Annotated in this window: 119 protein-coding genes, 1 tRNA gene and 1 rRNA gene (1 of these 121 running past the window's edge); 70 read left to right on the top strand and 51 right to left on the bottom strand. The window is 47.4% G+C overall.

Annotated elements, in window-relative coordinates:
* From NWE96_00605 to NWE96_00590, 4 genes are all read left to right on the top strand, one after another.
* Window positions 1-841, top strand: the 3' portion of a protein-coding gene (locus tag NWE96_00605; GenBank protein MCW3982478.1) for a radical SAM protein. 704 nt of this gene lie to the left of the window's left edge; the window shows 841 of its 1545 coding nt (coding positions 705-1545); the start codon falls outside the window, past its left edge; its stop codon occupies window positions 839-841.
* A gap of 122 nt (window positions 842-963) precedes the next feature.
* Window positions 964-2046 (top strand): inositol-3-phosphate synthase, encoded by a 1083-nt coding sequence (locus tag NWE96_00600; GenBank protein MCW3982477.1) that lies wholly within the window; start codon window positions 964-966, stop codon window positions 2044-2046.
* Between the two features lie 367 nt (window positions 2047-2413).
* On the top strand, window positions 2414-2833 hold the full coding sequence (gene gcvH, locus NWE96_00595) for a glycine cleavage system protein GcvH (protein MCW3982476.1): 420 nt from the start codon (window positions 2414-2416) through the stop codon (window positions 2831-2833).
* A 10-nt stretch (window positions 2834-2843) separates the two neighbouring features.
* Window positions 2844-4190 (top strand): FAD-dependent oxidoreductase, encoded by a 1347-nt coding sequence (locus NWE96_00590; GenBank protein MCW3982475.1) that lies wholly within the window; start codon window positions 2844-2846, stop codon window positions 4188-4190.
* Window positions 4191-4394: 204 nt separating this feature from the next.
* Here the strand turns inward: NWE96_00590 and NWE96_00585 are convergent, their stop codons facing one another.
* From NWE96_00585 to NWE96_00560, 6 genes are all read right to left on the bottom strand, one after another.
* Window positions 4395-5594, bottom strand: a complete 1200-nt coding sequence (locus NWE96_00585; GenBank protein ID MCW3982474.1) for a glycosyltransferase family 4 protein — start codon at window positions 5592-5594, stop codon at window positions 4395-4397.
* Window positions 5584-6216 (bottom strand): glycosyltransferase, encoded by a 633-nt coding sequence (locus NWE96_00580; GenBank protein MCW3982473.1) that lies wholly within the window; start codon window positions 6214-6216, stop codon window positions 5584-5586. The genes NWE96_00585 and NWE96_00580 overlap by 11 nt, the downstream gene beginning before the upstream one ends.
* Window positions 6217-6225: 9 nt before the next feature.
* Window positions 6226-6477: a hypothetical protein gene (locus tag NWE96_00575; protein ID MCW3982472.1), complete on the bottom strand. Its 252-nt coding sequence runs from the start codon at window positions 6475-6477 to the stop codon at window positions 6226-6228.
* A gap of 56 nt (window positions 6478-6533) precedes the next feature.
* Complete coding sequence (locus NWE96_00570; GenBank protein ID MCW3982471.1) at window positions 6534-8075, bottom strand: DUF5752 family protein; 1542 nt, start codon at window positions 8073-8075, stop codon at window positions 6534-6536.
* Window positions 8076-8253: 178 nt separating this feature from the next.
* A complete protein-coding gene (queC, locus tag NWE96_00565) occupies window positions 8254-8919 on the bottom strand; it encodes a 7-cyano-7-deazaguanine synthase QueC (GenBank protein MCW3982470.1) in 666 nt (221 codons plus the stop codon).
* Complete coding sequence (locus NWE96_00560) at window positions 8901-9407, bottom strand: QueT transporter family protein (GenBank protein ID MCW3982469.1); 507 nt, start codon at window positions 9405-9407, stop codon at window positions 8901-8903. Before NWE96_00560 ends, queC begins: the two co-directional genes overlap by 19 nt.
* A 323-nt stretch (window positions 9408-9730) precedes the next feature.
* On the opposite strand from NWE96_00560, the gene NWE96_00555 reads away from it, so the two are divergent.
* From NWE96_00555 to pyrE, 4 genes are all read left to right on the top strand, one after another.
* Entirely contained in the window at window positions 9731-10048 is a 318-nt protein-coding gene (locus NWE96_00555; protein ID MCW3982468.1) for a hypothetical protein, read from the top strand.
* A 111-nt stretch (window positions 10049-10159) separates the two neighbouring features.
* On the top strand, window positions 10160-11425 hold the full coding sequence (locus tag NWE96_00550) for a carbamoyltransferase (protein MCW3982467.1): 1266 nt from the start codon (window positions 10160-10162) through the stop codon (window positions 11423-11425).
* A gap of 693 nt (window positions 11426-12118) precedes the next feature.
* On the top strand, window positions 12119-12808 hold the full coding sequence (locus NWE96_00545) for an MBL fold metallo-hydrolase (protein MCW3982466.1): 690 nt from the start codon (window positions 12119-12121) through the stop codon (window positions 12806-12808).
* A gap of 2 nt (window positions 12809-12810) precedes the next feature.
* Window positions 12811-13437 (top strand): orotate phosphoribosyltransferase, encoded by a 627-nt coding sequence (gene pyrE / locus NWE96_00540; GenBank protein MCW3982465.1) that lies wholly within the window; start codon window positions 12811-12813, stop codon window positions 13435-13437.
* A 7-nt stretch (window positions 13438-13444) separates the two neighbouring features.
* On the opposite strand, the gene NWE96_00535 is transcribed toward pyrE, so the two are convergent.
* The 3 genes from NWE96_00535 to NWE96_00525 form a co-directional block, all read right to left on the bottom strand.
* Window positions 13445-14005 (bottom strand): TATA-box-binding protein, encoded by a 561-nt coding sequence (locus NWE96_00535; protein MCW3982464.1) that lies wholly within the window; start codon window positions 14003-14005, stop codon window positions 13445-13447.
* A gap of 64 nt (window positions 14006-14069) precedes the next feature.
* Window positions 14070-14753 (bottom strand): hypothetical protein, encoded by a 684-nt coding sequence (locus NWE96_00530; protein MCW3982463.1) that lies wholly within the window; start codon window positions 14751-14753, stop codon window positions 14070-14072.
* A gap of 107 nt (window positions 14754-14860) precedes the next feature.
* Entirely contained in the window at window positions 14861-15031 is a 171-nt protein-coding gene (locus NWE96_00525) for a chorismate-binding protein (protein MCW3982462.1), read from the bottom strand.
* Window positions 15032-15335: 304 nt separating this feature from the next.
* Here NWE96_00525 and NWE96_00520 point away from each other — a divergent pair, with 304 nt between their 5' ends.
* The 5 genes from NWE96_00520 to NWE96_00500 all read left to right on the top strand — a co-directional run bounded on the left by NWE96_00520 (window position 15336) and on the right by NWE96_00500 (window position 20638).
* Window positions 15336-18212, top strand: coding sequence for a DEAD/DEAH box helicase (locus tag NWE96_00520; GenBank protein MCW3982461.1), 2877 nt, complete (start codon window positions 15336-15338; stop codon window positions 18210-18212).
* Between the two features lie 106 nt (window positions 18213-18318).
* Complete coding sequence (locus tag NWE96_00515; GenBank protein MCW3982460.1) at window positions 18319-18645, top strand: hypothetical protein; 327 nt, start codon at window positions 18319-18321, stop codon at window positions 18643-18645.
* A 22-nt stretch (window positions 18646-18667) separates the two neighbouring features.
* Window positions 18668-19144, top strand: a complete 477-nt coding sequence (locus NWE96_00510) for a class I SAM-dependent methyltransferase (protein MCW3982459.1) — start codon at window positions 18668-18670, stop codon at window positions 19142-19144.
* A gap of 79 nt (window positions 19145-19223) precedes the next feature.
* Window positions 19224-19736, top strand: coding sequence for a YkgJ family cysteine cluster protein (locus tag NWE96_00505; GenBank protein ID MCW3982458.1), 513 nt, complete (start codon window positions 19224-19226; stop codon window positions 19734-19736).
* Between the two features lie 119 nt (window positions 19737-19855).
* Window positions 19856-20638, top strand: coding sequence for a sugar phosphate isomerase/epimerase (locus NWE96_00500; GenBank protein ID MCW3982457.1), 783 nt, complete (start codon window positions 19856-19858; stop codon window positions 20636-20638).
* Here NWE96_00500 and rnz read toward each other — a convergent pair.
* The 6 genes from rnz to NWE96_00470 form a co-directional block, all read right to left on the bottom strand.
* Window positions 20627-21547 carry a ribonuclease Z gene (rnz, locus tag NWE96_00495; protein MCW3982456.1) on the bottom strand — a complete coding sequence of 307 codons (921 nt, stop codon included), beginning with the start codon at window positions 21545-21547 and terminating at the stop codon, window positions 20627-20629. The two genes, NWE96_00500 and rnz, sit on opposite strands and share 12 nt — an antisense overlap.
* Window positions 21544-22593, bottom strand: a complete 1050-nt coding sequence (locus NWE96_00490; protein MCW3982455.1) for a DNA methyltransferase — start codon at window positions 22591-22593, stop codon at window positions 21544-21546. The genes rnz and NWE96_00490 overlap by 4 nt, the downstream gene beginning before the upstream one ends.
* Window positions 22593-23474 carry a ribose-phosphate diphosphokinase gene (gene prs / locus NWE96_00485; GenBank protein MCW3982454.1) on the bottom strand — a complete coding sequence of 294 codons (882 nt, stop codon included), beginning with the start codon at window positions 23472-23474 and terminating at the stop codon, window positions 22593-22595. Before prs ends, NWE96_00490 begins: the two co-directional genes overlap by 1 nt.
* Before the next feature lie 428 nt (window positions 23475-23902).
* Window positions 23903-25678, bottom strand: a complete 1776-nt coding sequence (locus NWE96_00480) for a thiamine pyrophosphate-binding protein (protein MCW3982453.1) — start codon at window positions 25676-25678, stop codon at window positions 23903-23905.
* Window positions 25679-25766: 88 nt separating this feature from the next.
* Complete coding sequence (locus tag NWE96_00475; GenBank protein ID MCW3982452.1) at window positions 25767-26093, bottom strand: type II toxin-antitoxin system PemK/MazF family toxin; 327 nt, start codon at window positions 26091-26093, stop codon at window positions 25767-25769.
* Entirely contained in the window at window positions 26090-26284 is a 195-nt protein-coding gene (locus tag NWE96_00470; GenBank protein ID MCW3982451.1) for a hypothetical protein, read from the bottom strand. The genes NWE96_00475 and NWE96_00470 overlap by 4 nt, the downstream gene beginning before the upstream one ends.
* A 119-nt stretch (window positions 26285-26403) precedes the next feature.
* Here NWE96_00470 and trxB point away from each other — a divergent pair, with 119 nt between their 5' ends.
* From trxB to gltA, 4 genes are all read left to right on the top strand, one after another.
* Window positions 26404-27336 (top strand): thioredoxin-disulfide reductase, encoded by a 933-nt coding sequence (trxB, locus tag NWE96_00465; GenBank protein MCW3982450.1) that lies wholly within the window; start codon window positions 26404-26406, stop codon window positions 27334-27336.
* 214 nt (window positions 27337-27550) lie between these two features.
* Window positions 27551-28771, top strand: a complete 1221-nt coding sequence (locus NWE96_00460) for a hydrogenase iron-sulfur subunit (GenBank protein ID MCW3982449.1) — start codon at window positions 27551-27553, stop codon at window positions 28769-28771.
* Entirely contained in the window at window positions 28759-29604 is an 846-nt protein-coding gene (locus tag NWE96_00455) for a sulfide/dihydroorotate dehydrogenase-like FAD/NAD-binding protein (protein MCW3982448.1), read from the top strand. The genes NWE96_00460 and NWE96_00455 overlap by 13 nt, the downstream gene beginning before the upstream one ends.
* Before the next feature lie 28 nt (window positions 29605-29632).
* Window positions 29633-30997, top strand: coding sequence for an NADPH-dependent glutamate synthase (gene gltA / locus NWE96_00450; protein MCW3982447.1), 1365 nt, complete (start codon window positions 29633-29635; stop codon window positions 30995-30997).
* Between the two features lie 72 nt (window positions 30998-31069).
* On the opposite strand, the gene NWE96_00445 is transcribed toward gltA, so the two are convergent.
* From NWE96_00445 to NWE96_00435, 3 genes are read right to left on the bottom strand one after another with little or no spacing between them, the layout of a single operon-like run.
* Window positions 31070-31213, bottom strand: coding sequence for a hypothetical protein (locus NWE96_00445; GenBank protein MCW3982446.1), 144 nt, complete (start codon window positions 31211-31213; stop codon window positions 31070-31072).
* Between the two features lie 11 nt (window positions 31214-31224).
* A complete protein-coding gene (locus NWE96_00440) occupies window positions 31225-32424 on the bottom strand; it encodes an ABC transporter permease (protein ID MCW3982445.1) in 1200 nt (399 codons plus the stop codon).
* A gap of 7 nt (window positions 32425-32431) precedes the next feature.
* Entirely contained in the window at window positions 32432-33451 is a 1020-nt protein-coding gene (locus tag NWE96_00435) for an ABC transporter ATP-binding protein (GenBank protein MCW3982444.1), read from the bottom strand.
* Between the two features lie 49 nt (window positions 33452-33500).
* Here NWE96_00435 and NWE96_00430 point away from each other — a divergent pair, with 49 nt between their 5' ends.
* Complete coding sequence (locus NWE96_00430; GenBank protein ID MCW3982443.1) at window positions 33501-34151, top strand: PadR family transcriptional regulator; 651 nt, start codon at window positions 33501-33503, stop codon at window positions 34149-34151.
* 67 nt (window positions 34152-34218) lie between these two features.
* Window positions 34219-34542: an arcadin 1 gene (locus NWE96_00425; GenBank protein ID MCW3982442.1), complete on the top strand. Its 324-nt coding sequence runs from the start codon at window positions 34219-34221 to the stop codon at window positions 34540-34542.
* Here the strand turns inward: NWE96_00425 and NWE96_00420 are convergent.
* The gene (locus tag NWE96_00420) at window positions 34529-34864 is read right to left on the bottom strand and encodes a hypothetical protein (GenBank protein ID MCW3982441.1); all 336 of its coding nucleotides are present in this window, start codon (window positions 34862-34864) and stop codon (window positions 34529-34531) included. The genes NWE96_00425 and NWE96_00420 overlap by 14 nt on opposite strands.
* A gap of 127 nt (window positions 34865-34991) precedes the next feature.
* Between NWE96_00420 and NWE96_00415 the strand changes: the two genes are divergently transcribed.
* Window positions 34992-35267 (top strand): acylphosphatase, encoded by a 276-nt coding sequence (locus NWE96_00415; protein ID MCW3982440.1) that lies wholly within the window; start codon window positions 34992-34994, stop codon window positions 35265-35267.
* A 60-nt stretch (window positions 35268-35327) separates the two neighbouring features.
* Window positions 35328-35864, top strand: a complete 537-nt coding sequence (locus NWE96_00410) for a flavodoxin family protein (protein MCW3982439.1) — start codon at window positions 35328-35330, stop codon at window positions 35862-35864.
* A gap of 5 nt (window positions 35865-35869) precedes the next feature.
* On the opposite strand, the gene NWE96_00405 is transcribed toward NWE96_00410, so the two are convergent.
* Complete coding sequence (locus NWE96_00405; protein ID MCW3982438.1) at window positions 35870-36328, bottom strand: hypothetical protein; 459 nt, start codon at window positions 36326-36328, stop codon at window positions 35870-35872.
* A gap of 270 nt (window positions 36329-36598) precedes the next feature.
* Here NWE96_00405 and NWE96_00400 point away from each other — a divergent pair, with 270 nt between their 5' ends.
* On the top strand, window positions 36599-37858 hold the full coding sequence (locus tag NWE96_00400; GenBank protein ID MCW3982437.1) for an FMN-binding glutamate synthase family protein: 1260 nt from the start codon (window positions 36599-36601) through the stop codon (window positions 37856-37858).
* Here the strand turns inward: NWE96_00400 and NWE96_00395 are convergent.
* From NWE96_00395 to kae1, 7 genes are all read right to left on the bottom strand, one after another.
* Window positions 37855-38106: a KEOPS complex subunit Pcc1 gene (locus NWE96_00395; protein ID MCW3982436.1), complete on the bottom strand. Its 252-nt coding sequence runs from the start codon at window positions 38104-38106 to the stop codon at window positions 37855-37857. The genes NWE96_00400 and NWE96_00395 overlap by 4 nt on opposite strands.
* Window positions 38084-39553 (bottom strand): DHH family phosphoesterase, encoded by a 1470-nt coding sequence (locus tag NWE96_00390; GenBank protein ID MCW3982435.1) that lies wholly within the window; start codon window positions 39551-39553, stop codon window positions 38084-38086. The genes NWE96_00395 and NWE96_00390 overlap by 23 nt, the downstream gene beginning before the upstream one ends.
* Window positions 39554-39644: 91 nt before the next feature.
* Entirely contained in the window at window positions 39645-40085 is a 441-nt protein-coding gene (locus NWE96_00385; protein ID MCW3982434.1) for a 30S ribosomal protein S15, read from the bottom strand.
* An 88-nt stretch (window positions 40086-40173) separates the two neighbouring features.
* On the bottom strand, window positions 40174-40674 hold the full coding sequence (locus NWE96_00380) for a hypothetical protein (protein ID MCW3982433.1): 501 nt from the start codon (window positions 40672-40674) through the stop codon (window positions 40174-40176).
* A 56-nt stretch (window positions 40675-40730) separates the two neighbouring features.
* Entirely contained in the window at window positions 40731-41342 is a 612-nt protein-coding gene (locus tag NWE96_00375) for an XTP/dITP diphosphatase (GenBank protein MCW3982432.1), read from the bottom strand.
* Window positions 41320-41988: a Kae1-associated kinase Bud32 gene (locus NWE96_00370; protein ID MCW3982431.1), complete on the bottom strand. Its 669-nt coding sequence runs from the start codon at window positions 41986-41988 to the stop codon at window positions 41320-41322. The genes NWE96_00375 and NWE96_00370 overlap by 23 nt, the downstream gene beginning before the upstream one ends.
* Window positions 41976-43004: a KEOPS complex N(6)-L-threonylcarbamoyladenine synthase Kae1 gene (kae1, locus tag NWE96_00365; GenBank protein ID MCW3982430.1), complete on the bottom strand. Its 1029-nt coding sequence runs from the start codon at window positions 43002-43004 to the stop codon at window positions 41976-41978. The genes NWE96_00370 and kae1 overlap by 13 nt, the downstream gene beginning before the upstream one ends.
* An 82-nt stretch (window positions 43005-43086) precedes the next feature.
* On the opposite strand from kae1, the gene NWE96_00360 reads away from it, so the two are divergent.
* Genes NWE96_00360 through NWE96_00340 form a run of 5 tightly spaced genes read left to right on the top strand, consistent with a single transcriptional unit; the run spans window position 43087 to window position 45458 of the window.
* Window positions 43087-43524 (top strand): transcriptional regulator, encoded by a 438-nt coding sequence (locus tag NWE96_00360; GenBank protein ID MCW3982429.1) that lies wholly within the window; start codon window positions 43087-43089, stop codon window positions 43522-43524.
* Window positions 43493-44122: an RlmE family RNA methyltransferase gene (locus tag NWE96_00355; protein ID MCW3982428.1), complete on the top strand. Its 630-nt coding sequence runs from the start codon at window positions 43493-43495 to the stop codon at window positions 44120-44122. Before NWE96_00360 ends, NWE96_00355 begins: the two co-directional genes overlap by 32 nt.
* A gap of 38 nt (window positions 44123-44160) precedes the next feature.
* Window positions 44161-44505, top strand: coding sequence for a DUF4152 family protein (locus NWE96_00350; protein ID MCW3982427.1), 345 nt, complete (start codon window positions 44161-44163; stop codon window positions 44503-44505).
* 41 nt (window positions 44506-44546) lie between these two features.
* The gene (locus tag NWE96_00345) at window positions 44547-44858 is read left to right on the top strand and encodes a hypothetical protein (GenBank protein MCW3982426.1); all 312 of its coding nucleotides are present in this window, start codon (window positions 44547-44549) and stop codon (window positions 44856-44858) included.
* 12 nt (window positions 44859-44870) lie between these two features.
* Complete coding sequence (locus NWE96_00340; protein MCW3982425.1) at window positions 44871-45458, top strand: hypothetical protein; 588 nt, start codon at window positions 44871-44873, stop codon at window positions 45456-45458.
* Between the two features lie 6 nt (window positions 45459-45464).
* Here the strand turns inward: NWE96_00340 and nadC are convergent, their stop codons facing one another.
* Window positions 45465-46310, bottom strand: a complete 846-nt coding sequence (gene nadC / locus NWE96_00335; GenBank protein MCW3982424.1) for a carboxylating nicotinate-nucleotide diphosphorylase — start codon at window positions 46308-46310, stop codon at window positions 45465-45467.
* Window positions 46311-46415: 105 nt separating this feature from the next.
* Between nadC and NWE96_00330 the strand changes: the two genes are divergently transcribed.
* Window positions 46416-47555, top strand: a complete 1140-nt coding sequence (locus tag NWE96_00330) for a hypothetical protein (GenBank protein MCW3982423.1) — start codon at window positions 46416-46418, stop codon at window positions 47553-47555.
* Window position 47556: 1 nt separating this feature from the next.
* Here NWE96_00330 and NWE96_00325 read toward each other — a convergent pair whose 3' ends face one another.
* Together NWE96_00325 and psmB are read right to left on the bottom strand one after the other, a co-directional pair.
* Entirely contained in the window at window positions 47557-48180 is a 624-nt protein-coding gene (locus NWE96_00325; protein ID MCW3982422.1) for a TIGR00296 family protein, read from the bottom strand.
* A 73-nt stretch (window positions 48181-48253) separates the two neighbouring features.
* On the bottom strand, window positions 48254-48967 hold the full coding sequence (psmB, locus tag NWE96_00320; protein ID MCW3982421.1) for an archaeal proteasome endopeptidase complex subunit beta: 714 nt from the start codon (window positions 48965-48967) through the stop codon (window positions 48254-48256).
* Window positions 48968-49051: 84 nt separating this feature from the next.
* Between psmB and NWE96_00315 the strand changes: the two genes are divergently transcribed.
* From NWE96_00315 to NWE96_00305, 3 genes are read left to right on the top strand one after another with little or no spacing between them, the layout of a single operon-like run.
* Complete coding sequence (locus NWE96_00315; GenBank protein MCW3982420.1) at window positions 49052-49222, top strand: hypothetical protein; 171 nt, start codon at window positions 49052-49054, stop codon at window positions 49220-49222.
* 28 nt (window positions 49223-49250) lie between these two features.
* Window positions 49251-49856: an MGMT family protein gene (locus NWE96_00310; protein MCW3982419.1), complete on the top strand. Its 606-nt coding sequence runs from the start codon at window positions 49251-49253 to the stop codon at window positions 49854-49856.
* Window positions 49834-50421 carry a nicotinamide-nucleotide adenylyltransferase gene (locus NWE96_00305; protein ID MCW3982418.1) on the top strand — a complete coding sequence of 196 codons (588 nt, stop codon included), beginning with the start codon at window positions 49834-49836 and terminating at the stop codon, window positions 50419-50421. The genes NWE96_00310 and NWE96_00305 overlap by 23 nt, the downstream gene beginning before the upstream one ends.
* On the opposite strand, the gene NWE96_00300 is transcribed toward NWE96_00305, so the two are convergent.
* The 6 genes from NWE96_00300 to NWE96_00275 all read right to left on the bottom strand — a co-directional run bounded on the left by NWE96_00300 (window position 50418) and on the right by NWE96_00275 (window position 56232).
* Entirely contained in the window at window positions 50418-50984 is a 567-nt protein-coding gene (locus NWE96_00300; GenBank protein ID MCW3982417.1) for a PrsW family intramembrane metalloprotease, read from the bottom strand. The genes NWE96_00305 and NWE96_00300 overlap by 4 nt on opposite strands.
* A gap of 59 nt (window positions 50985-51043) precedes the next feature.
* A complete protein-coding gene (gene truD, locus NWE96_00295; protein ID MCW3982416.1) occupies window positions 51044-52399 on the bottom strand; it encodes a tRNA pseudouridine(13) synthase TruD in 1356 nt (451 codons plus the stop codon).
* A 9-nt stretch (window positions 52400-52408) separates the two neighbouring features.
* Window positions 52409-52774, bottom strand: coding sequence for a peptidyl-tRNA hydrolase Pth2 (gene pth2 / locus NWE96_00290; GenBank protein ID MCW3982415.1), 366 nt, complete (start codon window positions 52772-52774; stop codon window positions 52409-52411).
* A gap of 35 nt (window positions 52775-52809) precedes the next feature.
* Window positions 52810-54045 (bottom strand): NAD(P)/FAD-dependent oxidoreductase, encoded by a 1236-nt coding sequence (locus NWE96_00285; GenBank protein MCW3982414.1) that lies wholly within the window; start codon window positions 54043-54045, stop codon window positions 52810-52812.
* Window positions 54046-54119: 74 nt separating this feature from the next.
* On the bottom strand, window positions 54120-55292 hold the full coding sequence (locus NWE96_00280) for a radical SAM protein (GenBank protein MCW3982413.1): 1173 nt from the start codon (window positions 55290-55292) through the stop codon (window positions 54120-54122).
* 10 nt (window positions 55293-55302) lie between these two features.
* Window positions 55303-56232 carry a LamG domain-containing protein gene (locus NWE96_00275; protein ID MCW3982412.1) on the bottom strand — a complete coding sequence of 310 codons (930 nt, stop codon included), beginning with the start codon at window positions 56230-56232 and terminating at the stop codon, window positions 55303-55305.
* 288 nt (window positions 56233-56520) lie between these two features.
* Here NWE96_00275 and NWE96_00270 point away from each other — a divergent pair, with 288 nt between their 5' ends.
* Together NWE96_00270 and NWE96_00265 are read left to right on the top strand one after the other, a co-directional pair.
* Entirely contained in the window at window positions 56521-57192 is a 672-nt protein-coding gene (locus NWE96_00270) for a hypothetical protein (protein ID MCW3982411.1), read from the top strand.
* Between the two features lie 13 nt (window positions 57193-57205).
* Window positions 57206-57460: a GIY-YIG nuclease family protein gene (locus NWE96_00265; protein MCW3982410.1), complete on the top strand. Its 255-nt coding sequence runs from the start codon at window positions 57206-57208 to the stop codon at window positions 57458-57460.
* A 14-nt stretch (window positions 57461-57474) separates the two neighbouring features.
* Here NWE96_00265 and NWE96_00260 read toward each other — a convergent pair whose 3' ends face one another.
* The 5 genes from NWE96_00260 to NWE96_00240 all read right to left on the bottom strand — a co-directional run bounded on the left by NWE96_00260 (window position 57475) and on the right by NWE96_00240 (window position 64892).
* Window positions 57475-58710, bottom strand: coding sequence for an HAD-IB family phosphatase (locus NWE96_00260; protein ID MCW3982409.1), 1236 nt, complete (start codon window positions 58708-58710; stop codon window positions 57475-57477).
* Between the two features lie 68 nt (window positions 58711-58778).
* Window positions 58779-60107, bottom strand: coding sequence for a radical SAM protein (locus tag NWE96_00255; protein ID MCW3982408.1), 1329 nt, complete (start codon window positions 60105-60107; stop codon window positions 58779-58781).
* A complete protein-coding gene (locus NWE96_00250; protein ID MCW3982407.1) occupies window positions 60107-61738 on the bottom strand; it encodes a DUF2207 domain-containing protein in 1632 nt (543 codons plus the stop codon). Before NWE96_00250 ends, NWE96_00255 begins: the two co-directional genes overlap by 1 nt.
* Window positions 61732-62085, bottom strand: a complete 354-nt coding sequence (locus NWE96_00245) for a hypothetical protein (protein MCW3982406.1) — start codon at window positions 62083-62085, stop codon at window positions 61732-61734. The genes NWE96_00250 and NWE96_00245 overlap by 7 nt, the downstream gene beginning before the upstream one ends.
* A gap of 242 nt (window positions 62086-62327) precedes the next feature.
* A complete protein-coding gene (locus NWE96_00240) occupies window positions 62328-64892 on the bottom strand; it encodes a hypothetical protein (protein ID MCW3982405.1) in 2565 nt (854 codons plus the stop codon).
* A 427-nt stretch (window positions 64893-65319) separates the two neighbouring features.
* On the opposite strand from NWE96_00240, the gene NWE96_00235 reads away from it, so the two are divergent.
* The 28 genes from NWE96_00235 to NWE96_00100 all read left to right on the top strand — a co-directional run bounded on the left by NWE96_00235 (window position 65320) and on the right by NWE96_00100 (window position 95052).
* Entirely contained in the window at window positions 65320-66846 is a 1527-nt protein-coding gene (locus NWE96_00235) for a DNA topoisomerase VI subunit B (GenBank protein MCW3982404.1), read from the top strand.
* The gene (locus tag NWE96_00230) at window positions 66827-67942 is read left to right on the top strand and encodes a DNA topoisomerase IV subunit A (protein ID MCW3982403.1); all 1116 of its coding nucleotides are present in this window, start codon (window positions 66827-66829) and stop codon (window positions 67940-67942) included. The genes NWE96_00235 and NWE96_00230 overlap by 20 nt, the downstream gene beginning before the upstream one ends.
* Before the next feature lie 81 nt (window positions 67943-68023).
* Entirely contained in the window at window positions 68024-69508 is a 1485-nt protein-coding gene (locus NWE96_00225) for an ion transporter (protein ID MCW3982402.1), read from the top strand.
* Between the two features lie 162 nt (window positions 69509-69670).
* Window positions 69671-69826, top strand: coding sequence for a hypothetical protein (locus NWE96_00220; protein ID MCW3982401.1), 156 nt, complete (start codon window positions 69671-69673; stop codon window positions 69824-69826).
* Window positions 69827-69835: 9 nt separating this feature from the next.
* Window positions 69836-70081 carry a hypothetical protein gene (locus NWE96_00215; protein ID MCW3982400.1) on the top strand — a complete coding sequence of 82 codons (246 nt, stop codon included), beginning with the start codon at window positions 69836-69838 and terminating at the stop codon, window positions 70079-70081.
* Window positions 70082-70090: 9 nt separating this feature from the next.
* The gene (locus NWE96_00210; protein ID MCW3982399.1) at window positions 70091-70567 is read left to right on the top strand and encodes a hypothetical protein; all 477 of its coding nucleotides are present in this window, start codon (window positions 70091-70093) and stop codon (window positions 70565-70567) included.
* Window positions 70568-70732: 165 nt separating this feature from the next.
* Window positions 70733-71671, top strand: coding sequence for a glycosyltransferase family 2 protein (locus NWE96_00205; GenBank protein MCW3982398.1), 939 nt, complete (start codon window positions 70733-70735; stop codon window positions 71669-71671).
* The gene (locus NWE96_00200) at window positions 71664-72512 is read left to right on the top strand and encodes a DUF1616 domain-containing protein (GenBank protein MCW3982397.1); all 849 of its coding nucleotides are present in this window, start codon (window positions 71664-71666) and stop codon (window positions 72510-72512) included. The genes NWE96_00205 and NWE96_00200 overlap by 8 nt, the downstream gene beginning before the upstream one ends.
* Window positions 72509-73282: a CPBP family intramembrane metalloprotease gene (locus NWE96_00195; protein MCW3982396.1), complete on the top strand. Its 774-nt coding sequence runs from the start codon at window positions 72509-72511 to the stop codon at window positions 73280-73282. Before NWE96_00200 ends, NWE96_00195 begins: the two co-directional genes overlap by 4 nt.
* Before the next feature lie 27 nt (window positions 73283-73309).
* Entirely contained in the window at window positions 73310-73549 is a 240-nt protein-coding gene (locus NWE96_00190) for a hypothetical protein (protein MCW3982395.1), read from the top strand.
* 57 nt (window positions 73550-73606) lie between these two features.
* Window positions 73607-74806 carry a glycosyltransferase family 4 protein gene (locus NWE96_00185; GenBank protein MCW3982394.1) on the top strand — a complete coding sequence of 400 codons (1200 nt, stop codon included), beginning with the start codon at window positions 73607-73609 and terminating at the stop codon, window positions 74804-74806.
* Between the two features lies 1 nt (window position 74807).
* The gene (locus NWE96_00180) at window positions 74808-75662 is read left to right on the top strand and encodes a nucleotidyltransferase family protein (protein ID MCW3982393.1); all 855 of its coding nucleotides are present in this window, start codon (window positions 74808-74810) and stop codon (window positions 75660-75662) included.
* Window positions 75610-76815 (top strand): glycosyltransferase family 4 protein, encoded by a 1206-nt coding sequence (locus NWE96_00175; GenBank protein MCW3982392.1) that lies wholly within the window; start codon window positions 75610-75612, stop codon window positions 76813-76815. Before NWE96_00180 ends, NWE96_00175 begins: the two co-directional genes overlap by 53 nt.
* 6 nt (window positions 76816-76821) lie before the next feature.
* Complete coding sequence (locus tag NWE96_00170) at window positions 76822-78591, top strand: hypothetical protein (GenBank protein MCW3982391.1); 1770 nt, start codon at window positions 76822-76824, stop codon at window positions 78589-78591.
* A gap of 109 nt (window positions 78592-78700) precedes the next feature.
* Window positions 78701-79348: an AAA family ATPase gene (locus NWE96_00165; GenBank protein MCW3982390.1), complete on the top strand. Its 648-nt coding sequence runs from the start codon at window positions 78701-78703 to the stop codon at window positions 79346-79348.
* Window positions 79349-79370: 22 nt separating this feature from the next.
* Window positions 79371-80591, top strand: coding sequence for a glycosyltransferase family 4 protein (locus NWE96_00160; GenBank protein MCW3982389.1), 1221 nt, complete (start codon window positions 79371-79373; stop codon window positions 80589-80591).
* A 1-nt stretch (window position 80592) separates the two neighbouring features.
* Entirely contained in the window at window positions 80593-81216 is a 624-nt protein-coding gene (locus NWE96_00155) for a hypothetical protein (protein MCW3982388.1), read from the top strand.
* Between the two features lie 44 nt (window positions 81217-81260).
* Window positions 81261-82325 (top strand): Gfo/Idh/MocA family oxidoreductase, encoded by a 1065-nt coding sequence (locus NWE96_00150; GenBank protein ID MCW3982387.1) that lies wholly within the window; start codon window positions 81261-81263, stop codon window positions 82323-82325.
* A gap of 60 nt (window positions 82326-82385) precedes the next feature.
* Window positions 82386-83738, top strand: a complete 1353-nt coding sequence (locus NWE96_00145; GenBank protein ID MCW3982386.1) for a polysaccharide pyruvyl transferase family protein — start codon at window positions 82386-82388, stop codon at window positions 83736-83738.
* 2 nt (window positions 83739-83740) lie between these two features.
* Window positions 83741-84496 carry a class I SAM-dependent methyltransferase gene (locus tag NWE96_00140; GenBank protein MCW3982385.1) on the top strand — a complete coding sequence of 252 codons (756 nt, stop codon included), beginning with the start codon at window positions 83741-83743 and terminating at the stop codon, window positions 84494-84496.
* A 45-nt stretch (window positions 84497-84541) separates the two neighbouring features.
* Window positions 84542-85651 (top strand): glycosyltransferase family 4 protein, encoded by a 1110-nt coding sequence (locus NWE96_00135; protein MCW3982384.1) that lies wholly within the window; start codon window positions 84542-84544, stop codon window positions 85649-85651.
* Between the two features lie 13 nt (window positions 85652-85664).
* Window positions 85665-87239, top strand: coding sequence for a flippase (locus tag NWE96_00130; protein ID MCW3982383.1), 1575 nt, complete (start codon window positions 85665-85667; stop codon window positions 87237-87239).
* Between the two features lie 207 nt (window positions 87240-87446).
* A complete protein-coding gene (locus NWE96_00125) occupies window positions 87447-88553 on the top strand; it encodes an FtsX-like permease family protein (protein MCW3982382.1) in 1107 nt (368 codons plus the stop codon).
* On the top strand, window positions 88550-89728 hold the full coding sequence (locus NWE96_00120) for a hypothetical protein (GenBank protein ID MCW3982381.1): 1179 nt from the start codon (window positions 88550-88552) through the stop codon (window positions 89726-89728). The genes NWE96_00125 and NWE96_00120 overlap by 4 nt, the downstream gene beginning before the upstream one ends.
* The gene (locus NWE96_00115; GenBank protein ID MCW3982380.1) at window positions 89725-91332 is read left to right on the top strand and encodes a hypothetical protein; all 1608 of its coding nucleotides are present in this window, start codon (window positions 89725-89727) and stop codon (window positions 91330-91332) included. Before NWE96_00120 ends, NWE96_00115 begins: the two co-directional genes overlap by 4 nt.
* Window positions 91322-91999, top strand: a complete 678-nt coding sequence (locus NWE96_00110) for an ABC transporter ATP-binding protein (GenBank protein ID MCW3982379.1) — start codon at window positions 91322-91324, stop codon at window positions 91997-91999. Before NWE96_00115 ends, NWE96_00110 begins: the two co-directional genes overlap by 11 nt.
* Before the next feature lie 88 nt (window positions 92000-92087).
* Complete coding sequence (locus NWE96_00105) at window positions 92088-92276, top strand: hypothetical protein (GenBank protein MCW3982378.1); 189 nt, start codon at window positions 92088-92090, stop codon at window positions 92274-92276.
* A gap of 91 nt (window positions 92277-92367) precedes the next feature.
* Window positions 92368-95052, top strand: coding sequence for a PAS domain S-box protein (locus NWE96_00100; protein MCW3982377.1), 2685 nt, complete (start codon window positions 92368-92370; stop codon window positions 95050-95052).
* Window positions 95053-95137: 85 nt separating this feature from the next.
* Here the strand turns inward: NWE96_00100 and NWE96_00095 are convergent, their stop codons facing one another.
* Complete coding sequence (locus tag NWE96_00095; protein ID MCW3982376.1) at window positions 95138-95722, bottom strand: hypothetical protein; 585 nt, start codon at window positions 95720-95722, stop codon at window positions 95138-95140.
* A 157-nt stretch (window positions 95723-95879) separates the two neighbouring features.
* Between NWE96_00095 and NWE96_00090 the strand changes: the two genes are divergently transcribed.
* Window positions 95880-96224, top strand: coding sequence for a hypothetical protein (locus NWE96_00090; GenBank protein MCW3982375.1), 345 nt, complete (start codon window positions 95880-95882; stop codon window positions 96222-96224).
* Window positions 96225-96252: 28 nt separating this feature from the next.
* Here NWE96_00090 and ilvD read toward each other — a convergent pair whose 3' ends face one another.
* Window positions 96253-97884 (bottom strand): dihydroxy-acid dehydratase, encoded by a 1632-nt coding sequence (gene ilvD, locus NWE96_00085; GenBank protein MCW3982374.1) that lies wholly within the window; start codon window positions 97882-97884, stop codon window positions 96253-96255.
* A 203-nt stretch (window positions 97885-98087) separates the two neighbouring features.
* On the opposite strand from ilvD, the gene NWE96_00080 reads away from it, so the two are divergent.
* On the top strand, window positions 98088-98471 hold the full coding sequence (locus tag NWE96_00080) for a VOC family protein (GenBank protein ID MCW3982373.1): 384 nt from the start codon (window positions 98088-98090) through the stop codon (window positions 98469-98471).
* Here NWE96_00080 and NWE96_00075 read toward each other — a convergent pair.
* The 3 genes from NWE96_00075 to NWE96_00065 form a co-directional block, all read right to left on the bottom strand.
* Window positions 98468-99526 carry an NAD(P)-dependent glycerol-1-phosphate dehydrogenase gene (locus tag NWE96_00075; GenBank protein ID MCW3982372.1) on the bottom strand — a complete coding sequence of 353 codons (1059 nt, stop codon included), beginning with the start codon at window positions 99524-99526 and terminating at the stop codon, window positions 98468-98470. The two genes, NWE96_00080 and NWE96_00075, sit on opposite strands and share 4 nt — an antisense overlap.
* Before the next feature lie 163 nt (window positions 99527-99689).
* The gene (locus NWE96_00070; protein ID MCW3982371.1) at window positions 99690-99818 is read right to left on the bottom strand and encodes a hypothetical protein; all 129 of its coding nucleotides are present in this window, start codon (window positions 99816-99818) and stop codon (window positions 99690-99692) included.
* A gap of 179 nt (window positions 99819-99997) precedes the next feature.
* Window positions 99998-100744 carry a hypothetical protein gene (locus NWE96_00065; protein MCW3982370.1) on the bottom strand — a complete coding sequence of 249 codons (747 nt, stop codon included), beginning with the start codon at window positions 100742-100744 and terminating at the stop codon, window positions 99998-100000.
* Window positions 100745-101072: 328 nt separating this feature from the next.
* Here NWE96_00065 and NWE96_00060 point away from each other — a divergent pair, with 328 nt between their 5' ends.
* The 5 genes from NWE96_00060 (at window position 101073) to NWE96_00040 (ending at window position 103930) form a co-directional block, all read left to right on the top strand.
* The gene (locus tag NWE96_00060) at window positions 101073-101342 is read left to right on the top strand and encodes a 50S ribosomal protein L14e (protein ID MCW3982369.1); all 270 of its coding nucleotides are present in this window, start codon (window positions 101073-101075) and stop codon (window positions 101340-101342) included.
* Between the two features lie 62 nt (window positions 101343-101404).
* Window positions 101405-102427, top strand: coding sequence for an RNA-guided pseudouridylation complex pseudouridine synthase subunit Cbf5 (locus NWE96_00055; protein MCW3982368.1), 1023 nt, complete (start codon window positions 101405-101407; stop codon window positions 102425-102427).
* Complete coding sequence (locus NWE96_00050) at window positions 102411-103031, top strand: methyltransferase (GenBank protein MCW3982367.1); 621 nt, start codon at window positions 102411-102413, stop codon at window positions 103029-103031. Before NWE96_00055 ends, NWE96_00050 begins: the two co-directional genes overlap by 17 nt.
* A gap of 130 nt (window positions 103032-103161) precedes the next feature.
* Window positions 103162-103359, top strand: a complete 198-nt coding sequence (locus tag NWE96_00045) for a ribbon-helix-helix domain-containing protein (GenBank protein ID MCW3982366.1) — start codon at window positions 103162-103164, stop codon at window positions 103357-103359.
* A gap of 319 nt (window positions 103360-103678) precedes the next feature.
* Window positions 103679-103930, top strand: coding sequence for a hypothetical protein (locus NWE96_00040; GenBank protein ID MCW3982365.1), 252 nt, complete (start codon window positions 103679-103681; stop codon window positions 103928-103930).
* Between the two features lie 154 nt (window positions 103931-104084).
* On the opposite strand, the gene NWE96_00035 is transcribed toward NWE96_00040, so the two are convergent.
* Window positions 104085-104158: transfer RNA gene (locus NWE96_00035), tRNA-Thr, on the bottom strand.
* A gap of 305 nt (window positions 104159-104463) precedes the next feature.
* Between NWE96_00035 and NWE96_00030 the strand changes: the two genes are divergently transcribed.
* Window positions 104464-108462 carry a PQQ-binding-like beta-propeller repeat protein gene (locus NWE96_00030; protein MCW3982364.1) on the top strand — a complete coding sequence of 1333 codons (3999 nt, stop codon included), beginning with the start codon at window positions 104464-104466 and terminating at the stop codon, window positions 108460-108462.
* A gap of 114 nt (window positions 108463-108576) precedes the next feature.
* Here the strand turns inward: NWE96_00030 and NWE96_00025 are convergent, their stop codons facing one another.
* The 4 genes from NWE96_00025 to NWE96_00010 form a co-directional block, all read right to left on the bottom strand.
* On the bottom strand, window positions 108577-108984 hold the full coding sequence (locus tag NWE96_00025) for a bacteriohemerythrin (GenBank protein MCW3982363.1): 408 nt from the start codon (window positions 108982-108984) through the stop codon (window positions 108577-108579).
* Between the two features lie 95 nt (window positions 108985-109079).
* Window positions 109080-110942 carry an ATP-binding protein gene (locus NWE96_00020; GenBank protein MCW3982362.1) on the bottom strand — a complete coding sequence of 621 codons (1863 nt, stop codon included), beginning with the start codon at window positions 110940-110942 and terminating at the stop codon, window positions 109080-109082.
* 411 nt (window positions 110943-111353) lie between these two features.
* Entirely contained in the window at window positions 111354-112586 is a 1233-nt protein-coding gene (locus tag NWE96_00015; protein ID MCW3982361.1) for a hypothetical protein, read from the bottom strand.
* Between the two features lie 727 nt (window positions 112587-113313).
* Entirely contained in the window at window positions 113314-113580 is a 267-nt protein-coding gene (locus tag NWE96_00010) for a hypothetical protein (protein ID MCW3982360.1), read from the bottom strand.
* A gap of 555 nt (window positions 113581-114135) precedes the next feature.
* Between NWE96_00010 and NWE96_00005 the strand changes: the two genes are divergently transcribed.
* Window positions 114136-115343, top strand: a 23S ribosomal RNA gene (locus NWE96_00005); the annotation flags it as partial.

Raw genomic sequence — 115343 nt, 5'->3', positions numbered from 1 at the left:
CAACACACTCATGAAGAGCCTCAACGACAAAGAAGTCGGCGACATGATTCGCTTCGCAGCCAAAAACACCGACATCGTCCGCGGCTTAATCTTCCAACCCATCGCTTTCACAGGAAGAGCCACAGAGAACCCGTTCCGAGAAAACTTCCGCGAATGGAGCTTCGCCGAAGACGTAGAGAAACAAACACACGGCGAAATCAAAACCACCGACCTGTTTCCCATGTCCGTGATGACTTCCCCCATCAAAATCATGCGTAAATTCATGCAGAAACCCTGGCCGCTTTTCAGTTGCAGCCCCCAATGCGGCATCGTCAACTGGGTTTACGTTTCGCCGAAGAATGGCAAAATGTTCCCCATCAACCGCTTCGTAAACTTTGACCGCTTCTTCAACACCATACGCAAAACCGCTGAATCCGCTGAATCAAAAAACAAAATGCAGCTGCTTTCCTCGCTGTTTATGGGCTCCATGATTTCAATGAACATGTTGCTGGTTACCAAAGAAGTCGGCACCTTCACATTGATGAAGAGTATTCTGCAGATGCATGTTGCGCCTTCGTATAAGTCGCTGGGCAAAATCCGCCGTCGCATCTTCCTGTTGGGTTGCATGGCCTTTATGGACAGCTACAACTTTGATGTTAACCGCGTTCGCAGATGTGTCGTACACTACATCACGCCTGACAAAAAAATTATCCCCTTCTGCGCATACAACAATGTTCACCGGGTCGCCATCGAAAAAGATTATGCTGAACGCCAAAAGAAAGCCGCACTACAGCAACCTCCAAAACCCCCGCAAAAACAGGAACTCCCCCCTATTGCATCAACAAAGAAACGCAAAAAATAACCTGCTTCTCTGCAGCCTGTAGATAGGGATTTCTTTATCGATGTATGTTGAAGGTTGGGAAAAAGTTATAGAGCACGCAAACATTAAGCCATACCAAAATAACCTATTGGATGTAACCTTTCATGCCAGAAATTCGCGTAGCAATCGTTGGCGTTGGCAACAGCGCATGTGCCCTCGTACAAGGAACCCAGTACTATAAAGACGCAAAAGAAAACGAATCCGTCCCAGGCTTGATGCATGTCAACTTCGGCGGCTACCACATCCGCGACATACGCTTCGTCGCCGCGTTTGAAGTAAACAAGGATAAAATCGGCAAAGACCTATCCGAAGCCATCTGGGTTAAACCCAACTGCTGCGAAAAATTCTCAGACGTCCCACACCTCGGCGTAAAAGTCTCACCCGCCCCAATTCTTGACGGCGTTGCACCTCACATGCGTGAAACCTTCAACGTCTACGATGGCAGCGCAACCAAAGAATCCGTGGTTCAAACTCTCAAAGACGCCAAAGCAGAAATCCTCGTCAACTATCTCCCAGTGGGCAGCCACGACGCAGTCCGCTTCTACGCACAATGCGCCATAGACGCAGGATGTGCTTTTGTGAACTGCATGCCTGAATTCATCGGTTCTGACGCCACGGGTGAATGGCCCAAAAAATTCGAAAAAGCTGGGCTGCCCGTCTTAGGCGACGACATCAAAAGCCAAGTCGGCGCAACCATCCTGCACCGCACCCTTGTCAAGCTTTGCCTTGACCGAGGCGCAATCGTAGATGAAACTTATCAGCTTAACCTCGGCGGCGACACCGACTTCCAAAACATGACCGTTGAAAACCGCCTTAAGTCAAAACGCATCAGCAAAACCGAAGCAGTAACCAGCCTTGTACCGTACAATTTGCCTACTAGAATAGGACCCAGCGACTTCGTTCAGTTCCTCGGCAACAAGAAAATCTGTTACCTATCGATTAAAACCCGCGCATTCGGCGACCGCCCCATAAATATAAGCGCAAAACTCGAAGTCGAAGACTCCCCAAACAGCGCAGGCGTAGTAATCGACCTTATCCGCGCAGCAAAAATCGCATTGGACCGCAAAATCAGCGGCGCATTGCTCAGCATGCCCTCATACGCCTTCAAGCATCCGCCTAAGCAGGTTCCCGACAGCCAAGCACGCCAAGACACCGAAGACTGGATCGCAGGCAAACGCGAAAGATAAACAAAAAATTTTTGCCCAAAAATGGGCTTATTCTTCTAATTCCTTCTATATAGCGTCAACTTTTTTTGCTAAGTCGCTGACTGCGTTTTTTATTTCTGCAAGTTCGCTGTTCATCTGAAGTTTAGCATTTGTTTGCGGGTTTTTCTGTCACATGCCTTCTAACCCGAACGTTACGGCGAATGTGATGATGAAACCATAAAACATGCAGACTCGCAACGATGTCTAAGTAAATGTTTTGCCGCCAACATAGAGGTACATGGCTAATTTACTGTTCCCCCATAAACCAACTAGACACTTGCACAACCAACAATCGTTAAACCTTTTATGTCTGAGGCGAAATTGTTACACAAAAGGAAGGTCACAGATCATGGTAAAAGTTGAACAGTACGAAGTGCCAGAAGGACTCTACTACACCACAGACTTCGCCTGGGTCAAAGTGGAAGGCGACAAAGTCCGCGTCGGCATAACCGACTACGCCCAAAAATCCCTCCGAGAAATAGTCTACGCCGAACTCCCCAGCGTCGGCACAGAAGTAAAACAGAAGGAACCATTTGGAACGTTGGAATCCGTCAAAGCGGTATCTGACTTGGTCTCAGCCATCAACGGAACAGTTGAAGAAGTCAACGAAGAAGTCCAATCCAAACCCGAAACCCTAAACGAAGACCCATACGGCAAAGGCTGGCTACTCGTCGTCAAACCAAGCAACCTACAAGCTGACCTAGCAAACCTCCTCGACTTCGACAAAGCCGTCGAGTGGCACAAAGCACAAGTAGCAGGTAAATGCTAAGGCGAAGCGGATGGCAAGGCGCATAATCATCATCGGCGCAAACGCATCAGGTGTAGATGCAGCTTCTGCCGCACGTAAAAAAGACCGCACCGCAGAAATAACCCTAATCTCACAGGAGAAAACTGCAGGCTACTCCCGTTGCGGACTGCCGTTTGTCATCGCCGGACACATCCCAAGTTTTAACGAGCTGGTAGTTTATCCACCTGCATATTTCCAGATGCAAAAACTCAACCTGCGCCTAGAAACCAAAGCCACCGCAATCAACACCAAAGACAAAACCGTCACAATCCAAACCAAAGACGGCGCAACCGAAATCCTCCCATACGATGTCTTAGTAATCGCAACCGGAGCCGATCCATTCATGCCGCCAATCAAAGGCAGAGAAAAACAAGGTATCCTTAGCTTACGTAGCATAGAAGACGGAGAACGCATCGACGCAGCGGTGAAGGCAGGCGCCAAATCCGCAGTTATAATGGGTGCAGGCTTAATTGGACTGGAGTTAGGTGTGGGTTTGATGGAGCGTGGCCTCAAAGTCACCATCGTGGAAATGTTGCCTCAGATTCTACCGCAGCTCCTCGACGCAGATATGGCGAAGCTTGTGCAGCAGCATCTTGAAGAAAAAGGCATGCAAATCTTACTAAACAAAACCGTTGAGGAATTCCTCGGAGACGACAAAGTCACCGCCGTAAAAGCAGGCGGAGAAATCATTACAGCAGACATGTTCATTAGCGCGTTTGGCGTGCGCGCCTCAACCAAACTCGCCTCAGACGCAGGAATTCCACTGGGCGAAACTCGTGCGATTAAAACCAATGGCCGCATGGAAACCGAAGTCAAAGACGTCTACGCAGTGGGCGACTGCGCGGAAGCCCCAAACATCATCACCCACAAACCCGTCTGTCCACAACTAGGCACAGTGGCAGTGCGGATGGGAAAAGTAGGAGGCGCAAACGCAGCAGGCGATTACTCGCTTTTTGGAGGCGTTTTAGCTTCTGCGGTTACCAGACTCTTTGAAATTGAAGCAGGCAATACGGGTTTAACTGAAACCGCAGCACAACGGAACCGAATCGAAGTCGTCACAGGCGCAATCAGCAGCAAAACACGCGCCGACTATTACCCAGGCGCAACCCCAATAAAAGTTAAGCTCGTCGTAGAAAAAGAAAGCCAACGCATCATTGGAGCGCAAATCGTAGGTGGGGAAGAAGTCACGCAGCGCATAAACTGCATCAGCTTTGCCATACAAAAAGGCATGACCGTGCGCGAGTTGGCAAAAGCCGATACCGCATATGCGCCGCCATTAAACGAAACGTGGGAGCCGATGGTTTTAGCGGCTGAAATGGTGCTTATGAAGCTCCGATGAAGCGGCTTTGCTGTGGCTCCTCGCTATTTAAGGGGTGACGGTTCCGTGCCCGAAACTGCGTAAACTACGCTTTATAACGGAGGGGAGAGAGGCGGCAAAGAACAGCGTGGTTCCAACATGTGCGGTACAGAATCATGTGGTTATGCGATTTAGAGAAAAAACGTGACAGAACCTCAAGGATTTTTTTGGCTTGTATTTCTTTGGCTATGCCCAAAAACTCTTTGAGTACTCGCCTAAAACTCCTTCATAGATGCGCTTGGTGTCCTGAGCGATTTTTGCCCAATCATACTTTTCTTGTATTCGGCGATAGGCGTTTTCCCGCAGGTACCTGGCGTAGCCTTCGTCTTTGAGGACTTTAGTTATGCCCCAAGCCAGCGAATCAGGGTTGTTTGAGTAAACCTTTACGCCTGTCACGTCGTGTTCGATGATTTCTGAGAGGCCACCTGTGTCTGAGGCAACTACGGGGCTTTTTGCTGCCATCGCTTCCAAGGCCACGATACCAAACGGTTCAAACAGCGACGGCACAACCGACACATCCGCGCATTTCTGTAATCTAAACAGGTTGGCTTCATCCATGAAGCCTTCAAAGAGCACCTTATGCTCCAACCCCATGCTGCGGACGATGTTGAGGAGTTGCTCTTTCATGTAGCCGCTACCGACGATTATGAATTTAGCGTTAACTTGGCTGAGTATTTTGGGTACCGCGTTTATGAGGACATGTATGCCCTTCTCGTAGACTAATCTGCCGACGTAGAGGACGATTTTTTCTTCAGACAAAGCAAACTTGCCACGGAAATCTGAGGGCACATCAACGTCGTAGTTCTGTGGGTTCACCCCGTTGGGCACCATAACCATCTTGTCGTTAGGCAACCCAAAAACGTACTTGACGTGGTTAATCATGTAGTCGCTGCAGCAGATAACCTTCCACGCTTCATAGGTGAGCCAAGCTTCGGTTTCATGTATCATTTTCTCAGCAGTCGTGTTAAGCCCGTTACGTCTACCCATCTCAGTGGAATGCATAGTCACCAAAAGCGGCTTACGGAAAATATGCTTCAACCCAATGCCCGCATCCGCCACCAACCAATCATGCGCGTGGATAAGGTCGATTTTGCTGGAGATTTTCTTCATAAGCGCAGCCGTTTCCTTCTGCATGTTCATGTTCATCAGGTAAACCCACGTGGCGAAGTCAGGCGAAGGGTTCTTGTATGAGTCGATGCGGTAGACTTCTACGCCGTCGACGACTTCGTGTGCGGGGGCTCCTGGGAAATCGCAGGTTACCACGTAGACTTTGACGTCTTGTTTAGCGAGGTGTTTGCTTAAAAAGTAAATGTGAGGCGAAATGCCTCCGATGACTCTGGGCGGATACTCCCAACTTAGCATCAACACGGACAGCTTATGTGCCATTCTTCTTCGCCTCCACAACAGCGCTGTAGACTCTCAGAAAGTCACTTATGCCACTATCTGAGTTAGGGGGAATAACCGAAATTTTCTGGGCGGGCACCTGATATATTCGGGCAACTTCCTCTTTCATCCACTCCGACTTCACAGTAACAGCGTCTGCTTCATAAAAGCCGAGCCACTCTATACTTTTAATCGCTAAATTGTAAGAGGAATTTGCAGTAGGCGAACGGTGATCCTCCAAACTCTCAACCGAATAAACAAACGGAATGCCTAAACCGTTCTTGAGGGCAACCGCCGCAGGGATAAAGTGCCAGTCAAAAACGTCTATAAGATCGATTTTTTTGCCTGAACTGTAGTAAACATTTGCTGCGGCGCGTTCAACCTCTTGATTCAACGTAAGCACCCATGTTAAGACGCCGATGTGTGTTTTCACGGGGTTAACTACCCGGATAGCTTTGACCCCACTGGACTCTTTGGCTTCACTCATCGTGTGCTCATCATAGGTTACAACGTTAACTTCCACTTTGTTTTGGGCAAGACCTGTTGCTAATGCCTTAACGTACTCGGCAAGTTGACCCACCACTCGAGGCGGATACTCCCAAGAAAAAACGATGGCACGCAACATAACGTTTCACTAAGTAAACAGCGAGCAGACTTTGATTATTCCTCGTCCATTCAAGTAGTAACGTTTCTTGCCTTCGTTGTCTATGAAACTTTCAGCGAACCCTTCCGACTTGTATTGGTCAAGGATGCCTTCGATTTCGTTTTGGTCTCTCTGCAACAACCGCGCCACTTCCTCGCCTCGCCGCGCCAAATCAGCCGCGGTTGCGCATAGGTTATGGAGGGTTTGCAGGACTTTGTCGGGGAACGGCAGTTCTTCTCTCATATCTATGTCTCCGTGTCACCAAATAGTACAGCAAATCAGCTATTAAACCGTTGCAGCTACGCAAGTTTAGTTGCGTCAGTGACTTCCTTGCTCTGAGCAGCAAAGCGTTCCTTGATTACGGCGACGAGGGCTTTTCGCAGTTGTGCCCCCTTTTCTTTCTTCAAAGTTTTAATTCTAGTCGCTAATTGGGGGTCTTTGAGCGAATGCCGCACCCAGCTCTCAAAGTCACCGTTGCCCACATGAAACTCAAGCGCTGCAACATCGACGGTTTTGATTGCCTTCAAGAATCCTTTTAGGCTCCACGCGGAAACGCCAGTGTAAAACTCTTTCCCGCTGTCGGTGTGGAATAGGAAAGGCTCGTTCGCCGTCAAAATTGCCAGCCGAAGCCGCGCCTCAAAATCGTTAATCAACGTCTGCGCTGCCACGAAGGCGTCCATGGGTGACTCGTATGGGCTAAAGTAACTGTGCACTTCTCCCGGTCCGCCTCCTGCAGTGAACATGTAGTAAAGGTGGTCGCTGGTTTGGAAGTCCCGCCACAAACGCAGAAACTCTTTATCGTCTGCTTCCTTGACTAGCGGTTCGAGTCTACGCAGAGTCGTATAGTAAGCCCACTGCATGACGTTGCCCAGCCAACCTGATTGGTCACGCTGGATGTCAGCCCAAGAAACCGTGCCTTGCGATTCAGGCACATCAACTTCCCCTGCTGAAGCGTGTTTGTCGACGACTTCTGAAGGGGTCACCATCTGCAAGTGGTCATATTTTAGGATACAGTCGGGGAGATGCTGGAGGAAACTGTGGATGCCTGTCTCTGGCCAGTGGTGTTCGCCGAAGGTTTCGTAGTCGGGGAAGATGTTTATGACTTCGCCTTTAGTGGTCGCGAGCCAGTTTGCGTATTTGTCGGCGGTTAAGGGCCACTCAGGCCACCACCGAGCTGAAAAGCGGAAACCAACATCATCAGTTAACTTGTAGTTGCGGAGTAATACACGAATTTTCTTTGACCCTTTAGGAGTGTAGATAAAGTTGGGGGATTTTTCGCCCAAAATCTTCTCCACCCCCTCAGTGTAGATGCCCTTATACCCCATGTCTTCCACCGTTTTGGCGATAGTATTGTTATAGAGCAATTCGGTGTTCTCAAAAACAGTCGGGGTGTAACCGAGAAGGTCTTTGACGGTTTGCTTGTGCAACTGTGCTTGAGCGATGAATTCTTCTTTTTCAGGGTACAAGCTGGCGATGGAGTGATAATAGGTCTGGTTTAGGAACTCCGCACTTCCAGAGGCAGCAAGTTGACGGAACGACTCCAGCAGGTCTCTGTCAAACATTTCGCATTGCTCTAAAAAGACTCCAGAGAGGCTGAAAGAAAATTTAGCTTGCTTTTTACAGTGTTTATGTCTGTCTATGGTGTCGAGGATGATTTGGTTTGAAGGAAAGTAGCATTTACGTGCTGCACGTTTAAAGATTTCTTTGTCGACTTCGTGGTCGAAGTAGTAGTTGAAGAGTTCTTCTTTGGTTTGGCGCCGAAAAACTTTTCCTTCCCAAAACAGGTTCCGCCGCAGCCGATGTGGCTGGTGAACTTCAAACACAAACACAACATCCGTCATAAAGTGCCCTCTAATCATTCAATACAAAGAAGGTGAGCTATTTAATTTGTTGCCCAACAGTGTTCCATGAAGCTTTTTAGGAAAAATAAAATCCCTTCAACACCACAAATTCAATGCTTACAAGAAGAAAAATAAGCTAATTGACTGCTTTGAGTCAAATAATTTTGTGGTTCTCACCCTAAACTTCGTACCCAGTTGGGTCAACTACACCTGCATCAGCAAAGGCTTTTTTGCGGTTCACACAAGACTCGCATCTGCCGCAGTGCACTTCACCATCACGGTAGCAAGACCACGTCAACTCGAACGGCACACCCAACTCTACACCCTTACGGATCAGCTCCGATTTTTTGCTGCCGCTAAACGGTGCTTTGATGGTGATCTCTTCACAGGTGCCCAATCTAGCGGCTTTTTCGAAGGCTTCGTAGAATTCTCTGCGACAGTCGGGATAGAATGGTTCATCGCTACCCTGCGCCCCATAGAAGATGTGTTTTGCTCCGACAGTGACTGCGTACGCGACGGCTGCGGAGAGGAAAATTGCGTTTCGAAAGGGCACGATGATGGGTGCACTGAATTCCGCGGTCAGGGGGATGTCGCGGTTGACAAGCGAGGTGGCGCCGCTGAAGATGTCTTTGAGGGCTGAGAGGTCAATGATTTTGGTGTTTGCTCCAAGTTTTTCTGCGATTTTCTTGGCGGCCTCTGTTTCTTTGACGGCGATTTGGCCGTAGTTGAATGTTATGGGGTAGATTTGGTATCCTTGAGCTTTAGCCCAATACGCAACGGTTGCCGAGTCGGGACCACCGCTAAGTACAACGACACATTTCTTTTCTAATTTTTCCCCAACCATCTTTGGAGGACTCCTGTTCTTTTCAATATCTTAAAAACTGGCCAGCCGACCAATACGCTTGCGATAATGTTTCCTATGGCTACATAGACGATTGTGAGCAGCAGGGGCAGGTCATAGAGGTATGAGAGCATCCAACCAACAGTGACGCCGATGACAGCGGAGTATGCTAGGCATGTTGCAATTACGGTGTAGTCGTTTTGGGTCCGTTTGTAAACATAGTAGATAACGTACGCCATGATAAATGAGGGTATGGTGTTGAGTAGGTCGAGTAAGCCTGCGGTGGAGAACATGTTAGCGATGAATACGCCGAGTGTGTGACCTAAAACTCCTGCGACGCCAAGCAGGGGAATTGTGGCTAGTAGGGCATCTGCGATGCGAACCTGAATAGGTCCATAAGAAAAAGCTCCCAGAACAACTACTAGCGTCGCATACAATGCAGCATAGACTGATATTATAGCTAAGTCTTTAGTGTGTATTTTTAAGTTCATTTTTCTCCCTATCCCGGGTTTTATATTTGATTGGCGGAACGGGTAGGAGATTCCACTCACCCGCCAATGCGCCATACACACCACGCACTTACCTAAAAACTTTTAGCTAAAGCCGTCTTCGCGTGGTTTTTGCTCAGTTTGCATTCTGAGTCTTGGTGTTGTTTTTAGCGGTATGGAGCGGTGATGGGCAAAAATGAAAGTTAGTGTAGCTTGATATATTATGCCTCTCAAAAGTAACTCATATGACATATTCCCACTAAGAAATAATCGCTTTAATAATGCTAACCTATCATTCTGATTAAAAAACTATTGGACATTTGATTATGATCATCTTAGGGTTAAACTTTGCCTATCATGATTCGACAGTTTGCATAGTGAAAGATGGAAAACTAGTTGTTGCGCTAGAAGAGGAACGGCTCACAAGGCAAAAGCACACTAGCACTTTTCCTGAACAAGCAATTAAACGCTGTCTAGAGATTGCCGGGATAGAACCTAAGGACATTGACCATATCGCGATTTCTACACGTCCAAGACTTGACTGGCAAAAAAGCCGTCTACAGCCTCAAACTTGGCCGCAGAATAAGACCTTTCCTACAGCTCGAAATAATGAGCTACATTTACAAGCGAAAAATTCTCAATGAATGGCTAAACGCAACGTTTGCTGCAGGCAATAAGCCAAAAATACATTTTGTTCCTCATCACCTTTCACATGTCGTCGGTTCTTTCTTAGTGAGCCCCTATGAAAGGCCGCTTTGCTGTCAGTAGACGGCTGGGGCGAGTGGGCCTCGACTTTCAAAGGAACCGGAAGAGGAAACACTTTCAACCGCATAAGTCAAGATTATTTTCCCTACTCTTTGGGCATGGCGTATGAAGCAGCTACAGTTTTCTGTGGTTTTAGGGGAAATTATGACGAGGGCAAAACAATGGGGCTTGCACCTTTGGGTAACCCAGAAACTTTCGGCAAGATTGTAGAAAAAATGTTTTGGGTTAACGACGACATGTCAATCGGCGTCGATCTGTCATACTTTGATGCACGATATTATTCGTTTAGTTGTGGCAAGAAATTCTGCGAAACCTTTGGGGCACCACGTGAGAGGATCAAAACCGCCAAATTTGAGCAACGCCATCTCGATGTTGCCGCCGCCTTTCAGAAGCAACTCGAAGAATGCATGCTAAAAATGGCCCGCTTGCTACATGAACGCACACAGGAGGATTACTTGGTGATTGCCGGTGGTGTTGCCCTTAACAGTGTAACCAACGGCAGGTTGGTTCGGGAAAGCGGATTTAAAGACTTGTATGTCATGCCAGCGGCGGGTGATAACGGGACCGCGATTGGTGCGGCATTTTACGTGTACAACTGCATCTTAGGGCAGCCTAGAAGTTATGTTCATGACAACCCGTTCATAGGCAGCGAATACGCAAACTCCGACATCGAGAGGTTACTTGCTGCGTTTAAATTGAAGTACAAATACCTTCCAGATACCAAACTAGAAACTGAGACAGCCGAACTACTGCAAAGTGGTCATATAATCGGTTGGTTCCAAGGGCGAATGGAAATTGGACCGCGCGCTTTAGGCAATCGGAGCATCCTTGCAAATCCAACATTACCAGACATGAAAGAAAAGATAAACGCGCAGGTAAAGCACCGAGAAGCATTTAGGCCTTTCGCGCCCGCCTGTCCAATAGAGGACACACCAAAGTTCTTTGAACAAAATGTGGCGGACCCCTTTATGCTAAAAGTTTGTCGTGTACTACCTGACAAACAAGCAGTTATTCCAGCAGTTACTCATGTCGACGGAACGGCGCGCCTACAGACAGTTCATCGAGAAACCAACCCGCGGTTTCACCGCTTGCTAAAAGAGTTCGAGAAACTAAGTGGTGTTCCAGTTCTTTTGAACACTAGTTTCAATGTGATGGGTGAACCGATTGTGGAATCGCCACTGGATGCCATTCGCTGCTTTTTCACAACTGGTCTTGACTATCTGGTTCTTGGAAATTATGTTATTAACAAGGTGTAACTGGTCAACGGGTTTTCTTTTAGCTGTCTGCCGTTTTTATTTGTATGCAGTCAACTCTGCAGCGCAGTCAAAATTTGTCTGTCTCTAACTACAACGAATCAGACCTAAAAAAGAGACCACAATATTGTTCGAAGGTTGTTGTGTATAGGGCTTTTTCTGTAACAACAACTAACCAAAAAACATGCAACCGCAGCTTAGCGGTCCATGGAAGTTTATGGTTGAAACAGGATGTTTATATTGGAATCTAGTGTTAGTGACTACGCAAATAAGGATGGATATTTCTACTCATAGCAGCATACGCAAAAGAAAGCTTGTGCTACAACACAATCCACATACCTAAAAATGTTTAGCCAAAACCAAAGTCACAAATTTGTTCTTTATATAAGGGAGGGGAGGTCAGCTTTGAGACGTCGCGTGATTTTCAGCAGGTGCGGATACGGAACCGTATGCGCCCCAAAATACTGGGAGATCGCGAAGAAATCGCAGTTGGCCACTCAAGCCTCTGAAGCCTCCCATCGACTACCAAAAATTTTGAACTGTAAATAATACAAAGAGCGTTCTCAAGAGATGTGACATGACACACTCTTTAGTGACGTTTTTTATTTAGGGCTAGAAAAAGCAGCTTTATTTTAGTTTCTTAATTTGCGTAACTTCTTTAAAACCATGTTTGCATAGTAGTTGTGAGGAATCAATTTGTCCATTCAAAATATCCCTGAAGCTAACACCATCTTCTTCGTCTGGTTCAACCAGTACAGTGGCATTCTACTTAAAACTCCCACCAAAACACTCGTCATCGACCCCGTGGACATTAAACCAAAAAGTCTCCCAGTCGTTGACGCCATCCTAATCACCCATGAACACTACGACCACCTTGATCCCCCACTCATAACCGCCGTCCAAAAAGCCACTGGTTGTGTCGTCATCGCCGACCCCGCTTCAACCAATAAACTCCAACACGTCATCCCAAATGATAAACTCCGAGAAATCAAGCTTGGAGAAGAAACCAGAATCGGTGCTGTCACCATAAAAGCGGAAAAAAGCAACCACCCCGCTCAAGCCCCCAACACTTACATAATCACAAGCGAGGACAATGTGAAAGTTTACCACACTGCTGACAGTCTGCCGTTTCCTGAGTTAGCGTTGATGGGGCAAAAAGAACAGTTCGACGTGGTTTTCTGCACTGTGGGCATTGCGCCTGGTGCTTCGGCTGAATCTGGGTTTGAAATCGCCCGCTTAACCAAACCGCCCCTTGCGGTGCCATATCATACTGGAAGCGTGCAGAGCCAGAACCGCTTCGCCGAACTGGTTCAGCGGGACCTGCGCAAAACCGCCTGTTTGGTTCCTCAACTTCATAAAATCTATCAGGTTTCTAAGAGGGAGTAGTCTTGAAGAATGAAAAGTTGGCTCTTGAGAAAAAAGACAAAATCGCTAACATACTTTTCAAGTTAGATGCAGTCAAGTTTGGGGTTTTTCAGCTTTCATCGGGCAAAGCAAGCCCCTACTATGTTGACCTCCGCATAATCCCCAGCTTCCCCGACGCGTTCCGAGAAATCTGCGACTACTACGCGCAACACATAACCCAGGAGGTGGGGCTCAAAAACTTTGACCGAATCGCAGGCATCCCCTTAGCAGGCATACCTTTCGCGTCACAAATCGCCTACAACCTAAGAAAGCCGTTTATCTACATCCGAAAAGACATCAAGTTGCATGGTAGAGAACGACGAGTCGAAGGTATTCTGATTTCAGGCGATCGCGTTTTGTTGCTTGACGACTTGCTCACGACTGGGTTGACGCTTAAGAATGCAGCTGAGGCAGTCCGCGCTGAAGGTGGAGTAGTAACCGACGCAGTGGTTTTTTTGGATCGAGAAGAGGGTGGCAGAGCGCTTTTGGAAAAAGAAGGCATAAAGCTGCATCCGATGCTGAAGATCAGCGAAGTAGCCAACACGCTCTTTGAAATCGGTGCTCTTGATAAAGAAAATCTCAAAACGATTCTAAAGCAAGTCAAAAAATAGGTGACAGCTATTCGTAGTAGATTAGGCTGGTATCTTCCAGTAGTTTATGCAGTTTTTCTACCGCAACATAGACGTCTGGTTCATGTTTAGCGCCTGTGCAGACGAGTTTGCCGCTTGCGAAGAGCAAAATGACGACTTTAGGGTCTTCCATGCGGTAAATCAAGCCGGGAAACTGTTCAGGCTCATACATCGCGTGCCCCATCGTGTAAGCTGCTTTTTCGAGGTCAATCATGCCGCCTAACCCGCCTGACGCTACGATGTTTTGGATTTTAAGTTCAGGTTTACTGATGATTATGATGCCACCCTTCTTGAGTTCCTTAATTACCTTCATAACGGCACGTTTAGCTTCTTTCTCTGATTTGGCGCCTGTACAAACCATTTTACCGGAATTAAAAATCAGCGTAGCAGTTTTGGGACGTTTTAAGCGGAAAACTAGGCCGGGAAACTGTTCAGGTCGGTATTCAACGCCTGGGTAGCCTTTGACGACTGCGTTTAAGTCAACTTTTTGGTTGAGGGTTGCAGACGCTACCACGTTTTCAATGCTTACTGCCGCTTTCACTTTTGGCATTGTTTCTCCTCTTGCTTTGCCGCCTAAATATTCACTTTATCGAAGCCTTTCTTTATAAATACATCTATACTTGAAGAGTTGAGCCTTTTTGTTCTACTCTTTTCTTCTTCTTTGCTCTGACGGCTGGAGCAACAAATTGAACCCCGACCAGCAAAACAATAAGCAGCACCACAAGGGGTACCGCAAAATTGTTTTCCTGCATAATCAAGGTGATGTGGCCAAAGTAGGGAATCCGCATAACTACCTTGCCCAACACGAGATCCTGCGGCACGCCTTCGCCAGTCGACCAAAGCGCGCCATGTGAATCATAATCCGAAACATCTACTGACGCAGGCCAATCCAAACCGTTGCCGTCGCCCTTCGTCTGGAAATACCAGACTCCATCGACTTGGTACTTTTCTACGATTCGATGAACAACTGGGGTTTCATCGGGGTTCTCGTGTGTGGTGGGTTTCTGGAAAACTATGATGTCACTGTTGGGGTAGTCTGCATTCAACTCTTCAGGCTTTACATTTTGAATGACGATAATGTCGCCTCTGTGCAGCGTGTGCTCAAAGGCACATGACCAGCCGTCGCATCCGTTTTCAGCGGTGCACATGCTGCCGCTTGTGACCACCCGCAGCGGAACCGACGTTCCAAGCGCCACCGCTAACCCAAAATAGAACCCCAAAACTATCGTTGCCATCAACCCGATGGTGACTGCGGCTTTTACGTAGTCGTTTTTGAAGATTTTAGTGTATCCAGTCACTTATGTCTTCACCGAGCAGTTAGCTCTCTAGAATTAAGATGGCTTTAAAACTACCGCTTCGTTAAAAAAATAAAAAGTAAGTGCTCAAATTCGAGCACTGTTTTAATTTAAACTTTCTTTTTGCTTAATACTTCGCGGAATACGTTGCCGCATTTGGGGCATTCGTAGAGACCGATTTCCAGTTGCATGCGTTTTCCAGCTTTATCTGGGCGGCCTGCCATTTTCCATGTCTTTTTGGGTTTTGAGACTTCAGTTGAGCATTTTGGACATTTAGCCATTTGCATTTTTCCTCCGTTTATCGCTTTGATGTTTTTCGGCTGATTGGATAAAAAAGTTTCCATAGTGTTCCCATAGATATTGTCTGAGTAATCATGGGGATTATACATGTTTATGTCAATGCTGCAGGAACATGGGCTGGGAAATGTAGAAACCACCCTTTTCGCAGAGGTAGTTTCAGCAAGAAAACACCAAAAAACTCCACCAGCCACATTATACCGCTAAAGTTGACATACCAGAAAAATTTGCGCAACGTTTTTTACAGCACATCAAAGTTACTTTCAATCAATTGAGGTTCCCTTTGTATTGCAAACCAACACAGAGAACGCTTTTGAAATGCTTGTCAAGCCAGTGCGAAGGCTAATTGAGCAGCGAGGCTTCTCTAAACCCACCGAACCACAAGAAAAAGTAATCCCCAAAATCCTCGAAGGCAAAAATGTATTGCTTATCTCGCCGACGGCAACGGGGAAAACCGAAGCCGCCTTCCTGCCAGTGCTAAGTCTGCTTTTGCAGCAGCCTAAAACTCCTGGCATAAAAGTGCTCTACATTACACCGCTGCGTGCGTTGAATCGAGATTTGCTTGAGCGTCTGCAGTGGTGGTGCAACAACCTCGACATTAAACTCGCCGTCCGCCACGGAGACACCGAACAAAAAGAGCGCACCCGCCAAAGCCAATGCCCACCCGACATCCTAATCACCACCCCTGAAACACTCCAAGCCATACTCTCAGGTTGGCTTCTTCGTCAGCACCTGCAGAGCCTAAACTGGGTAGTCATAGACGAAGTACACGAGTTAGCTGACAGCAAACGCGGAAGCCAACTGGCGCTGGCGCTGGAACGCGTGCGGGGGTTAATTGGCAAAGAGTTTCAAATGATAGGTTTGTCCGCAACCGTTGGCAGCCCAGAAAAAGTCGCGCAGTTCCTCGTCGGAAGCCAGCGTCCCGTGGAAATTGTGCGGGTTTCTGTCGCTAAAATGGTAAAGTTGCAGGTGATTTATCCTAAACCCACTGCGGAGGATGTGCGGTTTGCAAGCAAAATCTTCACTCATCCCGAAGTAGCCGCGAGGTTACGGATTATCCGTGACTACATGACCAAACGTAAATCCGTACTCCTATTCACTAACACACGCTCAATCTCTGAGGTTTTAGCATCCCGCTTCAAGGTCTGGGACATGGATTTCCCCATATCAATTCACCATGGTTCGCTGGCGAAACCTTCCCGCATAGCTGCCGAAGCAGGGCTCAAAAAAGGCGCACTTAAAGGCTTAATCGCTACCAGTAGTCTTGAACTGGGCATAGACGTTGGTCATATAGACCTCGTCATCCAGTATATGAGTCCAAGGCAGGTTTCGCGGCTTATCCAGCGGGTCGGCAGGGCAGGACACACTTACGGATACCTGTCTGAAGGTTTAACCATAGGCATGGACTCCGACGACACCCTTGAAGCCCTCGCAATAGCACGTCGCGCATTGGAAGAGAAGCTTGAACCCATCACCGTGCCCGACAAGCCCTATGACGTTTTAACCCATCAAGTTGCGGGACTTCTGCTCAAGAATCGTCGCTTAACCTTCAAAGAAATCCTTGACCTCTGCCAGAAAGCTGCACCCTTCCAAAACCTCACCATAGCCGATGTAGAGAAAATCATCAAGTACATGCATCAGCGGTTTCCACGTTTAGCTTGGGCATCCTTTGAAGACCAAGTCGTGCTCAAACCTCAACGCACAAACGCGCTCTTTGAGTATTACTTTGACAATTTGTCGATGATTCCTGAAGAAAAACAGTTCCTCGTAATCGACCAATCCACTGAGTCTTCTATTGGGGTTTTGGATGAGGCTTTCATGGCTGAGTACGGTAAACCCGGAACCAAATTCATCATCCGTGGCAGCCCTTGGCAAATTATCCACGCCACCGAAGACAAAGTCTACGTGCGACCCGTTGACGATCCCAGTGGTTCGATTCCGAGTTGGATAGGTGAAGAAATCCCTGTGCCTTACGAAGTGGCTCAGGAGGTGGCTGAAATTCGCGGCTTCGTCGAAGAACAAACCCACAGAGGCGCAACCCCAAAACAAATCAGCGTGCTCCTCGCTGAGCGTTACCCCGCCGACGCCGAGAACATTTTGAATGCTTTGGCTGAGACTTGGGAGCAGGCGCAAAGCGGTTTTCCAGTTCCAACCCCCCAGCGCATCGTAGTTGAGGACTGGAGCGAATTCACCATAATTCACTCAAACTTTGGCTCTCTGACGAACCGTGCTTTGGCGCAGTTCCTTGGGCAGGTGCTATCTGATAAGCTGGGGCGGGGCATAGTGGTGCAGCATGACCCATACCGCATTTTCGTGCAGACCATGGGCGCCATGACCGCAGAGCGCCTCGTCGAGGTGCTAAACGAAATTAAAGACATGCCTGAACCCGCCATCCGCAGCACCCTTACGTTCTCAACAGTTAAAACAGGCTTATTCAAGCGCCGCGTCATCCAAGTTGCCCGACGCTTTGGTGCACTCAAGAAATGGGCAGACTTTAGCAACGTAAGCCTCCAGAAATTGATCTCAAGCTTCGAGGGCACACCGATCTACGAGGAAGGGCTCAAGGAAGTCTTCACCAAAGACCTTGACGCCGACGGCTTGGTGATGGTTCTTGGGAGGCTTCGCAGAGGGGATGTGCGTTTGCAGGTGGTTAAGACGGGTGGTAACCCGACTCCGGTGGCGCGTGTGGGCATTGAGCGGGTGAGTATGAAGACTGATTTGATTCCACCAGAGAAGATGCGAACCGTGCTGGTTGAATCCGCCAAAGCACGCCTGCTCAACGAGACAGGCAACTTTGTCTGTACAGCTTGCTGGGACTACATGGAGATGATTCGCATAAAAGACCTCCCCGACAGACCCAAATGTCCAAGGTGCGGTTCCTCTGCGATTGGACTTTTGAAGGTGGAGGAAGAAAAAGCTGTGGGGCTCTTAGAGAAAAAAGGGGAGCATCTAGCCAAAAACGAGGAAAAGATGCGTAGCTACGCTAAACAAACCGCCGCACTCATCGAGCGTTATGGTAAGGCTGCTGCGGTGGCTTTGAGTGCAAGGCGGGTTTCAACCGCAGACATAGCGGGTGTGTTAGAGAAGGAGCCGACACTTTCTGATCACTTCTATGAACTTGTTTTGGAAGCTGAACGCAAATCGCTGAGCAAACGGTTCAAGTGATTGTTCTGTTGTTCGTTTTCCACGGCACAGCTATTGAACATCATCTTTTTAAGTGAAGAGTCATCTAGTGATGATGTCTGCGTGGACAATCTTAGGAGACCCTATAATGGAGATAAGCCGAAAAAACCTGCGCAAAGAAGTTTTAGAACGCATCAAATTCGTCAAAACCTGCGTAATGGCACGGGAACTTTGCTTGCTGGTTCGCACCAACAGAGCAGTTTTGGAGCCAAAAGACGTACAGGAAATCTGCCAATACATCTCAGGGTTGTGCAAAGAAGAAGGCTGCAATGAACCCAGTGAACTCTGCGCCAAAGCTGCAAAAGCAGTAGGCTCTAAAGAAGAAGAAAAATACCTTGATTTGTGCGCTCAGAGCTGCGTGAAATGCGGAGAAGCCAGAAGACCGCAGACTAAAAAAGACGCTTACGTAGCTTAACATCGTTTTTGGAGGATTTTGAGTGTTTATCGCTCCGTTTGTTCCAAGCCCCACCTGCGTGGTAGAGTACATGCTTAAACTGGCGGATTTGAAGTCGGGCGAAGTCCTATTTGACCTCGGCGCGGGCGATGGGCGAACGGTGATTATGGCGGCGAAAACTTTTGGCGCCCGCGGAGTAGGCATCGAGTTGCGCGAGGACTTAGCTAAAAAAGCTCTCGGCGCAATCCACGAGAACGGCTTAGACGATCGTGTAACAATCTTAAACACTGACATGTTCGCGGTAAACTTGACTTCAGCAGACGTCGTTTACCTGTATTTGACTACAAGTGCCAACGAGAAGGTTAAACCCAAGTTGGAGCGTGACCTCAAAAAAGGCGCCCGCGTCGTCTCGCATGACTACGAGATTGTTGGTTGGCCTCCTGAGAAGATAGAGACTTACTGCGAAAACCCCAAGCTCGGTTACCCGTCGCATACGATTTATTTGTACAGAAAAAAGTAGCCGAAAAGACCCATGTTTGTTTGGTGGCGCTAAGAAAATATTTTAACTAACCCCTCCATGAGTGAGGGTGTGGTTTGAAGTGCAGTTTGTTCCATGGCAAAACGTTGCGGATTGGCATTGCAGAGCCTGCGGTTACTGCTGTAAACTCTACAGCGTGGTCCTTGGCTTTCCAGAGTGGCTGCGGCTAACCAAGACGTTTGGCTCTGAGACCACGGTGGCGGGGTTAGACCGCTTCTACATAAAACGGTGCAGCGACGGCAGCTGCGCTTTCCTCTGCAGCAACAGCCACCAATATTTCTGTGCGCTACAGAATATGAAGCCAGAAGCATGCAAAATCTGGCCCTTCAAAATACTCGCCGAACCCAAATACGGCGAAGAAAAACATGCGGCATTCGATTACATGGGGCACAGACTCTACGTTTACGCTGATACCATGTGCAGTGGGCTGCGGTATGGTGTGCCGACATGGGAATTCCGCTATACAACGCTTAAGGAATTTGCCGAGTTAGCGCTGGGCTTGAGACAGGTACAGTACAAAACGACTCGAACCGCAAAAGGTTCGGTTCAGTATGGACGAACATTATTTCAATAAGCGTTTTAGGGCAGAAAAAACAAGTACAACATTCTAAAGGTTTGACTTCATTTTGGGGATTAACTTATTTAGGCAGGTTTAGCTCTTAACCCAACCCGCCCCCTAACAGAGGAACATATATGTCTAAAGCGAAAGTTGGCGTTTCAATGCTCTACTGTCTAGGCGAACCCTTCAACCGCATGATAAAACGCTTAGGCACCATGAACACCAAATACATCGAAATCCTCGATGACGGCACCCACGACCTCAACAAAACCCGCATCACCCAACTCCGTGAAGCCGCCAAATCCTACGGTTTAACCTACTCGCTGCATGCGCCTTTCGCTGACATTAACATCGGTGCCCCTGCTAAACCTATGTTGGCTGCGTCCATGAAACGCCTTAAGCAGTCGCTCTCAAACGCCCGCGCCATTGACGCAAAGATGTGGGTTTTCCACCCCGCCCAGCGCACAGGTATCGGGCAGTTTTATCCTGACGCTGACTTCAAAACTATGTGTCAAAGCATAGAAGAACTTTACAGTGAGGCAGAGGAGTATGGGGTGAATTTGGCGTTGGAGAATTTGCCTAACAAGTACTGGTTTTTGATGAGTACCCCCGCTGAGTTCATGCGCTTCTACAAAGAAACCAACCTGCCCATCGGCATAACCCTAGATTTGGGGCACGCTAACTTGGAAGCTCAAATTCAGCCCTTCATCAACCAACTCGCAGACAAAATCGTCCACATACATGCCAGCAATAATGACGGCACCGACGACCAACACAACGGCGTCATGGACGGCAACATCGACTACCAACAGTTTGCGGAGTCACTAAAAAAAATCGGATACGACAAAACCGTAGTCGTTGAATCCATGCGCAAAGTGCCCGAAAGCATCGCAAAACTCAAAGAGCTACTCGTTTAGCGGCAACTCTAGCTCCAAGAAATCCTCCGCCAGCACCGTATTGGGAAACACTTTTTTGGCTTGCTCCAGAAGCGCTGTGGCGTCGGGGTACCTTGCACTAATATGTGAGAGGACAAGGCGTTTTGCGCCTGCAGCTTTTGCCTGAGCCGCCGCCTGAGTTGGAGTTGAATGCCCATCTATTGCCGCTTTTTCCATAAGCGAGTCATCGAAGGTGCAATCATGAATCACCAAATCCGCGCCTTTGGCGTGTTTAGCGAAGCTTTCAAAGGGTTTGGTGTCGCCTGTGTAGACGATTTTTCTCCCTTTGCGCATTGGACCCATCACGTCAGTTGGCTTCACGGTTTTGCCGTTAGGGGCTTTAACCTCTTTTCCGCTCTGCAACTTAGACCACAACTCGCCTTCAGGGATACCGAGAGCTAAGGCTTTTTTGGGGTAAAACTTGCCTGGGCGCGGTTTCTCTTCAAACGCAAAACAGTAACCATCAACGGCGTGGCTGGATTTGAAGGCCACAACCGCGTAGTCGGCGGTGTCGCAGATTGTACCTTCGCCTATGATTTCGCTGATTTCAACGGGGTAGTTTAAACCAAAGTTCAACGTTTCCTTAGTGCACAGCAAGAAGCTTTTGAGCCCCACTGGGCCATAGATTTGTACGGGTTCTTTGCGTTCCATAAGCGCCATCGTCTGCAGTAACCCAGGCAAACCCAACACGTGGTCGCCGTGCAAGTGGGTTATGAAAATTTTGAGTTTTTTGTGGAAGCTGACTTTTGCCTGCATCATCTGCCGCTGGACGTTTTCGCCGCAGTCAAACATCCACTGGTCACGCGGGCACTGCACCACAACGGCTGGCAGGCTGCGCTTCAGGGTGGGTACGCTTCCGCTTGTGCCCAAGAACATCACTCGGATACTCATGACTTTTGCACCTTTTCGAACACCGCAATTTCCCTTGTCAGGGTGGCGTGGACGTAGGCAAAGTGGGATTCCACATGCTTAAAGCCCAACTCGGCGCCTAACTGGGATATGTTTAATGTTTTGGGTGCGGCTATACAAATCCGTTGCCCCACCCCCAAAAGCGCATACGAGGCAGCTAAAACATCTCTGACTAACTGGATAGTTGTGGATTTTAGGGTGCTTGACGAGCGACCATAAGGCGGATCAGTCACAACCGCATCCACCTTGAAAAGCGGAATCTTGCGGGAGTCTCCCCAAATCAGCCCCTCCGCTTCTATGCCGAAGTGCTTGAGGTTTCTTCTGGTACCCAAAACCATCCTCTTCTGTGCATCCACCCCAACCGCGCGACACCCAATGAAGGTCGCTTCGATAAGCGAGGTGCCTGTGCCGCAGAAGGGATCAAGCAGCACCGACTCAGCTTTCGCCCGCGACAAATTCACCATGCACCGCGCCATCTTTGACGGCATGGCTGAGGGGTGGAAAAATGGTTTCTTGCGTGGACGGCGCTCAGAGAAGGTTTTGCTGGTTATGTCGGTGAGTTTTAAGCCTAAAACGAGTTTGTTGTTGGTGATTATGCCGATGAAGGTTTTGTCGGGGTTTTTGAGGTTAACGCTTGTGCCTGGGTTTTGCCTAAGGATTTGTCCCCCCAGTTTTATCTCGAGTGTCATGGTGTTGATTTCGGCGTCGGCGTAGTTCTTGATGCGGTTAATGCGGACTACGAAGCTTTCGCCGCCCTTCAGCACATCTGAGAAGTCAGTTTTGCTGACTGCGTCTGCGATGTCGGTGTAGTTTGCGTTTGCAACCAATAATTCTTGGGCGCAGACTCGCGTGTAAGCCGAACGAATCTGCACAAGCCGCACTGAATCCAAATCGGAATCCAAACTCAGAACTTGGTCAAACTCGCAAACATTCGAGTACATGTAGCCTTCCGCTTCCAAAATCGCCTTAACTTCCGCCGCAGGAAGCGTCAAGTTTTCGCCTGAGAGCAAAAAGAAAAGCTTAGGCACTACACTGCGCCTTTGAGTGCTTGACTAATCAGCGGCGCCAACGAAACCTTACTCACCGATCCGGGGACGCTATCGGTACCCACAATTTCCTCCACACCCGCGTCGAGGATGCGCTTCTCCGCGTCGCCGATGAGCAAACCATGCACGCAACCGCAGAAGACGTGTTTTGCGCCGTTTTCACGCAGGATTTTTGCTGCACCCACGATGGTTCCGCCTGTGCTGATGATGTCGTCGAGGATGATGACGGTTTGGTCTTTAACGTTTAATCCTTCGGCGGTCTGTACGGTTTGCCCAGTGTAGCGGTCGCGGGTCTTGTTGAGGTGCCCTGCGTCGCCATCCAACACTTTCTGGGCTTGCTGGGCTATGTACATGGCGCCCTTGTCAGGTGAGAGTGCGTATGCGCCGCGGTAGCCTTTTTTGACGAAGTAGTCGGCGATGAGCGGGATAGCGCTGGTCGTGCGTGCTGGAAAAGGAAACTGCGCTAACGAGTGCTCAGAATGGATGTTAACCGTCAGCAACTCGTCGATTCCTGCAGATTTGAGCATGCGTGCGATGGTTTCTACGCTTATGCCTTCACCTGCGAGGAACATCTTGTCTTGACGAGCGTAAGCAAGATAGGGAACAACAGCGGTGACTTTGGTTGCGCCAGCGCGTTTAGCTGAGTCAGCAAGGAAAGCAAGTTGGAAGAGTCTGCCGTCCTGCATTGGGGGGCAGGTGGTTTGGATTATTGCAACCTCTTCGCCCGTTACGTCGCCGTCTAAGCGGACGTAGGATTCACCATCGGGGAAAACCTTCGAGACAACGGGCACGTTTGGGAAGCCTGTTTGCGCTGAGACTGCTTCAGCGAGCGGTTTGGATGCGGGGCCAGAGATGATTTTCAATTCTATTCCTCGTTAGCCTTTAGGAATGTAAACTTTGGTTTTAAGCGTTATCTATCAGGAGTTTTCTGGTTTGCAATCTTTAAGCTTTTTTGTAGGTTAGTTTTTCAAGTCTTCCATTGAATGCTCGACTGTAACTCTACTTAAGAGGCAATCAACCATCAGGGATTGTAACGTTGCGTTCTCGCAACTCGGCTTAGAAAATTAATTCCTTAACGTATGAATTGGCTGCTTTTACTTAACAGATACTTTTTCGCATTACAATAAACAGCATACACTTTAACCCCACGAGCAAAAATCTCGCGGTTGCTCTGCCGCCCCTCTCCCCTCCGTTATATATAGAAAGTCGCAAGCTACGTTCTTATGTTACCTAGAATTAACTAAACTTGTAACCCAGCTATGAGGTTGCTGTAACGCTTCTTTCAAGGTTGTTATTGCGGGAACCGTCTTGGGTCAGTGTCGATGTCCACAATCGTGGGCTTATCCGATTTCAATGCCACCTCAACTGAAGCTTCTAACTCTTTTGGCTCGGTGACTTTGATGCCTAAGCCGCCTGCATTTGAGGCGAAGTCGGCGAAGCTGAAATCATGTAGCTCGGTTTGCCAGCCCTCGTATCCTTCGACCTTCTGTTCCTGCATAATCATGCCCAACCGTTTGTTGTTGATAACAAACACCTTCACGGGCAAATTGTACTTTAACGCGGTTAGGAAGTCGCCCAGCACCATCGTTAAACCGCCGTCGCCTGTCACGCAGACGATTTGCCTATCAGGATACGCAAAGGCAGCCGCCAACGCGCCTGGTAACCCGAATCCCATCGTCGCCAAAGTGCCGCTCATCACCATCTTCTGAGACCGCTTCATGAGAAAGTTGCGCCCGAACCACCAACAGTTCTCGCCCACATCCAGCGAAATCACCGCGTCATCAGCAACCTTTTCGTTTAGCACTTTCATGATGTAGGGTGGACGAATGGGTTTGGCTGTTGGGTCGGCTTCCGCTTGGAGCTGCTTTAGCCATGCCTCTTTGAGTTTGGCAGCTTCAGCTACATAGTCCGCTCGGTTTTTCTCGGCGATTTTCTCGGTTAACTTTGGAATCAAAACCGCGCTGTTACCCAACAACGCGACCTCGGCAGGGTAACGCCTCGCAATCATTAGGGGGTTGATGTCGATTTGCACCATGCGTTTCTGTGGGATCTGGGACAAATCCGAAAACGACAAGCCTACTGCTATGAGTAAATCGGTTTTTTCCATGATCTTCGCCGCCGCTGTTGAGCCCACACCGCCATGGCAACCCATGTACCGCGAATCGGTCTCGTCTACGATGCCTTTGCCGCGGAAAGTGGCGATTATCGGTGCTCCGATTTTGTCGGCTAGTTTAAGCAGTTTAGTTCCCTGTCCTCTTGCCCCAAACCCGATTAAGATAACTGGGCGATTGGCTTGGTCGACTACTTTGGCGGCTTTCTCTATTACCCATTCTTCTTGGCCGTAAGCCATGTTGGGCATTCTACCTTCAAATGGCAAAATCTCTGCTTCGTACGGCAACTTTTGTACGTCGTTTGGGATGCCGATGTGTGCGACTCCTTGATCTAGCAGTGCATGCTTAATCGCCAACGTCGCCAACGAAGTTGTCTGGTCTTCTGTCATCAATGTCTTATTGTAAACGCTTAGCGGTTCAAAGAAGGCGTGTTGATCGATTTCTTGGATTGCTCCTTTGCCGATTAGTTTACGGGGCACCAAACCAGTTAAAGCCAAAACAGGCGCGTGGTCCAATTGTGCGTCGTAGAGTCCTGTAACGAGGTTGGTTGCACCTGGCCCAGAAATACCCAAGACTGCCGAGATGTGTCCAGTGAGTTTTCCATAGGCGGAAGCCATAAACGCCGCTGTTTCTTCATGGCGCACTTGGATGTAGTGGACTTTGCCGTTTGTTTTACGAATGGCATCCACGACGCCTAATGTGGAGGTTCCTGGGATTCCGAAAACGTATTTTACGCCCCAAGCCGCGATCTGGTTGATTAACACGTCGGAAACGGTGCTCTTCGCCTTTTCAGGTGGAGCTTCTTTGGCGGTTTTTTCTTCGGTTAAGAGTACAAACGCTGATTTGGGTGCGCCGCAGATGGGGCAGACCCACTCTTTGGGTAAATCTTCAAATTTGACTTTCTGTTTTGCGTCGTCATAAACCCAGTTGCACACGGTACATCTGTATTTAGCCATAAACAAACCTTCCAGAAGCGACAAAAAATAAGACACAACGAACATATCAGCTTATTGGAAACGTAGACTTAATGGTCACTTGTTTGAATTAGAGTTTGAGTGCTTTTGTTACCTTACTGTTTATTTCCTTCCTAAGTTTAGGGCCAACATGCCCTAATTCTCCTACAATTAACCTTTTGGATAGAGTTGCTATTTTTTCAATCTTCAAAAATGAATCTACCTTTAGTCCAGTTTGCTTGAATTCTGGGTGCTTTTCAGCAATCATGACGTCTTTAGAGGTGGCTTTTGCTTTTCTCGATGAAATGAAGACTACCATGACGTCTTTTTCGCTTTCGTATAAAACAAGTGCAGGTCTCAGTTTAGTAGAGGTTAAATCGGTGAATGGAAACGTAATTAGAACTATCTTACCCTTCAATTGCAATTAACCTTTGTTTTAACGTCTTTAATCGAATAGAGGTCAGGTTCTTCAGCTAAAAACTCTCTTAGCGCTTGCTCTTCAAGAGCTGTAATCATCTCTGTTTCTCTTTCTTCCAGCAAAGAGTCCAGTTTCTTGTTAACAGCTGATAACAAGGACTTGATTTCTTTGAGTTCAACTTCGATCGTCATTATTCCACAGAAAAATATTACTTCTCCAGTCTATTAATAATTGTCCCAAAAAACCTGCATCAATCGAACGCTTCATAAACTGCTTCAACCCAATCTATCTCCAATGAAGGTTGCTTGTTATGGATAATTGGGATGTCATTATCGTCGGTGCAGGTTCAGCGGGACTCGCCGCAGCGATTTACGCTGTTAGAAGTGGATTGAAAACTTTGGTTTTGGATGAGAAATTCGCTGGAGGCACCATCGCAGATGCCCCCACAATCGTCAATTACCCCGGTTTTGTCTCCATAAGCGGCGGCGAGTTGGCGCAGAAGATGGCTGACCACGCACGCGCCCTTGGTGCCAACATTCATGACATTGAAGCCGTAACCGCCCTAGACCTTAAAGGCGAAACCAAAACAGTAACAACCACAGGTGCATCTTACACCGCCAAAGCCGTCATCATCGCCACTGGCTCACATTACAAAGAGATTGGTGCTAAAGGCGAGAAAGAGTTCCGCGGTAGAGGTGTTAGCTACTGTGGAGTGTGTGATGGGCCCTTCTTTAAGGGCAAAAAGGTGGTGGTTGTTGGCGGCGGCAATTCGTCCTGTATTACCACTCTTTACCTTTCAGGTTTAGCCTCTCAAGTTACAGTTATTCACAGACGGGATGTTTTTCGTGCAGAAGAATCGCTTGTAAACGACCTTAAAGCCAAAACAAACGTCAACATCCTCTGGAACACGGAAATCCGAGAAATCAAAGGCGACCGCCAAGTCCGCTCCGTCACCTTAATCGACAACTCAACTGGGCAAATCAGCGAGTTAGCGGTGGATGCGGTGTTTGTGCAGGTCGGCGAAGCACCCAACAGTCAATTGGCAAACGCTGCAGGTGTAGAAGTCGACGAGCATGGCTACATCAAAATCGACATGCACCAACGCACCAACCTCGAAGGGGTGTACGCGGCTGGAGACGTAACAAATCACCCCGTCAAGCAGGTTGGTACAGCGGTTGGGCAGGGTATCACGGCGGCGCTTGAAGCATACGCCTTCATAAGGCGGCCATACTACAAGAAATAGCTGTTTTTAGCTTCTCCTTTTTGTAAAGTCCTCTATATCTATTTTTGACTTAAAATCAGCGAAATAATACGTTTGTTAACCCGATGTTATATAGGGGTTTTTCACATTTTTTAGAGGAAGGATTATATCACTCTGAAAGCCTTCTTGTGCTTTCGATAAATGCTTCAGCCCACCCGCTTAGGCATTTCAGCAGAGCGTAATGAGAGGTTTAGCGATGAGTGAGAAATGTCTCGCTGTAGTTGAGGTTAATCAGGACTTATGCAGCAGATGTTACGTTTGCCAATCCATCTGCCCCTACCAAGCCATCAAACGTGACGACGAAGGCAAAGTAAACATCAACATCGAAGAATGCCAAGTTTGCGGCATCTGTTATAGTGCTTGTCCAGCTTCTGCCATAAAAATGCAGTACTACACCTACGACAACTTGACTGATTACTTAAAGCAAGCTCAGGCGAAGTCGCCTAGAACTGAAACGTTAGTTTTGATGTGCCGTGGCAACTCTCCAAACACAGGCGAAGTCAAAGACATACTCAAAGAACAGAACCTCAAAATTGACAATTACCTTTCCCTCAGGTTGCCATGCGCGGGCAGAGTTCCAACAGACTTTGTCTTTGAAGCCCTAAACATGGGCATAAAAAACATTGTTTCCATCCAATGTGAGGACCCCTTCTGCCGCTACAAAGAAGGCACCAAAATCAACACCCGCAGATTAACCCTCGCAAAAAACGTCCTCAAACAACTTGGCTTCGACGAAAACGCTGTTCGAGTCATCAAATTCTCCCGCAAAGCAGTCTACGACGTACTGGAGTGTGTGGGCTGCGACAAATGCATCTTTATTTGCCCCTACAAAGCCTTAGAGTTCGAGCCCTTTGCAACACCTAAAGTCATCGAAGAAAAATGTGTTGGATGCGGTGCTTGCCAACTGGTTTGCCCCCACCACGCCATACAAGTCAAAGGCTTCGAATTTGAAAACGTGCTTAAACGCTATGGCGAATCTGGGCAGAAAGTGGCGATGCAGGGTAAAGGACCTGCAGTTCTCGCGTTTATTTGTCAGTGGTCAGAGTTTTCTGCACTTGACAACCCCAACAAGGCGTTTGAAGGCAAAAACATCTTGGCGCTTGAGGTTCCTTGCTTCAAATCACTCGACCCTGTGCATGTCGTGAACGCGTTAAGCTGCGGTTTTGAAGGAGTCATAGCTGTTGTTTGCTCTTCAAAAGACTGCAAGTTACAGGAAGGTCGTGACACTGCAGAGCGCAACTTGGGAGTAATTCTCGATGTTCTCAAAAAGAAGAATCTGCTTGAGCGGTTCCAACTCTACGAGGAGTCGCCGAGATGTCAAGGAGATTTCGAGCAGAAGCTTAATGAGTTCTACCAGAAAATCGCAAGTTTACCTAAAGAAGCAAAAGTGGAGGCTAAAGCGGAATGTACAAGATAGTTAGCAAAACCGAGTTAGTTCCAAAAATCAAGCTCTTCGAAGTGGAAGCTCCAGAAATCGCTGCCAAAGCACGTCCAGGGCAGTTCTTGATTGTTATCCACGGTGAAAAAGGGGAACGTATACCCTTAACCATCTGTGGTTACGACACCAAAAAAGGCACGATATCTTTTGCTTTCCACGAAGTCGGCAAAACTACAAAAGACCTTGGCAAACTTTCAGTAGGTGAAGAAATCGACAACGTCACGGGTCCGCTGGGCAATCCTTCGGAAATCAAAAAATTCGGCAAGGTGCTTTGCGTCGGTGGCAGCGTCATGATTGCGCCTCTTCTTTTGCAGTCTAAAGCCATGAAGGAAGCAGGTAACTCTGTTACTACGGTGCTGGGTGCGCGTTCAGAGCCTTTTATTATGCTTGAGGAGGAAGCTAAGAAGTACAGTGACGAAGTAATCATAGCCACTGACGATGGCTCTAAAGGCTACAAGGGTTTAGATTTTCTCAAAGAGCTCTTAAAGAAAGAAAAGTTTGACCGATGCGTGGTTATGGGTCCAGTAATACTTATGAAGGATGTCAGCGAAATCACCAAACCCTACAACATACCTACAATGGTTACCCTAACGCCGATAATGATTGACGGCATGGGTATGTGTGGTGTCTGCCGTGTAACTGTAGGCGGCAAGATGCTTTTTGGCTGCGTGGATGGCGCCGAGTTTGACGGGCACCAAGTTGACTTTGACGAATTAATCATGCGACAAAGAACTATGCTTCCTGAAGAAAGGTTAAGCAGTGTTTTAGCAGAAATCAGTGGAGGTTGCAAGTGTGGCAGAAACAAAGCCTAAACCGAAACTAAACAAGAAAGCCGTTGAAATGGCAAAACAAGACCCCAAAGTAAGGGCGAAAAACTTTAGCGAAGTCGCCTTAGGTTACACTGAAGCGGAAGCTCAAGAAGAAGCCAGTCGCTGCCTGCAGTGCCCAAACCCCATGTGCCGCCAAGGGTGCCCCGTTGAGGTCCCAATCCCCCAGTTCATTAAATGTATCAAAGAGAAGAAGTACGCGGAAGGCATCCAAATCATTAAAACCAAAAACGCCCTTCCAGCAGTTTGCGGTCGTGTTTGCCCACAGGAGACGCAGTGTCAAGCTAAATGTGTCATCGGCAGAATGGGTGAACCTGTAAGTATCGGTCGGCTTGAGAGGTTTTTAGCTGACTGGGAACGCGACAACGGCTACCAGATTCCTCCAAAAGAGCCACCGACAGGCAAAAAAGTGGCCGTTATCGGTGCAGGCCCAGCGGGTTTAACTGTTGCAGCAGACCTTGCCAAACTCGGCCACCAAGTCACCATGTTTGAAGCGCTTCACGTCGGCGGTGGTGTGCTCTCTTATGGCATCCCAGAGTTCCGTTTACCTAAAGCCATCGTAAACAACGAAGTTAACTACGTCCAGAAACTCGGCGTTGACCTACGACTCGGCAACTTAATCGGCAGAATCCACACAATCCCTGAACTCATGAAAGAAGGCGGCTACGACGCAGTCTTCATCGGCAGCGGCGCAGGCTTACCGACATTCACTGGTTGCCCAGGCGAAAACCTCGGAGGCATCTATAGCGCCAACGAATTCCTCATCCGCGTAAACCTCATGAAAGCCTTCCAATTCCCCGAATACGACACCCCAATTCGCATAGGCAAACACGTCGTGGTCATCGGCGGCGGCAACGTAGCAATGGACTGCGCAAGAAGCAGCATGAGACTGGGTTCATCAGTTTGCTTACTGTATAGACGTTCACGTGACGAATTACCTGCAAGACATGAAGAAATCGAAAACGCCGAAGAAGAAGGCTTAGTCTGCAAGTTCCTCGCAGCACCCGTCGAATTCTATGGGGACTCTAAAGGCTGGGTTAAAGCCATGAAATGCATCGCTATGGAACTTACCGAGCCAGATGCAAAGGGCAGACGCGGAGTCAAAGCGATTCCAGGCAGCGAATTCATCATGGAAACCGATACCGTAATCATCGCCATCGGGCAAACACCGAACCCAATCATACAGCGCACAACCGACGGTTTACAAAGTGATCCCAGACACGGCACTATATGCGTTAACGAAGTCGGCAAAACCAGCCTCGACGGAGTCTACGCAGGCGGCGACGTCGCGACAGGTGCAGCAACAGTCATCAGTGCAATGGGCGCAGGCAAACGTGCGGCAAAAGCCATGCACGAATACTTGATGAACAAAAAATAGGCTCCCTGCTATCCAGCACCTGATTTTTCCTTTTTCCACTGTAGAGTAGAAAATCCGCAGAAGGGCCGCTTTTTAAGCGGTCTTTTTTGGGTAATCTTTGCATTCATAGATGCGTAGTTGCCGTTGGGGTTCTATGCGGCATCGTTTCCGCGAATTCTTCCTCCGCAGCAGTGGCGGAAGCTGGAAGAAGGGACATTTTGAACATAGTGTGCTCATTTTTTCATCTCCTATCTTGTCATCATTCTTCGGAAAACAGGCAGCGCGATAGCTATCATTACTATACCGAACGCTACCAAGATTATTAGTTCAGTGGATATCTGCGGAACACCCGCCCCAAGCACCATCACCTTGCGTAGCGCACTTGAAGCGTACGTCAACGGTAGGAAGCTTGAGATAGTTTGCATAAAGGCAGGCATCTGCTGAATTGGGAAGAACACTCCGCTTAGGAACATCATCGGAAACATCACGGTCATCATGAGCATCTGGGCGGTTTCTTGGTCTTTGGTGAAAGATGTGATGACTATGCCTAAACCGACAAAGCTAAACACACCCAACAGCAGCAACGCAAACACAAGCAATATGCTGCCCTGTATGGTGACCCCGAATATACCTATTGCCAGCGCTAAGATGATGACTCCTTGGATTAAGCCTCGGGCAGTCTGCGCCAAAGTCTTGCCCAACAGAATCGAGAGGCGATTCACTGGAGCAACCATCATGCCATCCATGGTGCCGATCTCTTTCTCCTGAGAAATCGCCACAGGCAACCCTGTCATCACACTCATCATAACAGTCATAGCCATGATGCCTGGCGCGACGAAATCGAAGTAGCTTGGGTTACCCGGCACAACACCCTGTGTCTGAACGTTAAGGGGTTTAACCACTGCCAACGCAGAAGTCGCATTAAGCGCAGGATTCATAGATTGTACCTGCTGCTGTGCCATCATAGTGCCCATTTCGTCGAATACACTTGTAAGGACGCTTTGGATGGTTGCGGAAATCTGCGGGTTAGACTGATCAGTCACGATAATTACGGTTCCCTGCTGTCCGCTATAGATGGATTGACTAAAGTTGCTTGGGATGACTATGCCGCCACTGAGTTCGCCCCGCTGCACCAAATCCTTAACTTCATCCAAACTGGACGCGGTGGTGAGGGTCATCATCCCTGTTTGGTTGTTTATGCCCTGAAGTGTCGTGATGAAGGTTTGGCTTGGAATCGTGGAGCCACTAAAACCTGTGTCCTCGTTTACGACTGCGATGGGCATGTTGCTTATGCTCACACCGCCTGAGGGGTAGATGAAGCCAACCATAACCATCATAAACAGAGGCATCACAACAAGCAAGACTAAGCCTAGTCGGTTACGGAAAAGCTCCATTAAGTCTTTCCAAGCAATTCGAAGGCTGTGGTTAATTACGGTTTTTGCTGTCATATGCTATTCACCTTACTCTCCTTTGAGGTCGGAACTCTTTTGGACCATGCTCCATTGGAATTTTCTGGTCAGCGCTATCGCGAACTTCGTGCCCAGTTATGTGCAAAAACACGTCCTCTAATGTAGGTTGGAGGTTTGCCATCGAGGTAATTTTCCCATTACGTGACCTAACAATGTCAACTATGTTGTCGAAGGCTTCTTCGCCATGCACGATTATGTGCAGGGAAAGTGAATTCTCTTGTGTGACAGCGTCTACACATTTGAGTCCACGAATCGCGGTAATTATGTCCTGAGTGAGATTGGCGACTTCAAGCTTGATTATCATGGTGTCTGCTCCAGAAATTATCTTCTTTAGATTAGTGGAAGTGTCAAGCGAAATGATTTTACCGTGGTCCACTATAGCGATACGGTCGCAGAGCAAATCTGCATCAACCATCATGTGCGTCGTTAACACGACTGTGGTGCCTTGTTCTTGGTTGAGTTTTTTGACGAACTCGCGAATTTCCACCGAAGACTGCGGGTCCAAACCCAACGTCGGCTCATCCAAAAACAGCACCTGCGGCATATTCAACAAAGCACGTACAACGTTCATTCGCTGCCGCATGCCTGTGGAGAAGGTGCCGACTTGGGTGTCTTTCCATTTAGTAAGTTTGACGAGTTCAAGGAGTTCGTCGATTCTTTTTGTGAGGGTGTCTTTGGGGATGTTGTAGAGGTTGCCAAAGAAGTAGAGGTTTTCTTTGGCGGTTAAGCGGTTGTAGATGATCATTTTTTCGCTGACTATGCCTATGAGTTTTCGGACTTCCATGTCGTTTTTTACGGTGTCGTAGCCGCCGATTGTGGCTGTGCCTTTTGTGGGGCGGGAAAGCGTGGAGAGCATGCGGAGTGTGGTGCTTTTGCCTGCGCCGTTGGGGCCCAAGAGCCCGAAGATTTCGCCTTTTTTAACGGTGAAGGATATGTCGTCTACGGCGGTGAATTTGCCGAAGGTTTTGGTTAGGTTTTTTGCTTCGATGATGTTGGTGTCGTCCAAAGTTTTCCCTCTATATTATTGGATGGTATATTATTCAGTGCAATATATTGTGGCAAAATATAAGTATTACCGAATAACACTATATATTTCGAACTTGATGAAACCACAAACCGAAGACGCAACCACCCAAAACTGGCTCAAAGAAGCCCAAAAAGGCTACATCCGACTCGGAGTCCTCATTCTACTCAGCAGAAAACCCTCACACGGCTACGAAATCATGAAAGAAATCAACAACCGCACAAGCGGCTTCTGGCGACCCACACCCGGAGGAGTCTACCCCATACTCCGCGATTTAGAAACGTCAGGCTTCATCAAAGGACAGTGGCAAACCCAAAAAAACCGCAGACTCAAAATCTATACAATCACAAAACCTGGCAACGCAATCATGCGACGTGCCATAGTTAAGCAGACCGAGATTTTTAACAACATCAGTAACCTGTTTAACGAGTTCGCACGCGATGTACTTAACGTAGAAACTTCAGGTATGCCTTTTCCACCTACACCTTTCAGCGCGTTTTTAGATGAGAACAAAAACTGTAAAGAAAACCTCCAGCAACTAGAAAACAGACGAAAGCACGCTTTAGAAAACATCAAATCCCTCAAAGAGCAGCTAAAGCAAATCGACAGCCAAATTGCGCAACTCAAAAAACAAGCCAACCCAAACACTAAGCCAACAGAAAACGGCACCAAAGCCCCTTGACTGCTGAGTTGTCTTGTTAATGGTTTAAATCTCTGACCCTATTATCCTTAAACAAGGACGTGAAAGATTGTTCCGCGTAAGAGTCAACAAAATCGAGTCTATCCGCGACTTGGACGGAAACCTTGGCAAAAGAATCGAGTTACTCGAAGAGCGAGAAGTGAACCCATACGTGCTGCGCCCCCAATCTGACGAAGTAAAGATGGCACAGGACATCATGCAGGCACTTCAAACACAGATGCCCTTTCTGCCTCAGCGCCAACAGATGGGAACACCTAAAATTATCCTCTTCCTAACAGAACATGAATACGACAACTTGGCAATAGCCTTTGACGTTAACCAAGTTTACGAGGTAGTTTTGGAGAATCAATCGATTCGGTTTAAGAAAGTTTAAGCAATTCACTTCGCATTTGCGCCAGCGCCAGATGCTTGGGATGAAACGACAGGACAAACATCATGTGTCTCAAGGCGCTGCTGATTTCTTCTAAACCTGAAGCTTTTCCTTCGTCACAGTAGAGTGGAATCGGTTCTCCTTCATTTTCTTCATAGTACACATAGATGGGTGTGCTTCCACGTTCGAAACGTACCATTTCAAAATCCAAGTTGAGGCGTTTCGCGGTTTCTTTTGCTGCCTCTCTAACTGAGGTTAAACGTTCTCTGCTCGGCATAACTGTAGATGCGTAAACCATCAGTTTACCTGAGTTACCCTTAAACATATGCACAATCTCCACGCGTCATTCAGTTGATTTCTCTTTTAAGACAAATCCAGAAGCAACTCTTCCATACAGTAGAGGGGTAATTGAAAGTGAAAACCTATTAAACACAAAAAACACGATTTACACCATGAACGTACGTGCACACCTACTCGTAAATGGCAGAGTCCAAGGCGTATATTTTAGACAAAACACAAAAACCCAAGCACAACGTCACGGCGTCAAAGGCTGGGTAAAGAACCTTGAGGATGGCAGGGTTGAAGCAGTTTTTGAGGGCGACGAATCCGCGGTTAAAGCGCTGGTGGAGTTTTGCCATAAAGGTCCAGCTGGCGCTGTGGTAACTGCGGTTTCTGTGGAGTGGCAGCCGTTTAAGGCAGAATTCAAAACTTTCGACATACTCTACTAACATTTTCATTAACTTGAAAGGTTAAATTCAAATTCCCAATCAGCACTATAGTTTAGATACATGAAGATTCTGGGGTTAGTGGGCAGTCCACGTAAAAACAGCAACACAGACTTGCTGGTGTCAGCCGTTCTCGCAGGCGCAGCCAAAAACAAACACACAACCCAAAAAGTGTACCTATACAACGTGGAAATAGCGCCATGCATCGATTGCAAAGCATGCAAAAAAGGCAACTTCCGCTGTGTGCTCAAGGACGGCATGCAAAAGCTTTACCCAAAAATCCAAAACGCAGACGTTATAGTTTTTGGCACGCCACTCTACTGGTATGGTCCGTCAGCAAAAATGAAACTGTTCCTTGACCGATTACGCCCATTCATAGCCTCAAAGAAGCTCAAAGACAAAAAAGCCGTGCTCTTGGTTCCGTCTGAAGAAGGTGCAGACGCATGCAACCACACCGTGGGCATGTTTAACATGTCTTTGGGGTATTTGGAGATGACTTTGATAAGCGTTTTATTACCTAAAGCCACAGAACGCGCGGAACTAAAAGCTCAGCCTGATGTACTGCATCAAGCGCAAACAATAGGGAAACACATCAAATAGCAGGTTTAGGTTTTCTTTTTTGGCACACGGAAGTGGCTGTCTTTGCCTGCGCTGATGTACTCGCCACCCATACCGCGAACGGCAGAGGCGATTTTGGCAAAGTTCTCGCTGCCCAAGAACTGTTTAGGCTTTATGATGATGTAGTCGCCTTTCTCTTCGAAGCTTAGACGGGATTCGAGTTCTTCTGGGAAGGACATGCGTATGTCGTCGAGGGACCGCAGTTTGGCGCTTTCGGGTGCTGCGGCTGGAACAGGCGCGGGTTTGGGTGTGGGTTGTGGAGGCGGTGGATGGAAAGCTGATGACTGTGCAGAGGCGGGTTTTGGAGGTTGGGTGATTTGGCCTACTGCGAGGGATTTTAGTGATGCAGAAACCGAGCGGAGCTCCTCTGAAACTTTGTTTAAGGTTACGGAGATTTCTTCGACTTTAGCTAAAAGTTGGTTGAGTTTTTCTTTCTCTGTGCTCACGGCGCTTCCCTCTCAACCCTAAGTACCCTAAACACCTAATAAATTATTTCCATCACAACGCTGGTGAAGCCATGATTTTTCTATGGCTCCTTATTTTGGGGCGCATACGCTTCCGTATCCGTACCTGCTGGAATCACGCGACGTCTCAGTGCTGACCTCCCCTCCCTTATTTAAAGAAAAAAAGAGGCTTTGCTGTTTTCTAGCTTTTTTAACGGTTAAATAATCGGTTTAGTTCTTCCTCATCTGTTATGCGTGTAGTAGGTGAACTGGTTGGTTGATTTTCGCAAGAAATCTTTAGGGGAAGACGAAGAAAACTACCAGGCAATGGTTGACTTAAGCAGGGTTGCAGACAAAGGTGACAGCCCCCTGTCCTCGATGGGTTCAATCAAAAAAATGCCCTTCTCCCTTCAAGACCTGCATTTCGTGCCCGCCCAAGTACAAAGAATCCCCCTTAACATAGACGAAAAAGTCAACACCGAAATCGTCATAGGACCAAAAGCAGCCAGCCCCCTCAAAGCATCAACTCCCATAATGTTTAGCGGTATGAGTTACGGTGCAGTCTCCAAAAAAATCCGCCTCATTTTGGCAACCGTTGCTTCAAAACTCAATGTCGCCGTTAACTCTGGTGAAGACGTTGTGCTTCCCGAAGAGATAGAGTTAGCCCAAAAACACCTTATCATACAGTACTCGCCAATAAGGTTTGAATCTGCCCAAAACGCTCTAAAGCGGTGTTCAGGGGTGGAAATCCGCTTCGGGCAAGGTGCGTATCCGGGTTGGTTGAGTCGTTTGCCGGGTTCAAAAATGACTGGGGAAGTGGCGGCGCTTTTTGGGCGAAAAGAAGGCGAGGACGAATTTACTCCTGCTCATCACCCCGACATCACCAATAGCTTGGAGCTTAAAGAGAAGGTGCGGTGGCTAAAGGAGACTACTGGGGGCGTTCCTGTTGGAGCTAAAATCGGCTGCGGCAACGTAGAAGCCGACGTGGAGATGCTTGCCGAGTGCGGGGTGGATTTTATTGCGCTTGACGGCTTTGGAGCGGGAACGGGTGCAACGGAGCTTTTTGTGCGGGAACATGTTGGGTTGCCCCTTGTTGCTGCGTTGCCTCGAGCTGATAGGCACTTGAGGAAAATTGGGAAACGGGACAGCCTCACTTTGATTGCTGGAGGCGGTTTGAGGTCGTCTGCTGACTTCGCTAAGTGCCTTGCGTTAGGTGCAGACGCCGTGTACATCGGCACCGCTGCTTTGATTGCCATAAACTGTCAACAGTACCGCGTTTGCCACACAGGACTCTGCCCTACAGGAGTAACTACAAACGACCCCGTGTTGCTTGAGCGGCTAGATGTAGCGGAAGGTATCAGGCGATTAACCAACTTTATGACGGTTTCCACTCGGGAAATGGCGAATTATGCGAGAATTGTGGGGAAAAATGATGTTCGGCTGTTGGGGAAGGAAGACCTTGTGGCGCTCAAGCGGGATTTGGCGGAGTTAACTGGGGTTAACTGGCTTGATGGCAAACCCAAAAGCAACTAGTGCTTTGTTCTGTTCATTGTTTGCAGGGTTTTTTCGGCTGTTTGGGCGCAGAAAAGCAGGTCGTCTATGGTTGCAGTGAACGTAGCCAGTTTGCCGCTGCATTCAATCTGAGTTACAACGCTGTGGTCTTCTAAAGTGGTTTTTACCCTTAATCCTTTGGGGGTTTTGAGGTTGTCAGGTGAAACCGCCGCCGCAACAGCCTTCGCCATCTTGACATCGGGGTATTCAAGTGTGATTGTCGCTTCCAAGCTTCTCACCCTTTAACTGCCGCCCAACAAGTTCGTCTGCGGTTTTAATGAACGCCTCCACCTTATCCAGCGGAACCTGCGAGCCAGCAGCGATGTTGTGTCCGCCGCCTTTGCCGCCATGCGCCTCAGAAGCCAGTCGCATCACGTCGCCGAGGTTCACACCCTTCATTAGTGCGGCTTCGGTGGTTCTGCCTGAAAATTTGGCTGCATTTTCGGCTTGAATGTTGGCGAATGCGAGGAGTGGTTTGAGATTGTTGGGTAAGGTGGATACGAGGATGCTTGAGACGGTGCCGATTATTTTCTCGTTAATCTGATCCTCGCCGTAGATCACGTAAATGTTTTGGTACTCTCGTAGGCGCTCAGGCTTTTCGCTGACCCAGCCGAGGTATTTGTTGATGCTTTTTCGGTAGTCTTCGAGGATTTTGTTTGATTCCTCTAAGGCTGCTTTGCGGTCTCCCATACAGATGGCTATGCCTAAGCTGGGGCGATCCATGCGGCCCGTGGAATTGAGCAGCACCGAGAATTCTCTGCCGTCTCGCAGGGCGGTGTTGGGTTCTTCTTTAGTGAAAACGTAGACGTGACCGATGAGGTTTTCAACTTCCAAATGTAGCCCTTTAGATAAGAGGTAGTCAGCCAGCGCCGAGCACAACTTTTTGCGTTCTTCATCGTTTAGGTCGCATAGTGAGCGGAGTTTGTCGCCTTGCTTTAGGGGAATGCCCAAGTTTGTGACGAAGTTTAGAGATTCCGTTTCTTGTCCGCTTAAACCTGGGATGAAGGGGTTGGTGGTTGTTGCGAGCATGCGGTGGATGGGTCGGGTTTCTCTACCGAAAAAGGTGAGGTCTTTGTCGACTTTAAGCAACCCCGCGGCTACGGCGTCGTTTACGATTAACTCGTTTAAGCCTTTGAGGCTGCGCTGCTCGTACTTGTCTTGCATGTCGCCCAATGCGCCAACGATTGCGATGGGGGCGCAGTCCACGTTTGCTTGGTTCACTGCTTTGGCTGCGAAGTAGGCGACGCCTGAGCCGCTGACTTCTGTGGCGCCGTCTATGCCGTAAACGTGTGGGTTAAGCATGGTGAAGTTAGGGTTAGTTGTTGCTCCAGTGATTTGGTGGTGGTCGAGGATGACGATTTTGTTGTTGGGGATTTTCTCGTTGAGCAAGTCGAGGTAGCCGCTGCCGAAGTCTGTTAGGATGACGAGTTGGGGTTTGTCGGCGGTGACTTCCGCGATGATCTTGTCATCAACCCACTGCATAACGCGCATGCGGAATCGTGCGTCTAGGCGATGGAGCATTTTGCATATGACGCCTGCTGCGGCTACTCCGTCGGCGTCAAGGTGGCTAAAGCAGCTGATGAAGCCGTCTTTTTGGGCGGTTTCGGTGATTACTTTGGCTGCTTCGTTGGCTTGGGTTAAGAATTTCTGGATGCTTTCGGGTTGCGGCTGCGCCATGCAGGTCACTTCTGCAAAATGTAGGGCTGATTAGATTTAAAGCTGGCGTATCAACTAAAAGAATAAAATTAGTTTTGAAGAAAGAAGCTGTTTAGGTTACTGAAGCGATTTTTGCTTCGTACTTAAACTTCTTATCGAGTATGCCTTCACGTTTGTAGTAGCGGCTGAGTTTGTGGATGCGGGCTTCGATGATTTGCATGTTGCGTTTGTTGTGGAGGTCTTTTTTGTTTTTGTCCATGTGGACTGCCATGGCTTGGGCTTTTTTCATGAGGTTAGCAAGGTCTTCGGGCATGGCGGGTGTTAAGCCTGCGGCTTTGAGGGTGTCGCTTATGCTTTTGCCTGTGATGGGTTTGACGAGTGGGATGGCGTATTGGTCGCGTAGAATGGTGCCTATTGAACTCATGTTGTGGCCTTCTTTGGCGAGTTTTATGATGAAGGCTTCTACTTCTTCAGGCTGGTACTTGCACCAGCTGGGTGGGCGCCTGCTGACTGGACGAATTGAATGGGATTTTCCACTTTCTTGCTTTGGCATCGTTACACCTATTGTGCACCTAAACCACACCGCACAGATATTTAAAAGTAACTAGTCCAAGCCCCAAAAAATGGGTTGACATCGGCTTTTAACGGTGGATTCGGTGGGCAACTATGCGTATTACGAACTGGGTTATGAGCGATACACCTGCAAGGATGATTAGGATTGCCCAAAACGTGAACCACCCCGTTAAAGTTCCAGCCAACAGAAACACGTTTGTCACGGTGGAGGCTCCTGCCCAGAAAACCATGTTACCCACAGTTTCCGCTACCTTTCCAATCCTCGAATGAGCCCAAACCCTCAGAGCCAAAATCGCGGCTTGCAAAAGCGCCGTTGCCAAAGCAAAATTGAACACCGTGTTGTAGACTTCGATGTGTTGGGCTGGGTGGGCGGGTGCGGGGAGGAGCAGGGTGCCGTTGCCGACGGGGTATGTTTGTGCAGTTAGGTCGCTGAAGAATTCGCCGAATTTCTGTGGGACACCTGGGGTTAACCCGAATACTACTGCAAATATGATTAGAAAGCCGCCGACGGCTAACGCCGTGATTAGTCCCTCATACCAGGGGTCGCTTCTACGTTCGCGCCTATTCATGCCCTGTACCCTAAAAGTGGTATTGGATATACCAGAGATATAATACTTTGTTTAACTCAACGTTGCACTGTGTACCACTCGGCGAATTTGCGGATGGCATTCGCCCGATGCGAGTAACCGTTTTTTTCTTCGATGGTCATTTGGGCGAAGGTTTTGTTGCTGCCTTCTGGTTGGAAGATGGGGTCGAAGCCGAAGCCCGATTTGCCCTGCTCAATCCGCTCTTTAGTGGTGATTTTTCCTTTGGATTCACCGTAGAAGCTCAGGGGATCGATGGTGTTTTGGTCGTCGCAGTAGGAGATGATTGATTGGAAGGTGGCTTTGCGGTTTTTTTCGCCTTTCATGAGTTTGAGGATGCCGCTGTTGTGGATAGTTTTGTAAACGTAGGCTGCGTATGGACCGGGAAAGCCGTTGAGTGTGTCGATGAATAGGCCTGCGTCTTCAACAAAAATCGGCAGATGGCAGTGTTTGTAGGCGTTTTGGACGCTTTTTTCGGCTATTTCTTGGAGGCTGTCGCTTTGGATTTCGTCGCCTTTGAGTTTGAGCATGCCGACGGCGACTCCGCGTGCTCCAAGGATACTTCTGGCTTCGTTGAACTTGTTGACGTTGCCTGTTGCGAAAAACACGACTCTGCCTTTCAAAGTAAACTTATTGTTTGCGCTCTTCGACATAGCGGCCACGCCTCTCTATCTCGCGGATTTTCTCATAAACCTTTTCCGCACACTCGACACCCCGAACTGAGCTGTAGCCGCACAGAACGCTCTTGAAGCATTCTTCCCAAAACCCAAAATGTGTACTCTGCAATGCACGTTTAAGCAGGTGTAAATCGACGCCTTGAGATTCGATTTCCGTGCTTTTTTCGCCTAAACCAAAGTCTATGAAGTAGATTCTGCCGTTTAAGGCTTTAATCATGTTTGAAGTAGTTAAATCGCCGTGAATTAAACCATATTTGTGTAGATAAGCTACGGATTCACCTATTTTTATGCATAGGGCTTGGCGGCTGCTTTTCTCTGCTTTGTTCAGCAACTCTTTAACCCGCTCGCCCTCGATGTACTGCATGATTATCTTGGATTCAGCCACGTTAACCATATAAATCAAAGGCGTCGACACTCCTGCAGCTTTTGCTTCATGCATCAACTGTGGCTCATGCACGGTGCGGTAGGCGCGGATTTGCTGGTCAAGCTCGGTGGGGCGGTAGAGTTTAGGTATGCGGATTTTGATTATTGCTTTGCGTCCATACCAATCTGTAAGGAACAGGCTAGCTTCTGCACCCTTTTTGAGCAGTTTGGCTTGGGGGGTTTTGTCTATTGTATCCATGGCACATCCACCTTGTCCACTCGCCAACGAAGCTTAACCATGCTCTGATCAATCGGCGTAACCAACCCATAGCGGTACGCCAACGTTCCTGTCCAAGCAATCATGGCGCCGTTGTCAGTTGCATATTGAAGCGGAACCACACTAAATTTAGCGTCATGCTCCTCCGCGATAACCGCGAGCATGGCTTGGAGCCGCTTATTCGCCGCTACACCACCCGTTAATAGCACCTCTTTCTTCTCCGTATGCGCCAACGCCCGCTCCGTAACCTCAGTAACCATAGAGAAAGCGTGCTCCTGCAAACTGTAACAGACATCTTCTAAGCTACAGTCACCCCGCCTCAGCGCAGTGGTCGCTGCAGTTACTAAGCCGCTAAGCGAAAGATCCATACCCTTCACCACGTAAGGCAAAGAAATCAGCCGTCTGCTTTTGAGCGCTAACTGCTCTATAGCTGCACCCAGCGGCACCCCCTTCTTGTGCTTAAGCCCCGCCTCCCTTGCAAACACATCTAGACAGTTGCCCAAGGCTATGTCGAGAGTTTCTCCGAACACACGGTAACGCCCCGACTCGAAAGCGGTGACCATGGTGTTGCCTCCCGAAGCGTACAGGGTTACTGGGTCTTTGGCGCCTGTTTGGAGTTTACCGATTTCTATATGAGCAACTGAGTGGTTGACGCCGACCAAGGGGATTTCCAGATACGAAGCCAAAGCCCGTGCAACGGTGGCCCCTGTACGGAGTGATGGTCCCAAGCCTGGGCCTTGTGAGAAGGCGATGCAGGTTAACTCGGATGTTTTGACGCCTGATTTTGAGAGGGCGTCTTGTAGGACTGTGTCGGATACTTCGGCGTGGTGTCTTGCCGCTTCCCGCGGGTGAATGCCGCCTTCGGTGGGTATGTAGCTGTCGGATTTATTTGCCAAAATTTCGCCTTCAAAGGTAGCTATTCCGACGCCGAAGTCGTCTGCTGTCGATTCGATGCCTAAGCAGTACTTGCCCGCGGATTTCTTTGGAACTTTAACCATAAGGTTCCTCAATTAGTTGGGGATACATATTTTTATGTGAATCCAACGCTTATATTACTGTATTATCTCGGAAGATCCTAAAATGCCAAAGCGTAACGACCTTGAACAGAAAGCACTCCACTACGTCGTCGGTACAGGCTATCAGGGTGTGCTTCAATCAGATTTATGGCGGGAACTCGGCGCAAGCAGCCGCGAAGGCTCCCGCGTCTCCATCAAACTCGAAGAAAAAGGGCTTATCCGCAGGGAAAAAGAGCTCCAAGAAGGCAGATGGACATACCGTCTCTACCCCAAGCGCTTACCTGCATCCATAGAAACCATCATCGATTGCCCCTGCTTGCTCTGTCCAGACAACGCACGCTGCGACCCCACAACCACAATAAACCCCAAAACCTGTCCACGACTTACCGACTGGATACTAAACCTTGGAAAAGAAGCCCCCGCAGCTCCTGAGGGCCCAAGCGCCGTAGCGGAACCAGACATGCCAGAGGATGATCCTGACGCCGAAAGCTTGGATACGTGAGCGAAAAAACGAGTTTTACTATAAAAAAGCTAAAGCTGAAAACTACCGCAGCCGCTCCACCTACAAACTAGTTCAAGCCAACAACAAGTACGGCTTCATTAAACTGCATGACGTTGTGGTGGATTTAGGGGCAGCACCTGGCGGTTGGATTCAGGCAGCCAGAAAAATGACTGGCAAACACGGCTTTGTCTTAGGCGTCGATTTGAAACCGATTGAGCCGTTTACACAGGAATACATCCGCACCATAGTCGCTGACCTCACGGAGCCCGACATCGCGGAGCAGATATTGTCTTTTCTGCCTCGCAAACCTGACGTAGTCATATCCGACGCAGCCCCAAACGTGACGGGCGTCTGGGAAGTTGACCATGCATGCCAAATCGACTTAGCTACCAAAGCGCTTGAAATCGCTAAAAGCATCCTCAAACCTGGCGGCAACTTTTTCGTCAAAGTCTTCCAAGGAGACCTACTTGACCAATTCATCTTAGACGTAAAAGGCACTTTTGAATCAGTTAAGATTGTTAAGCCTCAGGCAAGCCGAGCAAAAAGCAGCGAACAATACATTTTGGCTTTGGGCTTGAAGGGTAAAACAGAAAACTAATTCTGCCCCAAATGTATCCTACCTTGTCAGGTGCCAAAGTGAAGGTTATCGCGGCAGACTCAGGTGCAGCCATACTGGACGAATACTTTAAACCCGTTTCTCTTGTGGCGTCGGTTGCTGTGTTGGTTGAGCCGCCGTACCGTGAACCCTCTGCTTACCGCATTGCCCAACCCCTATTCAGAGAAGTCGATTCCACCCTTGAAGTTATTGTTCACGAAGCCGAACTATGCTTAAGCCTCCTTGCAGAAGTGAAGGCGGACATTGTGCACCTTGACATGACGCTTGGCGGCGTTACCGTTGAAGACCTCTCGCCCGTGGAACTTCTCAACATGCAGCTTCAAAAAGCGGACGCCAAAACATCCTCAAAATACTGCCCCGTCTGAGGAAAACCGCGGGGGAAATCAAGCGGCTTTACGGGTTAGACATGCTGGCAATCGGCAAAGAAAGCGTGCCTGTGCGGGTTGCAGAGTTGACTGCGGGCGCTGAAGCAATACTATTTGCGTGTCATAAAACACTTGAAGAGGAAGAAGCTTTGCTGTTGGGGTTGCCCCTGAATTGTCAACCTATCTTTTTAGAGGACCGCGTCTGGTTGGTTTCATTGATTTCGGGTGAGCATGAACTAAGAAGTTACGCGGTTGATTCCGAAGATGTTTTAACAAAGGTTAAATTGACTGAAACCTTTAACCCTGTTGCGAGAGGTTTTCGAGCCCTCAAAATCGAACCAAAAACACGATAAAGGTTGAATTGGATGGATTACCCGCAGTTCTGGAAGGAAGCTTCGCCGAAACGAAAACGAATCTACGCCGTACTCATAGTGTTCATCCTGTCTGTTTTGGCCACAACTATTGGGATGCTGGTTCCAGTCAGCCCCGAAGAAGCAAAAATAATAAGCGACTACCTAAACCAAACCGTCACCCAAGGCCAAGCGCAAGGCACCCTGAGCGCAGACATCTTTCTCAACAACTTCCCCCTATGCCTGCTCATGTTCGTTCCGCTTGCAGGATTCGCGATGGGCATGTTCATACTGTTTAGCACTGGACAAGCGTTTAGGGCGGTGTTTGAGATTCAAGCCGCAGGTGGAGCAGCAGCCTCATCTTCAGTGGAACTTACCGCGGCAACTGCAGTTCTAACCCTATTCCTCGTAGGCTTAGTTTTTCTGTTAGAATACGTTTCCTACTCGATTGCCATGGCGGAAAGCATATGGCTGTTTCGCAGAATAACACAGAAACAGTGGAAGGGAGAATTGAAGTACCTTGCCATCTTCATCGGAGTTGTGGCGTTGCTACTGATTATCGGCGCCGTAGCCGAAACCTTTGCTCTGTCAATCGGAGCCTAACCGCCCTCATTTCACTATTTCTAAACTAATGTCTAAGGCTTTGACGCTGTGGGTTAACGCGCCTATACTTATTACATCAACATCCGCAGCCGCATACTCAGCGAGGTTTTGGGCGGTTACTCCGCCACTTGCTTCGATGAGCACCTTGTCATAGCCCGCTTTGTGCAGTTTAGCAGCGGCTTCTTTGGCTTGTTTGGGTGAAAAATTATCCAACATAACGATGTCTGCACCAGCACGCGCAGCTACAACTGCATCTTCGGAAGATGTAACTTCTACCTCGATTTTTTTGCTAAACGACGCGTTAGATTTAGCTTTTTTAACTGCTTCCTCTACGCCACCAACGATAGCGAGATGGTTGTCTTTTATTAGAATCATGTCGTCTAAGTGGAGTCTATGCGGGTCGCCGCCTCCGAGGGCTACGGCTTTTTTGTCAAAAAAGTTCAGTCCAGGCGCTGTTTTGCGTGTGGCTGCAATTTTGGTTTTTGACTTGTTTTTCTTGATTACCTCTGTTAAGGTGCGTGTTTGAGTTGCGATGCCGCTCATGCGTGAGAGGAGGTTTAGTAGGGTGCGTTCAGCTGAGAGTATGGTTTGGGCGTCGCCTTCGATTTTCATTAGAACCTGTTTGTTCTTGATTTTTTCACCGTCGGCGGCTTGTGCTTCAACTTTAAGCCCTAAATACTCGGCTAGAATGGTTGCTTCTTCTATACCCGCCACGAAGCCGTCTTCTTTGGCGATTACTTCCGCCTTAACCTTTAAGCCTGCGGGAATAATTGCAGCTGCGGTTACGTCGCCTTGCCCGATGTCTTCCTCAAGGGCGGCTTTGAGTTTCTCCTCCACGATTCGCCTTGGCACAAACATACATCCTATTCTTACAGGTTACGCTTAAAATGCTTATCCCACCCTCCAGTTTGAACCAAGCTATAGTTCAAATACCATCATGTATTCACAGATAATCGTATGCGACTGCTGCTCAGTTGTTCCGAACTCGGTTTAGGGCACGTTTCACGCCTCATCCCCTTAGGGAAACGGCTGGAACAGCGTGGGCACGAGTTGTTCTTTTTTTCAGGCGGCAAAGCATACGAATTGCTACAGAAAGAATTCAAAAACACATACAAAGTCACCCCGATTTCTTGGTACGAAAACGCACACGGTATCCTTACCTCCGCGTCTCTTCTGAACATGTTTTTTCCGCTACCCCTCTTCAATGTGGAACAAAACAGGTTCGAAATAAAAAACTCAAACACTTGGGAAACCATCCACCGCTACTACGACCTAAGAGAAAACATCTACAACGTTAAACCTGACGTGCTCGTGGCTGATGGCGACATAAACGCGCTTCGGCTGGCGCTACGATGGAAAATCCCCTCGGTCTATGTTGCCAACACGATACGCCCAAGTTTTGGTGTTTCTACTTTTTTAAGCCCCGGAGAGCGATTTTTGGAGCGGTACATCAAGGCGTGTCAAAAAGTAATCATACCCGACAACCCCCCACCGTATACCGTTTCAGAGTACAGCATCGGAAACATCGACAACATGGGCATTACCAGCCGAACTGAATACGTCGGCGGATTCGTAGACACCAAACCCGTCCGCGGAGGACAAGAACACATTTTCGCACCCATCAGCGGTCCCATCGGAACCCGCTCCCAACTCTTCAAAACCCTACTGCCCGTACTAGAGAAAGCCCAGACTAAATGCATAATCAGCCTCGGCACGCCAGGCAAGAAGGCATCAGCTAAAATCGGCAACTGCGAACTCCACACTTGGCTCACGCCTGAGGAACGAAAACAAGCCATGATGAACGCAAAAATCGTGGTTTTCAGCGGCGGCCACGCCACCTGCTTTGAAACCATCAAGTACGGCAAACCCACCATCTGCATCCCCACCCAGCCAGAGCAGGAAGGCAACGGCGCAAAACTCGAAAAAATGTGTTGCTCAATAGTCGCCAAAAACAAAAAACAACTCGAAAAAGCCCTCAAAAAAATGAACGCCGAGTTGGATACTTACACCCAAAACGTGGAGGCGCTCTCTGAGTTCTCAGGCAGATTCCGCGGCTTAGACCGCGCTGTAGAAATCGTCGAAAGCGTAAAGGGTTAGGCTATTTTTTGAGGCTTAGGCGTTTTATAGGCCCATTGGGTTTTTCTTCTTCGAAGATTATGGCGTGGAATTTGTAGATTTTTGTGTTCTTCGTTAACCAACTGTCAGGTGGTAACCCAGCTTTCATGCAGCATTGGCAGAGGAATTCTTCTTCACCCCAACCCCACTCGATAGGCACCTGTGGCAAGAGAAGCCCTTTGCGGTAGCCTTGTTCGATGATTAAGCCGTCTTCGCCAACCTGAATCTTCTTAACGTATTCGCGGGGGTCACTGGTTTGGACAGGTTCAGGCGGAGTTAACACGCTGACCTCAAAAACCACGCCGTCTAACTCGCGGGGGTCCATGGGGTCGAAGCGGGGGTCTTGGGTTGCCGCGTTGATGGCTGAGTCTATGACGGCCTCCACAAGGGGGCTGGTTGGGTATGGGTAGCCGATGCAACCGCGCAGCGCCTTTTCTCCGTGGACTAAGGTGCTGATGGTGACGAACACGCCGCATTGAGCGAAGAGTTTCTGCGGGGTTTCTTTTGGCGGTTTGAGGGTTTTGCCGTTTTCTAGATAGAGTTGAACTGTTTTTCGAGCCAACTGGACTAGGAATTCTCCTTCTTGCTGGGTTAACTCAAACGACATAGCCTTTTCCTCTCTGCGGCGTATAACTCTATTTGACGTTTGCTAACTTAAAAAGGTGAAAAGGAAAAGAGGTTTAGAATTTTACGGATTCTTCAGTGACGCCGTCTTTGGTGATTATAAGGATATCTAAGCCGTCGCCGCTCATAGCGTCTCGGTTGATAGCTGCTTTAACTGCGCGAATAACGAGTTCTTTTGCGTCTTTAAGCGAGATGTTGTCTTTGTAGCCTTCTTCGATGACGCCGATGGCTGTTTCTGTGCCTGAACCGACCGCTGCGTACTTGTCTGGGATAAGTGAACCCAAAACGTCTAGGACATATAGCGACGGGGCGCCATCTTCGTCTAAGCCGCCCACTATGGTTTGAGTAATAAGTGGCGCGTAGCGTCTGTTGAAGAGAACATTTGCCAACAGTTTAGATGCGCTTTGAACACTGATTGGTCTGCCGACATCCATACTGTACAGGTTGGTTTGTGCCTCCATCTCTCGGGCAAGAATCTGCATGTCCCCGACGAGGCCTGCGCAGGCGACGCCGATGCGGTCTGTAACTTTAAAGACTTTTCTCCCACCCCTGCTCATGATGAAGCCGCCATACGTTACTCTTTTTTCAGCTGCAAGGAGAACTCCGCCGTGAAAGACGACGCCGACGGTGGTGGCGCCTGGAATCCATCCGATGCCCTGCTGGGCTTGGTTGCCTTGGGGCTGGTGTTCCTGCTGCATCTGTACCTGCGGCATGAGCGGGATCTGTGGGATTTGAGGTAAGGTTGGTAATTGTGGTCCATATCCGTCCATAATTTTTCGCCTTTTCGTTTTTAATACACAAGACAATGTATTAAGCTTACTTATAACCATTATACAACTGCGAGGTGAGCTTGTATGAGTGAGAATAAACCGCTCAGATGCCAAAAATGCGGCAAACCCCTCGGTTACGTCACGATAACTGCAAGAAGCCTCTTGGAGGCAAAGCCCGATTTGGGCAATGTAAGGTTGGTTGGCACCTGTATGGGTTGCCGAAATGGAGGCCGTTTCGCTCCCAGAAGCCTATAACCCACAAAGAAACCACGAGGGCCACGTTATGATTGAAATCTACAGTCAAAACCACAACGACACCTACTTTGCAATTGCCCTGCAACAGCAGGAAATCGTCGCTTCAACCTTCAGCGGCAACCCAAAAAACGCCCTCGAAACAATCTTGTACAACTTGCCTTTCAACATGCCCTTCCAAGTGTTCCCTGAACCCTCAGCCCAAGCCAAAGCTGTCCTCCAAGCCATAGAAGACATCTACGACGGCAAAGACACTAAAACCGCTTTACCTCTGGCGACCAAGCATTTGCCATCCTACACCCAAAAAGTCCTCAAAGCCACCCAAGCCATCCCCGTTGGCTACGTCACAACTTACGGTGAGATCGCAAAAGCTGTGGGTGGAGGTGCAAGGGCGGTTGGGAACGCTATGGCGTGTAACCGTTTTGCGCCGATTGTACCTTGCCATAGGGTTGTTAAGTCGGATTTTGGTTTAGGCGGTTACAGTGCTGGAGGCTTAAAGGTCAAGCTCTTGTTTTTAAGGAGAGAAAAACGTGGGTTCAAAGAGTACAAGGAAATAAACTTTGACGGCGGAAGCCTTAGAGTTTTCCCAGTAGAATGCGCAGTAAACAAGTACGATGAAGGTTTGCGCAAATCATAAATGCATCCAAGCGCAACCTCAAAGCGGAGAGAACATAGTGGTTAATCGCGGCCTTTACGTTGGCAGATTCCAACCCTTCCACATCGGGCACTTAGACGCCATAAAATACGCCTTAGAAAACGTCGAAGAACTAGTCATAGTCATCGGAAGCGCCCAATACAGCCACAACAACCACGACCCCTTCACTGCAGGCGAACGTCTCATGATGGTGCACAATGCCCTCTTGGAGGCCAATGTGGATCTTTCCAAGGTCTGGGTTGTTCCCGTTCCCGATGTGCACCTGCATATGCTCTGGGTTAGTGCAGTCGAAGGTTACACTCCAAAATTTAACGTGGTCTTCTCTAACGAACCGCTCACGCGGAGACTCTTCATGGAGGCAGGTTACCCCGTTAAAGAGTTGCCATTGTTTGACCGAAAACAATACACTTCCACGTTGGTGCGGCAAAAAATGCTTCAAGACGCCAGTTGGACTAAACTGGTACCAAAAGCTGTAGCGAAGTTCATAAAGGAAATCGACGGCGTCAACCGTCTTAGGGATTTGGCGCGAACCGACAAGGTTACCTAAACCACGACTACTTCGGGGGATGCTTTATGGTAGTACCGCCAAGCCAGCAGGTACGTGGATACCAGAATCAATACGCCTGCGGAGACACTGAGCAGATAGCTTTCTGAAACAGCCACAAAATTGTTAGCCATATGAAGCCCCACCGCTATCAGATAGAAGGGTAGCGGATTCTTTTTAGCAATTCCATACGCAGCAATAACTGCGCTTGAAGCGTGAAATATGACGCCTGGAACTCGGGCAAGCGGCGGTACATTCAAAAACGCGACGTAGAGCACAAACTCCGCGATTCCAAACCCCAACCCAATTAAAATGGCTAACACAGTGAGGGAGCGCTCAGTTTCGCCGTGCCTATAGAACAGCGGCAGAACCTTCGCTAACTCCTCAACGAAAGGCGCAAACACGACAACTGTTAGGATTGCGGGAAAGAAGGAATATGTTTGGGCGAAAAACAGCGTAAACGGAATGCTTACCAGGATGCCTGAGGCGAAGAAGAAAGCGTACTCTTTCCAGTCGGGTTTATGGATAGGTATTATGCAGTGGGGCGGCTGCTGGGTTTCTGCCATGAAAACGGTCTTCCTTAACGAAAGGAACTGCGGTCTAGTTTATGTGTGTTTATGCGGATTTAGAAGCCTGCAGATACGGGTTCGGCTGGTTTAATGATTTCTCTAAGCAACACAGTGGCATAGCAGCCTCTTAGCAACGTAAAACTGACCCCGACGCTCTCGCTGGATGCATGCTGAAGCTGAAAATCCTTAACAGGCGTAAGCGCTGTGCGCAAGCCTCCTTTGCCGCCTGCACGGGACAACTCGTTGAGCCACCCCGCCTCAAGGCCAACGCCTTCTTCTTCGAGAATTTGGGCTTCGATTTCGCCCATTGCGCCACCTGACAGTTTCTGCTTAGCCCCCACAAGAGGCAGGGCAACCCGTAACTTACCCGTCGCAATCGAAGCGTTTGTCGTCTCAAGAGTTTGGGCAGTAACAGTTTTAGCCATAGTCGTCAAGGGCAACCCTGAACGTTCCACAGCAACCACGAAATCGCCTTCCACCGCTCGATTAAGCGGCAGCCCCTTCTTCATGCGCCCGCTGAGGAAACGGTTAAACAGATACGACTGCTGCGCTTGCACAAACAACGCCTGCAACTTGGGAGGCACCCGCCGAAAAGCCCCAACATAATCCGCAGGGTTCTCGGCTAAGTGCATAAGCATCTGGCGTTCAAATCGGAGTTGCTTGGGGTAGTTCTCTACAGCCCACTTGAAATCGTGAGTTTCCCAAAGCTGCTGCCGCGCTTTCCGTGATTCTGGGTGTTCGTATGGGCTGGGTTTGGCTAAGAAAAGCATCGCCGCATCCTCGAAGCGTCCCTGGGTGAGGGCTTTTCCAACTAAGTGGGTTATGGGACGTGTGGTGCCGAAGCGTTGATGCCCAAAAAAATTCGGGATACCACCCAATGTGGTAAATTCTTGGATTGTTTGCTCTACGCGTTCCTTGGTTGCTGCCTCTGAAAGAGCAGGGCGTTTTATGGTTATGGCGAAGTGGTTGCCTAAGAGGTAAAACAGTGAAAGCGCCTCGCGGACGTAGCCCACTGGAGTAACTTTTACGTCTCTGACGTCGGCTTTAGCTACATCTTCGATTGAAAGGCCCTCTACGGTGATGAATTGGGTTGTCACGGCTCGGGCATCCTTTATCCCCGCATACTGCACCCTCGATGGCTCAACACCTAAAGATTTGGCAACGTTTCTTGTGGCAATCATGGTGTCCCAGTTACGTTTAACCAAAACGCAAAGCACAAACCGCTGCCTTTGACTGGAAGAACCAATAACTCTACTCGGAACTGCACAGTCCACACTGGCTTTGCTACCGTCCACAAGCACCTCTTCAACCACAAAATCCTCCACCGCCTCCTTAATCGCCCCGCCGACGCCCTCGGTTTTGGTGGCGTAAACCTCCATACCAAGCAATTTGTCAACGTCGGGAATCGGCAAAGAAACCGCCTACAACAACTTTAGTTGGCGTGTGAGTCGGTCGATTTTTTCAGCTGGGGCGGGTCCGATGCCGAGGCAGGTTATTGAGCCTTCTGGAATCTGGGTTAAGCCGCGGTCAACGATGAGTGCATGGGGCAACCCCAAATCTTCCGCTGCCTCCTCCAACTCGCACAGTTCCTTCTCGGTTTGGACTTTGAGCGCGACCTTCTTTTGCCCCTCATACATCCAGGCCTCCCACCATTTCTTGTGGTGTACAAAAGCGTCTTGTGCGGCGGATATGGCTGCGTGGCCTGCTTGGGCAGCGATTTTGCCTTTGCCCATCTGCAAATCAGTGCGGAATATGAGGACTTGTTTGTATTCGAATTCGTCGGACATGTGGGGTTCCCGCTTTTATGTTGGTGAGGGAGATTTTAAGGGTTTGCAGTCAAATAGAGCAGCCCAAAGTAGCCTAACGCCGCCAACATCGAGGGTTTTGTGGCTACTGTAAGCAGCATTTTGCCTTGAAAATCGATTTCTGTAACATCACTCAATGCCCCATCAACACCCAGTTTACGGCAAACCCTCAACATCTCATCTAACCGCTCATCAGAAAGTGAATCCAAAAAACGTCTCAGCCGAAGCATAACGCGAATGTCAAAGTTGAAGAGTTCATCGCAGCGTTTCTGATATACCTGAAGAACATTAGCGGAAACGTCCCCTTGTGCTATAGCTTGGCTCGCCACCTCAGCGGCTTCCTTAGCTGCGGTTAACCCGAATATTACCCCGCCCCCCGTGGTGGGCTTCACTTGCGAGGCGCAGTCCCCAACAGCCAAGAAGCCATCTGTGTAAGCCTGTGGGATTGGTCCTGCGAGGGTTATGGCGTGGTAGCCCACAGAGGTGATTTTGGCTTTCCCTAGTTGTTTTGAAGCCACAGGGTGTTTTGTCATGAGTCGCTTGAGGTGTTCGCGTGGGTCGCCGTGGTTTGTGGCTAAGCCGACTTTGGCGGAGCCGTCAGGTCGCGGTATAACCCAGGCGTAGAAGCCCGGTGCATAGCCTTTGCCGAAATACACCTCCACAGCGTTCAAATCGACATCTTGCGCATCTTCCATTTCTGCTTCTACTGCGTAAACTAGTCCAGTTGGGTTTAGGGTCGGTAATCTTGTTTGTCGGAGAAGCCGCGAAGAGACACCTTCAGCGTCCACAACAATTTTTGAGCGTACTTGAATTGGGAGGTTTTCACCAGTTTTTAAGTGCACGCCTTGCACGGCACCTTTCTGTATCAATAACGATTCGACCCGTGAGTCCAACGCAAATTCGGCTCCAGCCGCCTTCGCCTGCTCAGCCAAGAACTGGTCGAACCGTGCCCTATTCAGTGCAGTGGTTACGGGGCAAGAGAGTTTGAGCGTGAATTTGGTGCCTTGAGGTGAATAAAAGTTGGCAGCAGAAAACTCATTTTCGATAATGCCGCTGGGCAAAGGATAGAGCCCCATGTGCTTGAGGCTTCGGATGCTTATATGCCCCGCGCAATGAGAGGGCAAACCGATTTGGGGGTGCTCCTCAAAAACCCTGACTGCTAAACCTTTCTTGGCTAAATGGAGGGCTGCATAGGCGCCTACGGGTCCGCCTCCAACGACCACCACGTCTGGCTGGGGTTTCTGAGTTGGCATCTTATTCGTACAGTGTAGGCTGCTTTATATAAAGCCATAAACCCGTCAGTGCTCTAACAGGGAACGGGAAACGGTTACCCGACGCACCAGCCGAAACGTTTGATGTCTGCAGGCGAAACCTTTTCCTCAACCATCAAATCCCGCAGGCATACGGGGTCAGTTTCCAAGTAGTCTCCCGTGCACGCATAAGCTCGTCCTCTGCACCCGCCGCAGCCCTCTCGGTACTCGCAGGTGCCACATTTGCCTTTGAGCGTTTGACGCTGCCGCAGCGTTTTTAGAACCGAGGAGTTGCGCCAGATTTCAGTTAGGCTCTGTTCGCGGATGTTGCCGACTTTTATGGGGAGAAAGGTGCAGGGGTAGATGTCGCCGTTGGGGCGTAAGCTGAAGTACATGTTGCCTGCGTGGCAGCCGATGCCTTGATGTATCCAGAATTCTTTGACGAGGAGGTCTTTGGCTTTGGTGCCGTGGCTGCGGTGCATTTCTATGGCGATTTCAGGGTACATGGGTAACCCGCCTGACATCGCAAAAACCATCTCCGTGTTCTCTTGTTTGCTTTGGAGCCATCGGATAAGGTTAACGCGTTGCTCTTGAGTCATAGCGTTATCCATAACCTCTTTGCCTCTGCCCACGGGAATCAAATCGTAAACCGCCACCTCATCCACCCCTAGATCCGAAAGAAACTCCAGCCGCTGAGGCATCTCACTGTAGGTGTCTTTGAGCGCCATCGTGGTCACCACGACTTCTAAGTCGATTTCTAGGCAGGTTTTGATGGCTTGCACCGCTTTTTCGAAGGTGCCGGGCAGGTTTCTTAAGCGGTCGTGGCATTCTGGGATGACTGAGTCGATGGGTATGCCAACCGCTTTAATGCCTGCCTCCTGAAGCTGTAGCGCAGTATGCGGCGTCATAAGTAACCCGTTGGTAAGCATAGCTGTGATGATCCCTAAGTCGTCGCAGTGCTGCGCCAAAGCCAAAACAAAATCTTTACGCAGCAACGGCTCGCCGCCGCTGAAAATCACTGCTTCCGTGCCTAAACTGTGCATTTCATCAATCGCTGCAGTTGCCTCTTGGAGGTTAAGTTCGTTGGGCATGGCTTCTCTGGCGGATACATGACAGTGGAGGCAACGTAGGTTGCAGGCGCGGGTTACAGCGAAAGAAACAATGAGAGGGGTGTGGGGTTCACCCTTTAGTCCCTGCCCTAGCAGCTTCTGCCGAAGTAGCAACTCGAGCAGTTTTAGGGTTGTGCCCACGTTTAGTCGCCTAGATTTTTGGTTTAATTATCCAGAGTTGGATAGCTCGGCGAAGGAGCCAAGCAACTGCGAATATGACTGCAACGGCGATTATGACTATCATCAAGTTGGGTCCGATGTCAAAGCTGCTCTCGCTGTAAGGGTCTAAGTCCGTGAGTTTTACGTTGTCGATGGTTGCGTAGCTGTCGTGGCCGAAGTAGTATTCTGTGCCGCTTAGGATTTTGCCTGTTGGATTCTGGGTGCCATGCAGGACTTGGACGGCTTGTTCTTCGTTGTTAATGTAGAGGTGCATACCTGTGGCTGTGCGGGTGAACTGTACCTCTATCCAAGTGTTAAGCGGAATCGCTTGAGTTGTTACTATTTCGTTAAAGCCGCCGCTCTCCGTCATAACAAAGCCGCTAAGTGCCCCCTCAACGTATGCCTCGCCGTTTCCAAGTGTTCCTGCACGTACGGCTAAGCCGAGAACTCTCTGTGTATTTTGCCAATCGCAAGCTTGGTCTGGGTGGTTACATTTCACAACGATGTTGTTGTATGTGGCGTTTGTAAAGCTTGGCACGTTAATCCATGCCGTTATGGTGAAGTATTTTTGGATGTCGAGGTTGGTGGAAATCGGGATGTACATGGGTTCATCCATAGGTGGGAAGCCGACAACAAATTTGATTGGGACGTAGATGGCGTTTTCTCCGCCGAATTTCATGGCGTTGCCGTATTTGCCTTTGACAAGGGTTGGGTGCTCTGTGCCTGCCAGTATGCCGTTGTTGACGCCTGTGGCGTCGGGGGTGGTTTCGGTTGTGCCGCTGATTTTTGTTTCGTCAAGTTTCCATTCCCCCACTGTCGTGGTGCTTTCTGCCCGTGTGGTGGACAGTAGAATTGGGCTTAACAAGGCTGAGATTAGTAAGCAGAAGGTTAAGGTTTTTAATGCGTTTTTGTTGGTTGCCATTTATTGATCACCTGTTAAGTGCATACAGGTAGAGCCGTGACTTATAGCTCTCCCCTGAGAACGGGCTGTTCCCCAAAAGGAACACCTAAAAAAGGCTCAGTTTCGTGGCAGTTAAGCGCTACTTTAACATGGATACATAACCCCCGCATATGCCCATGAATAAGAGGGTATAGTAAAAAATCTCAATAGACGGATTTTTTCTTAACAATGAGTGTTGTTGTCAGGTTTTTGGCTTTATATATACAATGCCGCCATAGAATACTGCTAAAGCTCAGTTGGGAACACGTGATGAGTGGCAGAGAAAAATTCCAAAGCGACCTCACCACCCTAATAGAACGCTTAACCTACAACACCACCCAAACGGTGGAAAACAGACTCATCCACCTCAAAGACTGGCTTATCGAACTCCAAAAACAAAACATCGTAAAAATCAACCACTCCGCCATGGAACTCGTCTGCGCCAAGTACCTGCTTGAAAAAGAATACGACATAACAATCGAGTACCCACTAAACAACCTTTTAACCTGCGACTTATACGGCACCAAAGGCTTAGGCAACCTCATCGTCGAAATCGAAACAGGCTTCATCCCACCCGAAAACGCGCTATGCCCCCTCACCTATACTTCGGCGCGGTTAGCCAGCAAAATCATCCGATACAGCAGCTTCGCAGGCAAATTCGCGCTTGGGGTGCCGCCTCATTATATTCTGCCGTTTCCCCGCGCCCTCGCCAAGCTTCCACGTAACCGCACCGAAGCCGAAATCCAGCAGATCAAAGCCCTCTGCGACGCGTTCTACCAAAAACCTCCTGTAACCGAAGAAGAAATCTGCAATGCCCGTATACATGAAATCTACATAATAGATGTGGACCGCGGAAAAGTTTTAGAAATCGGTCCAGAAGCGTATCAGAAGAGGGCAATACAGAAAGGGGTCGTTTTCGACTGCTTAACAGCTGAACCATAAGGAGCAATAGGACGTGTCGTTTTACGTTTACATTTTGCAGTGTATGGATGGAAGCTTCTACACGGGGTACACAAAAGACCTCGAAGAACGCACAAGGCAACATCAGAATGGCACAGGCGCCAAATACACGAAGTCACATAGGCCTCAGCGGGTGGCGTATGTGGAGCTTTTTGGAACACGTAGCGCGGCGATGAAACGCGAGAGGGAAATAAAGAAGCTTAGCCATCAGCAAAAGCTCAACCTAATTGTTTCGCAAGACAAAAAGTGACCGCGCGGGTTCATTTAGATCAGTAACGTTAAGGCTGCGCCCGTAAAGATGGGCACCAGCACATTGTCGTTTATGGGTAGCGGCAACACTTCTATCGTCATGGCAATTGCGGCGCCGACTAACGCAAGAAGCGGTGAGACAAAAAAGGTTCCGCCTAAAAACGCAAAAAAGAACCCTGCAAGCGAGCCCTCCCAAGTTTTGCCTTTATTAAACGGCAACGAAGTGGAGATTAATCCGCCGAAAAGTGAGGCTGCGCTGTCGCCGAGGCAGAACATGGCGATGGCTGCTCCTGCGGCGGGAGCTGGAAACAGCAAAAGAGTTGTAACGATCCCAAACGCAAAGTACAGTGGTGCAGCCGCAAAACCGTACAGTTCGGATTGTGAGGCTGCATGGCTAGTTATCCCTGAAATCAACGGTAAATTGCGGCCTTCCAGACGGGCTAATTCGGAAGCGGTGTAAATTATTGCTACTGTGATTATTATTGCCGCAACGATGGGGATGCCGACCATGCCTGCGATGACGGGCATAAAAATCCCCGCTGCGTGAATGTCTTCTCGGATTAGGTCGTTGGCTGAGGGGAAACTGCGTTTGTGCGGTTGGCCGTCGATGATTGGTAGAATCCCTGAGAGTTTACCGTTGACGACGCGGTCAGCTTTCACTCTGATAACGAAGTCGGGGTCAAAACCGATTTTGAGCGCTTCAGGCAAGAATATGCAGCTGTTGTTTCGGTCATCAGCAACTATTACACAGTCGCGGGGCTGCATGGTTTCGTGGTTAAGAATTTCACGGAGAATCGTGAGTTTTCCGTTTCGGCTGATGGCGTCGCCATGGATTGCGCCTGTTAATTTTCCGTCTTTTTCCTCCACTTCCACGCCATAAGCGTAGTCAGCGCCCAAGCAGTCTGCCAACCTCTTAACTAGAAACGTAGGTATACCTGAACTGATTAGGGCGATTTTGCAGTTTCGTTCTTTAAGCTGCGAAAACAGGTTTTGCAGGTATGGTGTGGCGGGGATGTTGTCGAAGGTGTGGAGGAGGGTTTCGGTTTTGACTCCTTTTAGGTTTCTAAAGATGTGGCGCAGGGTTGATTCTAGTTTGAGGATGCCTGTTTCGTATAGGAAGCCCAAGAAAAGTAATTTCACCAGCACTGAGAAGCCCAAGGTTTTGCCTACGTCGAAGAGGAAGCGGTTTCTGGGAATTAGGACTCCTTCAACGTCGAAAACCACCAGTCGAGGCTTCTTTTGTAAACTCATAGCTGACAAGACACCAAACTAAAAGCTTGCATGCGCTAAAAGTATTTGAGGGGTTGCTGGCTGATAAATTACGCGGTTGCACAGCCAGGGCTTTTGTTTTGAAGTTCCAGTGGGCATCCACCGCCACATACCTGCAGTTCGCGGCAGTTTCTGCATTTGTCTTCGACGTACTCGCGGTTGCGCAGTTTCTCTGCTAAGGGGTTGTGCCAGATTTTTTCCCAGGGTTCAGTAAGGATGTTTCCGAGGTTTTCGAAGTAGCTTTGGCAGGGATACACGTCGCCGTTTGGTCCCACACAGGCGTTGATGAGTGCAGCGGTGCAACTTTTAATTCCTAATCCAAGTTGAACAGGGTCTAATTCGCAGTACTGTGTTGGGGTGTACCAGAGGAACTTTAAGCCTAAAAGTTGGGCTTTCTCGCGAACCTGCGGCAGCAACGCCTTAAGCTCATCAGTGGTCAGGGCAAATTCGTCAACGTCGGGAGCCTTGCCGCTGTATATGAGGCTGTTACATCCGAAAGCGTCCACTCCCAGTTCTTTGATGTAGTCAACGGTGGTTAAGAAGTCGCCCGCGTTGTGCTTGCTCAGTGTCGTGTTGGTGGAGACGTAAATCTGTGAGTTGACAGCGTTTTTGATGCCTGCCACGGTTTCTTTCCAGCTGCCCTCTGCGCTTGTCATGGCGTCATGCACTTTGGGTTTATGCGATTCCAGCGTTATCTGGGCAAAATCTAAACCCGACCGCTCCAGCTCCGCCACGTATTCTTTGTCTTTGAGGCGTCGTCCATTAGTAATCAAACCCGTAACGATGCCTTTGTTCTGGGCGTACTGCAAAAGTTCAGGCAAGTCGTCGCGCAGTGTGGGTTCGCCGCCCGTGAACGTCAAGATGAAGACGCCGACGTCGCTGAGTTTGTCGATGGCAGTTTTCCATTGGGTAGTGGTAAGTTCGGGGGTTTGGTGGGGGCCGCCTGCGTAGCAGTGGATACAGTCGTTTTGGCATCGGAAAGTCAAAGCCACATCCATACGCAGCGGCGCCGAATACTTGTAGCTGAACGGTTCCTCTTTTTCGATTTCGAGGAACGTTATGGGGTCGATTTTTTCTGTCTGCACCAAGGTGCTTATGGTGTAGACGAGTTTTTCGTAGTCAGCTTTAGCTTTGGCTTCGTCCACGCGGTACATGCCGCGGATTTTTGAGAGAACCTCTTTTTGGGGTAAGCCCTGCATGAAGTAATATGCAAACACGGACGCAGACTCGTTGAGGTGTAAAACAGTGTTGGCGTTGATGACCAATACACCTCTACCGCCCTCTTCAATTCGAAGCTGAAGCGACATACCCGCATACTCATCTTCCCCACGGTAGCTAAAGCGTCCCGTTGGTATTTTGGGTTTTCCAAACAACCTCATTAGCGGCCACCTCCACCTGCACAAGCGCAAGCACAACTGACACAGGCGCAGGCACAAGCACACGCTGCACAAGCGCAAACGCAATCGCTTCCTTTATGGGCGGGGGCATGGCTGGCTTTGGGCGGAGGCGGCACGATGGCGTTGGCGAACTTTTCTAAGCTGACGACTATGTTGCTGGATGTTTTCTCAAGTGAAGTGGCGATGTTGTTTGCGAATTCTGCGCCGGGAATCGGGGTTGGCGTCGGTGACTGTGCGGGTGCGTTAATGTTGGGGTGAAACACAGGGTGAGGATGATAGATTGTGTAGCCGTACCACCACCAGAACCACAACGGATTAGGCTGGAAGGGACGGTCGCGGAACACGGTTTCGGTGCGTACGCGTTGGTTTGGGTCCATCATCAACCAAAGTAGTTCCTTGTCGTAGGCGTTGGATGCTAACTCGGGGGTGCCTGCCTGCTCCACCTGCGCCCACGCCTTATCCACGATTTTACGGTAATAATCCACAGTGTCTTTTCGGCTATAACCCTCTAGCTTCTTTTCCACCGTATCCCGCAGAAACATAATCGCCTTTGCCAGTTTCTCCTCATCCAATGAACCATCGGCTTTGAGGGCTTGGAGGAAGTCGATTTCGTAGTAACGTAACGGGCTCTCTTTGGTTCCTGTCTTGTTCTCGTAGGGCGGCAACACTTTGAGTTTAAGTGAGGGTTTGGTTTCTTCTGCCCACACTGCCCGCTTCTGTAAGAGGCTATAGAGTATGGCTGTGACCAACTGGGGAGGCTTGAGGCCTAAGAGGTAAGCGGCTTCGACCGCGGTTAAACCCCGCTTTACGCCCAAGGTTTCCATGCTGACTTTTGGGGATTGATAGCTGCTTTTGCTTAGTTTGTAGATGATGAATATAAAAATCAAGATAGCGGCAAAGAAACCAATAACGCCCAGCACCAAAAACAAAGAATCCAAATCAAAGCCGTCGCCGCTTCCGCCTTGGCTGCTTGGCGTATAGTTAGGTAGGGCTGCTGCTGGGAAAGAAACACCGATCATAAACCGCTCATTCGCCACCAGAGAGGGCTTTTCCCAGTAAACCGCCAACCTTCCTTCAACCATAGAGGTGCCGTTGTAGAAGACCTCGGTAGTTTTCACGTCAGCAGTGGATACACCTGGGGGCAATACGATTTGGATACGCACATCACTAATCGGGGTGTCGCTTATCCACTGCGGAAGGAATTGCATGCCATAGTTGCCGGGATTTGTGGTGTCATTGTATATCATGCCTGCCACATTGGTGGTGATGGTATACCAGATGCTTTCTCCTGCGTTTATTTGCTGCTTAAAATCAACTGAGGCCACGTCAGGGGTATAACTATAAGTGCGAAGCTGATTTCCGTATTGATCAGTGGCTTGGCCGATGGTGAAGTCACGGTTAGGTTGCCCCACATCAAACGCGGTTAGCCTGCCTTGAGTCACGGTTATACTCATGTTGTAGGTTAAATCTATGGTGCCGTCGTCGTTGATGAATATCTGCACCCATTCATGATTCACAGTGTAGAGGTTGCTTTGTGCTTGAGCTAAACCAGCAGTTGACGAAACCAAACAAACAGCCAAAAACGCAACAAAGAAGCCAGCGCGGGTCACCATTTTGGTTCCTCAGCCACCTCAAAAGTCGTGCCGCAGTAGGGACACTTCACGTATGGTACGCCTGAGACGATTTTGATTTGATCAGCGTTAATGGATGCTCCACAGTTTGGGCATTTGATTTGAGCTGCTTTCATTTCTCCCGAAAGCTCAACCCGCTGGATGACGGTTTTGGGTTTGCGGGTGAGGTAGTATACTGCTGCGATGGTTGCCAATCCGATGGCGAAGAGCACACCGCTGGTTACAAGCCGCGAGGTCGTTGCTTGAACAGAAGCCGCAAGTGCAAAGATGACTGCAAAAAAGAAACAAACCACAACCACGATGCCGCCGATAACTGTAACAATTCGCATAACTAGTTGCTTGTTAGGCTTGAAGATTTAAACCTAACCCTGAGCGGTAGTTTGGTTCAATCTAAAATTTCGTGAGGCCACTTTGAAGTGAACCAATAGTTGAACCCTTCATTGAATCTATATATAGAACAAAACCCGTTAAACCTCCTCTTTAAGGATCAAAAACTGGTTGCTATCTTGAGTTTTACCGATAAATAATAAACAAAAAAATAAAGAGGGATTAGTTGTTTTGTTTTTTTAGTTTACTTCTTTCTTAGGATCAGTAAACCAACTACTGCGATAGCGATGATGATGGCGATTGTACTTGCGACAAGGTACATTTCTGTGGGTGGCGCTGCAACTTGAGTTTGTGTTGGCGCTGGCGTGGGTGGCTCTGTTGCGGTAAAGAATGCTTCATCTGATGAACCGTAGTAAGATTCTGAACCTGCGAAGGTTGCGATAACTTTGAAGTCGCCGGGGATGTCGGGTGTCCATGTGAAGCCGAATTTGCCGTTTGCGTCGCTGGTGACTGTGCCGATGTGGCGGTAGTTGCCGTTTGCGTCGATGACATCAAGCGAGATGGGTACACCTTTGGTGTCAGTTGGTTTTTCTTGCTGCATGTAAACGTATTCCATGTAGGGCGTCATGCTTTCGTCTGCGACTGCTGGTAAGCCGTTGGGGAATCTTGCTGCGGTGGCTTCTTGTTTTGAGCCAGATGAGATGTCGTAGATTGAACCGCTGATCGTTATCGGTGTGGCGGTGGTTACGCCGACTGAGGGTGCATCAACGTTAAGTTTTGTTGGTCCTTTACCCCATGCGTAGAGTTGGTTGTCGTAGGCGTTTAATGTAACCATAACACCGTCTGCAATGGCGGGTGCACTGGTTACGTCGAAAGCCTCAATCTGCCAGACTAGTGAACCATCGGTTATGTTGATGGCTAATTGGTGTGCTTGATGGAAGAGTGGTGGGCTGTACATGTGGCCTTCTGGGACGAAGAGTTTGCCGTCAGCGATGGTTCCTACAGTGAAAGTCCACAGCGAGTTTGCGCCGTAGGGTGACTCGTAGCCTGCAGGTGGCGTGTGGTATTCCCAGAGTATTTTGCCGTCGGATTGTCTTATAGCGTAGACGTCTCCACCGTATGTCCAGAGGTAGGTTGCGCCATCAGCGAATATGTAGTTCATGCCGAGTGAGGCATAGGGGCTGACGTTTGGTAAATCAATTGGTCCCCATACTTTATTGCCTGTTTTGAGGCTGTATCCGGTGGCTATTAATGCTGCTTGGTCAAATTCTATCCAGATGCCGTCTCCTGCGCCTGTTGAACTGAAGAGCACTCTTGAGTTCATGACTTCGGTGCGGTTCAGTGGTCCCCAAAGAAGTCGCCCGTCGGTTCTGCTGTATCCTGCTTGTATGATCCAGCCTGCTTGGAAGTATGAGCTACCTGCAACGCTTGATTGTGTCATTAATATGTAGTCGTCAGAAATTGCCGATATGCCCAACGTTATTGGGTTGCCTTGGAATGTTGTGTTGATGGGTGCAGTCCATTGTATGCCATATTTGAAGTCGATGGTTCTGCCTTGTGCGGGTCTCCACATCCAGTTATCTGCTGGGGATGTGCCTCCACCGTAGTAGGTTCCGCCTTGGCCGATGTTTATGCATCTGGTGGAGTTCCACACGTTTAGGTATCTGCCTGTGCTGTTGGAGCTGACGTAGTAGCCGACTAGGTTGCCTCCTTCATCTGAGGTTAGCTGCATGGATGTTGCGTTGACTATACTTAGTATGTAGGTTCCAGTTAACGCATCCCACATGTTATATTGGGTTTGTGTCGCTCCTAATCCGCCTTGTCCCATTGGAACTGACCACAGGTAGGCTAAACCGCCGTATTGGTTTGGTGTAATCATGTTGAGAATTTGTCCACATCTTAGGATGTCTGTGGTGTTCTTGGTCCATATGGTTTCTCCAGTCTTCAAGTTGATGGCTTTCCATCCTGTGTAGTGGGTTGAGCTGCCTGGGAATTCGGTGTAGTAGAGGATGCCGTTCATTATTATAGGTGCAAATTTGGGTTCATACTGCGAGGTTGAGTAATAGTTACCCGTGAGTTCGCCGCCGTATTCGCCGCCGATTGTGCCGCCGAACGCTGCAACTTTGGTCCACAATATGTGGGCTGTGTTTGGTGCGGTGGTGTAGGGGTTGTAGTTTCCGTTTATGCTACGCATGCCCGTTGCTGCAAAGGTTGAGGGTGCTAGACCCAGCCAGTTCCCAGCAATGATGTACCATGCGTTGTTCTCAGCGTAGATGGGGCGTGTCCAGTATTCGGTCGGAAGCGCCGCTTGTGGGGCATATGGGATTGGGTCTTCTTGGACTGTCAAAACATATTTTTTGCTCTCACTTGGTAAGAAAGTGTCGTTGACGAACGCGTTTGTGACGGTTGTTCCAGGCGCTGGGTTGAGTCCTTTTAGTACGTCGCCTCCGAAGAAGCATTGGAAGGTGTAGTTGCCTGTTTGTGTCGGGGTATAGGTAGTGAATGTTCCGCCTGTTGTGTCAGATTGATATGGTCCAAGTCTTTCAGTGGTTCCGTCGGGTTTTGTGATTAGGACGGTGAGGTTTGACCAGCGGTCTCCGTACTGTGCGGCTGCGGTCGGTGGGGGTGCGTTTATCCAGAAGTTGACGTTGACTGTTTGCCCTACTCCGATTGGGTTAGGGGAGACTACGATGTAGGCGTATGTAGGAATTTTCCATGGAGGGTCGTGTGCTGTTGCGATCATCATCATTGGACTTGCAATCAAAAATACTGCTAAAACTGCAACAACTAAGGGTTTTAGTTTTTGCATTTTTCGTTTTCTCCTTAATTGAGTCAAAGCCTTAGCCCTGACTCAACATTTCTGGTATTGTTTGTATCCCAATATAACACTTTCTAATAATGCAGTTATGGCTGATTTATTCTGCAAAAGTTAGCTGAAAACCGTTTTTAAGTTAAAATATGCGGTAAAATTATGTCATAAAGTGCGGGTTTTTGGCTATTCTAAACCCATTTTTTTGGCAGTTAACTTGCTGATTCTATTTAACTATCACCCTAAAAATTCAAAGATTTAAAGATTAATTTAACATTTTCATTTCAAAACATCCCATCTAACCATGTTGACGGAGCACTGAAAAACCGTACTTTTTAACCATACAGTGCAGTTAACTTAAAGAACCACCGACAAATATACTAAGCACTCTGAAAAAAATAAACGGGGAACGTGGTGTAAGCAGCAAGTGGCACAAGCAACCTTTGAAGAGATGAGTGCATCCGACTTCTTCTACCGCAACCGAGACATCGCAGGCTTATCAAACCCCTCACGCAGCGTATTCGTCGCCATACGCGAAGCAGTAGAAAACAGTCTGGACGCTGCAGAAAGCCAAAAAATCCCCCCAGACATCTACGTGCGCTTATCCTTCGAATCCGAAGCAACCAAAGACACCCAAGTCTACAAGCTTCGAGTCGAAGACAACGGCAGCGGCATTCCCCCGCGATTTATACCGTCAGCTTTTGGTCAAGTGCTCTACGGCAGCAAATACAAACTCAAACAAGCCAGAGGAACCTTCGGTTTAGGCGGCAAAATGGCTGTCCTCTACGGACAAATCACTACACACCAGCCAGTCCTTGTAACTTCAAGTACTGGGCAAGAAAAAATCTACAGTTTCAAATTAATGATCGACATACAGCGGAACAAACCCATCATATTGGACCGCAAAGTTCTAATAAACAAGGACAACTGGCACGGCACCATAATCGAATTCAGCTTGGAAGGCGACTACCTTCGCGCCATGCCAAAAATCATCGAGTACTTTAAACAAACCGCCATGGTCAACCCATACGCCAACCTCACTTTCGTTGACCCAAAGGGCAGGCTCTACAAGTTTAAACGGGCCACAACAACCATGCCTGAGCCGCCTAAGGAAACAATGCCTCATCCATACGGTGTAGACGTGGAGCTTTTGCAGAGGCTTATACAAATTACAGAATTTACTAACATGTCTACTTTTCTGAGGGGTCACTTCCACCGTGTTGGCGAAATTACTGCACGGAATTTCCTTGAATTCGCAGGCATACCCGCTAACAAGAACCCTAAGAAACTCACGCATGAAGAAATCGTTCGGTTGATGCAGAACCTCAAAAAATACAAAGACTTCTTGCCTCCTGATGCGAGCTGTCTCTCCCCACTTGGTGAGGAGCTTCTCAAGGCAGGTGTTATGAAGGAACTTAACCCTGAGTACTTGGTTGTGCATCAGCGGAAACCGTCAACTTATGCGGGTCACCCCTTCATCGTGGAGATGGCTATGGCTTACGGTGGCGGTGTACCTAAACGTTCCAACTTTGTTATCTACCGTTTTGCCAACAAAATCCCCCTGCTCTACGATGAAGCAAGCGATGTGGCTTACCGTGTTATCTCGAACATGAATTGGAAACGCTACAAAGTGCAGCCTGAAATGCCCATTGCCATCGTTGTGCATATCTGTAGCACAAAAGTTCCCTACAAAACTGTGGGCAAAGAATTCATCTCTGACCGCCCCGAAGTTAGGCGCGAAGAAGCTAACGCGATTCGTGAAGTTGCACGGCAGATTCAACATTTCCTCGCAAGACAGGAGCATGTGCATAACGAGAAGAAGCGTCTGGGTATATTCAGTAAGTATCTTCCTAAAATCGCGGAATTCTCCACGACCCTTGCGGGTGAAACCAAAAAGCCCGACATAGAAAAACTGCTTAAGAGTGTACAGAAGTATGGCGCAGAAGAAGATTAAAATCGCAGAAAAAAGGCAAGAAGTCCTTAACAGTTTAAAGGGCTTTGGGGCTAACATCTACAAACAGCTCGAAGAAGGCCAGTTCCCCACGGTTACGATGCCCAGTCGCAGCACCGAAAACATCGCTTACGATGAAAAACTGCGTCAATACGTTCTAGGAGAAAAATGCGTCGGCAGAAGCGCACGAAACATTCGCCACATAAAACCCTTCACACAATTGGCTTGGGTGGCAATGTTTAGCAACGAATTAACCAGCCAACGCAAAACATCCACGCTCAGAGATGTCTACTACTCGGCTCAAGCTTACGAGATGACTTTTCAAGATCAGCAAGAATCAAACAACATCATCACAGACCTTGAAACCCTCACTGGTTTTGCAAGGGAAGACTTCAACGTGTTCCCAGAGGAACGCAGCGCAATCTTCGGCGACCTCGACATCGCCTACACGGTGCCAGGTTACGAAGGAAAAACTGTGAATTTGACCAATCACCCCGACGGCGTACTCATCGGTCCAGCGGTAACTTCATCCGAATTCATCAAAACCAGCGCCGACAAAGTCATAGCCATCGAGAAAGGCGCACTCTTTACCAGATTCATCGAAGAAAGCGTCCACAGCAAACACAAATCTCTCCTAATCGCCTGCGGTGGACAAGCTCCCAGACAAACCCGCAGCTTCATCCGCCGACTCCACGACGAACTCAACCTGCCGGTCTACATCTTAACCGACGGCGACCCATGGGGAATGCACATCGCGCAGGTCATCATTTCAGGCTCAGCCAACGCGGCCCACCTAAGGGACCTAAACACTCCAGACGCGGTTTGGAGTGGGGTTTGGGCAAGCGACATAGTTGAATACAAACTGCCAACAGACCCCCTTGATGAAGTGGACATTAAACGTCTATATGAGTTGCAGAGGGATCCAAGGTACCAAAATGACCCTGTTTGGCAACGTGAAATCAAGATGTTTCTAAAAATCAAGCGTAAGACGGAGCTTGAAGCTTTCAGCAGGTACGGTTTAACCTACATTGTGGACGAATATTTGCCTACTAAGCTGGAGCAGAAACCGAACTTGGATAAAAACGGCAAGAAAAAGTAAACCTCTACTGTAAATAAAACGGGTGTGCTTTAGCGAATAGTTTATCAGCCATCACATCAGTAAAACGCTATAGGCTTAACAATGCCCCAAACTCAGTCCCCTAGCAAATCAGATGCTGCACTTCCCAGGTCACTATTTGCCCCCAAAAAAGACCCCCGCGCGGACATCCGAGAGATGGCGAACGACATTTTCTCAGATAAATTCATGATCGCTCTCTCCCTTATCGTCGTACCCATCATTTTAGTTCCATTTCTCTTTGAACTCGACGCCACTGCCCTTAGCTTTCTAGAAATATGCGATTGGATTATCGTCATCTTTTTCGTGTCAGAGTACGCAATCAAACTATACGCCGCCCAAAACCGCTGGCAACACTTCAAACAACCTTGGCACTTGGTCGACTTGGTTATAATTGGATTGCCCTTTGTCCAGTACCTATCGCTCTTTGGGCTTGCTATGACAGGGTCGCCGTCTTTGCTGCTTAGACTTCTACGTATCCCACGGGCGTTTGCAGTGGGTAGCCGAGCTATAGCAGGCAGAAGAAACGGAGCAGCCGCTCAGTTAAAAATGGAGGCAGTGGGACCAGAGACCGTTATCCGCCAAATCGACTCTGACCTGCAAACAAAACACAATCTTTCATGGGATGAACTCAAAGAGCACATATCTGATGTCAACCGTGAAGAGTGGCTTGACCTCCACTACGTCTCTGATGCAGGGTTTGCTAAACTCAGCAAAATACTCAGCATAGCAGAACCACACTTCAAAAGCGCCTTAGTGGACGACATCTACCCGCACATCGACTATGTTCAGAAGGCTTCGTTTATTTTTCTCCAATCAGGTAAGATAGTCTACCCCGAGCACGCGGAAAACTTTTTAACAATTTCCCGCTCAGGCGTTATTGTAATCTGTAGCGGCTCCAAAATCATAACTGTTTCACGCCACAATGTTGACTTAATTGAAAAAGTTTTGCCTTCAATTAAACAGTCATCGAAAGGTGACTCTTTTGTTGTTCCCGTACTGTACAGCATCCTTGAGTACATGTTAAACGATTACCGCGCGATTCTCTCTGAAATTGAGCTAGAGATTCTAAAAATTAGCAGTACACCCCGCTCGAAATTGCCCAAAGACTTTTTGGAACGGATCTACCAGCTGGATAAGGAAGTTGCAAGGCTTGTTTCGAACCTTTTACACTTTAAAGATATGCTGACAATCATCACTTCTAAGAGGGTTCCTCTTAAGGGGTTTGATGAGGAAAAAGAGGAATCCTTCCAGATACTTCAGGACAACGCAGAGTACCTAAACGAAATGTCACATGACCTCATCGAGAATCTGCGTTCGATGATTGACCTCTACATCAACCAAACCTCTTTTGAAGCAAACAAGATACTGAAAATACTTGCAGTGATTACCGCGATTTCGGTGATTCCCACGGCGATCAGCGGCATTATTGGGGCGAACCTTCTTGATATGCCCTATGGCGCTTATTTGTGGCAGGTCGTCTTCGTTATTGCTGTTGCTATGGCTTTTGCTGCGTATGCGTTTGTCAAGTTGGGTTGGCTTAAAACATAGTTTTTTGTTTCTTTTTGTTTTTATTTTTTTGTTTGTTGATGTTGGTTTTTTAGTTTTTCTTTTGTTGCGTTTTTGGTGGTGTTTGGTTTTTTTGGCAAATTATATATACCACTTGTTTACCAAATAGTTACCGTTTGTCTGCCAAAGATTGAGGGATATGGTTTGGAATCGCAATATCAAGTCCTAAAGGTAACAAGATGCAAACACAGAACCCGCAAAATAGCTTGGTGCAACAAACTCCAAAAATTCTGCGACGCACCCAACGAATACACCCGATGCTTAACCTACCAACCCAAAATCGAGTACTCAAAATTTTAAGGCGATTTAATGATAAAAACCGAAAAAACTCAAATGCCTACTGCAGAAGCAGAACCTCTCTGCATCGGAACAAAGATAGGTCAATGTGACATCTGCAAAACTACCAAAAAAGTATACCTATTAAAATTCGGCTTCACCCTCTGCGAAGAATGTCTAGACATCTGCACAATGCTACTTGAACAAATCCAACAAATCGAAGAAAACCAGCAGACAACCGTGAATACTCCAACTTTTGTCAAGCCAAAACTTGCCTGAGGTAACCCGATGAAAAAATCGACAATTGCGAGTGAATTTAAAAACACTGCTGACTCCGCTCTCAATAATGAAGATATCTCTGGTATGATTAAAAAGGGCGGAAAACGTTTTCTATTAACGCTGAAACAGAAATCTATCCGCAGCAACAACTCTTGGTTCCGTCTTTTAAGTGTTGATAAACGGAGACTAATCGATGCTGTTATCCAGACCGTAGATCAAGTGAAAAGTGCCCTTTTGATAAAAATCCTGTCTCCACTTGCAGAGAAATTGCTACAAGCCATAGGTGGTTTAGCTGGATTAATGGGGAAATTAAATTTCACCATGACAACCTTTGCTCAATTTTTAGCTAAAAGAATCAGTCAAATAGCCCAAAAGTGGGGCAACAAGTTAGCGGCCTCCTGGGCAAGTGACCGTGGATTCATTCGCTTCTTGGCAGTTACTGACATGAATGACCTTCCAATGTTTCGAGCAAGCACCAAAGTATGAATGCATGGACCGCACCTGTGGACAACTCATCGTTTGCTCGGTCAGGTCGGGGTGTGAAAGGGTTGAGCGATAATATACTCCTCTTTATACTCCTTAACTCCGCCGTGATGAAACCCCACAAAGCCTCCGGCCACCCTCAAGAGTTACCTCACGAATGAGTGGTTAATGTATTCTGAAACTCTTTCCCATCCAGTAATCACAACCACCTTACATGTAGAAAAGGACCAAGTTACCGTAGTGATCCCCGTAAAAAACGAAGAACTCGCCATCAGCAAGGTCATAGATGAATTAATCGACGAAGGATACCGCAATTTACTGGTAATCGACGGCTACTCCGCTGACCACACCCCCCAGATTATCCAAAACAAAATCGGGGTAACCTTTATTCAGCAACATGGAAAAGGCAAAACAGGCGCCATAAAAACCGCCATAGAAAACGTCACAACCCCCTATCTGGTAATTATTGACGGCGACTGCACATACCAAGCCAAAGACATACAGCGCCTACTAACCCACTGCAAGAACTACGCGCAAGTCATAGGCGTCAGAGATCGAAACAACATTAGCAGAACGCACCGTCTGGGCAACTGGATTATCACTAAATCATTCAACCTCTTGATGGGCACCCACCTCTCAGACATATGCTCAGGCATGTACCTACTAAAAACTGACGTCGCTAAAAACCTTGAACTGGGAACAAAAAACTTTTCAACAGAAGTAGAAATTGCCGCTCAAACAGCAGCTGAACACCAAGTAACTGAAGTTCCCATAGGCTACAGAAAACGCGTAGGAAAAGGCAAACTTTCATGGCGCAACGGCTTTGGAATCTTGTCCTCAGTTTTCAAGTTAGCCCGCAAATACAATCCCATCCTGCTATTCTCCGTCGTCTCTATGCTAGCAATAATACCCGCTGCTGGTTTACTCGGTTGGGTTATCTATAGACAGATATTCTTCGGCATCTGGCACAGCGGCTGGGCACTCATGGGCGTTATGTTGCTACTTTTCGCCTCTCAAGCCTTAGCCGTCGCCAGCATGGTTCTCGTCCTAAAAAGAACCGAAAAAAGGCTCATCCAGAGAATCGAAAAAGGCAAAAGATTTGATTAACATCAAAACAATTCAAGATTTGCTTCTCATAGACGCTTTATCCGTCGCCTTTTTGCTCACTGTTACTTTGGTTCCTGATTCTTCCATCCGCACGGTACTTGGTTTGCCCTTTATTCTCTTCTTCCCCGGATACGTGTTAGTTGGTGCGTTATTCCCCGCTAAAGCTCAACTCGATTTAACAATGCGCATGGTACTTAGCGCCTGTCTAAGCATAGCTATCGCGCCGTTAATCGGGTTATGCCTAAACTATTCGCCCTTTGGAATTACATTAGTGCCTCTTGTTGTATCGTTGTTTTGCTTTACGGGTTTGCTGTCGATGGCGGCATTTTTGAGACGAAAAAACCTGCCGCTTGAACAAACAGCCTACTTTAAACATAACTTTGCGTTGCCAAAATGGGGTGTTATGACCCAGACTGACAAAATTTTCTCGATTGCCATAATCGTTGCGTTAGTTTCCATTGTTGGTTTCGCCTCTTTCCTTGCAGTAAACCCCAAAATCGGTGAACGTTTCACTGAATTCTACGTGCTCGGCCCCAACGGTACCCTGTCGGATTACCCCGTAAATCTAACTCTTGGCCAGACAGGTACCGTCATATTGGGATTAAATAACCATGAATACCAAAACGAAACCTACACCATAACTGTACAGCTAGAAAACCAAACCCAAACAAAAATAGAGAACATACATGTGCCTGATAACACGAATTGGACCCAACCCTACACCTTCAAAGCTGAAAAAACAGGCAATGCAATGAAACTTGAGTTCCTCCTATACAAAGAAAACATCCTCGAACCCTACCGCATCCTACACCTATACCTAACGGTAAAGCCACCCGAATGAACGCAACTGTGGAACTAAAAATATTCCTATTCTACTTAGCCACTTTAGTAACGGCTGAAATCGTAACGTCACTTGTAAGCGCCGCTTATGGGCTCTTTATTCACTCCGTTTTGCTTGTTACCTTGATCGGTTTATCAGCGGTTTGGCTGAAAAGTCACCATTCATCAACGTTCTTTTTATGTCTATCAATCGCTCCCCTGATCAGAGTATTCAGCCTCTCTCTACCTCTAGAGTATTTCCCTTCATATGCCTGGTACCTAATTGCAGGTATACCGATGTTGGCTGCCGCCCTCACCGTTATCCGAATTAAAGGCTTAACCAGAAAAGACGTAGGGTTAACTGTCAAAAAACCTTGGGTACAAATTGCCATAACATTCACAGGTATACCCTTCGGAATCATGGAGTACTACATACTCCAACCTGCACCAATTACCGGCGGTTTTGCTGTTTTAGCTTTACTGCTTCTCGCAATGGGTTTTATTGCCGCAACAGGCTTTGTCGAAGAACTGGTTTTTCGCGGTGTATTCCAGAGCAGTGCCGTTAAAACATTCGGGCCGCGAATTGGTTTGCTGGTGGTAGCTGCAGTTTTTGCAGTTCTGCACATTGGGTGGCTGGATTTAGTTGACGTTGTTTACGTTTTTGTTATCGGTTTATTTTTTGGAGTTTTGACGTTGAAAACTGGTAGTATTGCGGGTGTTAGTTTGTCACATGGGTTGACGAATGTTTTTCTGTTCCTGGTTATGCCCTCCATAACCCTTATAAGCGTCTGACAGCTAATTAGTGTCTGGTTGTCTGCCATGATCTCAACTGTAACCACAACAACCGTAACAACAATCGTCACTTTAACAACAGGCGCAAGCATAGGCGTGATAGCAACCATGCTGCTGGTGACATTGTTGGGCACACAGGAAGTCGTCTCATCCGACAAACGTCTTCCCTACAAACTACTTGGCAAACACCTAAACGTCAGCATACTGCCCCTATCCATAGTTTTCGCCTTGATTGTCATTTTCAAAGTGCTTGAAGTGCTTGCCTGAGCCGAACTCGAATAGCTCTACCTTGACATTTTTCGTCTGACCAAAATGAAAGTTTGTATGCTCGCTCCAGAGTTCCCCCCCGTATGGGGCGGCGTAGGCACATACACCGTAGAACTCATCCGCAACCTACCCCACAACATCGAAGTCCACGTAGTAACACCCATGCGGTTAGGTTTTAGCGGCGAAACTTTAAATCAAAATGAAGACTTTCTGCAGTTTTTAGGTAAAAACATCAAAGTTCATTTTGTAAGCAAAGCAACAGACACTTTCCTCTATAACGCCTCCTTCCAGTATGCCTGTTTAAGAACTGTTCCGAAGTTGATAAAAGAAGAAAACATAGACCTCATACATTCACATGCAGCTCACATGCCCGATCTACTTTTGAGAACCTTGGAGAAAAGTGCTCCAACCGTAACCACAGTTCACACCACAATTACGGGGCAACGAGCAGGAACCAAAGCAGCTCACGCGGCTTTCAAGGATCTCGAGTTCTCCGAAAAAATGACGCTCTTAACATACCCACTTCTCTACTTCATAGACAACCTATACTTTTCAAAAAGCGCCCTCTACATCACGCCTTCAAACTGGATGAAGACCACCCTACTCAAGGGGCACCCGAGCCTAAACAAAAACGTATTCGTTATTCCCCACGGCATAGATACAACCCATTACAGGCCGATTGTGGAGAAACATTGTAAAGACAAAAACGTAATCTTATTCGTGGGCAGATTGATTGCTCTAAAAGGCATCTTTAATCTCATATATGCATTGCCCATAATCCTAAAGGAACACCCCGACACAATCGTGCTCTTTGTGGGGCCAGGCGATAAAGAACCCTACATCAAAGAACTCAACCGATGCGGCGTCCCCTCTTCCAGCTACCAGTTCCTGGGGCACAGCGACAAGAAAACCCTACTGTACTACTACAATATTTCCGACGTCTATGTTTTGCCGTCTTTCAGCGAGAGCTTTTCACTTACTCTCCTCGAAGCCATGTCCTGCGGAGTCCCCGCAGTTGTAAGCAACGTCGGCGGACCGTCAGAAATCATAAAAAACAACTTCAACGGCGTGCTGGTCGAACCAGGAGATGTCAAAGCCCTCGCGGAGGCAATCATTTTTCTGCTTGATAACAACAAGATTCGGCGGCGTATAGGTAGAGAAGCAAGGCGAACCATAGAGGCAAAGTACAGTTGGCGTATGGCTGCCATCAGAACCGCGTTAATCTACAACTACACATTCAAAACCACTTCAGCTTAAGATGAATATAACTCAAAAACTTATGACTTCACTTGCAGATAATACGTCGCCTACAGTGGCTGATTCACCGCTACTTAGGGGGCACGCCAAAAAAAACAAGGTTCTACTGCAGTATCTGCGAGCGGTAGCGATAGATGATGACCAGAGACAAACCCAAGAGCAGGGGCTAAAAAAAATCTACAATGCCTTAATCGAGTTGGCAAGTCAAATCAGCCACCTCGACTACGCAGTCATCAAGTTCTTCAAGCCCATAGCGTATCTGCCTTCAGACATAGATTTACTGCTCAAAAAAGACCACCTGCCAAACCTATCCAGAATCCTCCACGCCCTGGGATACCGAGAGACTGTTTCTGAACCCAACTGTGTAACTTTCGAGGGAAAAGCAGTAGTTGATGTTTACCTGAACCCTGACGCCTTCAACGTACCCTACATAGATGGGGCGCTTCTCCTAAATTATACCTCAACAACAAAAATTGCCGGCATCACGGTTAAAAAATTGCAAAGCGACGCAGAAGTTGTTATAGTTGCTTCGCATGCAGTCTACAAAGAACAAATCATAACCCTAAACGATTATTACTTCATAAAAAGTTCCCTATCAACTACAAGTTTCGAGATCGCTAAAAAATGCCACGTCTGTGATGCATTAGATTACGTCGTTGAAGTGTTTGAGGCGGTTGAAAACGGCAAAGTTAACCTTCCCTTTAAAATAGGTGTTGGGCGTTCTTCAAAGTTTTTCCTCCAAAAGATAACTGTGGACTCATTTTCTCGAAAATCCCTGCCTTTAGTGTGCTTTAAAATTCTCGATGGCAGATTGTCAACGTTGGTTCGCTGTAGACTCCGAAGGCAAACCTACTAACTTGAAAATCGCCTACGTCACGCACAACTACACACCCTTCATCGGTGGAGTGCAATATGTCGTGGAGCAAGTTGCAGTCGAGTTTGCTAAACGAAACCACTCCGTTGAAGTGCTAACCTTAGCACCATTATTAAATTCCCTTCCAAGCGTAGAGAAAAGAGACGGCTACTTGATACGAAGGTTCACAGGTTTGAATCCAGCCAACTCCTACTATGTACCAACTTTTTCTTTCTTTAAGGCGCTCGTTAAACTTGAAGCCGACGTTGTCCATGTTCACGTGGTTCACTCGCTGGTTCCTCTCACGGTTTTTTTGGCAAAAAAACTAAAGCCCAAATGGAAACTCGTTGTTTTAACTCCGCATTTCCATGATGTTGGTTTTAGTTGGCATAGCAACTTGGCGTGGCTTTTCTACAGGCCCCTTCTTAAAAAAATAGTTGCTGTAGCGGATGTGGTTCATTCAATTTCAGACCATGAACGCTCGATGCTAAAACAACGGTTAGACCTCAACGGTGTCCTTATTCCTCACGCTGCCTCAGACGACACGTTCGCTTTTTCGTGGCAGCCTCCAAAGGTTTTAACCGTAATCTACCCGGGGCAGTTGCTGCAGTACAAACGAGTCGACATAGTCATCAAGGCTGTAAGTTTAATAGCAAAAACCAAGCAGGTAAAACTGCAGATAGTTGGAAGCGGGAAAGAAAAAAAGAAACTCCAAAAGTTAGCTCAAACCCTAAACGTGGATGTTGACTTCGTAAAACCGTTAAACCGCAAAAAATACCTAACCCACGTGGCCACCAGCAGTGTTATGTGTTACCTTTCAGAGTCAGAAGCCTTCTGCATAACTGCCCTTGAAGCCGTCGCAATGGGTGTGCCGCTTGTTGTAGCTAAGCCTTGGGGAAACTTTTTCCAAAGATACCCAAACGTAAAAGTCGTATCGGCAAAGCCAACGCCTCACGAGGTCTGCGACGCAATTCTGTCCCTTAACTCTGCTTTACCCAGAGTCCCCCAAAAAGTATCCACTTGGAGCGAAGTGGCCTTAACGCTGGAAGAACTCTACACACAGAACCTCCACGGCCCATCACCTTCTATGAATAATTTTGTTGGTTGCCCTCCACAGTTGGAATCAGAGCTTTTTGCCCAAAGTCAAATGAGCTAAAACCTTATGTTGTCTTTGTCTTTCTATGAAGCATTAGTGCTCTTCGCGGTTGCGTTGACGTTCTTCTATTTGCTCTGTTTACTTTTGCCGCATAAAAAGGACCCCAACGTGCCAATTCTCAAACCAAACAGGGGGCTGCTTTTAATCTGCGGGATAATTTTGGGCCTATTCTGCCTTTCTCCTTTCATGGTTGCCCTGCAGGGACCTCGCCCCATGTGGTTTTTTGTTTTCTTAGTCATTACGTTTATTGTGAGTTACGTTACGGTGTTCGCATACCGCAGCTGGAAACTTGCTTTAATCGTGAATGTGTTGATAACCTCAGTTTTTTCCCTCTCCATTTTTTCAGCTTTAGGAGCTATGAATGGTGGAACAGCTTTTGTGAGTGACGGTTTTGACATAGCCGCAAAATACATTATCCGCGACGGCAACTTTGGTAACGCTGGGTTAAACGAGCCTTATTTTGAATTTTTCCCCGCTACTTCAACGCTCTACGCAACACTTTCAATTAACTCAGGCTTAAACGTCTCTGCGTCGTTTGTGATTTTAGGGGTGTTACAAACCGCACTTTTTGCGGCTGTAATTACTGTACTTTTAAAGTTCTTTTCCGAATCTCCAATCATTGCCGTTTTAGCAGTGCCCTTTATCTTATCAAACCCCCGTCTCGGCGTTTGGCAACCACATGCATCTTTCCTAAGTTTACTTTTCGGTACTTTACTCATTTATCTGCTACTTCTCAGGATAACTCCAGCACCTAACGCCTATTCTGGCAAAATCTTTCCATTTCTCTTTGTCCTATTGGGTTTCTCTTCAGTTGCGCATCATACTTCGGGAGCAATGTTCATAGTCGCCTTAATCTGCGGTTTAATTATTTTCGAAATAGCACATCGTAAATTGAGTCATCAACCTTTGCTTAATTGGCGGTACGCTGCAAGATTGCTTTCATTCTTTTTAGTGTTAGCATTAGCTTACTGGATTTACACTTTCGCTTTGTACTCAATGCTTCCCCGGGTGAGAAACACAATCAATGGCCTGTGGGATTTTCTGCAGACAGGGAATCCCGTCTATAATTATTTACCAAAACAAACCCTAGAAAGCCCAATTCAAGCTTACAGTTGGGCGGTCCCAGTAGCTATTGCGGCATCCTTCATACTTTTTTCAATCATACAATACCTAAGAAAAAAGGCAGTTATTTTTGCTCCAGCGAAACAGTACACCAACATATTTTTAGTATCCGCTGTTGCCATTAGCATCCCGCTTATCATATCGGCTTTTGCATTTAAATTGGCAACTACTGCGGCAAGTTCAGAGCGGTACTTCTCAGCTGCACCCTACTTGCTTCTCCTCTTGGCAGCTCCGTTGATAATCCAAAAAATGTCCAACACTAAACTCGCTAAATCTCTGGTGTTTTGTTCGGTCATAGTGTTATTGCTTGTTGGCGCGACATCATATACTTGGAACATTGATAACGTAGTTGGTAAACCCGTTGCGTTAAGCGAATCGACAGGTATCTTCTTGAGTAGTGTCGTCGCAGATAACTCCACAATTTTCTCAGAAAACCCATACTTAACTTCTCAAATCGCCCTTAACGGCAACTTGGCGATTAAAGAAGGCCGAGCAACTGTTTTTAACGATTTAACGCACGGTCACACAATGCAGGCTGATTCAAGCTCTAAGGCAACCATTTACCTTTCAGAAAAATCAACCACTCAAGCCATAAACCTAACTCAGGTTAATGTTCTTTACGCCTCAGGACAATACCATGTGCTGTCACCCTAAACTATAACTGTAGACAACGGGTATACGATGATTAACTTGCTTGTATCCCTCTCCTCCACTGTGACACTTCCTGTAATCAGTTATAGCTATCTCTCCATATTTTCGCTGTTTGATTACAGTAAACACTCAAAAACCTGATGACGTTTTGTTGCTATTTTTTGGTCCAGATGGTTCAGGAAAAACAACCCTTGCAAAAGCCTCCGCTGAGCGTTTAAGGGAAAAAGGGTTTAAAGTCAAGGTTTCATGGATGAGAGGTACTCACACGTTCGCATCCTTCATAGCCGCTTTTCTCTCTAAATTCGCCGTCTTTGAAGGGACTGCTAACCCCTACTACAACATCAGCATCCCCCCCAAGTTGAAGAGGGTTTGGCAAACCATTGAATTCGTTTCAGCGCTTCCAATCGTGCTGTTTCGTTATACTATACCCAGCGTTTTTGGCTTCTACGTTGTTGGAGAACGCTGCCCCATAGACTTCATCGTTTGGGTAGCATTCACAACTGAGGACGAATCCTACATTAACGGTTTTGCATCAAGGGTATTGCAAAGTCTGACCCTAAAAAAAAGCAAAGCCGTCTACATAACCGCCGACCTAAACACCCTTCTAACTCGACGAAAAGACATCACACCCAGCAAACTGAGCATACAGCAGCATCTCTACAGAAAAATTTCTGCCTCAGTCAATGCCTACACACTTAACACAACCGAAGGAAACCCCCGGTTGTCGTTGGAAAAACTGACGGTTATGATCCAACTATGAACGCGCTGAGTTTAGCCACGATTTGAGTTCTATACTGGTTATTCTGGAAAAGAAGCCTTTCGGCGGCGCAGAAAAAGCCACCCATCTAATAATGAAATTGCTATCCAATCAGGGCTTCAATTTAACAGTAATCGCCGGGGACTCAGTGGTTGAAAAGATTGGCCAAATAACATGGGTTTACAATCCGCTTCTGGATGCGCCTTCCAAATTTCATTTATGGACTAATCTGTTAACCCGTGATTTGAGTGAAATTGTTACACTGATAAAACAGAACGATGTGGTCTATATCCCACGGCTGGCTTACCCTTTGATTCCCTTGGCTAAGCGGTACGGAAAAAAAGTGGTCGTTCACTTGCATGATTATCAACCCCTATCTTGCTGTGCCGCAGTTTTTCCGAACTCCGAAACTGTTGATACTGGTTTGCTTAACGATATGAAGATCAGCTTGCAATACGAGTTTAAATCAACTCATAGCTTGCAGAGGGCATCCATGTTTTCGCTTTGCGCGCCGTTTAATCAACTTTGCAAAAAGTGGCTGGAGTACGCGGATGAAATCATTTGTGTTTCAGAAAGGCAGCGGCAAATAGTTAAGGCTGCTTTGCCCCAACTCGCAAACAAACTAACCACGATATACAATCCTTTACCTGAGCAAGCTTTATTCAAGAAAGAACTTTCCCCAAACAAGCCGTCGATACTTTTCATGGGGGGCGACAGTTACGCAAAAGGTTTCGACACTTTCCTGAGCGCGTCACAGAGAATTCTAAAACGTGGCGTCAAAGTGGAATTCAACCTTACAAGAAATGTTAACCAGAAAAACCGGTTGATGCTTGAGCGGTTATCTCAGCGTTTTGATGGCGGATACAACATTTTCGGATACTTAGATCATTCTTATCTTCTCAAGCTTCAATCAGCATCCCATGCTACTTTGTTTCCATCTATTTGGGAGGAACCTTTGCCCTATGCGGTGGCTGAATCCATGCTTTCAGGCACACTGCCCATTGCTTCCAAAGTTGGCGGTGTCCCAGAAATAGTGGAAGGTACTGTGGCAGAGAAACTCCTATTCAATCCTTTAGACATCGAGGAATGTGTTGAGCGTATAGAAACAGTGCTTGGAATGTCTAATGATGATATAATCGACACCGGTTACGGGCTAAGAGAGGCAACCCTTGCACGATTTAGTGTTGATCATATTTCAATCAAACTACTCAAAGCGTTCAAAACAACAATCAACTGTTTAGATTGACATGCCCAAAATACGGAGAGGTCAAATCATAGTTATCTACGGTCCAGATGCCGCAGGCAAAACCACACACTCAAAACTGCTCGCCCAACATTTAGCAGGCTACCGAAAAGTGAAGCTAACTGAAATTTCTTTGCGCCACCTGTTAATGTTTCCTGTGTTCAAGTTTTTTGAAAAGTTCGGGAGAAAAACACGTGTTGGTCCTTCGCTGATGCTTCCTGTGCTTCCTAAGGATGATGTTCGGCTTATTCTTGAATTCTTTTCTATTAGTGTGCTTGTTTTGCGTACAAGACTGCTTAAAGCCTTAGGATACATTGTTATCGTCGAACGCTATGTTCCTTCAACTATCGCAGCTTTAACCTACATATACGGAAAGGGCTTCTTGAAACGGTATATAGCAGCTCTTTTAATCAGGTTCATGAGCGGTACTCTGCAGATTCGATTAGACATAAACTATCAAACACATCTCCAGCGTAGGGAAACAACTTTTCAAAAGCGTGAATGGATCCTGATTCAGAGAGCAATTTACAATCGTTTTACTCCGAACCTCTTGTCAATTAATACTGAAAGTATGAGTTTGAATGCTTCTCAGGATCTTATTCGTAAAAGTTTAGCATGCAAGCTTTGAGCGTGCCCTTACGTCGAGTTTATTGGTAATTAGGTGAAAGAAGTATGAGTTTAAAAGTTTGTTTAGTAGGCTGTGGAGTCTCTGGACTTCTACAGCATATACCCGCTTGGAAACGAGTCAAGAATGCGTCTTTGATAGCAATATGCGACAGCGACAAAGACAGATTGAACCGAGCCTCCGCCATGTATCAAATCAATAATTGCTACACCGACATGGAAACCATGATTGATGAACTGAAACCCGCCATCGTAGACATCAGTACCCCGCCAGCAACTCATGCTAAACTCGCGGAATCAGTACTTGAAGCAAAATGCAACCTTGTAGTTCAGAAACCAATGGCCCTAACCGACGATGACTGCGACAAAATGATAGACCACGCAGCAAAAAATAATGTAAAGCTAGCCGTTACACACAACTTAAAGTTCCTTCCTACATATATTGAAGCAAAAAAAATTATAAAAAGCGGCCAAATCGGGTCTATCATAAAAACTTCAGTCAGCGTCTACATCGGTAAAGAAGACCCATACGTAACCAACAAAGACCACTGGTGCCACAAACTCAGAGGCGGCGTAGTAGCTGAACTTATACCGCATCCACTTTACTTAATTCGATATTTCATAGGCGCAACTAAACTTCAAAGCGTAAGCGTCAGAAAATCCACCGAGTACCCTTTCTTGTCGGTTGGCGATCTCAGAGCAACGTTGGATGGAGAAACTGCATTAGGCGAAATACATTTGAGTATGGGTTCTGAACGAAGCGCTTGGTTAGTCACCGATATTTTCGGAGCAAAAGCCGATTTGCGCTTGATAAACGATAACGTTCTCATTACGATGGGGCATAACTATGGTCCAGTATCTAGCCTGTCAACCTTTACCAAAGCCTCTTTTGGCGGAATAAAAACCTCTATACGAAATTCTCTGAAGTACAACTTCGGGCATTTCTATCACAGCTTAGAAGGGGTGCCTACACACCTCAGTTATGGACACTACTTAGCGAACCAAAATTTCGTAAACCACATTTTAAACGGTGAACCCCTTGAGAATACTCCACAAGATGGCGCAAGTGCAGTTAGGCTTTCAAACCAAATAATCAATCACATCACACCGTAATTTAGAACTAAACTGCACTTGGAAAATGACCCACCGAAAACCTGCTAAAAGAGAACTACCTTGAAGCCACTACCGCAAAGCCAGAGATTCAACATTCTTATCACCAATTTTTGGACTGAAAGAAACAAAGGAGACGCGGCTTTGCAGATATCCCTTATTCGAATGCTCAGGGAACAATTTGGCGACGCCAAGATAACGGTCTGTTCCGCTTTTGGAGCCAATCAAATTAACCTCGCTAGAAAAGAAACATGTTTTTCATTCGATGAATCCATCGATGACTTTGTGGGCGGTCTGCAACCGACCTATCACGAAACTGAAACTGCCTCTCATCGTAACAATCTCTTAAACAACATAAAATTAAAAATCCGCGCTCTATTTACCTTGTCATTAACCTTATTTTTTTTAGCCAACTTAGCCATAGGGGTTCCCAGTCGTTTACTTTCACATATGCTTCCTCCGTCGTTCAGAAAAACCCTTCAAGCCTATTCCGACGCCCATCTCATTGTAATGAGGCCGAAGAATATCCGTGAACCCAGCTACCTAACTGGTCCGCTATACCTTTACTACGTTTATTACCCTGCCTTGGTCGGGTTATTAATGCATAAACCCGTTGTTTTCGTCGGGGGTTCAGTTTGGCCTCTTAAAAATCCGCTGTCTGTTGCACTTACGCGATTCGTGTTCGAGCGACTTTTCTTAATAACCGTGCGCGAACACCTTTCTTATGTGAACCTAACTCGGGGTCTGAGAATTAAGAACACTCATGTTTACGAGTTTCCTGATTTGTCCTTCTATATGCTAAACGACTTTAACAAAAGACTAAAAACAATCCGCATGAGCGAGAAACCCTTGATCGGTCTAACAATCGTTGATTGGATAGACCGGGGCGAAACCGCTCGGCAAGCATACCTAAAATCTCTCCAAGCACTCATACTCTATGTTGCCCGAAAATATGAAGCCCAATTCGTGGTTCTCCCCCAAGTTACCTTCGCGCCCCAAGAAACCACTGCAATCCTCAAAAAATTAACTGCCGGTGAATGCGCCAACTACATTCAAGTCATACGCTCAGAGCTATCGGTTGAAGCTTTGCTAAAGCTATATTCGCGCCTAGATTTTTTGGTTGCAACTCGGCTTCACTCAGCGGTTTTTGCGTCTTCTGTTGGTGTGCCAATTTTAGCGATAACATATGAAGGCGGTCCAAAAGCAAGAGGTATCCTTGGCGCACTAGGGCTTAAGGACTCTATTGTGGATTATGCTGTTGAACCGTCTGTGTTAATCAGCCGATTTGAGGAACTTTGGAGCAAACGGACGCAAGTTACCGCGACTGCTCAAGAGAATTTTCCTAAGCTGTACCAAAACGTAACTAACCATGTCCTTGTAATGAAGCAGCGACTAGCAGAAACTGGAATCTATTAAAAATGGCATGCAACTTTCAAGAAAAAGCCAAACAAAGCTTTGACTTCTACCAAAAGGATGGCTTAGTTAAACATCAATTTAAGTCAGAATGCAGTCACCCCTTTCACAGACAAAGATACGCTGTTTTAGTGCAGATTTTGGGGCGCTTTGGAGAAGGCACCATGCTTGACATAGGTTGCGCGGAAGGTTGGTTTACAAAGTGGGCAGTCTCCAAAATGGATACTGTAGTAGGCGTTGATATTTCTGTTCCGAGAATAAGAAAAGCAAACTGCGAAGCAAAAGGCAATAGCGCCCACTTTGTGGTTGCCACCTTCGATAAACTTCCCTTTAAAGAAGGGGTATTTGAGACCGTCATCTGGAGTGAGGGTCCAGAGCATTCCGTTGCCCCCAAAATTGCGTTGAATGAAGTTAGTTTTGTGACAAAAAATTCTGGAATAGCAATATTCACAACGATGGGGTTGTGGCCTCCACTATACTATCAAGAGTTAAGAAAACTTTTTGGCGCTTGGAGTACTGAAGTAAGTGAATGGGAAAAATGGGGACATTACTCTATTTTTACAAAAAAATCTTTCATAGATTTGCTTTCCTCCCACTTTGAAGTAATAACAAGCAAGTTTATTCGGCCTCCCATTGTGTTGCCACTGATTAGTTTACAAGTTGTTTTCGACCAGTTAACTTACAAACTGACGGGCAGATTTTTTGGGTCAGGATGGCCAGGCTTTGGCTGCGTATTTGTTGTTGGCAGAAAACCTGCATAATCACTTTTACTGCATATGAAATGCTCTAACCGGAGAGACAGAAAGATGAGAGTTTGTTTTATCGTGCCTGAATTGTTTGCTTTCAAAAAATTCGGCGGCTACGGAAACCTAGTTCGTATCGTTGCCCGAGAACTTCAAAAAAGAGGTGTGGAGGTTTGCGCGGTGACTTGGCGTGAACCTGGACAGAGGCCCTTGGAGACGGTTGAAGGCATCACCGTGCTGAGTTATCCCTACGATTTCACAAGCGGAAGCGCCTTCTCCCATGCTTTATCTTATCGCAAAGCTGGAGCACTCTACCGCTTAGTCGACGCCGACGTCTACCATAGCATAGAGGCTTCAGTGGAGACCTATCTTGCGGAGCGTGCAATGCCCCACCGAAAACACGTCGTCCATTTTCAAGACCCTTACCTGCCGGAAGATCATGTTTTAATGTCCAAAGTCGATAAATCATACACTTTTTCTAGAACAAAACAAGTTATCTTCTATGCGAACAGAGCCGTTCTCAAACGAGCCTGCAAAAAAGCCACTGCCCTCTACACCCAAGCAAACTACTATGTACCCCGCGTGCAAAAACTCTACGACATAAACCGAGAAATTGGGTTTTTGCCCAACCCCGTTACAGTTCCAAATCGCCCTATGAAAAAAGCCTCTGAACCTACCGTGTGTTTCTTGGGTAGATGGGACCCCCAAAAAAGAGTGGAGCTGTTTCTTGAGTTAGCTAAAGATTTCCCCAATGTCAAATTCATTGCTTTAGGTAGAGGAACCGATGAGCAGTATGATTTGGAAATACGACAAAAATACCGAGACATAGCGAACCTCAGCATGCCCGGATTTGTAACTGACGAAGTCAAATCAGCGCTTCTGGAAAAAAGTTGGATTATGATAAGCACAAGCATCCGCGAGGGCTTGCCGTTGGCGTTTCTTGAGGCGTTGGCTCATAAAACCGCGATTCTAAGTTCAGTGAACCCTGACAATTTGGCAAGCAAATATGGTCTCCATGTTTCAGATAATGAATTTGGCTCGGGGCTGAAATCGCTTCTGGAAAAAGACCTCTGGGCAAACAAAGGCGAAGAAGGATACCGCTATGTCCGCAGTACCCATGAAATCGATAAAGCAATCGACCAATACATAGTAGCCTACCAATCCCCAGCTTAAAAAACTGAACACTGTGCCCGCTGATTCAACTCCGCTAATCCAAGAAGCCCAGAACTCAGCCAAAGGCAGCTTCAACCTTTTCACAGGCAACGCATTGTCGCTGATAATTTTAGCTGTAGGTTCCATTCTTGTCAGTCGTATGCTTGGACCCGACAACTATGGGTTGCTGTCCATTGCTTTGACTGTTCCCTTAACATTGGTCGGCTTAACTGATCTCGGCATAAACTCGGCGATGATTCGTTACTCAGCAAAAATGTTAAAGGATGGCGAAACAGAGCGTTTAGCTGCGATACTGAAAACTGGGCTTATGTTCAGCGCTACATTGGGGTTAGCTATTTCTGTCGCCTGCTATGTGCTATCTGACGTTTTAGCTATGGCGCTGTATAGACCTGAAATCGGCTACGTAATAAGATTGGTCTCTTTGTTGGTGGTTTTTGAAACTGTTTTTCGTTTGTTTAGCTCGATTTTTATAGGCTTAAACAAAACCAAAAGTACAGCGTTGATAATGAATATTCAGGCCGTTTCAAAGGCGATTCTTGCTCCTGTCCTTGTAGTTTTTGGTTTCAGTTTAATGGGTGCATCCATCGGTTACGTGGCTAGTTACGTGACAGCTACCGTTGTTGGATGCATCTTTGTCATTAAATACTACAAGGCTCTCGGCGGCAACTCGGGAAACATATCTTTGGGTGACTTAAAAATGATGATGAAGTATGGTTTTCCTTTGTATGGTTCTGCAGTTTTGCTTCTGTTCCAAGCCCAGTACCAAACAATCGTGTTAGCTTTTTTTGCTTCAAACGCGGAAATCGGCAACTTTAACATTGCAATAACTCTCTCGGCAATGATGAACGTCCTAATTTATCCCTTGATAGCTACTTTTCCGACTTTTTCTAGACTAAAAACCGACGGTAGCGAAGTTAAACAAGTTTTCAAAAAGTCCGCCAAGTACACCGCTTTGTTGGTGGTTCCCGCTGTCGTTTTGATTGCTTTGCTCTCAAAAGACATTGTCTATACAATTTACGGGTCAACCTATACTTCAGCAGGTTTCTACCTCCAATTGTACATCCTTAGTTTTCTATCGGTGGGCTTAGGTTCAATTGCTTTAACTTATCTTTTGAAGGGTATAGGTGAAACTCGCCTGTTTTTTAAGTGGACTTTGATGTCGTTTCTGATTTTTCTACCTTTCGCGCCAATAGCTACCGCTTTTTGGGGTATTCCGGGTTTAATCGCTGCGTATTTATTCTCAAACATTATGTCCCTAAGTTACAGCTACCTTAATGCAGCTAAGAAGAAGTATGTTAGTTTGGATGTTAGGGGGTCAGTCGGGATATACTTTGCCGCCTGTATGGCTGCAATTCCAATAATAGTTATTTCATTCTTTCTTCAAATGCAGGGTCTCCAGGGTTTATTGGTTAATAGCGTGATTTTTTTGATTGCTTACTTGACTCTGCTGCCGCTAACCAAAGCAATAAAACATTCAGATGTAGACAATTTCAAATTAATGTTCAAAAACATCAAATTCGCATGGCCCATCATCAAGGTAATGTTGGCTTTTGAATCTAAGTTGCTTAGTTTTATGCCTCAAGCTTGACTTCTAATGTCAGTTAATGGGTTGCTAGGAAAGTTGTTTTGTTTCTTGGCGTGCGTATGTTTCCTGAAGGTTTAGGCAACGGTTCCCTATTACCTCCCCCGTTGCATTGAAGCCCTCCCCTTTGGCAGAAAACCGCACCCCAAGCAAACGAGCATTCCAGATAGCCACCCACAAAACCACCACAAATAAACCTTTAGCCCATAAAACTTGATTTTAAGCCTAAAACTCTTAATCCGCAAAAAAAGCACCGCAGCCGCCGTTTTAGCCTTGGCGCTTCTAGTTGCTATCGTGGCCTCCATGACTGCCATCGTCAACTTCGTCGATTACCAATCCTCTATACTTGGACAACTCACCAATGTTGGAGATAGATACATACTCTTAAACGTCAGTAGTTCAGCCTTAAGCGACAGCCACCTCACAACCGCCGTTATAGATGCATTAAACAAAGCCAATTTCCGCTACATCTCAGCTCAGAGACTTGAGACTGCTTCCTTGGAGTCAGAAAATGGCAACTTTTCAGCAGAAATCAGGTCGATAGGCGATTTTGGCAGCTATCTGAAAGCTCAGTCAGCAGCGGTTAATGGTTCTGTGGCAGAGTTTGCGGGGGAGTGTAATGTGGGTGTTTTGTTGGCTAAAACCGCGTCGATCGGCAAGGGCGACAATGTCACTGTCTATACGGCGAACTCGGTTTTACATTTGAAGGTTGTGGGTATAGTAACCGTTCACAATCAGCTAGACCGCCAAATCCTTATGCCCCTTCAAAACAGCACGGACACGGTGTCGTTTGTTGAGTTCAGCCTAAAAGCCGCCGCGAACCGCACAGAAACCCTTGCACAGCTTGCTGACTGCTTGCCCGCAGACTCCCGAGTGGTTAAGGTTCAGCAGACCGCGGCCTTTCTGGAGAACTCCAACAGTGAGGTTCATGGCTTTTTGGCTGTGTGGTCTGGGGTGGTTTACGTTTTAGTTGCCGTCTCTTCCTACGTGCTCTGCACCCGCCTGGTGATTGATTCCGAATATGACCTTTCTATGCTTAAGGCGTTGGGCGCCAAGAATCAGCATCTCTTCTTAACGCTCTTTGGCTACGCTGCGGTCGTTGGGTTGGTCGGTGGGGTTGTGGGGGTTTCGCTGGGGATTGTTGGGACCCAGGTGGCGGCTGCTGGTTTGCGGTGGTTTTGGCAGAATGTGTCTGTGACGCCTTTTTTGGGGGCGGCTCAGGTGGCTGAGATGATTGGTTTGTCGTTGCTTTTTTCCCTGTTAGGCTGCCTCTACCCTGCGGTGAAGTCTGCACAGTCCAAGGCGGTTAGTGCCCTGTGAGTGGACTCTACCGTTTCCGCTACATGCGTCTCCGCAACCTCTTAGTGTTAACTGTGGTTTTGGCGTTGGTTTCGACGCTTTTCTCTGTAACCGCAACAAGTTTTCTAGGTTTCTACAACAGCTTCAACGCTTACCTCGGTGAAGGTGAGGATGTGGTTGCGGTTTATGATGCTAAAAGTCGTGTGCCGTTTTCAGGTGCAGTTCCCGCTTACTTCACTGACCAGTTAAGCGAGATCAATGGCGTTTTAGCGTGTAGCCCCGAGGTGATTCTGCCCTGCGTAGCTCGCAACCAAACCCTATTTGTGAGAGGGGTTTTGCCTGAGCACTTCGTTAAATTGAATTCTGTAGAGTTGGTTGAGGGTGTTTTTTTGGGTTCTGCGGATTTGGGTTCGGTGGTGTTGGGTAAGGCTGCAGCTGCACGTCTCTGCGTTCGAACTGGGGATTATGTTTTGGTTTTTGCTACGTTAGCGGACCGCTACCTCGAACTCCAAGTTGTGGGGGTTTTTGATTCGCATTCAAGTCTTGACGATGAAGCCCTTGTGCAGCTTAACGTTGCTCAGTGGCTGAGGTTCAACAACTATGATTTGGTCACAGTGATTAGAGCCAAAATCGACCCTCAAGTCACAAGCCAAACCGCTCTATATGAGGTGTTAGCGAAAAACACGTCTTCTGGCTCTTCTCCATCTTCAAAGCCTCAGACGACTTATCAAACCCTTGTTCCCTGGTCAAGCATCAATTTCGCCGCCTCCAGCCTCGGAGTCGCCAGCCCAACCAACGTCATGAAAGGGTTCCTTGACCGCTTCGGCATCACAAAAGAAGCCCTCACTGTGCTCTCGGTGATGGTTTTCCTGTTTTCAAGCGCCACTATCGCTCTATCTTGCCAGACGCTTCTGCAACAGCAAAAAAGCGACCTCGCCACCTTGCGCTGTTTGGGGGTTTCTTGTCGTCGTTTGAAGCTGGATGTGGCGTGTAGGGTGATGCCGTTGTCTTTTTTGGCGTCGGTTCTGGGGTGTGGTTTGGGTTTGGTGGTTTTGGTTGGGCTTGAGGGGTCGGGGTTTCTGCGGGTGCTTTCTCATGTGGTGGTTTTTTCTGTTGACCCGCTTGTTTTGGCTCTGAATGTGGTGTTGGTTTCGTTGCTTAGTTTGCTCAGTATTGTGTTTTCGGGTTTGGATTGAACAAAGCCCTCCTGTTGGCGTTTGTGGTTTTCACGGGGGCGGTTTTGCTGCGTCTCTACCCCGCTTTAATCAGCGGTCAACCCTTCTCCACTGACGGCTGGAGCAGCATCCGAAACGCCGAACTCTTAATCCAGAATACACCTGTCTCGCTAGCTAACACCAACCTGTTTGACGGCTACAACAACTATTGGCCCGCCATCAGCCTGTACGGCGCGGTTTTTGCACAGGTCACCGCTTTAGCCCCCGTAGACGCCATGGCGTTCGGTGTACCGTTAGCAAGCGCTTTGGCTGTTCCACTGTTTTTCGTTTTGGTTCGTAGGCTAACTGAAAACGACTCGGTTGCCTTGATAGCTTCGGCGCTTTTAGCTACCGCTTACCCCTTTGTCATGTCTTCGGCGGGCGCCACAAAAGAAGCCTTCGCTTTCCCCTTGAGTTTGCTTTTGATTTTAATCTTTATCCAAAAGCCTAACTGGAAGTGGACAGCCCTCTTCTCAGTCGTTTGCTTGGCACTGTTGCTTTCGCATCATTTAGCTGCCGCGTTAACTTTTGCGGCTTTGATTTTTTTAGCTTTCGCGTTCTTTTTCTGTGGCAAGGCGTGCTGGGGTGGTTCAATTAAGCAGGCTGTGGGGTTGTTGTCGATTTTTTTTGCGGTCACGGTCGCTTACTACGCTTTCTTTGCCCTTCAAGGTTTGCCGCTTTCTATGTCGGAGAGTGACGTTTTAACCATCAACGCATACCAAATCGTCGGGCTTTCGTTAGCGATATTTGCCGTTGGTAAAGCGAAGCTGTTCTCCAGAAAAGCTCTCACAATCTCCTACGTCGCTTCAGTCGCCTTAGCCTTCGGTTTTATGCTCTTCTTAACCCGAAAAGCACTGCTGCCCACTGCCCCCACGTTGCCCCTGCACTACGCGTTGTACATGATTCCTTACCTTATTGTTGCGCCACTCTTAGTGTTCGGATTAAAGGGTTTACGCGAGAGCCGCAACCTTTTCCTTTTGCCTGTTTTTTGGTTTGTCACCATAGCCGCTTTTGAGTGCTACGCGGTTTTTGGCGGTTCAGCGGCGGGTTTGATGTTGGCGTATCGAACATTGAACTTTCTGGTTTTACCCATATTCATCATAACCGGGCTCATTCTGTGGAAATTCTACCAATCCCGTCAGCGTATGCGGGGCGGAAGGTTTTGGGCGGCGGGTGTGGCGGTGGTGGTGCTTGCGGCGGCTTCATTGGGGGTTTACACTATGTATGCTGCTGTGTCTATGCAGGAGCAGTATCTGGGGTACTTTTGGCTTTACCGTGCGCCCGAAACCTCAAGTGCCCAATGGATAGCTGCCCACGCCCCGAACGTGACGGTTGCAGGTGACATGAAGGTGTCTTACCTCATCAAGGGCTACCATGATTTGTCGATGGATGTCTTTGGGGGTCTTAAGTATCTGCAATCTGACGGCGCTAAACCCGCATTGCTGTATGTTTACCCAGAAATGACTACAAACGGCTACGTTGTCTACACGGGGTTGACTGCTTCGCTGCCTGAAAATTGGACTGCTAAAGCCGAAGACCTAAACCACGTCTACCAAAACAACATGGTAAACCTCTATGCAAAATAAGCAGCCGCTTGTCGCGTTGAATAACGTTTCAAAAACTTACGGTGCAACAGCCGTTTTAAAAGACATTAACTTGCAAATAAAGGACGGCGAATTTGTCGTCTTAAAAGGTAAATCAGGCGTTGGTAAGACAAGTCTCTTCAAAATTATGGGGCTTCTTGAACCGCCCAGCCAAGGTACGCTGCAACTGTTCGGAAAAGACGCCACAGCGCTCAGAGATAGCGAAAAGTCGCAGTTACGGCTGCGAGAGCTTGGCTTAGTTTTCCAATTTTTCAACTTGTTGCCGTCATTGACTGTGCTGGAGAACTTGGAGTTGCCTATGGCTTTAGCAGGGGTAAAAAAGCCTCTGAGGCGGGCGAGGGCTATGGAGCTTTTGGGGTATTTCGGTTTAGATGGGTTTGCTGGGCGTTTTCCTGATGGTTTAAGCGGGGGCGAGCGGCAGCGGGTTGCAGTTATTCGTGCGTTGGTTAATCGTCCGAGGTTGTTGTTGGCGGATGAGCCGACTTCAAGTTTAGACGATGAGAACGCGGCTCTCTTGATGGAAATGTTGTTTGGGATTAACCAGAAAGAAAACGTCACCGTTGTTGTTACGACGACGGATTTGACTTTGATGTTGCCTAAGACTAAGGGTTATTTGCTTGTGAAAGGCGAGTTGCTGTCTGAATGGTAGATTCGTTCAGCTTCCTGTTCCGATTTGGAATCTACTTTAATTTTAAAAGGCCACGGCTTCACAAAAAACTGCAGAGGAGATGAGAAATTTGGCTGCTATCGGTAGGAAACGTGTGGAAGTCACCATGACGCGACCATACTTAGAGGCAATGGACCTGCTAATTCAAGATGGACTCTACGAAACCCAAGCTGAAATCGTCAAAGACGCGTTGCGGCGACTCTTCAACCATTACGAAATACCTGCCATGAGAGAGGCATGCACTTCAAACGACCAATAACATTATCTCAATTTTATTTTTAATTACTATTTTTAATTCATAACATGTTTAAGTTAACCTGCTTCTTTGATGTTGGAGCTCCTAGGTTGCATTGGGCGCATTAGCCACACATGACGTTGGTTGCTTAATAGGTTCCCAAACCAACGTAATTCGAATCCTACACGTCGATGATGACTCTGCATTGTTAGAGGTCTCTAGGCTAGTGCTGGGTCTGGAGGGCGACCTTGAAGTAGACCAAGCCACCTCCGCGGACGAAGCGCTCCAAAAGATAGCCAACGGCAACTATGATATAGTCATCTCGGACTATGAGATGCCTCAAAAAGACGGCCTAGAACTCCTAAAAGCGCTACGCGACCAAAACAACAGCATCCCCTTTATCCTTTTCACAGGAAAAGGCCGCGAAGACGTCGCCATAAAAGCCCTCAACTTAGGCGCCGACGGATACCATAACAAGCAGGGATCAACCGAAACCGTCTACGGCGAATTGGTTCACAGCATTAGAGTGCTCGTGGAGCGAAGTAAAACAAGAAAGGCGTTGGTGGAGAAAGAAGAGACTTTCTCAAAACTTGCTTCTCAATCTCCCGGTATGCTCTACCAGTTTGTCCGAAAACCAGACGGCTCCTACTGTGTGCCCTACACTTCTAAACAGATTAACGAGATTTTCGGATGCACTCCTGAGGCGGTTCGAGACGACTTTTCACCCATTGCTAAGGCGATATTGCCTGAGGATCTAGAGAAGGTAATAAAATCGATAGAGGACTCGGCGCAGCATCTTACTCCTTGGCAATGTGAATACCGTGTTAGGCTCCCCGACGGGATACATTGGATGTGGGGGCAGTCAACACCTGAAAAACTAGCGGATGGACGCATAGTCTGGAGTGGATTTAACACTGACATCACTGAACGCAAAAAGGCAGAAGAAGCCCTAGCTCAAAGCGAAGCGCGGTACCGTAGCCTCTACGAGAACAGCTTCGACGGCATAATGCTTTCAAAACCTGATGGAACCATTTTAGCTGCCAATCCGCAAGCGTGCCGCATGCTGGGTATGACTGAGGAGGAAATCAAAAAAGCTGGCCGCGACGGAATCGTAGTCCAAAATGGTAATCAAGCTCTAGCGTTACTGGAAAGCGACCGAACCGGTCGTGTAAGAGCTGAACTTACCTTCAAAAGAAAAGATGGAACCACCTTCATCGGCGAGGTTTCTTCAAACGCCTTTACAGACATAAACGGTGAGAAAGTAAAAAGTGTCTTAATCCGAGACATAACCGAGAGCAAAAACGCTGAAGACCGCCTAAGGGGAACCTTTGAGATTTTAGAAAAAGTCAGCGAAGGCATCGATGCAGGATTAGCAGTCATTGACAGAGAATACAATGTAATCTGGGCAAACAAGCGACTAACCGATATGGGCGTATTAAAAAACAAGAAATGCTTCTCCGCGTTCAACAAAAATGAGGTTTGCCCCGACTGTGGCGTAAAAAAAGTCTTCGAGCAAAACATTCCGCTCTCAGTTCATGAATACGAATCAGTTGACGACAGCGGCCAAACCATCTGGACAGAGTTAAGGGTAACCCCCATAAGAGATCAACAGGGCCACACCATAGCAGCAATAGAGTTGGCAATACCCATAACTGAGCGTAAAAAAATCGAAAAAATGTTACAGGACAATCAGGAACGATTACAGGTCGCCAACGATGAATTAAAGCAAAGCGAGGAGCGTTACCGTTCACTATTCGAGCAGGCGCCCATCCCCGTGGCAATAACCACGCTCGACGGCAAAGTCATCGATGCCAACCAAGCCATGCAGAAGTTGATGGGTTTACCTCTTGAAGGCCTGAGCAATGTTTCTGTGGAAACTTTCTACGTGGATCCTCAAGAAAGAGAAAAACTAATCAAGATAATAAAAGAACAAGGCTCCGCAGTAGACTTCTACACCCAACTAAAAACTGCTACTGGCGAAATTATAGATGCAGTGCTTAACGTTTCAAAATTCCAAAGCGGCCAAAAAACGCTGCTGCGGACGACAATTCAAAACGTTACTGAACGCAAGAAAGCCGAAGACACACTAAACGAAATCTTCGAAAAGTTAGTCTTAGTTAACGAGAAATTGAATGTGGTTGGCAGAATCACCCGCCACGATGTCCGCAACAAGCTTAGCGCAATCAACGGTTACGCTTATCTGCTTAAGAAGAAACACTCCGATAAACCTGACATTGTGGAAGCGCTCTCCAAGATGGAGCAGGCAGTTAAAGAGTCCACAAAAGTTTTCGACTTCGCACGCATGTATGAACAGCTTGGTGCGGAAGACTTAACCTACATCGACTTAGGGCAAGCGGTAACTAAAGCAGTAACGCTTCTTTCAGGATTCAACCTCAAACTCGTAAACGAATGTACAGGTTTGGAGGTGCTTGCTGACTCGCTTCTTGTGCAGCTTTTGTATAATTTGATCGACAACACGATGAAGTATGGCCAAAAGAGCACAACCATAAAACTGTACTGGCGACAAACAGCCGATAAAGGGGTACAGTTGATCTACGAAGACGACGGTGTGGGCGTACCCATTGAGAACAAGAGCCGCATATTCGACGAAGGCTTCAGTACAGGCGGAAGCAGCGGATACGGCTTGTACTTGGTGAAGCGGATGATGGAAATCTACGGCTGGAACATAGAAGAGAACGGCGAACCTGGACAGGGCGCAAAATTCACAATAACCATCCCCTACCTAAACAGAAGAAATCAAAAAACATACCGAAACCAAACCAATCAGACCCCTGATTAACAGCAAAGCGGCGATATTGTGCCTTTAAATAAGGGAGGGGGCCTCTGCCCTGAGAGGTCGCGTGGCTTCAACATAGGGCAGCCACTTATTGATCCTTAGTTAACCATTCTGCAAGAGTCACTTGGTTGGTGTTACCCACTTTCTCCAACGAAACGATACCCCGCTCAGAAAGGCGCGCGATGATGCGGTGGGTTTGGAGTCTACTCAGACCAGTTTCGGCTTTGATGTATTTTTGGAGGTACTTACCTTTGTGGGCTTTTAGGGTGTCTATGACTTTGCGTTCTTCTGCGGTGAGGGTTTTAGAGACGGATTCATACGCTGAAACTGCGGTTCCGTTCCCCTGAATAGCGACGGTGTTTGGCGGAGGTAAGGTGGCGGTGCCAATTCGGATTTGGGGATAAAAAAGGTAGTAAGCTACTCCGACAACGCCTACTATGGTGACTCCGATTAAAACGGCGAATAGTATGCTGAAGTAGGGGAGCCATGTGTTGGTTGTGGTGGTTTGGTTGCCCATCATGCCGCCCATCATGTGTCCGTTGCCCCACATTTGGCTCATCCAACTGTAGGGGTCTTGTTGTGTGGAGAAGAGGGCGAAGGCGAGGGCGGTTGTGGCGATGAGGGCGGCTATGGCGGTTACTAGCAGGATTAGGAAGAGGTTAACTCTTTTCATACTATATCTAAATTAGACTTATCATGCATGGATTTAAGCATTCTCAAAAACCACACCCCTTTTACCATGCGAAACCGTTTCAAAAAACTGTTTCATTTCTGTTTCAGCTAACAGTCAAACCATCCGCAGCCCATAGTATAGGTTGAGGTGAAAAAACATGAACACAAAAATCATCCTCGCCATAGCCGCAATCGCCCTCGTTGCCACAGCCCTTGTCGGTGTCACAGCAGCCCAATTCGCAGCCAACCAAACAACCAACCAAACTGCCAACACCCAAACACTTCCACCCTGCGCTGCAGCCAACGGCGCGGCACCTTACTGCCAAAACTCCACCACTGGTGAATCGTACTGCAACAACTACGGTGCCTGTACAGGTTACTGCCAAAGTGGACAAGCATGCAACGGTTACTACGCTCAAGAACAAAACCAAAATCAATACCAGTACCGCTATGGATGCGGCGGTGGCATGATGGGTAGAAATAGTTGGGGTCGCTGCTGGTAAAAACAGCTAACCCCTTTCCTTCTTGTTTTTATTCTGTTGGTGTGGGTTTGTAGCGGGATAGGATGCCTTTGCTGATTTTTGGGGGTCTGGGTTTCCAAGCAGCCAACCTTGCTTTGAGTTCCTTGTCGCTTAATTCGACGTTTAGGGCGCGGTTGGGTATGTCGATGGTTATAACGTCTCCGTTTTTGATGACTGCGATGGGTCCGCCTTCGAAGGCTTCAGGTGCAACGTGACCGATGCTTCCGCCTCTGGTTGCGCCGCTGAACCTCCCATCCGTGATCAAAGCGACACTTTCCGATAACCCCATACCTGCGATGGTTGCGGTTGGGAAAAGCATCTCTGGCATGCCAGGGCCGCCTCGTGGTCCTTCATAGCGGATGACGACTACGTCGCCTGCTTTGATTTTGCCTCCTTTAATGGCTGCAAGGGCTTCGGATTCGGAATCATAAACTTTGGCTGGACCTGTGTGCTTCTGCATTTTCTCTGAAACGCCTGCAGTTTTGATGACTGACCCTTTCGGCGCGATGTTGCCAAACAAGATGGCGATGCCTCCCTCTTTGTGAACTGGATCCGCCATTGAATGAATGACGTTGCGGTCAAGGACAACTGCATCTTTGATGTTTTCTTTGACGGTTTTTAGTGAAACTGTTTGACATTTGAGGTTTAGGAGGCTCTTGATTTCAGCCATAACCGCGGGAACTCCCCCTGCCGCATCTAAGTCTTCGAGCGCGTAGATGCCGCTTGGAATCATGCTACAGAGGTGGGGTACTTTTCTGCCGATTGCATCAAAAGTTGAAAGCGGCAAGGTTACGCCTGCTTCTTTTGCGATAGCGGGCAAGTGCAGAGTGGTGTTGGTTGAACCGCCCAAAGCCATGTCCACGGCAACGGCGTTTTCGAAGGCTTCTTTAGTTAGGATTTTAGATGGCTTGAGGTCGTTTTGGACGAGTTTAACAATCTGTTTACCCGTTTCTCTAGCCAGTCGAAGCTTAAAGGCGCTGTTAGCCAACGAAGTAGCACAGTAGGGCAGCGACATGCCAAGCGCTTCAGTCATACACGCCATAGTGTTAGCAGTAAACATACCGCTACAACTGCCGCATCCTGGGCAAGCGTTCGCCTCCAACTCTAACAGTTCAGCTTCGGTCATTTTTCCTGTAGCAACCTGACCAAAGGTGGCTTCAGGCATGCTGGCGTAGCTGACTTTTTTGCCGCGGTGACGGCCTGCTGCCATCGGTCCACCTGTAACCATGATGGCGGGGATGTCCACGCGTGCAGCTGCCATGAGCATGCCAGGGGTGATTTTGTCACAGTTAGTAACTAGAACTACTCCGTCGAGGCTGTGAGCTTGGAGCATGATTTCTACTGAGTCAGCGATGATTTCGCGGCTGGGCAGCGAGTAACGCATACCGATATGTCCCATGGCGATGCCGTCGCAGACTGCTATGGTGTTGAATTCAAACGGTGTGCCGCCTGCAGCTAGGATGCCTTCTTTTACGGCGTTACCGATGGTTTGGAGGTGGATGTGTCCGGGGACGATGTTGGTGTAGCTGTTTGCTACGCCGATAAGTGGCTTAGCGAGGTCGTCGTCTTGTAAGCCGAGGGATTTTAAGAGTGCGCGGTGAGGCGCTTTCTCGATTCCTGTCTTGATTTGGTCGCTTCTCAAACTTTAAACCTTCTAAACAAATCTACTGAGAACTATTTGATGGGTGTTACTGTTAAGTTTTTTGTGCCCACAGAAAGATTGTACCACACAAACCTGCTCGGTCATTGATGGAGATTAGAAATAAAGTTAAATTTCTAAATCGCCCATATAATAGTGACTTCTGCCAAACACGTTTAGGGTGCGTCTGGAGGTGAACATCAAGTATGGATCACACACTTACGCATTTTGAAATCCCAGCCAACGATGTAGAAAAACTCAAACATTTCTACGAAGAGGTCTTCGGATGGAAAATCACCCTCATAGAAGGCCCCCTCGAGTACTGGGCAATCCAAACCGTTCCCCTCGACCCCAACGGCAAAGCAATCCGCCCCGGAGTCAACGGCGGCATGTACAAGAAACTAACTCCAGACAATAAACCCTTAAACTACTACACCGTCGAATCCATAACTGACTTCCTCGACAAAATCGTTCGGTTAGGCGGTAAAGTCATCATGCCCAAACAAGAAGTTCCCGAAGTCGGCTGGATCGCTGCCGCCGAAGACCCAGAAGGCAACCCGTTTGCGCTACTGCAGCCTCTGCGTGTCTAGTCGATTATGCCTGTTGCTCTGGCAACCGTTTCACAAGCATCGTATCCCAAGTTGAGTTTATGCAGGATGGTGTAGCGTTCAGGGCGAATTTGCGCAGCCACTTGAAGCGCTTTAACGACGTCTACATCTTTTACGCCCAACTCTTTTGCAGTAATGGGCGCGCCGAGTTGTTTAAGGGTACTTTTGATTTTCTGCCAGTTCGACCCATGCAAAAACGAAGTTAAAATTGCTCCGACGCCGCATTGCTCACCGTGCAGCGCGTGGTGGTGGTTCACGTGGTCAAGTGCGTGGCTGAAGAGGTGCTCGGAGCCGCTGCAGGGGCGACTGCTACCCGCGATACTCATGGCTACGCCGCAGCTAATTAGAGCTTCAAGCAATACCCGTAACCCTTCGTCTTGGCGGTAAACAATCAACTCAGCGTTCTCTGTGACAAGTTTAGCGCTCATCAATGCGAGGCTTGCTGCGTAGCCGCCGTAGTACTCCCCTTTTTCTTGATGTGCCAATCGCCAATCCTTGACGGCGGTGAATTTGCTAATCACGTCTCCGCAGCCACTTATGACAAACCGCCAGGGCGCCTTGATGATGATTTCCGTGTCTGCGACGATGGCGAGGGGTGCTTGGGCGAGGACTGAGTAGGGTTTCTCGGAGCCTTTGACTGATGCCAATGGGCTGGCGATGCCGTCGTGGCTCACCGTGGTTGGGACGCTGATGAAGGGGATGTTTTGGCTTGCGGAGCTGACTTTGGCTGCGTCGATGATGGTTCCGCCGCCGACTCCGAAGAGCACATGTGGTTTTTGGCGTTTAAGCTGCTCCTCAACCGTGATCAAGTCGTCTACGGTCATGGATTTAACCAGAAAAGAATCCACCGTTAACCCTGTCTTCGCCAGTAACTCCATGACTGTTTTGCCCGCGACATCGTAACAAACAGAATCCGAAAGCACCAACGCTTTGCCTTTTAGGCCCAGTCGACTGACCACTTCAGGAAGCCGACTTAAGGTGCCTTTTCCAACTATGACTTCGCGGGGCAACTGCATGTAATGGTAGCTTAAACTCAAAGGGTTCCACTCGTAGCTGCAAAACTATGTTGGGCTGCTGTGTTTTAAAACGTTTGGGCACTAACCCGACAATACATCAAAAAAGGTATTGGAAAAAGAAAAGTGGGAGGCAAGTTTTCGGGCTTCCTTTTTTGTTTGGCTTTTAGGGTGGTATGTTCTTTTTTTAGTGTTTGTTTCTCTTCGAGCATGGTTTCATGACGGCGTTGAGCTGAGTCATCATGTCGTTTATGCGTAGGTTTAGCATGCTGATTTGCTGCATGACTGGTGAAGCTTCAGCGGTGTTGTCGGCCAATGTATAGTCACCTCCGATTGTGGAGTAGGAATTTAAAATCGGCAGAACGGTTATGGTAAGTGGGCGGTAAGTGAAAGTGAACCCAATTTGGGGTAGTTTGTATTCAGGGGAACCCTAAAATCGATGATATGAAAGCCTATTCAAAGACAGGCGTTGAGGGCTTAGAGGATTCAATAAAATTAAGGATAGGTTGCTTTCCGTTTATGGAGAAATACGACCACAACTACTAGTAGAACTGCAATGGCACATAACAAAGCAACCGTGGCAATTTGCAGCCAATCTAAACCCAGAAAGGGCACAGTTTGAGAACCAGACTGGTTAGAAATGGATGTTGGGTTTTGTGAAGTCGAAGCGGCTGGAGTTGACGAGGGGGGCATGGAGGAGGATGGGTTTATGGTGCCGTCGGTCATATTTACTGTTTGTGTGTTACTCCAATCGCTTGCCGCAATGAGGGTGTATGTAGTTGGCTGTCTAGTCGCCGCTTGAAAAGAAGTTACGTTATATAGTAAAGCTCTAACTGAAAAATCCACTTGAGCATTAGAAGGATAACTATTTGCACTTTCATATAGCACTGTAAATTCAGAATTCGACGCACGCAATGGTTGAGTCTCTATTATTAACCAGTAAGCCGAAGAGTCAAACTCAGCGGGGTAGTCATAAGGCGCAATCATTTTCTTCCAATTCTCTTCAAAATGACCTTTTGTACGAACGTCATAGAAGAGAACATAGTTACGGTTGTATGGTTGATTCTTTATATGTAGTTCGATAGTCTTATTTTCCACATGAGTACTCGGACGGGTTATGGTTGAACCGTTATATGGGTTTGTAGAAGTACTTGTTGGGGTATCATAGGAATTGTCTACAAGTTTGAGGGTGAACTCTGGTGGGGATAGTGTGGGTGTGGATGCATAAGAAGGTTTGACCATTATTAGGCTCGAGATGGCTAGGATGATGATAAGTGCTAAGGCATAACTTTTGTGCATAGTTACCCTTACTTTAATTTATAGTAATATTTGTGATTTGGTTCTTGTAAAGTTTACTGCACCTTCGGAGATTTTTTACTCGCCTGAATCATGGGTGGGAAAAGTATAGGCGTTTTTGTTATGCCGCTGGCGCAACCCGTTGGTTGTTGTTGAGTATAAGGGGTTTTCTGCAAAAACTACTACTAAAAAACCCTAAATCTTGTCGGGTTCTGTGTTATGCTTATATTTACGGTTTGCAGTAGTAGTGTCCTCTATCAGGAGACAAATTGATATGCCAGCTATTGAAGTCGGCAGAATATGCGTCAAGCAAGGCGGCCGCGAATGCTGCACCAAATGCGTCATCATCGACGTCATGGACAAAAGCTACGTATTAGTCACAGGCCCCAAAAAAGTCACAGGCCTAAAACGCAGACGCGCCAACATAAACCATCTTATGCCCCTAGAAGACAAAATCGAGGTTAAACGGGGCGCATCAGACGACGAAGTCGCCGCTGCATTGGACGCTGCAGGTAAAACCGCAGAAATGACGCATCATCACTAGCCGTTTTAAAGTTTAATACCTCGTACTCTTTTTCTTACCTCTAATTGGAGATACAGCATTCTATGCCCCGAACGCTTCCACCATGGGAAACCAAACGTGAACTGCTAACCAAAGCCGAAGACCACACGGACCCAAAATACGGCTGCAAACCCAGCGAACGCCCCGCTAAGCAATTCATAAAATTCGGCACCATAAACCTCGACAAACCCGCAGGCCCCACAAGCCACGAAGTCGCCGCATGGACTAAAAAGATCCTTAAACTCGAAACCATCGGTCACGGTGGCACTTTGGATCCTAATGTCACAGGCGTTTTGCCTGTTACTTTGGAGGAGGCCACGAAGATGGTGCAGGCGTTGCTCTACAGCGGTAAAGAATACATCTGTGTGCTTAAGCTGCATGGCGACGTGGATGAACCGTCGATTCGGCATGTTCTGAGCATGTTTGAGGACGAAATCTATCAGCGCCCGCCCCTGCGTTCCTCAGTGAAGCGGCAGTTGCGTACAAGACGCATCTACTATATTGACTACCTCGAAAGGGACGGTCGAAACGTGCTCTTCAAGGTTGGCTGTGAAGGAGGAACCTACATCCGTAAACTCTGCTTCGACATAGGCGAAATCCTCGGCGTGGGCGGTCACATGCAGGAGCTTCGCAGAACCCGTGCTGGGCCCTTCCAAGAAACCAGCGCCAAATGTGTCACACTTCACGATGTTGCTTACTGGTTTGGCGAGTACGAACGTACCAAAGACCAAAGCTACCTTTGCCGATTCATCGAACCCATGGAAACCGCGCTTATGCAGCTTCCCAAAATCGTGGTCCGCGACTCTGCAGTGGATGCCCTCTGTCATGGTGCAAATTTGACGGCGCCAGGTGTTTGCCAAGTTGACAGCGGCATAGAAAAGAGCAACATAGTCGCCATTTTCACGCTTAAGGGTGAAGCGGTTGCGTTGGGTCGCGCTCAGGTTTCGACGCAGGAAATGCTTGATTTGCGTCATGGGGTGGTGGCGACGTTGGCGCGTGTGCTTATGCCTCGAAACGTTTACCCCAAAGTCTGGAAGTCAGGCGGCGGCGATGAGCAAGAAAAGTAAACCTGTGGAGCACTATTTTTCTTCTGTTCCTAAATGTGATGACCGCTTCGGGTTAGTTCGCGCTAAGCTGCGGGGGCGTAGCTTTGAGTTTTTGACTTCTTCTAGTGTGTTTTCTAAGAAAAAGGTAGATTTGGGTACCCATGTGTTGATTGACGCTATGGTTCTCCCAGAGAAAGGTAGCGTGCTTGACATCGGCTGCGGTTACGGCGCGGTAGGAATCGCGGCGGCAGCGTCCAACCCGAACTTGCGTGTGGTCATGACGGATGTGAACATGCGTGCGGTGCGTCTTGCACGGCAGAACGTGGTGAATAATAGAATCCGTAACGCTGAAGTCCGCTACGGTTACCTCTATGAACCAGTGGCTGATATGCGGTTTGACTGTGTTTTGTCTAATCCGCCTGTGAGCGCCGGGATGGACACTGTGAAAGGGGTTATTGCGGGGGCGGCGGGGGTTTTGGCAGCTGGGGGGAGTTTTCAGATGGTTATTCGCAGTAAAATCGGAGCTAAGGCGTTGCCTGAGGCGTTTGTGGCGGTGTTTGGGAATTGTGAGGTTTTGGCGCGGGAAAGTGGTTTTCGTGTGCTTATGGGTCGAGTGGGCGTTTAGTCGCCGATAACTTTTTATTCGTTTTTTGAATATCGGGGTTGCTGGTCGCATATTAGTTGTTGTGCGGTGTCTGTTTGTCTGACAAGCACTTATATGTTGACTGCCGCAGGAAACTATTATTGGTGAAAAAATGTCTGAAGAAAATAAACGGGAACGCATAACCATCCGATTAACCAAACGCTACCTCGACCTACTAAACACGCTTATCGACAAAGGCGTCTACAACAGTCGCAACGAAGCCATACGTGACGCGTTGCGCATAATGTATGAGTATCATGGGTTGAAAGTGGCTCCGGAAAAGAAGTCAACCAAAGTCGCCGACAGCTGAGTGGTTCAGTTTTTAAGTTATATTCCGTTTTTTGATATATTCCTAATTGGGAATTCGGCTTATATTACTAAACCATAAAACAGCCTTCAAGGAGAAGGTGCAAAATGGCTAAAGAGCAAACTGAAGGTACCTGTGAAATTGGGGTTAAAGGATCCTGCGCAAACTGCGATTACATACCATTCTGCCACGGCAAATGGAGTCGCACTCGCTAATTTTGTTGACTTTAATGATTAGTTGCATCAAATGCGTTCGTGGTTTACCGCAAAATACAAAAGCTAACTTCACCATAGCAAACCAATAAACTAATCCAGTGGTATCTATGGCTAAACTCAACAAAGTCGATGAAAAAGTGGTAGCAACCCTCCAAGCAGAAGGCAAAGAATTAACTCTCCAAGAAATATCTGACAAAACTGGAGAATCCTCAAAGAAGGTTTTCCGTTCTCTACGTAAACTTTTTGAGAACGAAATCGTCTCGACCCAAGCCCGCAAGTATACGCTGGCAATTACTGACACGAAGGCAATTAAGGCCAAGCTTGCAGCGAAAGGGGACGAAGACGAAGCGCCAGTCTAAAAAGAAATAGCGACTTGCTGTTTACAAGGTAATTTCGGTACCCTCCTCTGTATCTTTTTACCTCGTCATATGGTTACATTGCCGAGAAAGAGCGCTTAATTTTAAAAACAGAAGAAACCGCTGATATCCACGGCTTTGTTGTTGGATTTTTGAGAGCCTCGAGCGGGCCTTGCTCCCGCGGCCTGCTGCTTACAAGGCAGCCGCTCTACTGGGCTGAGCTATCGAGGCACCCAGACTTTGCCCAGAACACACAACACATAAAACTTTACCCAAATAAAAGTTACTGTGTTATCTAGTGGCCCTTCCGAGGCTAATTTTGAATACATTGATTGGAAATAATTATGCCTATTTCACTCAAAAAGCAATTTTCTAAGCTTAAACAAGTTAGTCAGTACTTGTGTTATTTTTTTTCTTTATAATGTCATAGTGGTGTTTGGATTTTAGCATCGTTTGCATAAATTTAGCCTTCATAGATCTTATATCGCAAAATTGTAGATAGGGAAGGTAAATTTAACATTAATGGTGTCTAAAAGATGAACAAAAAACCAATTAGCTTACTGATATTAGCTATACTTTTGTCTAGTTTACCCATGCCCTTCATAATTAACGGAGCTAAAGCAGACGCCCCAATAAACGTAACTATAAATCCGGACGGAAGCATAATCCCGTCTTCAGATGTGATTTCCACAAGCGATCAGGTAACCTACACATTAACCCAAGATTTCTATGGATCAATAAACATCCAAAGAAGCAACATAATATTCGACGGTTCGAATCATACCATTACAGGAAGCGGTTCAACATATGGAATATACCTCGCCTCAGTAAACAGTGTAACAGTAAAAAATACAGTAATTAGAGGCGGATTTCAGCTAGGCATAAACCTTGTTCAAGCTTCAAACAATATCATAAAAGAAAACACCATAGAAAGTATTTCTCTAAACTCGATAAATAGCGGTATTCTTGTTCAGCTTAACTCAAATAATAATACCGTCAGAGAGAACCAAGTAATAGACTGCTTTTCTGGCATATACGTAGAAGGTTCTGATTCTATCTGCAGCGACAACACCATCTTCAATAATATAGTGACCGTTGGCACCCTTGGCATAAAATTCGCTAACGGGGCAAGCAACAACCGAGCAATTGATAACCAAATAACGGGTGGAGTCTACGGCTTCATCTTTGACGTGGCTGGTTCAAACAACGCAGTTGTAAGAAACACAATAAGAGATACCCATTTGGAAGGTGGAACTTCTGCAGGAATTATGGCGGATTACACATACACTACTAACGTCATAGCTGGTAATACTCTTCAGAACAATACCCAAGGACTCGACTTGTATGACTGCAGCGGATTTAGAATTTACGCGAACAACTTTATCGACAACAATCAACAGGTTGCCTTTGAGAACAATATCTACACAAACGATTGGAACTATAGCGGGCAAGGCAACTATTGGAGCGATTATCTAACAAGGTATCCAGAGGCGACAGAAGATTCGGGAATTTGGGACACACCCTATATCCTTGAAAATAGCGCTCCAAACATCGATTATTACCCGCTCGTGAATCCAGCCAATCCTGCCATTCTCGACATAATAGTCACAGGGAGCGGTTCGACAGAACCAAACGCTGGAGTATACTGCGAAATCCCAGACACCACAATCGAGGTTAGCCAGACACCGGTAAACGGCGGAGAATTCTACAACTGGATTCTCGATGACGTAAACTACACAAGAAGCACCATATCAGTCGTTATGGATACTGATCATACCCTCATAGCGGCATTCAAGTCCATTACATACAGTTTAACCATTGAAACTTCAAACAACGGGCATATCTACAGCTCTGACACCGATGGAATAGTTGACGGAACAACGGTTGCATTACCTCCAGACTCAACCTATGAAGTCTATGCAAAAGCTCAAAGCGGCTACATCTTTTCATACTGGCTACTTGACGGGGAAGAATACTCCAGTAGCCGAAGCATCACTATTCAATTTGATGGCGACCATACTCTTCAAGCAGTTTTTATTCCTTCGCCCATTTACATTTTGCCCGGACAAGATGCACATGCGCCAACTACAAATAAACTTCTCTGGTCTTTCGACACAGGTGCCTCCATTTATAGAACACCGACAATAGTAAACGGCGTTGTATACACCGTTAATGACGACGGCGTTGTTTATGCAATCAATGCAACTACTGATATGCCGATTTGGAGCTTTAGCACTAATGACTGCATATACTCTTCCCCAGTTGTTGTTGACGGAGTTGTCTATGTCTGCACAGAGGGTGGCTATGTTTATGCGCTTAACGCAACTACTATTAATGCAAACGGTAAAGTAGTCTGGAGCTATAATACAGAAGATGACCTAGAATTGGCTCCTGTCGTCGTTGACGGAGTGGTTTATGTTGCTTCCTATTACGGTTCTGTCTACGCATTTAATGCAAATCCCTCCAGTGAAGAAGGCGAACTGTTATGGAATTTTGTAGCAGATGGTTATGTATACTCTAATCCAACAGCTGTTGACGGAGCGGTATACTTCGCCACAGACGACGGATATGTTCATGCACTCAATGCCCAAAGTGGCGAACCGCTGTGGGCATACCAAACAAATGATTACATGGATGGCTCTCCCGCTGTCGATGGTGGAGTAGTTTATGTGTCCACCGAAGGCGGCTCTGTATACGCTCTGGCAGTCACTACTGAGAACTCAGACGGCGTATGCTTATGGGCATTCGATACCTACAGCGCTATTTATTGTGCACCGGTAGTTGTTGATGGAGTGGTCTATGTATGCACAGAGGATGGCTATGTTTACGCATTCAATGCTACAACCCAGAACCCAGAGGGCGAAGTCATATGGAGCTACTACACCGACGATTACTTCTATGATACACCCACAGTCGCTGACGGAGTAGTTTATGCTACATCAGACAACGGCTATATCTACGCGTTAGCAGCCAACACTGAAAACCCAGAAGGCGAACTGTTATGGGCTTACTCCTCGGATGACTACTTCCGGTCCCCTGTCATAGTTGCTGATGGAGCAGTCTATGCAACAGCCAACTCCGGCTATGTTTATGCACTTAATGCCAACCCCAAAGACACGGAAGGAGAACTTATTTGGACCTACCAAACAGGAGGCCGCATCAATTGCGCCCCCGTTTATGCTGACGGCGTACTGTATGCGACTGCACGTGATGGCTGTGTCTACGCTTTCGCAGATAACTCCAAAATAGTCTTCACTGCGGAAGGCCTCAAAGAAGGCGACAGTTGGAGCGTAACATTTGATGGTATAACTCAAACATCGCCAGTTAATGTAATAACCTTCGTAACTTGCAAGCAAGGACAATTTAGCTATACTATAACGCCGCCCGAAGGCTACACAAGCGTCAGCCTAAGTGAAACATTAGATGTCTCCGACAGCGACATTGCTATACCCGTTGTCTTCACAAGTTTAAGTCCAAAAACCTACAATGTGGTTTTCACTGAATCAGGTCTAGCTTTAGGCACCAACTGGAGCGTAACCTTCGATGGAACAACTCAGAATTCAACCACTGACACTATTATCTTCAGCGGCTACGCCGACGGCACCTACAACTATACAGTAACGACACCAGCAGGCTACTCAACCACAACTAATTCTGGAACAGTCACAGTTGCAGACGGCGATGTATCACAAAAAATCGCATTTACCCAAAACCAGTACGCCCTAACAGTCAACACAGTCGGCGAAGGCTGCAATGTAACTATAAATCCCGCTCAAGACTCCTACACTTATGGCGCATCAGTTCAGCTTACGCCTGTAGCTGGATCAGGCTGGGTCTTCAGCGGATGGAACGGAGACTTAACAGGCACTGATAATCCAGTAACAATCACTATGGACAGCGACAAGATCATAACTGCCACCTTTGAAAAAACAAACACCATAATCGCAACCAAAACATCCGATAACCAAACCTACCTAATAACGTTAGGCGGTAACATTACAGCGCAACAAATGGCCAACATGACAATAACTCCATACGAAGACAATGCCACCACAACCATAGCTTTCATTGTAACTGGTCCAAGCGGAACAGAAGGCATTGGCACCATAACATTGCCAAAAACAGCAATACCCTATGGAACCACACCGCAGGTTTACATTGACGGCGCCTTAGCAGAGAACCAATCATACACCCAAGACGACGAAAACTATTACATTACATATTCGACCCACTTTAGTACCCACATAGTTACTATAATCTTTGTTTCTCCGCAACAGGGAACCCAGCTAACCTTTACCCAGCGGCCACCCACATACCAATGTAACATAACGGTTTCGCAAACAAGCACAATTGAACCAACCCCAACACCGCCAGAAGTCACACCGCCGCCTACTGCAACGCCAACACCAGCCCCGACCATAGCACCGACACCTGCAGGAATCCCAGATTATGTGGTGCTTATCGCTGCGGTAATTGCTCTTATCGCTGTAGCATTGGGCATTATCCACAAGAGAAAAAGCAACAAGTGGCGTTAAGACAAAACTTTTCTTTCTCAATTTTTTTATTTTATATAAATGATCTTTTGGGAACCTATAATCGAGTTTAAAGGAAACAAGAAAGAATAAGAAGTTTGAGCGTTTAGAAATAGTTTATTTTAGTCCGTGTTTGTTGAAGAATGGACCGTACTTTTTATCTGTACCTTGGATATGCTTTACTACCCAGTCTTTTAGGAAAGATAATATCTCTATGGATAGCACTGCTTGGCCGCCTTCAAATTTGGTTTTGAATTCAGCAACTTTCTTCACGAATACTTCATGTTCTCCTTTGTGGTAGACGTATCCGGGGTAGTTCCATTGTTTCATGTATTTTTCTTCTGTTGCAAAATGCACCTGCGTGTATCCTACAAGGCGGTCCAAGAGCGATTTGAGGATGGAGTTGCCTTTGCCCTGTGTCATGGCAAAGTGTAGGTCGTTTAGGTATGAGACGAGGTTTTTGTGTTGAGCGTCGATTTCTGCGACGCCGACTGAGAAATTATCGTTCCATTGTAGTAGTGGCATACAATCACTGCTTGTAGGTTTTGTGAAAAATGTATTAAACCGTTATGAAATCTAAGTTAAAATTAGAAATCTATCTATTTTTATTAAATTAAAGACTAAATCGGTAGTTCTACTATGAAGGTTGTTCCTTTGCTCTCTTGGCTCTGGTAGGAAATTTTGCCCTTCAACCCAGTAACTAACCGTTTAACCACAGCTAAACCTAACCCTTGCCCCTTAGATTTAGTTGTAAACAGCGGCGTGAAAATTTTGTCTCTAAGCTCATCAGGGATGCCAACACCTGTATCTTTTACGCTGATCACTAAAGTGTTTCCTTTCTTTGCCGCTTGTATGTCCAGTTTTCCCCCGTTGGGCATAGCTTGCACTGCGTTGTTTACGAGGTTGCTGAGTATCCGTTTGAGGTAAGAGGCGTCGGTTTTAACTATCAAGTTTTCTGGAACCGACACTGTTGTCTCAATATTCTTTGGAAAGTTAATACCGACCACGCTTGAGAGTAACGTGTTAATGTTGACTTCATGAAAAACAGGCGATAAAGGTCGAGTGTAATCTTGCAGATCACTTACTATTTTGTTGATGTAGAAGACGTTTTCCTCAATCGTTGCGAGGCTTTCCTGTACGCCTTGAAGTTGTTTGCATTGGGGGATTTCGTTAAGTTCTTCTTTAATCAAATAGAGGTCGCTGGTTATGGCTTGTAGCGGGTTGCGGATGTCATGTCCAACCATACCCGCTGTTTGGCCGATAGCGGAGAGTCGCTTGGTTTGCTCTTCTTCCGTTTTGTCTTCTATTATGATTATTATTCCCTGAGTTGAGGGGTACGTTGAAATTTCAAAAATTGCATCCTTACCTGTTTCTCTGCTTACAGTGTTCATCATGAACCGCGCAGGTTGCTTATTCCGAAGAGACTCATAATACGGCGTAAAATCAATCGACATCATCTCAGGCAAAATATCAAACATCTTCTTGCCCAATGCATCTTCAGCTTTAATTCGTGTCACTCTCTCTGCAGCTTTATTCCAATGAATAACCGTTAACTCCCAATCCATAGCAACGAAAGCTTCACCGAAACTCTCATACAACTCGCGGTAACTTTGCTCGCTTTCCAAGATTTTTTTGGTGCGCTCTTCAACAATTTTTTCCAAATTAGCTGCATAATCTTGGAGTTTAACTTTCGCCTCCAGCAGAGCTTGTTCAGCTTTTTTTCTTTCAGCAACTTCTTTTTCAAGTTCCTCTTTAGACGCCGTTGTCTGCTTGAGGTTTCTTACCATCGCGGCAACGTCGGAGGATAATTCGCCAATTTCGTCTCGTCTGTGCTTTTCTGAATCTGGGTAGTTTAGATTGCCTTGGCTAATAGTTTTTGTTTTTGACCTAAGAATTGCTATCGCATTTAGTGTGCGCCTAAAAACTAGTCCATAAATGAGAAAAAAGTAAGCGCCAAACAAAGCAATCAACACCACAATCAGCGTCAGATTCGCCAAATTTACCTCGTTAGATTGGTGGTCCAGCCAGTTTGAAAGCCGCTCAGCGTCAAAAGTTAATTGCTGTGTTTGAGTAGCCATCTTGTTCCATAGTTCCTCAAACATGGGTATGCCTGAACTTTTGTTTAGAGGCGTATGTTGAAGTGTTGTGACAGCGTCGTTGAATGTGTCGTTAGCGACTATTAAATCTAAAAGTACTGTTTCAACAAGGGTTTGTTGTTCTTGGCTAGTTGAATTTAATCTGCAAACGTCATCGTAGAAAACTGAAACCATTGCCCTCCAGTCAGATAGGTTGTGTTGGTAGAGGAAATAGTTGATTGAAATGTATCCAAGGCTGTTTGCTCTGATTTTTGCATTACTTGCGATGTCTTGATGTTGGCGTAATTCGCCTAATCTTAGGTGCGTAGCAGCTACTGAGGAAACGATGATTGCCACAACAGAAGCAAAAACAAAAAGGGTGATTAAGAATTGGGTTCTTAATCTCATTTCTCTTCGTTATGTACTAGTAGGGTTCGTTACTTTTCAACTATTCTGCTCTCTTTTGAATCAGCCCTTAGCCCATAGGTGTTTATCAACGATTAAACCGCAAAACTATCTGAAAACAGAAACGACCAAAAGTATATTCTTAATCATTTAGGGCTTTAGACTTCTTTTCTTTATGGAAAAGTTGTTCTAAACGTGTTTTTCTATTGGGTGTGTAGGTGTTGACGTTTTAATTGCAAGTCTGTAGGGTAATAGAGCTTAACTTAGAACATAGATAAAAACTAAATGGTCAACAGCCCCCCTTTAGGCTATTTCCTTAGCAAATTGAGCTAAGCGCACGCAATGGAGTTCAAAAACCCAACACTGCAGTTTTTGCATATTTTGGCAAACGGGGTTCAATTTTTAGCTAAAAACTCACCATTGGTAGAGTGTTTCTCCTGCGTCGCCGACTACTTTGCCGTGCTCGACGTTGATGACGGTTATGGATGTGCCTCCTGTGCCAAGCGCATACATTACCTTGCCTGCACCGTCAAGCAAACAGAAGTTCGGATGCCCCATCTTGTACGCCGTCAAAAAGTCGATGCCTGCCCCGCCATCAATATCAACAGAATCTGTACCTAAAGTCACCATATACTCAATTGTGTCGTCTCCAAAATCGGCATCAACTATTATTGAATCATTGTCTTTCCCTCCGCGTATCGTGATTGAATCGTTTCCGTCACCGCCGCTTACCTTAAGCAAGCCTCCACCAGGTCCGCCCGTGAGTTCAATTATATCGTTTCCTCCTCCTCCCCGCGCAACAATAGTTTTCAACCCATTGCCAGCTTCAGCATACATTTTGTCGTTGCCGTCTCCGCCATCCTGCAACATATAGTCATCCCCAGTGCCGCTGACTGCAGTCATAGCGTCGTCTCCTGCGCCCCCGTTCTGAACTATACAGTCGTCCCCCCCACTAGTTTCGGCATACTGGATGTCGTTTCCTCCAAACCCAAGCTGCACCACCACGTCTCTGCCCGAAGCCCCAAACTGAATCTGCTCATCAGCATTTCTTGTGCCTATTTGGATGTACCTGTCAGGACTCGCCACCGCCGTTCCCACTGACGCGGCAAGAAGGCAGATTGAGCAAAGGAATGCAAACGGGGCTGCAGCGGCTTTCTTGTGCTTCCTTATCGAATAAAGCGCGACTGTTGAAGTGGCAACTATTAAGACCAAAATCATTGCCTGTGATGGATACTCGGGTATGACTGTTTGGTCATAGTTGGTGAACCTCAAATAGTACACGTCAAACTCCGAGGATATGGTGAAGGCGGCTTTAGCCTGCTGCTGGTTGACCGTTCCCGTGCCTGTCCCGTCCAAAAACACCTCGCTTAGCGCCCAGTTGGTTGGCAGCGCATTCTGCGTTATTGAGTACGTACCCGCCGTAAGGTTGAAGACTTGCGCTGCCCCTCCGCCGTCAGTCGCTAACTGGAAATTGCCAAGCGAACCAGGCGAACCCGTGTAGCTAAACGTGGCGTCGCCGCCAAGACTCTCAACATAAACAATCAACATGCCTGTCTCTTGAGCTAAAACACCCTGCATCGAGGAAAAAAACAAAACAGTAAACCCTAAGAGGCAGAGAACAAAGGCTCGCTTAGACTTCGGCTCCAAAACTGCGCCTCACCTACACTAGTTTGTTTGCAACCAAGAAGTATATAAAACATGTGAAATTAGGGCGCCAAGCAAGAGAAAAGAGATAAATTTTGTCGCCGCTGCCATGTGGGCAAGGACTTCGACGCTTAAGCCTAACTTTCTGCACCAAACTAAACACACCTTCCGTTCTTCTTTAGCGTTTATTTTAGGTGTGCCCCCTTCGTGAGTCGTTTTAGCCTGAAGCGGTCCCTGCTTATGGAGCGGGGACGAGGACACGAAAGCGGGGCAGGCGGATCCTCCGTAAAGAGTAAGTGCTCAAAACAACCTTCTTTATATAAGGGAGGGGAGGTACTCGGTGAGACGTCGCGTGATTCCAGCAAGTAAGGATACGGAAACGTATGCGGCTTTATATGAGGGTGATAGTAGAAAAATCGCAGTTGACTTCGTCACAGGTTGCACTGCTTGCACAATCCTCCACAACCAGCGTGCAATCCCCAAAGCCAGCCGAAACCAAAATCAGAAGTCACAGCTAAGACTGCTGATAGTTCTTGTGTATAGAGGATTTTCTGTAACAACAACTAAGGAAAAAAATCGAATTCGAAAAGGCGCATTTAAATGTCTTAATTAGCTCAGAGAGGCGCAGAAAGAACTGTTCTGAAAACGCTTTGTGCCTTGTTTCTTTAGTTAACACTAAATTTAGAAAATAAAGTTTGGTCCCCCTTTCAATCCAGAATGCTAAAAAAGTTTAGCGTTTGCCTTTAGCTTTTTTCGCTTTTACTGGTTTCTTTGCTTTTGTTTTCTTGATTTTTTTAACTTTTTTAGCTTTTGGTTTTGCTTTGCAGTTGGCTAAGTGTGCAAGCCACCTTCCACTGAACGGCAAGTTCGAGAAGTCCATGCCGCATCTTGGGCATTTGGTTGTTTTCTGGAAGCCGTTTACTTCTTTAGTGGAGTAACCTAAATTCTTTAACTCAACTGCAACAGTTTGTTTGGCTAATTGCATTTGGCTTATCATATATCAAACCACCTTTAAACCGAAAATGGTTGCTGTCGATACTTATCATTTATGAAAAAGCTATCTAAATTTGAAATAAATATCAACATCCAAATTAATCGCCCATAAAACAGAAACTTGACACTTTTTTGAGGTGCCAGTTTAAACAAAACCCCACAATGATGTTCTATATGGTGCGACAGGTTTTTATGAGGGTTTGAAGAATTGATAATTTCCCTAACATTTAGGGGCGAACCCCAACAAAAACGGGGTGCGTGTGTAGGAGAAGCAACTTCGGCAGCCAATTAAGCGCCGACGACCAACCCGAGTAAAGTGTAACGTAACACTTATATTCGCGTAGTCTGCTTCTTATGCAATCCCAGTAACATGGGTTACACAAACAAAAAATGCAACTCCCCACCATAACACGATGAGGAGTGAAGCGGTGAATGGGCGGATCCATACTGGACGCTCAAAATGACACCATGCACAGGCCAAACATATACAACGACGCCAATACACATCAATTTGAGACAATATGTGATTTCATCAAACGCCAAACAGACACTACCATTGGCCCGTAACATGCCACGCTGTCTGGAGGATGGCTCGGCTTGAGAACCGAAGAAGGGCGCGGCAAGCCGCGATACCGCCTCGGGTAAGCGCAAGCAGCCTTAGAACCGAGGATACCCGAATGAGACTTCTCACCACGCAAGTGGTGCTCCTTCACGGAGCGGGAACCCCCCGAACGGAAGCATCTTAGTAGGGGGAGGAAAAGAAACCAACACGGGATTCCCTTAGTAGCAGCGAGCGAAATGGGAACAGTCCAAACCGAATCCCAAACAGAAATGCTTGGGAGATGTAGGGTTAAGGGCCTTGCTTCCTCTTCGCTGGCAAAGTTGAAGTGGTCTGAAAAGGCCCGCCATAGAGGGTGATAGCCCCCTAAACGTAAACCAGAAAGAGTTGAGCGAGAGTCCCAGACTACCACACCGTGGCTTCGGTGTGGAAAGCTGGAAGTCACCAACTTCCAAGACTAAATATACCTCAAGACCGATAGCGCACTAGTACGGTGACGGAAAACTGAAAAGTACCCCGGAATGGGGGTGAAAAGTGCCTGAAACCAGACAGTTACAGACGTGCATGGCCCGGAAGATACGAAGCTTTCTGAAGGAAACTGTAGTGATGCAGCTGTACGAAGAAAGCGGATCAGGGTCATGCGCTCCGTCTCGAAACACGGGCCGGGGAGTTTATAGCCACGGCAAGCCTAAAAGTGTCAAACTTGTAAGCAAAGGGAAACCAACAAGCACGCAACTCCGCAAGGAGCCAGGTGCAGGGTCTGAAAGGGCCCGAAGTCGTGTCTATACATACTAGAAACCAGACGATCTAGCCCTGGGCAGGACGAAGCTAGGCGAAAGCCTAGTGGAGGTTCGAAAGGGTTCTAACGTGCAATTTGTTCCCCAGACCTGGGGCTAGGGGCTAAAGACCAATCTAGTCTGGTGATAGCTAGTTCCTTCCGAAGTGGGCCTGAGCCCAGTCCCAAGCGAGGCAGCTGGTGGGGTAGAGCACTGATTGGAAAACAAGGATCCGAAAGGGTCCACTTTCCTTTCAAACTACGAATCCACCCGCACTTAAGACCTTGGGAAGCGGGTTACAGGGGGTAAGCTCCTGGACCGAGAGGGGGACAACCCAGACTGAGGTTAAAGTCCCCAAGTGCTGGCTAAATGTCAAACCAAAGGGCGTCGTCAGCCTCAGACAGCGGGGAGGTAGGCTTAGAAGCAGCCATC

Source organism: Candidatus Bathyarchaeota archaeon (assembly GCA_026014685.1).
Classification (GTDB): Archaea; Thermoproteota; Bathyarchaeia; order Bathyarchaeales; family Bathycorpusculaceae; genus Bathycorpusculum.
This window is presented reverse-complemented; position numbering and strand designations above follow the sequence as displayed.

What these genes read in the sequence shown, in the direction of transcription:
- NWE96_00020 (MCW3982362.1), bottom strand. Translation starts at nt 110,942, where the DNA reads ATGAGATTAAGAACCCAATTCTTAATCACCCTTTTTGTTTTTGCTTCT.
- NWE96_00080 (MCW3982373.1), top strand. Translation starts at nt 98,088, where the DNA reads ATGGATCACACACTTACGCATTTTGAAATCCCAGCCAACGATGTAGAA.
- NWE96_00140 (MCW3982385.1), top strand. Translation starts at nt 83,741, where the DNA reads ATGGCATGCAACTTTCAAGAAAAAGCCAAACAAAGCTTTGACTTCTAC.
- NWE96_00360 (MCW3982429.1), top strand. Translation starts at nt 43,087, where the DNA reads ATGCCAAAGCGTAACGACCTTGAACAGAAAGCACTCCACTACGTCGTC.
- gltA (MCW3982447.1), top strand. Translation starts at nt 29,633, where the DNA reads ATGGCAAAACAAGACCCCAAAGTAAGGGCGAAAAACTTTAGCGAAGTC.
- NWE96_00380 (MCW3982433.1), bottom strand. Translation starts at nt 40,674, where the DNA reads ATGAATAGGCGCGAACGTAGAAGCGACCCCTGGTATGAGGGACTAATC.
- NWE96_00415 (MCW3982440.1), top strand. Translation starts at nt 34,992, where the DNA reads ATGAACGTACGTGCACACCTACTCGTAAATGGCAGAGTCCAAGGCGTA.
- NWE96_00190 (MCW3982395.1), top strand. Translation starts at nt 73,310, where the DNA reads ATGATCTCAACTGTAACCACAACAACCGTAACAACAATCGTCACTTTA.
- NWE96_00170 (MCW3982391.1), top strand. Translation starts at nt 76,822, where the DNA reads ATGTTGTCTTTGTCTTTCTATGAAGCATTAGTGCTCTTCGCGGTTGCG.
- NWE96_00090 (MCW3982375.1), top strand. Translation starts at nt 95,880, where the DNA reads ATGAACACAAAAATCATCCTCGCCATAGCCGCAATCGCCCTCGTTGCC.
- NWE96_00600 (MCW3982477.1), top strand. Translation starts at nt 964, where the DNA reads ATGCCAGAAATTCGCGTAGCAATCGTTGGCGTTGGCAACAGCGCATGT.
- NWE96_00370 (MCW3982431.1), bottom strand. Translation starts at nt 41,988, where the DNA reads ATGGATACAATAGACAAAACCCCCCAAGCCAAACTGCTCAAAAAGGGT.
- NWE96_00340 (MCW3982425.1), top strand. Translation starts at nt 44,871, where the DNA reads ATGGATTACCCGCAGTTCTGGAAGGAAGCTTCGCCGAAACGAAAACGA.
- pth2 (MCW3982415.1), bottom strand. Translation starts at nt 52,774, where the DNA reads ATGTCCGACGAATTCGAATACAAACAAGTCCTCATATTCCGCACTGAT.
- NWE96_00030 (MCW3982364.1), top strand. Translation starts at nt 104,464, where the DNA reads ATGAACAAAAAACCAATTAGCTTACTGATATTAGCTATACTTTTGTCT.
- NWE96_00470 (MCW3982451.1), bottom strand. Translation starts at nt 26,284, where the DNA reads ATGACGATCGAAGTTGAACTCAAAGAAATCAAGTCCTTGTTATCAGCT.
- NWE96_00150 (MCW3982387.1), top strand. Translation starts at nt 81,261, where the DNA reads ATGAGTTTAAAAGTTTGTTTAGTAGGCTGTGGAGTCTCTGGACTTCTA.
- NWE96_00390 (MCW3982435.1), bottom strand. Translation starts at nt 39,553, where the DNA reads ATGGCGCAGCCGCAACCCGAAAGCATCCAGAAATTCTTAACCCAAGCC.
- NWE96_00515 (MCW3982460.1), top strand. Translation starts at nt 18,319, where the DNA reads ATGGAGATAAGCCGAAAAAACCTGCGCAAAGAAGTTTTAGAACGCATC.
- NWE96_00525 (MCW3982462.1), bottom strand. Translation starts at nt 15,031, where the DNA reads ATGGCTAAATGTCCAAAATGCTCAACTGAAGTCTCAAAACCCAAAAAG.
- NWE96_00065 (MCW3982370.1), bottom strand. Translation starts at nt 100,744, where the DNA reads ATGGTCAAACCTTCTTATGCATCCACACCCACACTATCCCCACCAGAG.
- NWE96_00460 (MCW3982449.1), top strand. Translation starts at nt 27,551, where the DNA reads ATGAGTGAGAAATGTCTCGCTGTAGTTGAGGTTAATCAGGACTTATGC.
- NWE96_00355 (MCW3982428.1), top strand. Translation starts at nt 43,493, where the DNA reads ATGATCCTGACGCCGAAAGCTTGGATACGTGAGCGAAAAAACGAGTTT.
- NWE96_00300 (MCW3982417.1), bottom strand. Translation starts at nt 50,984, where the DNA reads ATGGCAGAAACCCAGCAGCCGCCCCACTGCATAATACCTATCCATAAA.
- NWE96_00205 (MCW3982398.1), top strand. Translation starts at nt 70,733, where the DNA reads ATGTATTCTGAAACTCTTTCCCATCCAGTAATCACAACCACCTTACAT.
- NWE96_00245 (MCW3982406.1), bottom strand. Translation starts at nt 62,085, where the DNA reads ATGCGAATTGTTACAGTTATCGGCGGCATCGTGGTTGTGGTTTGTTTC.
- NWE96_00185 (MCW3982394.1), top strand. Translation starts at nt 73,607, where the DNA reads ATGCTCGCTCCAGAGTTCCCCCCCGTATGGGGCGGCGTAGGCACATAC.
- NWE96_00375 (MCW3982432.1), bottom strand. Translation starts at nt 41,342, where the DNA reads ATGTCGAAGAGCGCAAACAATAAGTTTACTTTGAAAGGCAGAGTCGTG.
- NWE96_00410 (MCW3982439.1), top strand. Translation starts at nt 35,328, where the DNA reads ATGAAGATTCTGGGGTTAGTGGGCAGTCCACGTAAAAACAGCAACACA.
- NWE96_00095 (MCW3982376.1), bottom strand. Translation starts at nt 95,722, where the DNA reads ATGAAAAGAGTTAACCTCTTCCTAATCCTGCTAGTAACCGCCATAGCC.
- NWE96_00180 (MCW3982393.1), top strand. Translation starts at nt 74,808, where the DNA reads ATGAATATAACTCAAAAACTTATGACTTCACTTGCAGATAATACGTCG.
- NWE96_00045 (MCW3982366.1), top strand. Translation starts at nt 103,162, where the DNA reads ATGTCTGAAGAAAATAAACGGGAACGCATAACCATCCGATTAACCAAA.
- NWE96_00445 (MCW3982446.1), bottom strand. Translation starts at nt 31,213, where the DNA reads ATGAGCACACTATGTTCAAAATGTCCCTTCTTCCAGCTTCCGCCACTG.
- NWE96_00055 (MCW3982368.1), top strand. Translation starts at nt 101,405, where the DNA reads ATGCCCCGAACGCTTCCACCATGGGAAACCAAACGTGAACTGCTAACC.
- NWE96_00225 (MCW3982402.1), top strand. Translation starts at nt 68,024, where the DNA reads ATGCCCCAAACTCAGTCCCCTAGCAAATCAGATGCTGCACTTCCCAGG.
- kae1 (MCW3982430.1), bottom strand. Translation starts at nt 43,004, where the DNA reads ATGGTTAAAGTTCCAAAGAAATCCGCGGGCAAGTACTGCTTAGGCATC.
- NWE96_00420 (MCW3982441.1), bottom strand. Translation starts at nt 34,864, where the DNA reads ATGTTTAAGGGTAACTCAGGTAAACTGATGGTTTACGCATCTACAGTT.
- NWE96_00285 (MCW3982414.1), bottom strand. Translation starts at nt 54,045, where the DNA reads ATGCCAACTCAGAAACCCCAGCCAGACGTGGTGGTCGTTGGAGGCGGA.
- trxB (MCW3982450.1), top strand. Translation starts at nt 26,404, where the DNA reads ATGGATAATTGGGATGTCATTATCGTCGGTGCAGGTTCAGCGGGACTC.
- NWE96_00385 (MCW3982434.1), bottom strand. Translation starts at nt 40,085, where the DNA reads ATGCCAAAGCAAGAAAGTGGAAAATCCCATTCAATTCGTCCAGTCAGC.
- NWE96_00500 (MCW3982457.1), top strand. Translation starts at nt 19,856, where the DNA reads ATGTCTAAAGCGAAAGTTGGCGTTTCAATGCTCTACTGTCTAGGCGAA.
- NWE96_00010 (MCW3982360.1), bottom strand. Translation starts at nt 113,580, where the DNA reads ATGATAAGCCAAATGCAATTAGCCAAACAAACTGTTGCAGTTGAGTTA.
- NWE96_00345 (MCW3982426.1), top strand. Translation starts at nt 44,547, where the DNA reads ATGCTGGCAATCGGCAAAGAAAGCGTGCCTGTGCGGGTTGCAGAGTTG.
- NWE96_00210 (MCW3982399.1), top strand. Translation starts at nt 70,091, where the DNA reads ATGAAAAAATCGACAATTGCGAGTGAATTTAAAAACACTGCTGACTCC.
- NWE96_00040 (MCW3982365.1), top strand. Translation starts at nt 103,679, where the DNA reads ATGGCTAAACTCAACAAAGTCGATGAAAAAGTGGTAGCAACCCTCCAA.
- NWE96_00025 (MCW3982363.1), bottom strand. Translation starts at nt 108,984, where the DNA reads ATGCCACTACTACAATGGAACGATAATTTCTCAGTCGGCGTCGCAGAA.
- NWE96_00480 (MCW3982453.1), bottom strand. Translation starts at nt 25,678, where the DNA reads ATGGCTAAATACAGATGTACCGTGTGCAACTGGGTTTATGACGACGCA.
- NWE96_00555 (MCW3982468.1), top strand. Translation starts at nt 9,731, where the DNA reads ATGATCATCTTAGGGTTAAACTTTGCCTATCATGATTCGACAGTTTGC.
- gcvH (MCW3982476.1), top strand. Translation starts at nt 2,414, where the DNA reads ATGGTAAAAGTTGAACAGTACGAAGTGCCAGAAGGACTCTACTACACC.
- psmB (MCW3982421.1), bottom strand. Translation starts at nt 48,967, where the DNA reads ATGGACGGATATGGACCACAATTACCAACCTTACCTCAAATCCCACAG.
- NWE96_00325 (MCW3982422.1), bottom strand. Translation starts at nt 48,180, where the DNA reads ATGTCGTTTGAGTTAACCCAGCAAGAAGGAGAATTCCTAGTCCAGTTG.
- NWE96_00060 (MCW3982369.1), top strand. Translation starts at nt 101,073, where the DNA reads ATGCCAGCTATTGAAGTCGGCAGAATATGCGTCAAGCAAGGCGGCCGC.
- NWE96_00215 (MCW3982400.1), top strand. Translation starts at nt 69,836, where the DNA reads ATGATAAAAACCGAAAAAACTCAAATGCCTACTGCAGAAGCAGAACCT.
- NWE96_00585 (MCW3982474.1), bottom strand. Translation starts at nt 5,594, where the DNA reads ATGGCACATAAGCTGTCCGTGTTGATGCTAAGTTGGGAGTATCCGCCC.
- NWE96_00250 (MCW3982407.1), bottom strand. Translation starts at nt 61,738, where the DNA reads ATGGTGACCCGCGCTGGCTTCTTTGTTGCGTTTTTGGCTGTTTGTTTG.
- NWE96_00255 (MCW3982408.1), bottom strand. Translation starts at nt 60,107, where the DNA reads ATGAGGTTGTTTGGAAAACCCAAAATACCAACGGGACGCTTTAGCTAC.
- NWE96_00310 (MCW3982419.1), top strand. Translation starts at nt 49,251, where the DNA reads ATGATTGAAATCTACAGTCAAAACCACAACGACACCTACTTTGCAATT.
- NWE96_00315 (MCW3982420.1), top strand. Translation starts at nt 49,052, where the DNA reads ATGAGTGAGAATAAACCGCTCAGATGCCAAAAATGCGGCAAACCCCTC.
- NWE96_00330 (MCW3982423.1), top strand. Translation starts at nt 46,416, where the DNA reads ATGCGACTGCTGCTCAGTTGTTCCGAACTCGGTTTAGGGCACGTTTCA.
- rnz (MCW3982456.1), bottom strand. Translation starts at nt 21,547, where the DNA reads ATGAGTATCCGAGTGATGTTCTTGGGCACAAGCGGAAGCGTACCCACC.
- NWE96_00050 (MCW3982367.1), top strand. Translation starts at nt 102,411, where the DNA reads ATGAGCAAGAAAAGTAAACCTGTGGAGCACTATTTTTCTTCTGTTCCT.
- NWE96_00275 (MCW3982412.1), bottom strand. Translation starts at nt 56,232, where the DNA reads ATGGCAACCAACAAAAACGCATTAAAAACCTTAACCTTCTGCTTACTA.
- NWE96_00230 (MCW3982403.1), top strand. Translation starts at nt 66,827, where the DNA reads ATGGCGCAGAAGAAGATTAAAATCGCAGAAAAAAGGCAAGAAGTCCTT.
- NWE96_00260 (MCW3982409.1), bottom strand. Translation starts at nt 58,710, where the DNA reads ATGAGTTTACAAAAGAAGCCTCGACTGGTGGTTTTCGACGTTGAAGGA.
- NWE96_00305 (MCW3982418.1), top strand. Translation starts at nt 49,834, where the DNA reads ATGAAGGTTTGCGCAAATCATAAATGCATCCAAGCGCAACCTCAAAGC.
- queC (MCW3982470.1), bottom strand. Translation starts at nt 8,919, where the DNA reads ATGGTTGGGGAAAAATTAGAAAAGAAATGTGTCGTTGTACTTAGCGGT.
- NWE96_00195 (MCW3982396.1), top strand. Translation starts at nt 72,509, where the DNA reads ATGAACGCAACTGTGGAACTAAAAATATTCCTATTCTACTTAGCCACT.
- NWE96_00270 (MCW3982411.1), top strand. Translation starts at nt 56,521, where the DNA reads ATGAGTGGCAGAGAAAAATTCCAAAGCGACCTCACCACCCTAATAGAA.
- NWE96_00590 (MCW3982475.1), top strand. Translation starts at nt 2,844, where the DNA reads ATGGCAAGGCGCATAATCATCATCGGCGCAAACGCATCAGGTGTAGAT.
- NWE96_00135 (MCW3982384.1), top strand. Translation starts at nt 84,542, where the DNA reads ATGAGAGTTTGTTTTATCGTGCCTGAATTGTTTGCTTTCAAAAAATTC.
- NWE96_00175 (MCW3982392.1), top strand. Translation starts at nt 75,610, where the DNA reads ATGGCAGATTGTCAACGTTGGTTCGCTGTAGACTCCGAAGGCAAACCT.
- NWE96_00535 (MCW3982464.1), bottom strand. Translation starts at nt 14,005, where the DNA reads ATGCCAAAAGTGAAAGCGGCAGTAAGCATTGAAAACGTGGTAGCGTCT.
- NWE96_00580 (MCW3982473.1), bottom strand. Translation starts at nt 6,216, where the DNA reads ATGTTGCGTGCCATCGTTTTTTCTTGGGAGTATCCGCCTCGAGTGGTG.
- NWE96_00155 (MCW3982388.1), top strand. Translation starts at nt 80,593, where the DNA reads ATGCCCAAAATACGGAGAGGTCAAATCATAGTTATCTACGGTCCAGAT.
- NWE96_00240 (MCW3982405.1), bottom strand. Translation starts at nt 64,892, where the DNA reads ATGCAAAAACTAAAACCCTTAGTTGTTGCAGTTTTAGCAGTATTTTTG.
- NWE96_00570 (MCW3982471.1), bottom strand. Translation starts at nt 8,075, where the DNA reads ATGACGGATGTTGTGTTTGTGTTTGAAGTTCACCAGCCACATCGGCTG.
- NWE96_00440 (MCW3982445.1), bottom strand. Translation starts at nt 32,424, where the DNA reads ATGACAGCAAAAACCGTAATTAACCACAGCCTTCGAATTGCTTGGAAA.
- NWE96_00560 (MCW3982469.1), bottom strand. Translation starts at nt 9,407, where the DNA reads ATGAACTTAAAAATACACACTAAAGACTTAGCTATAATATCAGTCTAT.
- NWE96_00575 (MCW3982472.1), bottom strand. Translation starts at nt 6,477, where the DNA reads ATGAGAGAAGAACTGCCGTTCCCCGACAAAGTCCTGCAAACCCTCCAT.
- NWE96_00455 (MCW3982448.1), top strand. Translation starts at nt 28,759, where the DNA reads ATGTACAAGATAGTTAGCAAAACCGAGTTAGTTCCAAAAATCAAGCTC.
- NWE96_00110 (MCW3982379.1), top strand. Translation starts at nt 91,322, where the DNA reads ATGCAAAATAAGCAGCCGCTTGTCGCGTTGAATAACGTTTCAAAAACT.